The following is a 113297-nucleotide window of genomic DNA, read 5'->3' on the forward strand; positions in this document are numbered from 1 at the left end:
AACCCCGCGGGCCACTCGGCGAGCGACGGCGCGTGCGTATCGGTTGACGGATCGGCCGACGGATCGGCATGACGGAACCGGTCGGGCTCGACCGGGACGGGTGCGAGCGGCTGCGGTGCGATCGAGCACGCGGCCAGCAGGCTCGCGGCGAGCACGGCGAATGCGCGCTTCATCGCGATGTGCCGCCGTGCTGCAGCGTGACGACGACCGACAGCCCGGGCCGGATGCGCGGCTCCGACGCGGCCGGCCCGTCGAGCAGGATCTTCACGGGTACGCGCTGCGTGACCTTCGTGAAATTGCCGGTCGCGTTGTCGGGCGGCAGCAGCGCGAACTGCGCGCCCGTCGCGGGCGACAGGCTGTCGATGCGGCCGGTGAACGCGCGCCGCGGCAACGCATCGAAGCGCAGTTGGACGACGTCGCCGGCGCGCACGTGCCGCAGTTGCGTCTCGCGGAAATTGGCGACGATCCATGGATGCGGCTCGACCAGCGTGAGCAGTGCCTGGCCCGGCGCGACGTGTTCGCCGGTCTCGACGGTCTTCTTGCCGACGTAGCCGTCCGACGGCGCGACGACCGCCGTGTAGCCGAGTTGCAGCAGCGCGTCGCGCAATTCGGCATCGTTCTGGCTCGCTGCGGCATCGGCGGCCTGAGCGGCGGCGAGTGCGCTGCGCCGTTGCGCATCGGCCGCCGCGACGCGCGCGCGGGCGGATTTGCGTGCGGCATCGGCCGCGTCGAACTCCTGCTTCGACAAGCCGCGCGGCGTCTCGCGGGTCAGCTCGCGTGCGCGCGCGTAGTCGAGTTCGGCCTTGTCGGCATCGGCGTGCGCCGACACGAGCGCCGCGTCCGCCTGCTCGATCTGCGCGCGTGCGCGGCTCGCGTCGGCATGCGCCTGGGCGACGCGTGCGCGCTGCGCCGCGACGCGTACGTCGAAGTCGCGCCGGTCGATCTCGACGAGTGCGTCGCCCGCGTGCACGAACTGGTTGTCGTCGACGAGCACGCGCTCGACCGTGCCGGCGACGCGCGGCGAGATCACGTGCAGGTGGCCGGTCACGTATGCGTCGTCGGTGCCGCGATCGCGTGCGTCGAACTCGTACACGAGCAGTGCGACGAGCAGCAGCGCGATCATGGCGATCGCGACGATGGCCGGCCGTCGGGCGCGCGCGGACGCAGCGGGCGACGGCGTGGGGGAGGGTGGGGTCATGATCGGCAAACTCCATCGTACGGGCAGGATTCGACGCGCCGCGTTATGCTTGCGCCAGCTTGACAGGCGGGAGCCGCTCGACGATGAACACGACGTTCGCCACCGGCAGTGCCATGCCGGCGCCGGCCGCAGGCCCGGCCACCGACATCCCGACGTTTCGGTCGATCGCCGCGATCGCGGCCGTGCTGCTCGGCGCGATCATCGCGACGTTGACGTCGCGCATCACGTCGCTCGGGCTGGCCGACGTTCGCGGCGCGCTTGGCGTCGGCGTCGACGAAGGCGCGTGGATCAACACCGCGTTTACCGCGTCGCAGATGTTCGTCGGGCCGCTCGCGATCGCGGCGGCCTTCATGTTCGGCACGCGCCGCGTGTTGATGGCGGGCGCCGCGGTGTTTCTCTGTGCGGAAAGCGTGCTGCCGCTCTGCACGCAATTCGGCGCGTTCATCGTGTGCCAGGCGATCGCGGGGCTCGCATCCGGCGTGTTCGTGCCGTTGACGGTCGGCTTCGTCGTGCGCACGCTGCCGCCGCGGCTGATTCCGTTCGGCATCGCCGCGTATGCGATGAACCTGGAGATGTCGCTGAACCTGTCGGCCACGCTCGAAGGCTGGTACAGCGAACACCTGAGCTGGCGCTGGCTGTTCTGGCAGAACGCGGTGCTGACCGTGCCGTTCATCGCGTGCCTGATGGTGTCGCTCGCCGACGAGCCGATCAAGCGCTTCGCGTCCGGCATCGACGCGCGCGGAATGCTGCTCGGCGCGGGCGGCTTCGCGTGCCTGTGCATCGCGCTCGACCAGGGCGAGCGGCTGTTCTGGCTGCAGTCGCCGCTGATCGTCGCATTGCTGGCCGCCGGCATCCTGATGATCGCCGCGTTCCTGATTCACGAACTCGCGTCGCCGCGCGCGGGCCTCGATCTCGGCTACCTCGTGCGGCCCAACATCGCGCTGCTGATCGTGCTCGTCGGCCTCGTGCGCTTCACCGTGCTCAACACGAGCTTCATCCCGTCGCTGTTCCTCGCCAGCACGTACGGCCTTCGGCCGTTGCAGATCGGCGATACGCTGCGCTGGATCGCGATGCCGCAACTGCTGTTCGCGCCGTGCGTCGCGCTGTTGCTGCAGCGTGTCGATCCGCGGCGGCTCATCGTCGCCGGCTTCGCGATGGTGGCGATCGCGTTCGCGCTCGGGTCGCGGCTCACGCCGGTCTGGGCCGAGCCCGACTTCATTCCGTCGCAGTTGCTGCAGGCGCTCGGTCAGACGATGGCGCTCACGTCGGTCATCTTCTTCTTCGGCAAGCACGTGACGGCCGAACATGCGTTGACGTTCGGCGCGGTCGTGCAGACGACGCGCCTGCTGAGCGGGCAGCTCGGCACGACGTCGATCGCGGTGATTCAGCGCATCAGGGAGGCTACCCATTCGAATCTCGTCGGTCTGCATGTGTCGCTGTCGGATCCCGAGACGCTCGAGCGGCTGCGGGCCGGCGCGGCATCGCTGGTGGCGCATGGCGCCACGTTCGCGACGGGCAACCAGGCGGCCTATGCGCTCGTCGATCGCGCGGTGCGCGTGCAGGCCACCACGCTCGCGCTGGCCGACAACTTCCGCGTGGCGATGGCGTTCGCGCTCGCCGGTGCACTGCTCGGCATCCTGCTGCGTCCGGTGCGGGCGCCGTAAGCGCCGCATCGTGCGTCTGAAATAATCTGAAAATTCCTGAACGGCGCGTCTGCCGCGTCTGCCGCGGCGGCACGCGCGCCGCCGCGGCAGACGGCGCTTACGCTTGCAGGAACGCGAGCAGTTCGGCGTTGATGCGATCGGCGTTCACGACGCACATCCCGTGCGAGCCGCCCTCGATCACCTTCAGCACCGCGTGCTTCACGATCTTCGACGAGAGCCGGGCCGAATCGTCGATCGGCACGATCTGGTCGTCGTCGCCGTGCAGCACGAGCGTCGGCACGTCGATCTTCTTCAGGTCGTCGGTGTAGTCGACTTCGGAGAATTCCTTCACGCACAGGTACTGGCCGTGAATGCCGCCCATCATCCCCTGTGACCAGAAGGCGTCGATCGTGCCCTGCGACGGCTTCGCGTTCGGGCGGTTGAAGCCGAAGAACGGCACGGCGAGATCCTTGTAAAACTGCGAACGGTTCTCCGCGACGTTCTTGCGGATGCCGTCGAATACGTCCATCGGCAAGCCGCCCGGATTGGTCGGCGACTTCACCATCTGCGGCGGCACCGCGCCGATCAGCACGGCCTTCGACACGCGCTTCGTGCCATGGCGGCCGATGTAGCGCGCGACTTCGCCGCCACCGGTGGAGTGGCCGACGAGGGTGGCCTCGCGCACGTCGAGCGTGTCGAGCAGGGCGGCGAGATCGTCCGCGTACGTGTTCATGTCGTTGCCGAGCGACGGCTGGCTCGAACGGCCGTGGCCGCGGCGGTCGTGCGCGATCACGCGATAGCCGTGCTGCACGAGGAACAGCATCTGCGCATCCCAGGCGTCCGCGCACAGCGGCCAGCCGTGCGAGAACACGACCGGCCGGCCGCTGCCCCAGTCCTTGAAGTAGATCTGCGTGCCGTCCTTGGTGGTGATCGTGTTCATCGTGTGCGCTCCTGGGTGGGCTGAAGAGGTGCTGCGGGAAGGCGTGCCGGCTGCGGCCGCCATCGCGGGCAGGGCGGCTGCGGCGACGGCCGTCGCGCCGGCGAGCAGCATGTCGCGGCGGCGGGCCGACGCGACGGCATCGGTCTGTTCGGAATGCATCTGGACTCCTGAGGTATGCGGCTGCGATGCCGCACGGGATGGTGGATCGGTGGCGGTCTGCCGCGGCCATCCCGCCCGGCAGCCGTCCGGCCTGCGCCCGCCGCGCGACGACTGGTGCGCGCGGACGAACGAATGCCGTCAGGAGCGTATCCCGGCGCGGTGCGCGCCGTACTGAAATCCGGCTGAATTTTCTTGAACGCCGCGGCGTGGCGAGCGGATTTTGCCGCGCTGCAGAAAAATTAAGCGCGCGACCGGGACTCTTCAGCGAACGGCGGCTATCGTCAGCATCGGGTCACCGGCACACGTTGCGCACCATGCGAACGGCGCCGGCCGGCCCGCGCCGACCGTCACCTGCCTAGATATGCCGCCATGGACGCCTTCAATCGTTGGGAGCACATGATCACGTCGCTCAGGCCGTCGCCCGCCGCGAGCCTCCGGATGATGCCGATGCCGCGCGAGCGGACGGCCGACGGCTCGCGTCGCCCGCATCGGGACGACGCGCCGATGCCCTCGAGCGGCGACGTGCGCCGCCGCTGCGCGATCATCGCCGTCGAGCGGCAAACCGATTCGTCGATGCTGGTGTCGTGGAGCGACCCGACGCGCTGCCGCTACGACGAACAACGCTGGATCAGCGCGAAGGCGCGCGGGCCCGGGCTCGGCCGTTGCGCGCTCACCGGGCAGCCGATCCGGACCGGCGACGCGATCTACAAACCTCAGTGGCGCGGCGAGAAGCGCCCCGCGAATTGCCGCGAAATGATTCTCGCGACGGCGCTCGAGCAATTCGTCGCCCGGCAGTCCCGGGCATGACGTGCGGCGCCACACGCTTCGGCCGCGTCCGCGCACGCGCACGCGGCTTCCCTACTCGAAAGGAACCATCATGAGCACGTTCACCACCCGCGACGGCGTATCGATTCATTACAAGGACTGGGGCAGCGGCCGCCCGGTCGTGTTCATTCACGGCTGGCCGCTGAATGCCGACATGTGGGACGTGCAGATGCATCATCTCGCGTCGCACGGCCTGCGCTGCATCGCGTACGACCGGCGTGGCTTCGGGCGATCCGATCAACCCTGGAGCGGGTACGACTACGACACGCTGGCCGACGATCTCGCGACGCTGCTCGAGACGCTCGACCTGCATGACGTGACGCTCGTCGGTTTTTCGATGGGCGGCGGCGAGGTGGCGCGCTACATCGGCCGGCACGGTACGCGCCGCATCGCGAAGGCGGTGCTGATCGGCTCGGTGACGCCGCTCATGACGCGGCGCGACGATCATCCGGACGGCGTGGACGTCGCGGTATTCGACGGCATTCGCGCCGGCATCGTGGCCGATCGCGCGGCGTTTTTCGACAGCTTCTGGCCGCTGTTTACCGGATCGAACCGCGACGGTTCGACGGTTTCGCGCGCGGCGCTCGACTGGACGTCGTTCATGGCGCTGCAAGGCGGGATGAAGGGCACGCTCGATTGCGTTCGCGCGTTTTCCGAGACCGATTTCCGTGCCGACCTGCAACGGTTCGACGTGCCGACGCTCGTGATTCACGGCGACGACGACCAGACGGCGCCGCTCGCGCTGACGGGCGCCGCGACGGCGAAACGCATTCCGCATGCGACGCTGAGCGTCTACGAAGGCGGCCCGCACGCGCTCTACCTGACGCACGCGGCCAGGTTGAACGACGAGTTGCTGGCGTTCGCGCAGGCCTGAGCGAGCGAGGCATGCAGGCGGCGGGGCGGGCATGCGCGCCCGTTCCGCGCGGCGAATCGCGCCGCGAACGCAGTGAAACAAGCCGATGGACATTCGACCGCCGCAGTAATAGAAGGGCCTGAAAATAACCGGCCGGTCGAATCAAAACAAAAAAAGCACCGCATTGCTCCAATGGAAAACGATTCGTCTGATATATCGAAATCGTATTCATGGACGCATGCACGATTTGCACATGAAACGTGCGCGGCTCCGCCGCATTTCGGTGCAGGCGCGCAAAGCGGCGCCGCATCTCACTTCGCGGCGTTTTTTTGTCATTTCAAAAAATTCGAGCCGTTCATTCTGATAATTTGAATCATTCGACCATGCAAATACCGTAGCATTGATGCCGAACCGGCACCGGTTTCAATCGGAGCGCCGTTGAATGTCACCCACAAGAAATTCCCATGATCCGGATTGGAACACTTCACGTTTTTCTCGACAGACGTGAAATTCGTTCGAACGGCAAGCTGCTGCGTATCGGCAGCCGCGCATTCGAAATTCTCGAGCTGTTGATTCGGGCGAACGGTGCGCTGGTATCGAAAGACGACATCATGCAGCGCGTCTGGCCGCACACCGTGGTGGAGGAAAACAACCTGCAGGTGCACATCGCTTCGCTGCGCAAGGCGCTGGCCGGCGACCGCAACCTGATCGTGACGGTGCCCGGCCGCGGCTATCGGCTGGTCGTCGAGCAGGACGACGGCGATGCGCCCGTGCGTCCCGCGATGTGGCGGCCGTCCGCGGCGCCGAGCGCGTTGTTCGGCCGCGAACAGACGGTCGCCGACGTGCTGGCCGCACTGCGGAGCGCGCGCGTCGTGACGCTGGTCGGCGCGGGCGGCATCGGCAAGACACGGGTCGCGATCGAGGCGGCCGCGCGCGCCGACGCGCATTTTCCCGAAGGCACAGTATTCGTTTCGCTCGCCACCGTCGCGTGTCCGCGCTTCGTGCCGGACGCGCTCGCGGGCGCGTTCGGCATCGCGCAGCCGACCGGGTCGCTGACGCTCGAGGCGGTGCTTGCCAGCGTCGCGCGCCGCCGGATGCTGCTCGTGCTCGACAATTGCGAGCACCTGCTCGACGCCGCCGCGCGGATCGCGAGCGCGCTCACCGATGCGGACGACGGGCTGTGCGTGCTCGCGACGAGCCGGGAATCGCTGCGCATCCACGGCGAGCGCGTGTATCCGGTGCCGCCGCTCGACGTACTCGACGAAGGTGCCGGCGAGCGCGACGCGATGCGCGCGAGCGCGGTGCAATTGTTCGCGGCGCGTGCACGGGCGGCCGACCCGCGTTTTCCGCTCGATGCGCGCAGCCTGTCGTTGATGGCGTCGGTCTGCCGTCGCCTCGACGGCCTGCCGCTCGCGATCGAGCTGGCCGCGGCCCGTGCCGCCGTGCTGGGCATCGACGTGCTGGCCGCCCATCTCGACGATCACTTTCGGCTGCTGACCGGCGGTTTTCGCACCGCGTTGCCGCGCCATCAGACGCTGCAGGCGATGTACGACTGGAGCTACCGGTTGCTCGGGGAAGCCGAGCGCCTGCTGCTGCGATGGCTCGGCGTGTTCCGCGACGGCTTCTCGATCGAGGCCGTGCGCGAAGTCGTCGGTGCCAACGGGCCGGCCGGCGCCGACCTGCTCGATACGATCGCCGGCCTCGTGTCGAAGTCGCTGCTGATCCTCGAAACCGCGAACGGCGCGCCGCGCTATCGGCTGCTGACCACGACGCGGGCCTACGCGCTACAGCAGCTCGACAGTCACGGCGAGCGGGCGGCTGCCGCACGCGCGCATGCGACCTACTTCCTCGCGTTGTTCCGGCGCGCGACCTACGGCGGCGGCGAGCCGGGCAGCGAGGCGGGGAGCACGGCCCGGCTCGATGCGGTCCGACGCGAACTCGGCAATCTGCGTGCCGCGCTCGACTGGGCATTTTCGGCGCATGGCGACGCGGAACTCGGCATCGCGCTCGCGGCCGTCGCGGTGCCTTGCCTGTTCAATCTGTCGCTCGTCGACGAATGTCGCGAGCGGGCGCGCGCCGCGCTCGATGCGATGCGCGACGCGGACGCGGACGCGACCCCGGTGTCCGACGACGCGCGCGTGCGATTGCTGGCCGCGTATGCGGCTGCGCTCGCGCATACGGCAGGGTCGACCCAGGTCGCGCATGATGTGTGGTCGGAAGTGCACGCGCTCGGGCTCGGTGCGGCCGAGGCCGAGTTGCCGTCGCGCGAGTCGTGACACCGGCTTCGTGCGCATCGGTCACGTTTCAGAACGATTCAGCCCGGTTACAGGACAGCGGCAGGCGGCACGCGTAGATTGCGTGAACGGCGGGCGCCGGCACGCCGTCGGCACGCGTGCGCGCCGACCCCGAGCGCCCGTCGACATCGCGCGACCTCACTGAACGCCGGCGCGGCGAAATGCCCGGCGTGCGCGTCGTCGCGCATCCCGCTCAACCGACGAACCGCCGCATGAAACCTGACCCATCCGACCTTTCCCGTCACGCGACCGACCTCGGCCTGCTGTTCCTGCGTGTCGCCGCCAGCGTGCTGCTGATCGTGGTTCACGGCTTGCCGAAGATCGTTCATTACACAGCCGAAGCCGCCGCCATCGAGGATCCGTTCCATCTCGGCCGCACGCTGTCGATCCTGTTCGCGATCTTCGCGGAGGTCGTGTGCCCGATCTTCATGATCGTCGGTCTGTACCCGCGGCTGGCGGCGCTTCCGGTGATGATCGTCACGCTCGTCGCGCTGGTGTTCGTTCACCCTGACTGGCCGCTGCGCGATGCGCAGTTCGCGTGGATGCTGCTGATCCTGTTCGGCACGATCGCGATCGCGGGCGCCGGCCGCTATGTGTTGCGGCTGCCGTTGCCGGGTGTCATGCAGCGGCGCGACTAGCCGCTGCCAGCGCGTCGGCGGCCCGCACGCGATGTGCCTGCCGGTTCCGTGCCCGCAGCGACCTACGTGCTGCCGCTTTCACCCTTTCGCGCGCCGCGCTTGCGATCCGACATGTTGAATTTCTCCGATACGGCGCTCTACGGCGCGCCGATCGTGCTGGCCGACCTCGCCGCGTGGCGGCTGTTCGGGCGCGCGCGCTCCATGGCTCGTGCCGTCCGTCGATGCGCGGCGTTCGCCGCGCTGAGCGCCGTGCTGTTCGCGACCGGCATCAGCCCGCTCGCCGTTCCCGCCTCGCTAGGCGGGCTCGACCGAATCGTGGTCCAGGCCGTCTGCATCGCATGGTGGCTCCAGTGCGCGATCGTGTTCAGTCTGCTGATCAATCATCTGCTGCTGCCGCGTGCGTGGCGCAACCAGCGTCTCTTTCACGACATCGCCGAAGGCATCGTGTTCGGCGCGGCCGCGGTGGCCGCGCTGGGCTACGTGCTCGGCCTGCCGCTGAGCGGCCTGGTCGCGACATCCGGCGCCGTCGCGGTGATCCTCGGTCTCGCGCTCCAGAACACGCTGAACGACGTGTTCTCCGGGCTCGTACTGAATACCACGCAACCGTTCCGGCTCGACGATACGGTTTCGATCGGCGAACTCGAAGGGCGGATCGTCGAGAGCAACTGGCGGGCGACGAAGCTGATCGACAGTCTCGGCAACCTGGTCGTCGTGCCGAACAGCACCGCGGCGCGCGCGACGATCGTGAATCTCAGCGAACCCGCGGGCCTGCACGGCGTCACGCTCGTGCTCGACCTCGATCCCGCGGTACGGCCGGCCGTGGCCGTCGGCGCACTGGAGCGGGCCGCGGCGAGTTCGCTCGACGTGCTCGCGCGCCCCGCGCCGATCGCCGTCGTGAAGGCCTTCCGCGCGAACGCGATCCAGTACGAACTCGTCTGCTACGTCGACGCCCTGCTGAAGAAAACCGCCGTGCGCAACGCGCTCTACGATCTCGCGCATCGGCATCTGGCCGCGGCAGGCGTCGCGTGGCGGCCGCTCGCGGGCGCTGCGGCGGCGCCTGCATCGTCATCGATATCGCAAGGGCATCCGGTATCGCGTCGGCTGCTGCTGTTGCGTGCGGTCGAATTGTTCGCGTGCGTCGACGACGACGATCTGGCCGTGCTGGCGGATGCGCTGGTAGTGCGTTCGTTCGGCAGGGGCGACGTGATCTATGCGTCGAATTCGGAGTCGCGCGTGCTGACGGTCGTCGAATCGGGCGTCGCGGCGGTGTTCGTGCCGGGCGCGTCCGGCGATGTCGAAGTCAGGCGGATGGCGCCGGGCGATGCGATCGGGCAGTCGGTCGTGCTCGCCGGCACGCGGCTACACGCAACCGTCCACGCGGTGACCGCGATGACCGTGCATCAGTTGCGCAGCGAGGATCTGTCGGCGCTGATCGCCAGGAAGCCGGCGCTCGGCAGGCTGATGTGCGAGTCGCTCACCGACCATATCGCGACCGAGGAAAGGATGATGATTCCGCCGGTCGAGAAGGCGCACGCGGGATTCAGCCTGATCGGGTGGCTCGAGAAGGAAATGAAACGGCTGCACGATTCGCTCGGCTGACGCACGGCCGGATCGCGAGGGCCGCCCGCGGGCTGCGGCCCGTGAACGGGTGCGTCAGTCCGGCGTCGTGAACCGATCGACGAGATCGGGCTGGTCGAGTTGCTCGACCCACCAGTGCAGCGCGCGGCCCGCTTCGTCGCCGCGCCATGCGAGATAGCAGTGCGTGGTATCGCGCATGCCCGTCACCTGGCGCGCGACGAGCTTGCCGTCGGCGATCGCGCGCGCCGCGATGCATTCCGGCAGGGTGCCGACCGCGAGCCCTTCGCACTGCGCTTCGAGTTTCGCTGCCAGCGTCGGTACCGCGAGGTACGGCTGGCCTGCGTCGATCGCGACCGACTGCGGCTGCAATTCGCGCGACGTATCGCTGATCACCGCGCCGCGATACTGGACGACCGACGCCATCGACAGCGGTTCGGGCAGCGACGCGAGCGGATGGGACGGCGCGACCGCGAACAGATGTTTGAGCGAGCCGATCGGCCGCGCGATGATGCCCGGCAATTCCGGCGGTTCGCCCGCCGCGCCGACGACGAGATCCGCCCGCCGCGAAATCAGTGCATCCCACGCGCCGCCGAGCACTTCGGTCGACAATCGCAGCCGCGTGTCCATCCCGAGCGCATAGAACCGGTGTACATACGGCCACAGCGCGCCGAACGGCAGGATCTCGTCGATACAGACGCGGACTTCCGTTTCCCAGCCCTGTTGCGCACGCAGCGCCTTCATTTCGAGTTGCTCGGCCGCGCGCAGCAGACGCCGGCCTTCCTCGACGACGATGCGGCCCGCATGCGTGAGCTTCGCGCGCCGTCCGCTGCGGTCGAACAGCGCCACGCCGAGATCGCTTTCGAGTTTCTGCACCAGGTAGGTCAGCGCGGACGGGACGCGATGCAGCAGTTCCGCTGCTTCGGCGAAGGTTCCGGTGCGGTCGATCGCGTCCAGGGCTTCGAGCGCTTCGAATGACAGCTTCATCGCGAATTCCGGTAGGGTGGCTGGCGCATCATACCAGTGCCGGTACGGCGCGGGCGCCGGGCGAGCCGGTCCGTCGCGACGTGCTCGGCGTTCATGCGTAGAAGTCGATCAGCGTGTCGAGATTGCGTTGCGCGCGCCGCTCGAGCGGCGCGAATTCCGCCGATTGAAACAGCGGGGCCTGCTCGCGCAGATGCTCGAGCGCCTGCTTGCGGCCGGCGCGGAAGCTTGCCGACGGCGCATCGGGATCCTGCGCCCACTCGCGTGCAATTGCGCGGTCGTACTCGTGAAGCCGGTCGGGCGCGGCCGCGAGGATCGCGAGATCGGCGTCGAGAAAAATCCGCCCCGCGCGCTGCAATTGCGGATCGGCGGCGAACGTTTCGGGCAGCCGGTGCGACCGCGTCGCGAGGACGAAATCGGCTGCGACGGACACATGCGACGCGTGCGCGTGCAACCATGGAGCGGTACAGTGCGTGTTCGTGACCTGCGCGAGCCATTGCGCGCTGCGCGCTTCGTTGTCCGCGTAGTCGGGCAGCGTCGTCGCGTAGACGACATCGTGGGCCCATACCGCAAGCTCGATGGCCGGCCACAGCGGTTGCGACCGATACGGCGCGAGGTGCGCGAACAGTTCCGCCAGATGCGCGAGCGTGTGATAGAAGCGCTGCGGCTCGCCATAGGCGTGCGCGACGAGCGGCCACACGGCCGCCGTGCCGAAGCAGGCGTCGCAGGCGGCGCGCAGCGTGCGCTCGATATCGGGGGTGACGGCATTCATGGCGGCGATCGGCTCGGGCGGACGATGCGCGCAGCATAACAAACGCGGCGACGTGCAGGCATGCAACTTGCGCGCGAGCACGGCCCGCACCCCCTTCGGAGGTTTCCATGAAACGATGCTGGCCGCGACAATCGATGCTCGCGATAGGTGTGTCCGCGATATTCGGGCTGCATGCAGCCGCCGCATCGGCAGCGCCCGACGTCTCGATCAGCCGTGCGGATTACGGGACGACCGCGAGCGGGCAGGCGGTGAGCCAGTACACGCTCGCGAACCGGCACGGCGTGACGCTGAAAGTCATCACGTATGGCGGCATCGTGACTGCACTCGACGTGCCGGACCGCACCGGCCGCGTTTCCGACATCGTGCTCGGCTTCGATTCGCTGCGCGACTACGAAGCGCACAACGGCAACATCCATTTCGGCGCGCTGATCGGCCGGTATGCGAACCGCATTGCGGGCGGGCGTTTTACGCTCGACGGCAAAACGTGGAAGCTGCCGGTCAACGACGGGCCCAACACGCTGCACGGCGGCCCCGACAGTTTCGACGCGAAGGTGTGGACGGTCACCGGCACGCACAGCGACGCGAGCGGTTCGAGCGTCACGCTGCGCTACGTGAGCCCCGACGGCGAGAACGGTTTTCCCGGCACGTTGACGACGGACGTGACCTACACGCTGACCCGCGACGATCAGATCCGCATCGACTACCGCGCAACGACCGACAAGGACACGGTCGTGAACCTGACCAACCACAGCTACTTCAATCTGGCGGGGCAGGCCGGGGGCAGCGTCGAGCGGCAACTGATCGAGATCGCCGCATCGCGTTTTACGCCCACCGACGACACGTCGATTCCGACCGGGCAACTGGCGAGCGTCGCCGGCACGCCGATGGATCTGCGCCAGTTGACGCCGATCGGCGCGCATCTGCGCGATGCGTATCCGCAGCTCGCGATCGCCCATGGCTACGATCAGAACTGGGTGCTGGACCAGGGCGGTCAGCCGGCGCCGGCGTTTGCGGCGCGCGCTTACGACCCGGCGTCGGGGCGTTTCCTCGAGCTGTATACGACGCAGCCGGGGCTGCAGTTCTATACGGCCAACGGGTTGAACGGCAGTGTCGCGGGCAAGGGCGGCACGGTCTACCGGCAAACCGATGCGTTCGCGCTGGAAGCCGAGCATTTCCCCGATTCGCCGAATCATCCGGCCTTCCCGTCGACGGTGCTCAAGCCGGGCGAGACGCTGCACGAAGTGACGGTGTGGCGGGTGGGGGCGCGATGAGGGACGCTTTCAATGCGACGACACGAACACCGCATCGTCGAACGCCTCCGGAATCGCGAAGCTCGCGCGCATGCGCTGCGTTTCCTTCGCCGGCGTCAAGCCGAACAGGCGCTTGAATTCCCGGCTGAACTGCGACGGGCTCGTATAGCCGACCGCGTAGCCGGCCGCCTCCGCCGTCAGGTCCCGACGCACCATCAATAACCGCGCCTGATGCAGGCGCGTCGACTTCAGGTACTGCATCGGCGACACCTGCGTGATCGCCTTGAAATGACTGTGAAAGCTCGGCACGCTCATGCCGGCCGCGTCGGCCAGTTGCGACACGTCGAGCGGCCGCGCGTAATCGGTGTGGATCACGCGCAATGCGCGCCCGATCCGGCCGAATTGCCCGCGCATCGCCAGTGCGCTGCGCATCGCGTCACCCTGCGCGCCGGTCAGCACGCGGAAATACAGCTCGCGAAGCAGCGTCGGGCCGAGCACCGCGGCGTCGAGCGGCCGCTGCATCGCCTCGACGAAACGCAGCACCGACGCGTGCATCGCTTCGTCCATCGGCGTCGACATCATGCTCTTCGGCGCCTGCACGGTTTGCGCGAGGCCGGCGCGATCGATCTGCGCGGCGAGCTCGGCGGCCAGCGTGAAATCCAGGTGCAGGTACAGCGCGAGCAGCGGGCGCTCGGGCGTGGCGTCGGTTTCCATGCTGAACGGGACGGGCACGGAGACGGCCAGGTAATGACGCTCGTCGTACAGATAGCGCTCGCCGCCGAAGTAGCCGCGCTTCGATCCCTGGCACACGATCACGATGCCCGGGTCGTACAGCACCGGCGTGCGCGATAGCGCGCGGTTCGAGCGCAGGATGCGCACGCTCGGCAGCGCCGTCAGGTTGTAGCCTTCGTCGGGCGCCAGCGCGCGCAGCAGCGTCACCAGGCGCTTCCGGTCGCGCGGGGGCAGCGCAGGAGATCGGGCGGGGGCGGGCGAGCGGTTCATAGTTTTGTGCAAGAAAATCAGCGGAATCGGGCTTATTCGGCGCAGTTCGTCAGACTAGTATGCACGCTTCGATCGACATTCGGGAGAAGCTCACATGGCATCCGGCAACATCATGCTCATTACCGGCGTCAGCAGCGGTTTCGGCCGTGCGCTTGCCTGCGAGGCGCTGGCCGCCGGTCACACGGTGGTCGGTACGGTGCGCAGCGCGCAGGCGGCGCGCGACTTCGAGGCGCTGTCCGCGCACGCGGCCGTCGCGCGCGTGCTCGACGTGACCGACTTCGACCGCATCGACGGCGTCGTCGCGGACATCGAGGCGAACGTCGGGCCCGTCGACGTGCTGGTGAACAACGCGGGTTACGGGCACGAAGGGATCATGGAGGAGGCGCCGCTCGACGAGATGCGCCGGCAGTTCGACGTGAACGTGTTCGGCGCGGTCGCGATGATGAAGGCCGTCGTGCCGTTCATGCGCGAACGCCGGCGCGGCCGCATCCTGAACATCACGTCGATGGGCGGTCACATCACGATGCCGGGCATCGCGTATTACTGCGGCAGCAAGTTCGCGCTGGAAGGCATTTCCGAAACTCTCGGCAAGGAGCTCGAGCCGTTCGGCATTGCGGTGACGGCCGTGGCGCCGGGCTCGTTCCGCACGGACTGGGCCGGCCGCTCGATGGCGCGCACGCCGCGCTCGATTGCCGACTACGACGCGCTGTTCGACCCGATCCGACGTGCGCGCGAGGAGAAAAGCGGCAAGCAGTTGGGCGACCCCGCGAAGGCTGCGCGGGCGATGCTCGCCGTGATCGCAGCGGACCATCCGCCCGCGCATCTGCTGCTCGGCAGCGACGCGCTGCGGCTCGTGCGAAACAAACTGTCGGCGCTGGACGACGAAATCCGCGCGTGGGAAGCCGTGACGGTGTCGACGGACGGCTGACGCGCGCGGCATCGTTCATTTCCCGTCGGTGGATGATCGGCCCTCGCGGCCCGCGATGGCATTGGGGTTTCACAATAATGGCCGATAATGGCAGCCGGCCCGTTCGCCACGTTCATCCACCTCACAGGAGCATCGCGATGCCATACGTCACCACGAAGGACAACGTCGATATTTTCTACAAGGATTGGGGTCCGAAAGATGCACAGCCCGTCATGTTCCACCACGGCTGGCCGCTGTCCAGCGACGACTGGGATGCGCAACTGCTGTTCTTCGTTCAGAACGGCTATCGCGTGATCGCGCACGACCGGCGCGGCCATGGCCGCTCGGCGCAAGTCTCGGACGGTCACGACATGGATCACTACGCCGCGGACGCGTTCGCGGTCGTCGAGGCGCTCGACCTGCGCAATGCGGTGCATATCGGTCATTCGACGGGCGGCGGCGAAGTGGCGCGTTACGTCGCGAAGCACGGGGAGCCGGCCGGCCGCGTCGCGAAGGCCGTGCTGGTCAGCGCGGTGCCGCCGCTGATGCTCAAGACCGACTCGAACCCCGAGGGCTTGCCGCTCGACGTGTTCGATGGCTTCCGCAAAGCGCTCGCCGACAATCGTGCGCAGTTCTTCCTCGACGTGGCGAGCGGCCCGTTCTACGGGTTCAATCGCGAGGGTGCGACCGTGCACCAGGGCGTGATCCGCAACTGGTGGCGGCAGGGGATGGAAGGCAGCGCGAAGGCGCATTACGACGGCATCAAGGCGTTTTCGGAAACGGACCAGACCGACGACCTGAAGTCGATCTCCGTCCCGACGCTCGTGCTGCATGGCGAGGACGACCAGATCGTGCCGATCGCGGATGCCGCGCTGAAGTCGATCAAGCTGCTGAAGAACGGTACGCTGAAGACCTATCCGGGCTATTCGCACGGGATGCTGACGGTCAACGCGGACGTGCTCAACGCCGACCTGCTCGCGTTCGTGCGGGCATGACGGCGGCGGCGCCGGCCCGCTGCGGCGGGCGGCGTCGCGATCGAAGGCGGGCGATCCGGCCGCGCGTGGAAAAGGGCGGAGCGCCGGTGCCGACGGCCGGCTTGAACGGCAGCATGATCGCGAGCGCCGCGTAGCGCACCGGCGATCGGCATTACGCTTCGTTCGCGCCGCGTTTGCACGCGCTAGCCATTGCGCAGGAACACGACGTAGCCGCGGAACCACGGATTCGTTGCGAGATACGGCGGCGCGTCCCACTCGCCGCCCTGGATCACGCCGATGCGAAACGGCAGTTGCAGCCGTGCGACGCGCGGCAGATAGGCCGCGTAATCGGGGATCGTGCTGCGGCCCTGGTAGGTCTGCACGACCACCTCGTCGACGATCCCCTTGAGCTGGTTGACCTGGTCGGTATCGATGCGGCTGCTCCAGTCGAGCAGCCCCGTGATGCTCAGCCGGCAATCGGCGGGCAAGGTTTCGCGCAGCGTGCGCAGGAACGCGAGGTAATCCTGCAGGTGGCGCGTACCGGCGTCGAAATCGATCTGGATGCCGGCGATCGTGCGGCCCGACGCACGCCAGCGGGCGAGCTGCGCGAGCATGATCTGCGTGACGCGCGGCGTCCAGCGCAGCGTATGCGCACGATAGACGAGCCACACGCGCGCGTCGGGTGCGGGCGGCAACGCGACGCCCTGCGCGATCACGCGCACCTGCGACTCGTCGCGCGGCGACGCCTCGATCTGACCTTGCAGCACGTAGACGGCGCGCGCGCCGCGCACGACCGCCTGCGGCTTCACGCCCGCCCACAGCCAGAACGCGTCGTACCGTGCGGCGTCGACGGTGCCGGCCAGCGCGCCGCGCGCGGCCAGCAGCAGCGCGATGCACGCGATGCGCTTCATGCGGCGCTTACCAGTAGTAGCGAAGCTTCCGCGCCCACGGGCTGTCCGGATAGGCGGTCTTCAGCGTGTCGAACCAGCGCTTGCGCGTGCTCTTCGACACCTCCTTGCCGCCGCATTCGTTGGAGCCGCCCGGCGCGTAGCACTTGATCGCGCGATAGAACGCGTACGCGCGGTCGTTCGGGTTCGCCTGCGTATCGGCCATCACCGTCACGTAGCTCGACATCCGCTCGTACGGCTTGCCCGCGAACTGGGACGGCGCCGCGCCGAGCGTCGGCGGCACGCGCGTGGCAGTCGTGCTCGACGCGTTGCGAACCCACGGCGGCACCGGATCGATTTCGAGGCCGGGCGCCGGCGGATGAAGCCGCACGAAATCGGCGAGGCAGTTCAGCCCTTTCGGATCGGCGGGATTCTGCTGCAGCGTCGCGGCGATGTCGCGCGCCGAGAGGCACGTGTAACCGTCTTCGTTTTTCGCGCCGGCCGCGATGAACGGCTTCAACGGATCGGCGGGCGTGCCGGACACGAGCGCCGTATCGGCGAGGAAGTCCGCGTAGTGCGACCGCGTGAGCTCCTTGTACAGCAGCGTGTACAGCGCGGTGTCGCGCAGCGCGCCGCCGGTCGCCCGGTTTTGCGCCTGCGCGCGCAATAGGTCGGCATTGGCCGCGCGCTGCAGCAGCACCGCGCGGATCGCGGCGTTCTGCACGAGCGAATCGTCGGCGAACGCATCGTTGACGAGCCCGGCCTGCTCCAGGTTGATCGCGAGCGCGAGTTCCAGCATTTCGCGCTGGAAGCGGAATGTCGCGAGCGGGATCAGGTCGCGCCACAGCTGGCGCGCCTTGTCGTTCTGGCCGCTGTCCTCCAGCGCGAACCCGCGCAGCGCCTGCTGGCTCAGCCCGAAGTAGTCGAGCGGCGCGGCGGGCGTCTGCGGCAGCAGCTCGAGGGCGGCATCCGGCTTGTGCCCGATCTGCACGTACCAGGTCGCGAGCAGGTAGTCGTGGAGCGCGGGCGCGTTCGCGAAGCGCGGCTTCTGTGCCTGCAGTTCGTCGAGCGTCATCGGCTTGCGGTTCGCATCGCTGCTGTCCGACGCACGCATGCGCAGCAGATCGACGGTGGCGAGCACGGTCGGCGACTGGATCTGGCTTGCGTCGAATTCCGCGCCGAACAGCAGCTTGCTGTCGAGTTCGTTCGCCAGCTGCATCAGCGGCACGTTCGACGTCGCCGGCGACCAGCGCGCGAGCGCATGGCCGTACAGGTCGGCCTGTTGCGTGACGTTGCCGCCGAGCCATGCGACACGTCGCAGCAGCCCGGATGCGGACACCGCATAGCGGCCCTTCGGATACACCTTCAGGTAGGTCCGGAACACCGTGTTCGCCGCGTCGAGCGATACCTTCGTCACACGCGCGCGCGACGGTGTCGGGCTGTCGTTGTCGAATACGTTGGCCTGCGCGGCATTCAACTGCGCGCGCCCGGCCATGTAGAGGCCGGTTTCCTTCAGCCACGGGTCCGCGCTGTGCGATGCGTTCGCGAAGGCGCGGGTCGCGGTGAGGAAGTCGGCGCGATAGAACGCGTTCGTGCCGTCGAGGTACGCGGCGAACTGCTGGCCGAGCGGCGACTTGACCGGCGGCTTCGTCCACGCGGCGCTCGCGCCGCCCGCGGCACAGGTCTTCTGCGCGATGTCGGCGCGTGCCGCGCGCAGGCGCGCGGCTTCGTCGTCGGGCAGGCCGCCGGCGCCGCCCAATGCGTCGTTGAACGCTTCCGCGCCGGCGCTCATGCTGCGGCAGATGCTGCCTTCGCCGTCCGCGTACCGGTTCGACGACGCATCGGCATCCGCTGCGCCGTCGGTCTTGTCGGGCTCCTTCTGGCCGATATAGATCCATCCGGAGAAATCCATCGGGAACGGCACGACGATCCGGTCGATCCGCTCTTTCGCCGGGATGGTCTTCGGATCCGGAAACACCTGCGCGACCTTGCCGCTGTCGACCATCATCAGCATCGCGTTGATGCGCGTGTCGTTGGCGGGCGTCAGCATCGGCACGTTGCCGCACGAGTATGAAGTTTGCCGGAGCGTGTTCGGCACGTAGCAGCCGTCGTCTCCGCTGGCATGGGCGGCCGGCATCCAGAGCAGACCGGCCGCCAGCGCGGCGAACAGGTTTCGGTGCAGCATCGGGTTTCTTCGCATTTTTCTTGTGCTGGGTAGGGGGCCGCGACGGCCAGTTCTCTCAGGGGGCGCCTTGCCCCGGCGCGTATCGTACCTCACGGGCCGTCATGGTTGGCGTGGCCGGCGTGATCGGCGTGATCGGCGTGATCGGCGTGATCGGCGTGATCGGCGTGATCGGCGTGATCGGCAAGGTACCGTTCGGGGTGCTCACCAACTGAGCGGGCAGCACGCGGGCGTCGCGCGCCTGCCACGATCGCGCATCAGGCGCACACGCTGCTGGCGACGCCTCCGTCGTCCATCTCGTCGAGCGCGGCCCGCAAGTCGTCGATGGCCACCATCAGCTCGCGGACCTGCCGCAACGACGGGTACTGATGCAGCACGGCTTGCCATTGCGGCACGGTCAGCAGCGCGTGCCAGATGACACCGAGGCCGTCCGGATCGGCGTCCGGCTGCCGTGCGAGCGCGCTCGCGTATTCGAGGCTGGCCTGTGCCGACAGCAACTGCATCCGGCTCGCGGCGCCCAGCAGGCGCGGCGTCGCGTCCGCGGACGCGTCGCAGCAATACAGCACCTCGCGTTGCAGCGCCGCTTCGTTGGTCGTCAATGCGTGCAGCGATGCGCCATGCACGCGTACCGTGCCCTGGTGCGTCTCGAATGCATAGACCGTGTCGGGTGCCGCCTGCGCGAGCAGGTTCAGGCCGCGCAGCAGCCGCGGCAGGTCGGTCGTCGCGGCATCCGCGGATGCCTTCGCTTCGACGAGAAAGCGCACGTTCCACGCGAGCGCCGGATCGTTGCCGCGCGCGCGTTCGAGCAGAATCGCGTCCCATTCGGTTTTCGCGCGGTCGTGTTGGCCCGGGATCGACGAAGGCACGCGCATCGACGTGACCACGCGGTAGGTGCGCTGCTCGTCCACCGCGTCGAGCCGGCGCGCCAGCGCGTCGAGCGCCTGCGCCGCCAGCGCTTCGACGGCCGCGCCGCGCTGCTGGGACGCGGCGCCCTGCGCGACGGCGACCGTGCTGCCGACGAGCGGACCCTGACGGACCCACAGCGCGCGGTAGCGACGGACGTCGTTGTCCGCAGCCAGCGCATCGAGCCGCAGCATGCGTTCGAGCGCGGGGCTGTCCTTGAGCTTGACGATGTCCTGCTCGAACGCCGCGTCGCTCGCCATCTCGGGCAGCGCGAGCAGTTGCGCGAGCGCGGCACGCAGTTCGGCCCACGCCGCCGAGGTGGCGGCCGCATGCAGGCGCGCGAGGCCGTCGCGTTGCCAGGCCTGTGCGCTGCGTTCGAGCTTGGCCGGGTGCGCGATCGCATTGACGGCCGAGTGGAGTGCGCGCCGGTCCTGCTCGGCGTGCGCGGACAACGACGCGTATTCGCGCACGTTCGGCGCGTCGTGGCGCAGCACCGATGCCTGAAACGACGGATCGCCGGACGACGGATTCATCGCGTCGCGGATCATCCGTGCGAGCGCATCGATGAAGCGCTGCCGCAAGTCCGCGCCGGGCGCGTGGCCGTTCGCCAGCATCCCGCGCGCTTCCTCGATCACGACCGCCAGCGCGGTGGCCGGGTGCGTCGCACCGGTCAGCGACGACGCGCGGTCGAGCGGCGGCAGCCGATAACGGCGCGCGACGGTGCGCAGGGTGGCGTCGAGCAGGGCGGGAAGCGGTGTCAGCGACATGGCGGATCTGGGCGTGAATGCGGTTCGCGGGGGCGGCCGGCGGGCCGGAGCGCGCGACGATGTGCAACGTTATCACGGCGGGCTGAAGGTGCACGGTGCGGTGTTGTATCGGCGACGCGGGATGACGAGGGCGATGCTCGTGCCGTCGACGCCTGCACGCCACATTTCGCGCAATGCTGAAGCATCGCGCTTCCGGCCGTCGGCATAATCCGCACGTGCGGCCCGAAGCGAACGGGTCGACACCTCTCCGCCACGACCCCGAACGCGAGCGACCCGACATGCAGCCAGCCATGACCCGCAGCCCGCCCGCCGTCGCGGACCTGCTCCTGCTTTTGACGCTCTCGACGTTATGGGGCGCGTCCTACACGTTCATCCGGATCAGCGTCGAGACGATTCCGCCGCTGACGCTGATCGCGGCGCGGACCCTGATTGCGGGTTTGGTGCTGCTGCTATGGATGGGCGTCCGACGCATGCCGATGCCGCGCGATCGCGCGGTGTGGCGCCGCTTTTTCGTACAGGCGCTGCTGAACAGCGTCGTGCCGTTCACGTTGATCGCATGGGCCGAACGCTCGGTCGAGGCCGGCCTCGCGACGATCCTCAATTCCGCTTCGCCGGTGCTCGCGTTCGTCGGCACCTGGCTGTTCACGCGCCACGAACCCGTGACGCCGCGCAAACTGTTCGGCGTCGTCGCGGGGTTCGCGGGGATTGCGCTGGTGGTCGGCGTCGGTGCGCTCGACGGGCTGGGGCAGCAACTCGTGCCGCAACTGGCGATCGTCGCGGCCACCGTCTGCTACGCGGGCGCCGCAATCTACGGGCGCGGATTCAACGGGCTGTCGCCCGCGGCGCCCGCCGCGGGCTCGCTCGTCGTCGGCGCGCTCGTGCTGGTGCCCGCGAGCGTCGTGGTCGACCGGCCATGGACGCTGCATCCGTCGCCGCAATCGCTGCTGGCGCTCGCCGCGCTCGCGGTGTTCTCGACGGCGCTCGCGTTCGTCATCTACTTCCGTCTCGTGCAGACGCTCGGTTCGGTCGGCACGACTGCACAGGCCTATCTGCGCGTGCCGATCGGCGTCGGCATCGGCATGGCGCTGCTCGGCGAATCGCTGTCGATGTCGGCGTGGCTCGGGCTCGGCTGCGTGGTGGCGGGCGTGGCCGCGATGACGCTGCCGCCCCGCAGGGCCGCGCAGCCCCGCCCCTGACCCGTCACGCGGTCAACGTCACCGACAGGCTGCCGAGCTCGCCGAAGCGGACCGTCAGCACATCGCCGATCGGCACGTCGATCGCGCCCGCGTACGAGCCCGTCGTCACGATCTGGCCGGCACGCACCGCATCGCCGCGCGATGCGAGGAAATTGACGAGCCACACCAGCGGCTTGAGCGGATCGCCATCCGGATGGCGGCCGTCGATCGTGCGGTTCAGCGCGCCTTCGAACGACAGCGCCAGCGTCGCGAGCGGCACGTTCAGCCCGTCGGGCACGACCGGGCCGACGCACAGCCCCTGGTTGAATTGGCCGTCGGCCAGCAGCTCGAACTTCGACGCGCGCACCGGCTCCGCATAGCGGCAGCCAAGTATCTCGAGCACGACGCGCACTTCCCGGATCGCCGCCCGCACGTCGCCTTCGTCGTACGGCTGCTCGCGCGCGGGCAGGTCACGATCGAGCACGAATGCGATTTCCGGTTCGATCCGCACGATCGGCCCGCCGACGACGCGGTACGGCGCATCGGCTTCGCGGATCGTCGACGCGAAGATCGGCGCGAGGATCACGCGATCGGGCGGCGGCAGCGCGCATTTCCAGCCGCCGACGGGTTCGCCGAGCAGAACGGCGACGCGCTGCTGGATCGCGAGCGCGGTGTCGATGTCGTCGGGTCGCAGTGCATCGGGCAACAGCGGGCCGGGCGAGCCGGCATGGCGGGCGGCGACGAGATGCTGGGCGGCGCCGTCCACGCGTTCGGTAGTCGTTGTCATGTCGGTTGAGCGAGTTGAAAGTGGGGCCGGAAAAAAGGGCCGGACGAAAGTCGCACATTCGATGATAGCGCCTTCGGCGCGATGGCCGCTCGAAAGCGCGTCGGTGCACGCATGGCCGGCCCGCTTCGCGGCCTTGCCGACGACGCGAGCTTCCCCCCCTTCCCGTCGCGCCGTTTTGACGCATGCGTGCTCGCGGCCTCGTTTGACCGCCGTCAATATTCAAACTCGCCGTCGGCCGATGATGGAGACATGGCCGCGCGCGACAGGATGCGCGGCAACTCACCCCAGCGAGGTTTGCATGTACGAGAAGATCATGGTGGCCGTGGACGGCAGCGCTTCGTCGAAACAGGCGCTGGCCGAGGCCGTGAAGGTGGCGCTGGCGGGCGATGCGCACGTCAGCGTCGTGTACGTGGTCGACAAGTCGGTGCTGTTCACGTATGCCGGCCGCCTCGATCCGCACGCGCTCGTCGAGGAAATTCGCGACGACGGGCGCAAGGTGCTGCGCGAAGCCGAACAGATCGTCGCGCTGGCCGGTGCGAAGGGCGAAGCCGAACTGGTCGAGACCGAGAGCATCGGCGAGGACATCGCGGAACGCCTGCAACGTTACGTGAAGGAGCGCGGGATCGATCTCGCGGTGGTCGGTACGCACGGGCGGCGCGGCATCCGGCGCGTGCTGCTCGGCAGCGTTGCCGAGCGTTTCGTGCGCGGGTCGAAGTGCCCGGTGCTGTTGATTCGTGGCGACGACGCCGACGCGCCGGCCGCCGCGGCCGCGGCATGACGCGGCGCGCGCGATGATACGCCGCCAGTACCGGATCGTCGTCGCGGCGATCGCCGTGTTCGTGTCGCTCGCCGGGATGATGGCCGTCGTGACGGGCCTGCTGTTCGATGCGGCGACGGCGCTGCGCGGCGGCGCCCTCGCGTTGATCGTCGGCGTGGCCGGCTTCGTCGTGATGCTGAATCCGGGGCCGAAAGGCGAGGAGTGACCCGCATGGGCGAGGGGGCGGCGCACGTCCGGCCCCGGTGTCGCGACGACCGGCGATAGCCGTTGCCCCGCCCCGATTTCGCCTAGTCGCTCGTCGTCGCCTTCGTGCCGTCCTGCCCGACCTGAATCATCAGCCGCTTCAACGTTTCCGCCAGCGCGGCGTTCTTCGGCTGAATCTTCCCTGCCTGCGCGAACGCATCGCGCGCTTCGTCCTGGCGCCCCAGCTTCCACAGCACCTCGCCCTTGTGGGCCAACCCGGTCGCACGGGCTTCGCGCGCGTCGCCGTCGTCATCCTTCGCGAAGATCGCGATCGAGCGGTCGAACCACGCGAGCGCTTCGTCGTTGCGGCCGAGGCGATACAGCGCCCAGCCCTTGCTGTCGAGCGCGTACGCATCGTTCGGCGATTGCGCGAGATGCGCGTCGATCATCGCGAGCCCGCGCTCGACCTCGACGCCGGCATCGGCGAGCCGATAGCCGATATCGTTCAGGCGATCGTCGGGAATCCTGTCTAGATCGAGCACGGCGGCCACGCGGCTCGCGTCGCGTTCGGCGATCGCGAGCGACAGCAGCTTCGCGACGATCTGCCCTCGCAGCTCGCTGCTGATCCGCTCGCCGTTGGCGACCAGGGTGCCGAGGTACTGCGTATACAGGTCCGGTGCGCCGGGGGCGTTCGCGCTGTTCGCGATGGCCAGGCCCGGGCCCGCGCACCAGTCGATATCGGCCGAGCCGGCCAGCGTGCCGACGTAAAGATCGACGTTCCTCGGCGTGCGCGACTGCGCGTAGTAGGTGTAGCCGTTCGCATCCGAATAGCCGCACGCCAGATACTCGTTGTTCACGTCCAGCATGTACGGGACATGGCCGAGCTTCGCCGTGCCGCCCGGGTCGACGAGCCGGAACGATTCGCCCAGGTCGCCGTCGCCGACGATCGCGTTGAACACCCACTGCTTCAGAGGATGAAATTTCGGCAGGCGGATCTTGGCCGTGCGGCCGGCTGCGTCCGTCGTGCCGAAAATCACGCTGTCGTGCTGATCCGGCTTGACGGGCAGCCCTGCGATCACCTGGCCCGGCAGGAACAGTCGATAGCGCGCGTTCGGCAGCGGCTGCTGCGTGGCCGGGTCGCGCAGCACGAACTGGTGAACGTAAGCGCCTTTGCCGAGCGACACCGTCGGCGGGACATAGGTGCGGGCGTAGGCGGACGGCGCGGCGGCGCAATTCAAGGCCGCGACGATGAGCGCGGCGAGAAGTCGGGATGTCATGACAGTAGTTCTTATAGGTAGAGGTTTTATCGTTCGACGGCCGGAAATGCACTGAACGACCCACGCAGTCCTTGAAAAACGACGGGCGGCGGTGGGCGAATTCCGATGAGGTGAATCGAATCGTCCCGTGCAAATGAATGCGAATCCCGTATGCGTCGGCATGATGCAGCGAAGAGCCGGGCGGGCGATGCAGGAATGCAGTGCGCAGCATAGCAGGCTGCACGATTCGATCGATCCCGTCATCTGGTTTCGTTGTTGCAGGCGGATGAATGATTCCGTGATTTGTATCAAGTCGTGATATGCCGATCCGTCTGACAATGGGTTCGACCACGGTGAGCAGGGCGGAATGATCCAAATCCGATCGTCCTTTACAACCGGTATTTCACCTCCTTAAATAATCAGGGTCTGCCAAAAGACCGGAAAAACGAGATCCCCATGAGCCATTTCCTGGATAGATTGCGTTATTTCTCCACCGCGAGGCCACGTTTTTCCGACGGGCACGGCGCCGTCACCGACGAAGACCGCAAGTGGGAAGACGGTTACCGGATGCGCTGGCAGCACGACAAGATCGTCCGCTCGACCCACGGCGTGAACTGCACGGGTTCGTGCTCGTGGAAGGTCTACGTGAAAGGCGGGATCGTCACCTGGGAAACCCAGCAGACCGACTATCCGCGCACGCGTCCCGACATGCCGAACCACGAGCCGCGCGGCTGCTCGCGCGGTGCGTCGTACTCCTGGTATCTGTACAGCGCGAACCGTCTCAAGCACCCGATGGTGCGCAGCGCGCTCGTGAAGCTGTGGCGCGAGCGCCGCCGCACGCTCGGCCCCGTCGAAGCATGGCGTTCGATCGTCGACGACGATGCAGCGCGGCGCTCGTACCAGAGCCGGCGCGGCCTGGGCGGCTTCGTGCGTTCGAGCTGGGACGAGGTCAACGAGATCGTCGCGGCGGCCAACGTGCATACGGTCGAGCGGCACGGCCCCGATCGCGTGGTCGGCTTCTCGCCGATCCCGGCGATGTCGATGGTGTCGTACGCGGCCGGCTCGCGCTACCTGTCGCTGATCGGCGGGGTGTGCCTGAGCTTCTACGACTGGTATTGCGACCTGCCGCCCGCATCGCCGCAGACCTGGGGCGAGCAGACCGACGTACCGGAATCGGCCGACTGGTACAACTCAACGTTCATCATGATGTGGGGCTCCAATGTCCCGCAGACGCGCACGCCCGACGCGCACTTCCTCGTCGAGGCGCGCTATCGCGGCACCAAGGTTGTGTCGGTGTTTCCCGATTACGCGGAAGGCGCGAAGTTCGGCGACCTGTGGCTGCACCCGAAGCAGGGCACCGATGCGGCGCTCGCGCTCGCGATGGGTCACGTGATCCTGAAAGAGTTTCATCTGGCCGGGAAGAGCGATTACTTCGCCGACTACTGCAAGCGCTACACCGACATGCCGTGCCTCGTGCGCCTCGTGCCGCACGGCGACGGCTACGTGCCGGAGCGCCTCGTGCGCGCGTCCGACTTCGACGACGCGCTCGACGAAGCCGCGCATCCGGAGTGGAAGACCGTGATGATCGACGACGCGAACGGCGAATTCGTCGTGCCGGTCGGCTCGGTCGGCTTCCGCTGGGGGCAGCAGGACGACGCCGATAAAGGCAAGTGGAACCTGCGCGGCGAGACGTCGAAGGGCGCGGCGCTGTCGCCGCGGCTGTCGTGCACGGCCGCGCACGACGACGTGGTCGACGTGCTGTTCCCGTACTTCGGCAACCAGCCGCACGCGCACTTCAACTCGACGCAGCACGCGTCCGAGCTGTCGCGGCGGATCGGCGTGCGGCGCATCGCGACGCGCAACGGCGACATGCTGGTCGCGACCGTCTACGACCTGTTCGTCGCGAACTACGGGCTCGACCAGGGGCTCGGCGGCCGCGACGTGGCCGCAAGTTACGACGACGATCTCCCGTATGCGCCGGCCTGGCAGGAAACGATCACCGGCGTGAAGCGCGCGGACGTGATCTCGGTCGCGCGGCAGTTCGCGGAGAACGCGCACAAGACGCAGGGCAAGTCGATGGTGATCATCGGCGCGGGGATCAACCACTGGTTCCACATGGACATGTCGTACCGCGCGATCATCAACATGCTGATCATGTGCGGCTGTATCGGCAAGCCGGGCGGCGGCTGGTCGCACTACGTGGGCCAGGAGAAGCTGCGGCCGCAGACGGGCTGGACGGCGCTGTCGGGCGCGCTCGACTGGAGCCGCCCGCCGCGCCAGATGAATGCGACGTCGTTCTTCTACGCCCACACCGACCAGTGGCGTTACGACCCGATGGACCCGGCCACGCTGCTGTCGCCGCTCGCGGACAAGTCGCGGTTCCACGGTGCGCCGATCGACTACAACGTGCGCGCGGAACGGATGGGCTGGCTGCCGTCCGCGCCGCAGCTCTCGACGAACCCGTTGAAGATCGGCGCGGCGCTCGCCGATCCCGTGCACGCCGGCGCCGACATCGCGCAGCAATTGAAGGCCGGCACGCTGAAGCTGGCGAGCGAGGATCCCGACGCGCCCGGCAACTTCCCGCGCAACCTGTTCGTGTGGCGCTCGAACCTGCTCGGCTCGTCGGGCAAGGGCCACGAGTATTTCCTGAAGCACCTGCTCGGCACCACCAACGGCGTGCAGGGCGAGGATCTCGGCGCGACCGGCGGCCGGCGCCCCGAGGAAGTGACGTGGCATGACGAAGCGCCACGCGGCAAGCTCGACCTGCTCGTGACGCTCGACTTCCGGATGTCGACGACCTGCATGTATTCGGACGTCGTGCTGCCGACCGCGACGTGGTACGAGAAGGACGACATGAACACGTCCGACATGCACCCGTTCATCCATCCGCTGTCGGCGGCGGTCGATCCCGCATGGGAATCGAAGAGCGACTGGGAGATCTTCAAGGGGATCGCGAAGCGCTTCTCCGAGCTGTGCGACGGGCATCTGGGCGTCGAGCGCGACGTCGTGCTCGCGCCGATCGCGCACGACACGCCGGGCGAGCTCGCGCAGCCGTTCGACGTGCAGGACTGGAAGCGCGGCGAATGCGAACCGGTGCCGGGCCGCACGATGCCGAACGTGATCGTCGTCGAGCGCGACTATCCGAACACCCATGCGCGTTTCACGTCGCTGGGGCCGCTGATGGACAAGCTCGGCAACGGCGGCAAGGGCATCGGCTGGGACACGAAGGACGAAGTCAAGCTGCTCGGCGAACTGAACTACAAGGTGGCCGACGGTGCGGCGCAAGGGCGCCCGAGAATCGACACGGCGCTCGACGCCGCCGAGGTGATCCTCGCGCTCGCGCCCGAGACCAACGGCGAAGTGGCGGTGAAGGCGTGGCGCGCGCTGTCCGGCATCACCGGCATCGACCACACGCACCTGGCCGCCGCGCGCGCGGACGAGAAGATCCGCTTCCGCGACATCCAGGCGCAGCCGCGCAAGATCATCTCGTCGCCGACATGGAGCGGGATCGAGTCGGAGCACGTGTCGTACAACGCCGGCTACGTGAACGTGCACGAACTCGTGCCGTGGCGCACGATGACCGGCCGGCAGCAGCTCTATCAGGATCACGCATGGATGCGCGCGTTCGGCGAATCGCTGTGCGCCTACAAGCCGCCGGTCGATACGGGCAGCTACGAACACATGCTCGGCAAACGCTCGAACGGCAACCCCGAACGCGTGCTGAACTTCCTGACGCCGCACCAGAAGTGGGGCATTCACAGCACGTACACGGACAACCTGCTGATGCTGACGCTGTCGCGCGGCGGGCCGATCGTGTGGATGTCGGAGGACGACGCGAAGGCGATCGGCGCGGTCGATAACGACTGGATTGAGTGCTACAACTCGAACGGCGCGTTGTGCGCGCGGGCCGTCGTCAGTCAGCGGATTCCGTCCGGGATGGTGATGATGTACCACGCGCAGGAAAAGATCGTGAACACGCCGGGCTCCGAGATCACCGGCACGCGCGGCGGTATCCACAACTCGGTCACGCGCATCGCGCTGAAGCCGACGCACATGATCGGCGGCTATGCGCAGCTCGCGTACGGCTTCAATTACTACGGCACGGTCGGCTCGAATCGCGACGAGTTCCTGATCGTGCGCAAGATGAGCAGGATCGACTGGCTCGATGGCGAGGAAACCGCACCCGTCACCGCTCGCGCGGGAGAAACATCATGAAAATACGCGCACAGATCGCGATGGTGCTGAACCTCGACAAGTGCATCGGGTGCCATACCTGCTCGGTGACCTGCAAGAACGTGTGGACGAGCCGCGAAGGGATGGAATACGCGTGGTTCAACAACGTCGAGACGAAACCGGGCATCGGCTATCCGAAGGACTGGGAGAACCAGGACCGCTGGCGCGGCGGCTGGCAGCGGCGCGCGGACGGCAGGATCGAGCCGCGCCTCGGCGGCAAGTGGCGACTGCTCGCGCAGATTTTCGCGAACCCGCATCTGCCCGAGATCGACGACTACTACGAGCCGTTCACGTTCGATTACGCGCACCTGCAGGAGGCCGGCAACACGCGCGCGATGCCGGTCGCGCGGCCGCGCTCGGTGATCAGCGGCCAGCGGCTCGAGAAGATCGAGTGGGGGCCGAACTGGGAAGAAATCCTCGGCGGCGAATTCGAGAAGCGATCGAAGGACGCCAACTTCGAGAACGTGCAGAAGGACATCTACGGGCAGTTCGAGAACACCTTCATGATGTACCTGCCGCGCCTGTGCGAGCACTGCCTGAACCCGGCGTGCGTCGCGTCGTGCCCGTCTGGCTCGATCTACAAGCGCGAGGAAGACGGCATCGTGCTGATCGACCAGGACAAGTGCCGCGGCTGGCGCATGTGCGTGTCGGGGTGCCCGTACAAGAAGATCTACTACAACTGGCAGAGCGGCAAGGCCGAGAAGTGCATCTTCTGCTATCCGCGGATCGAGGCCGGCCAGCCGACCGTGTGCTCGGAAACCTGCGTGGGCCGCATCCGCTATCTCGGCGTGCTGCTGTACGACGCCGACCGGATCAGCGAGGCGGCCAGCGCCGAGAACGAGAAGGATCTCTACGAAGCGCAACTGTCGCTGTTCCTCGACCCGGACGATCCGGCCGTGATCGCGCAGGCCGAGCGCGACGGCGTGCCGGCCGCGTGGATCGAGGCTGCGCGGCGTTCGCCGACCTACAAGATGGCGATCGACTGGAAGATCGCGTTCCCGCTGCATCCGGAATATCGGACGCTGCCGATGGTGTGGTACGTGCCGCCGCTGTCGCCGATCAACGCGGCCGCCAACAGCGGCGATCTCGGCATGAACGGCTATCTGCCGGACGTCGAATCGCTGCGCATTCCGCTGCGCTATCTCGCGAACCTGCTGACGGCCGGCGATGAGGCGCCCGTGAAGCTCGCGCTCGAACGGCTGCTCGCGATGCGCGCGTTCATGCGGGCGCGCCACGTGGACGGTATCGACGCACGAGGCGTGCTCGACCAGGTGGGGCTGTCGCTCGCGCAGGTCGAGGAGATGTACCGCTATCTCGCGATCGCGAACTACGAGGATCGCTTCGTGATCCCGACCACGCACCGCGAATACGCGGAGAACGCGTACGACCTGCGCGCATCGTGCGGCTTCTCGTTCGGCAACGGCTGCTCGGACGGCCGTTCCGAGGCGAGCCTGTTCAGCCCGAGGAAGGGCAGCAAGACGATTCCGATTCACGAGGCTTCCCGATGACGAGCATCGCACCCGATCCGACCTATGCGGCGCTCGCTGCGCTGCTCGATTATCCCGACGAATCGCTGGTCGCCGCGCTCGATTCGATCGACACGCACCTGCGCGAGCGCACGCGCATGCCGAAAGCGGTGCGCGCGGGCCTCGACCGGTTCCTTGCGTACGTGCGCGAGCGCGATCTGCTGACGCTGCAGGAGAACTACGTCGGGCTGTTCGATCGCGGCCGTGCGACGTCGCTGTACCTGTTCGAGCACGTGCACGGCGAATCGCGCGACCGCGGACAGGCGATGGTCGACCTGCTGCAGATGTACGAGCGTCACGGGCTGTTCCTGAATCAGGGCGAGCTGCCCGACTACCTGCCCGTGTTTCTCGAATACCTGTCGCGGCTGCCGGCCCCCGATGCCCGCAAGCTGCTCGCCGAAACCGGCGAGATCCTGCGCGCGCTGGCCGGGCAACTCGCGCAGCGCGGCAGCCATTACAGCTTCGTGATGGGGGCGCTACTGCCGATGGCCGGCCTCACGCTCGCCGACGCGCCGGAGGCGGCCGACGACGACGTGGCCGCCGAGCGGCCGAGCGCCGCGGACTACCGCGCGCTCGATGCGTCGTATGCGGACGAGGCCGTGCGCTTCGTCGGCGCAGCAACACCGGCCGCGGAGCAGACGGTGCGATTCCATGACAAGCGGCCGGCCCGCGGCGCGTAAGCGCGGGCGCAACTGGGGAAAGACATGAACGCTTACCTGCATCAGTTCCTGTTCGGGATCTACCCGTACATCTGCCTCGCCGTACTGCTGGTCGGCAGCCTGATCCGCTTCGACCGCGAGCAGTACACGTGGAAAAGCGATTCGTCGCAGCTGCTGCGCCACGGCATGCTGCGGCTCGGCAGCAACCTGTTCCACTGGGGCGTGCTGGTCGTCGTGCTCGGGCACTTCGGCGGCTTCCTCGCGCCGCATTGGCTCGTGTCGCCGTTCCTGTCGGCGTCGGGGCACCAGCTCGTCGCGATGGTGGCGGGCGGCGCTGCCGGCGTCGCGGCGATCATCGGGCTGACGATCCTGATCTGGCGGCGCCTCGGCGACCCGCGCATTCGCCGCAACAGCCGCCGGTCGGACATCCTGATCGTGCTGATGCTGTGGGTGCAGCTCGCGCTCGGGCTCGGCACCGTCGTGCTGTCGACGCGCCACATGGACGGCGCGATGTTCGAACAGCTGACCGACTACGTGAAGGGCGTCGTCACGTTCCGTCCGGACATCGCGAGCCTGCTCGTCGGCGTGCCGCTCACGTACCGGCTGCACATCCTGCTCGGCTTCACGATCTTCCTCGTGTCGCCGTTCACGCGGATGGTGCACATCTGGAGCGGGATCGCGTCGGTCGCGTACCTGATCCGTCCGTACCAGCTCGTGCGCAAGCGCTGAGGAGGCCGCATGAACGACGTTCTCTCCGATGCACCGGTCGCGTTGCGCGTCAACGGCGTCGCGATCGGCGACGACGCGATCGCGGCCGAAGCCGCGCATCACGGCGATGCGTCCGATCCGCTCGATGCGGCGCGGCATGCGCTCGCGGTACGCGAACTGCTGCGGCAGCGCGCTGTGTCGCTCGCGCTGCTCGACGAAGGCGCGCCGCTCGACGACGCGGCCGTCGACGCGCTGCTCGAGCGCGAGTTGACGCATGTGCCCGAACCCGATCGCGCGGCTTGCGAGCGCTACTACGCGCAGCACCCGGCGCGCTTTCGGCGCAACGACATCGTCTATGCGAGCCACGTGCTGTTCGCGATGACGGACCGCGTGCCGCTCGCGCCGCTGCGGCAGCGCGCGGAACAGGCGCTCGCCGGCGTGGTGGCCGCGCCCGATACGTTCGAAGCGGTCGCGCGCGCGTCGTCGAACTGCCCGTCGGCGGAAGTGGGCGGCAGCCTCGGGCAACTGCTGCGCGGCGACACGGTGCCGGAATTCGAGGCCGCGCTGTTCGATACCGACGGCATCGGCGTGCTGCCGAAGCTGGTCAACACGCGCTTCGGCTTCCATATCGTGCGCATCGAGCGCCGCGTGCCGGGCGACGCGGTGCCGTTCGACGAAGCAGCCGACCAGATCGCCGCATACCTGGCCGCGCGCGTGCGACAGCAGGCGATGCGGCAGTACGTGGCGATTCTCGCGGGCGGCGCACGCGTCGAAGGCGTTGAATTCGACGGCGCCAACGGGCCGCTGGTCCAATGAAACGGGGTTTTGCGTATGGCAACTCAACAAGGTAATGCCGTGCCGGTCGCGAACGCGCCGGCCATCCCGCTGCGTGCGTGGTCGGTGCTGGCCGCGAGCACGCTCGCGTTCATGGTGTGTTTCGTCGTATGGATGATGTTCGGCGTGCTCGGCGTGCAGTTGCGCACCGACCTCGGGCTGAACAGCACGGAGTTCGGGCTGCTCACGTCGACGCCGGTGCTGACCGGCGCGCTGATGCGTTTGCCGCTCGGCACGTGGACCGACCGCTTCGGCGGCCGCATCGTGATGACGGTGCTGCTCGTCGTGTGCGCGGTGCCCGTCTACATCGTCAGCTACGCGACGCAGCTGTGGCAGTTCCTGCTGATCGGGCTGTTTCTCGGTTGCGTCGGCGCGTCGTTCGCGGTCGGCACGCCGTATGTCGCGCGCTTTTTCCCGCCGCAGCGGCGCGGGCTCGCGATGGGCGTGTTCGGCGCGGGCACGTGCGGCGCGGCCGTCAACCTGTTCGTCACGCCGCTGCTGCTCGACGCGTACGGCTGGCGCTTCGTGCCGCGCGTCTATGCGCTCGCGCTGCTCGTCACGGCGCTGATCTTCTGGTTCGCGTCGGCGCCCGATCCGGGTGCGGGCAAGCGCGGCGGGTCGATGCTCGATTCGTTCAAGGTGCTGCGCGACCCGCGCGTATGGCGGCTCTGCCAGTACTACTCGATCACGTTCGGCGGCTTCACCGCGCTGTCGCTATGGATTCCGCAGTACCTGAAGAGCGAATACGGGATGTCGCTCGTGATGGCGTCCGCGTTCGCGGCCGGCTTCTCGCTGCCGGGCTCCGTGCTGCGCGCGCTCGGCGGCGCGCTGTCCGACCGCTTCGGCGCGCATGCGGTCACGTGGTGGGGGCTGTGGGTCGCATGGATCGCGCTGTTCCTGCTGTCGTATCCGGCGACGGACTTCGTGATCCACACGATCGACGGCACCGCGACGCTGAACGTCTCGATGCCGGTGGCCGGCTTCGTCGCGCTGACCTTCGTGCTCGGCGCGGTGTTCGCGCTGGGGATGGCGTCGACTTTCAAATACGTCGCCGACGATTTCGCGGACAACATGGGCGTCGTCACGGGCATCGTCGGGCTCGCGGGCGGGCTCGGCGGCTTCCTGCTGCCGATCCTGTTCGGCGTGCTGCTCGACCTGCTGCGCGTGCGCACGACCTGCTTCATGTTCCTGTACGGAATCGTGTGGGTGTCGCTGATCCTGATCTACCGGTCGGAAGTGCGGCGCACGCCCGTCGTCACGGGCTGACGTCTTTTCGATCGATCCGATCCGATGCGCTTGCGCGATGCCCGCAGGGTACGGGGCCGCGCACGCGCATCGTCCCGTTCGGGAGGGCGCGCGCGACGTATCCGGCCGCGCGCGCTTCTGTCAAACTGGCGCCCATGAAACCGCGCCTCGCTTCACCGCTTTCTCCCGATTCCGCGCCTGCGCCCGCAGGTTTTCCCGACGCCGACGAACTGGCCGCCCTGCGCGCGTGCGTGAAGCGGGCGCGGCAGATGTCGAGTGCGTTCGGGGCGGACAAGTAGGCGAGTCGGACGTTGCCGGCTGGCACGTGCACGCTACGACAACGGTCGATGGTCGATGGTCGGGCGCGTTTCCCGTCCGCGAATGAATGACGCACCGCAGCGTATCGGCCGACGAGACGGAACGGTCCGGCCCAAACGACGGTCATAAACTTTTTCACCGGGAGCAGCGGATGGCATCGAGCCAGGGCACGGTCGATTTCATCGTCGAGCAGATCGCGGCGGCCGGCACGGTATCGGCCCGCAAGATGTTCGGCGAATACGGCATCTATTGCGACGGCAAGATGGTCGCGCTCGTCTGCGACGACCGGCTGTTCGTCAAGCCGACACCCGAAGGCCGCGCGTATCTCGGCGCGTGCGACGAAGCCCCGCCGTATCCGAGCGCGAAGCCGCACCTCGTCATCGCCGGCGATCGCTGGGACGACCGCGAATGGCTGTCGGCGCTGATCCGGATCACCGCCGCGCAGTTGCCGCTGCCGGTGAAGCGAAGCCGGTAGCGGCCGTGAGCCATGTGCCGTGTCGCGTAACGTGACATGGCGCACAGGCGTATTCTGTGACACATGCGCGCGACCCGCGCGCGCCCGGAGGGAGCACAAGAATGGAGACATCCGGACATCCGCGCGGCATGCGGCGTGCGGGCCACGCCTGGCACGCGTTCGTCGCGGCCGTTTGCGTCGGCTGGAGCGCGCTGGCGTTCGGCGCGGAAGGCGCAGGCGGCGCGGCCGCGCTGCTCGACCGTTACCACAGCCTCGGCGCGCAACTGAAGGACAACGCTTTCCGCCGGCCCGTGGTCCTCGAATCGTCGGAAGCATCGTCGTCGCTGAAGGGCGACATCTATGCGGTGGTCGACTATCCATTCCCGGTCGTGAACGGCCAGCTCAACGATCCCGCGCAGGGCCCCGCGAACTGGTGCGCGGTGCTGATCCTGCACCTGAACACCAAGTACTGTCACGCATCGAGCGGCGCCAACGGCCCGGTGCTCGACGTGAACCTTGGCCGCAAGATCCAGCAAAAGCTGTCGGACACCTATCGCGTGCAGTTCCGCTATCGTGTGGCGGCCGCGACGCCCGACTATTTCCAGGTCGACCTGACCGCCGACAGCGGCCCGATGGGCACGAAGGATTACCGGATCGCGCTCGAAGCCGTGCCGGTCGGCGCGTCGCGCACGTTCCTGCACCTCACGTATTCGTATGGCTTCGGCACGGTCGGCCGGATGGCGATGAAGACCTATCTCGCGACGGTCGGCAGCGACAAGGTCGGGTTTACGGCCGCCAGCGGCGCATCGGCCGCGCAGCCGCAGTACATCGGCGGCGTGCGCGGGCTGCTGGAGCGCAACACGATGCGCTATTACCTTGCGATCGACACCTATCTCGCGACGCTCGACAAGCCGGTCGACCAGCGCCTCGCGCGCTGGTTCGACGCGACCGAGCAGTATCCGCAGCAACTGCACGAAGTGGAAAAGGGCGCATATCTGCAGATGAAAGCGCAGGAGATACAGCGGCAGCAGGCGGCGCGGTAGGCGGCGCCCGCCGTCCTGCCGCTCAGTTCGATGCGCCGCCGACCGTGCGGATGCTGCGCCACTGCCCCTGTTCGACGCGGAACAGCGTGTAGGGCGGCTTGATCAGGTCGCCGCGCTCGTCGAACGAGATCTTCCCGGTCACGCCGGTGACCGACACGCCCGGCAGGCTCGCGACGATCCTGGCGCGATCGACCGAGTCGGCCTTGCGGATCGCCGCGATCATCGCGAGCGCCGCATCGTACGCGAACGGCGCATACAGCTCGACGTCCTGGTTGAAGCGCGCCTTGTAGCGCTGCGCGAATGCGACGGCGGATGGCAGCTTGTCGAGCGCGGGGCCCGGTTCGAGGTCCTGCGTGCCTTCGCCCGAATTGCCGGCGATCTTCAGGAATGCGTTGCTTTTCAGCGCGCCGGCGCCGAACAGTTGCGCGCGGATGCCGAGCGAGCGCATCTGCTTGATCAGCATCGCACCCTGTTCGTCGAGCCCGCCGAAGAAGATCAGGTCGACGTTGTTGCTCTTCATCGTCGTCAGGATGCCGCGGAAATCGACCGCCTTGTCGTTCGTGTATTCGCGGCCGACGATATTGCCGTGCGCGTCCTTCACGCCTTTCTCGAACGCGTCGGCGAGGCCTTGCCCGAACGCGGTGCGATCGTCGATGATGCCGATCCGCTTCGCCTTCAGCTGCTTGACCGCGAAGCGGCCGGCCACCACGCCGCCGATGCCGTCGTGCCCCATCGTGCGGAACACGTTCTTGAAACCCTGCATCGTCAGTTGCGGATTGGTCGAGCCGGGCGTGATCATCGCGACGTTCGCCTGCCGGTAGACGGCCGACGCGGGGATGCTGCAGCCCGAATTGTAGTGGCCGACCACGCCGGCCACGCCGTCGTCGACGAGCTTCTGCGCGACCTGGATCGCGATGCGCGGATCGGCCTGGTCGTCCTGCACGTCGAGCACGAAGCGCACCGGCTTGCCGCCGACGGTCGGATGCTTCGCGTTCTCCTCGTCGAGCGCGAGTTGCGCGCCGTATTGCAGGTCCTTGCCGACGCGCGCGACGGGCCCCGTCAACGGGCCGGCGAAGCCGATCTTGATGGTTTCCGGATCCGCGGCCTGCGCGGATGCGGCGACCGCGCCGAGCGAGCAGACGGCCAGCCAGACCAGCCAGTGACGACGATTCATGATGATCTCCTTGCGTTGGTTGAAATCGCGGCGCGCGTCAGAATCGCGCGGCCCGGTATGGCGCGAGGTCCAGCGGCGGTGCGCGCTGGACGACGAGGTCGGCGACGATCCGCCCGGTGATGCCGGCGAGCGTCACGCCGAGATGCTGATGACCGAATGCATGGATCACGCGCGCGCTGCGCCGCGCGCGGCCGATCACGGGCACGCCGTCCGGCAGGGTCGGCCGGAAGCCGAGCCAGCTGCGCGTCGGCGCGCCGAGCGACGGCAGCGCCTCACATGCCGAGCGCGTGAGCAGTGCGACGAGCGAGCGGTTCATCGGGGCGTCGAAGCCGCCGAGCTCGACGGTGCCGGCCGCGCGCAGCCCTTCGTCGAGCGGCGTCATGTAGAAACCGCGTTCGGCCCAGCCGACCGGCCGCGTGACGATCGACTCGTGTGCGGCGAACTGCACGTGATAACCGCGCTCGGTATCGAGCGGCACCGCGTCGCCGCACATCACCGCGAATTCACGCGAGCGTGCGCCTGCAGCGATGACGACGTGATCGAAGGTGCGCACCGAGCCGCCCGCGTTCACGTTCACGCCGTCGCCGACGGGCTCGATCCGCTCGACGCGCTCGCGTTCGAGCGTCGCGCCGCCGGTTGCGAGATGCGCGAACAGCTCGCCGAGAAACCCGTGCGGATCGGAGAAAAACCAGCTTCCGGCGAACAGCACGCCGCGCGCGAAGATCGGCGCGAGCGCGGGCTCGAGCCGGCGGATCCCGGTCGCGTCGAGTACCTCGAACGGCACGCCGAGCCTGCGCCGCAGCGCGAGCGACGGCTGCGCGGCATCGAACGACGCCTGCCGCGCATACAGGTACAGGCATTCACGCGGCCGCACGAACGCCGCGAGCCGCGCGGTGGCGAGCAGCGGCGCATAGCCGTCGGCGGCGCGCGACAGCAGCGCGGCCAGCGCGCTGGCGCTGCGTGCGTGGCGCGCGGGCGTCGATGCGAGCAGAAATCGCGCGAGCCATGGCGCGCCGCGCAGCAGGTACGGCCAGCGGATGCGCAGCGGGCTGTCGGCGGAGAACAGGAAATGCGGGATGTTGCCGAACACGGACGGGCCGTTCACCGGCACGCAGCCGTACGGCGCGAACGTCGCGGCGTTGCCGAACGACGCGCCGTGGCCGACGCCGGCCGGATCGAACAGCGTCACGCGATGCCCGTCGCGCTGCAGCCACGCCGCCGCGCCGAGCCCGATGAAGCCTGCACCCACGATGGCGACGTTCGCCATGACGCATTCCCTCCGGCACACATGGTTCACACAAAGTTGAGATAAAGAATCACACAGTAATTTTTTGTGTGCAATCAAAATGAGATTGTGTGGCGCTAGCGTTTACCCGATTTCAACTGGCTGATTCAACAGACTTTTCTGCCGACGTTTGACGGGGAGGGGATGTCATATACAATCGCTGGGCAGATCAAAATGACAGACAAACGCTTTTTGTGTGGTCACAGGCGACAAATGGCATCAGACAAACTTTCCGGCGAGCGCGACGGCGCAGCGCCGGTGCAGGCGAAGCGGCCGACTTATGTCGAGGTATCGAGCTCGATCGAGGAGGAAATCCGCAACGGCACGTATCCGCCGGGCAGCCGCCTGCCGCCGCAGCGCCAGCTCGCGACCGAGCTCGGCATCAACGTGTCGACCGTGTCCCGCGCGTACAAGGAGCTGCAACTGCGCGGCCTCGTGATCGGCAGCAAGCGCCGCGGTTCGCTCGTCACCGGCGGCGCGATGCCGAGCATCGCGCCGGCCCGCGCATCGCTCGCGGCGGGCAACGGCGTGATCGACCTGACCGTGAACCGCCCGGCGACCGGCGAGTTTCTGGCGAGCCTCGCGCAGACGTTCGGCACGCTGCCGAGCGACCCGCGTTTCGCCGCGCTGCAGGAATATCAGCCGCCGCAGGGTCCCGACTGGGCGCGCGCGGCCGGCGCGCAGTGGCTTGCCGCGCCCGGCTTCGAGCCGTCGCGCGACCAGGTGGTCGTCACGAGCGGCGCGCAGCACGGGCTGTATGCGGTGCTGAACAGCCTGATCGGCACCGACGGCGTGATCGTGGCCGATCGCCTCACGTATTACGGGCTCAAGGCGCTTGCGCCGGTGTTCCAGTTCGAGATCGTCAGCGCGCCGGCCGACGACGACGGCCTGCTGCCCGACGAGATCGAACGGATCTGCCAGCGCATGCCGGTCAAGGCGATCTTCGTCGTGCCGAATCTGCAGAACCCGACCGTGACGACGATGAGCCTCGCGCGCCGGATGGCGCTCGTCGACATCGCGCGGCGCCATCACGTGACGATCATCGAGGACGACGTGTACGGCCCGCTCGTGCGCGACCGGCTGCCGGCGATCGCGGGGCTGTGCCCCGAGCTGACGTTCCATATCGGCGCGACGTCGAAGATCCTCGCGCCGGGGCTGCGCCTCGGCTACCTGAGCTGCCCGCGCGACAGCGTCGCGCTGTGCGCGGAAGCGGTGCGCACGACCGCGTGGATGCCCGCGCCCACGTCGATGCTGATCGCGACGGTATGGATCGAGGACGGCACCGCCGAGCGGATCATGGCCTCGCAACTCGCGGAGATCCGCGCGCGCGTCGATCTCGCGCGGGAACTGCTGCCGGCCGGGCAGTTGAAGTCCGACCCCGCGTGCATGTTCGTCTGGCTGCGGCTGCCGCCGCCGTGGCGCGCCGACGACTTCGCCGCGAACGCGAAGGCGCGCGGCGTGATCGTGATGCCGTCGTCGACGTTCGCGGTCGATCGCGCGGAAATCGAGCACGGCGTGCGCATCAACCTCGCGTGCCCGGCCACGCGCGACGAGCTCGTTAACGGGCTGCGGATTCTGTCCGGCACGCTGAAGGACCGGCCGCGCGCGCTGTTCGGTTCGATCTGACGGCGAGCGTTCAGTCGATCAGGCCCGCGACGACGTCGACGATCCGCTGCAGCAGCGCTTCGTCGTAAGGCAGCCACGGTACCGCGCGCAGCGGCGAGGGCGGCGGCTCGATCGTCGCATCGACGGGCTCGCCGTCGCGCGTCACGCGCCCGGTCGCGCAATGCACCGACCACGCGCCGACGTGCACATGACGTTCGTCGATTGCCATCCTTCCTTGCGCGATCGCGTCGGCGAACACGAGCGACAGCACGTGCTTGCGATGCCGCGCCATCACACCCAGCGGCAAATCCGACAGCCGGTTCAGGCGCTGCCGGCGTTCCGTTTCCATCTCGCGCTGGCGAACCGGGTCGACCGTGAACGCGGCGGCGGCCGCGCGCGTCGCGTCGTCGTCGAGGGCGAACGCGGACACGCTGACGAGCAGGTCGACCGCGCGCGCCACTTCCGAGAACACGACGCGATCGATCTCGCCGATCGGCAGCGGCACCCAGCGCCGTTTGTCGCGGCGTTCGAAGTGCAGCCGGCGCGACGTGCCGTGAGTTTCCGAGCCGGGATAGAGCCGCGCATCGACGAGGAAGGTTGCACGCACGCCGCCGAACTCGCGGACGAGCCCGTCGTCGTACGCGCGGATCGACCAGCCCTCGCGGCGCGCGACGCCGAGCAGCGACCGGCTCGACAGCACGTGACCTTCGAACATCGCGGAATCGCCGGCTGCGGCGTCGCCGTCGGCCGGCACGTAGTACTCGCGGAATGCCTGCCTGACCGGCTGCCGCAGCGCGCCGCCGACGATCGCGCGCTGCCACGCGAGCCGCTCGTCCGCATCGGCCAGCAACGGGTGCCATAAGCGGATGTCGCTGCCGTCGGCGATGTCGCACGCGCGCCCGGCCGCATCGCGCGGCACGACCTTGCCTTTCGTGATTTCAGGCATGAACGACTGCGTCGTCCCATCGCGGCCGCACGCTTGCCAGATCATCCGCGCCGAGAACGCGGCGCCGGCCGGCGCATCGACGAGCCGCTCGCGCCATTCGGCGTGGCCGAGCGTCATCGGCTGCCAGAAGCCGGCCTCCATGCACGTGGCGAGTATCGCGAGCTGCTTCTTGTCGGGCTTCGCGTCGAGCGTCATGCGCAGCGCGGTATGCGGCCGCTCGCCGAGCACGCGTTCGGCCGGCTTCAGGTTGCGCGCGAGCTTCTTCTGCACGCCGGCGTGACGCACGACGGCCAGCGCGTCGCGCAGCGCGCGCACGCTCTCGGGTGTCGGGATCGTCTCGACCGCGTGGCCGAGCGCGATCGCGAGCGACTGCGACGGCGCCGTCTTCGCGGCCGTCGGCGCGACGCACACGCCCGTCAGCAGCGGCCCGATCAGCGGGCGCAGCCACGCTTCGTCGCGATATGCGGCCACGCGCGCCGCGCGGGCGACGACCTGCGCGTCGTCGGTCGTGAACGCGCGATCCGCAGCGTACGGAACGGCGCCGGCGTGAAGCGCCGCGACCTGCCGTGCGGCCTCGGTCAATGCGTCGCGCGCGAATTCGACATACGCGGCGTCTTCCGCGAGCGTGACGGCCGGATCGCTGAAATCGATCCACAGCCGCTTCGGCGCGAAGTAACCGTCGTGCGTCGCGGCCAGCGCGAGCAGCGCGGCCGGCCCGAGTTCGGGCAGCACGTCGAGTTCGCGTACGCGAAACGGCGAATCGGCCAGCGCTTGCGCATACGCGTCGCGTCGCGCCGAGAAATCGCGACGGCCGGCGAACCAGTCGAGTGCATAGGCGCCATACGCGGATGCCGCGCGCAGGCTGTCTTCCTCCGGTTCGCTCGCGATGCGCGCAAGTTCGGCCTGCAGCGCGGGCGACGGCAGTGCGTCGAGGCAGAGCAGTTCCTCCAGTGCACGCTTCCATGCGCCGGACGGGGTGTCGCGGAACAGCTCGAGCGCGGCATCGGCGTCGACCAGCGGCACGAGACCGAGCGCATCGATCTGCCCGCGCAGCCAGCGCACGAATTCGGCGCGCGGATCGTCGTATGCGTACGCGTGCTGGATGATCTCGCGCTCGGCACGACGCAGCGCCGGCCAGACCGCGCCGAGCGTGTGCGCGTCGAGCGCGGACAGGTCGATCGGCGTACCGGTGAAGCGCGGATAGTCGGCGGTGCCGGTCAGCCGCGCGACGAGCAGGGCGGCGAGTGCGCGTTCAGTCATGCGAGGTCTCCTTGCCAGCGGCGCGCGATGCGCGAATGCTGGCGCGGCGGCGCGCGCGCGCCGATTCGCGTTCGAGCCGTTCGTCGCCCGCATCGGGGAGGTCGACGACGATTCGGACGTCGGGCCCCAGCAGGATATGGAAAGCCTTGCCTCATTGCACGGTGTTCGCGCCGCGTTCGGCCTCGACCATGAGCGATTCGCTGACGCCGAGGCGGCCGGCCGCGGCGTTCTGGCGCGATTTCTGCTGTACTGGTCGCGCGACGCGTATCGCGCCGCCGACGCCGGCTACCTGTTCGATCGTGTGCTGCATGGTCTGGCTCTCACCTTGGAAACCCGGGGGGCGCACAGTATTGCACCCCAATTGGTCCGGTCGCCCGCAGGCCCGTGCGGCGGGGCTCCCGGGGCGGTCGGCCGTACCGCGTCGGCCCACCGGCCGTCCGGCCATTTCATAAGACGTACAGTTTTCCCGCGATGCGCGATTCGGGCCGAACTGTACTCTTGTTCGCGCGTGCGATGTGTGTACTCGCGGCCAACTGTTCTTCTCTTAAGATTCAACCATCAAGTGCACAGTGCCGCAGATCCGGTTGTCCGGACCTCTGCCGGCGCATCTTCAAGAGAGCCAGTGCGATGGAAAAGGCAAAACCGGAGGGAAAGATCAGGAATCACGACGGCCCGGTCGTCGGGCGAAACACGTGCGTGTCGGACGCACACGGCAGGGCGGCGCGGCTGCGCATGCCGGCGGGAGACGCACGATGAAACTCTATGAAAAACTCGCGGACGACATCGAGCGCCTGATCCGCCAGGGCGTGTACCGGCACGGCGACCGGATTCCGTCGGTGCGGCAGGCGAGCCAGCAGCACCGGATCAGCATCACGACCGTGCTGCATGCCTACTTGCTGCTGGAAAGCCGCGGGCTGCTCGAAAGCCGGCCGCAGTCGGGCTATTTCGTGAATCTGCGGCGCGACGACAGTCACGCGCCGGTGCGCGAGCTGCGGCCGTCGAAGCCGATCGCGATCTCGTCGTCGGTCGACGTGAGCCGGCTCGTGCTGTCGACGCTGCGCTCGATCGGCACCGACGACGCGGTGCCGCTCGGTTCGCCGTATCCGGACCCGAGCCTGTTCCCCTTCGAGAAGCTGAACCGCTACGCGTATGCGGCCGGTCGCGACAAGTCGCTGTGGGGTGTGACCGACGGATTGCCGCCGGGCCATCCGCGGCTGATCCGGCAAATTGCACGCCGCTACCTGGAAAACGGGATGTCGGTGGACCCGAACGAGATCATCGTGACGGTCGGTGCGACGGAGGCGATCAACCTGTGTTTGCAGGCGGTGGCGAAGCCGGGCGATACGATCGCGGTGGAATCGCCGACGTTCTACGCGATGCTGCATGCGATCGAGCGGATGGGGATGAAGGCGATCGAAGTGGCCACGCATCCGGAATACGGAATCGACATAGCGGCGCTGGCCGCGATCGCGAAATCGCAGCCGATCGCCGCATGCATGGTGATGCCGAACTTCCAGAACCCGCTCGGCTTCCAGATGCCGGATGAGCGCAAGCGCGAACTGGTTGAGTTTGCAACAAGGGCCGGGATGCCGATAATCGAGAACGGCGTGTACAACGAACTGTATTTCGGCGACACGCATCCGAGTTCGCTGAAGTCCTACGACCGGACCGGGATCGTGCTGCATTGTTCGTCGTTCTCGAAGAGCCTGACGGCCGCATACCGGATCGGGTGGGCGTTGCCGGGCCGCTACCGCGATCAGGTCGAGAAACTGAAATTCCTGAATACGCTCGCGACGCCGTCGTTGCCGCAACTCGCGATCGCGGAGTTTCTCGAACGCGACGGCTACGAGCACCACCTGCGGCGCTTGCGCAAGGCGTATGCGCAGCAGGCGAACCTGATGCGCGCGATGGTGTCGCGGTTCTTCCCGGAGGGCACGCGCATTTCGAGCCCGGCGGGCGGCTACGTGCTGTGGGTCGAGTTGCCCGCGCAGGTCGATGCGATGCGGTTGTACCAGCTCGCGCTGGAGCAGGGGATCACGATCGGGCCCGGCTACATGTTCTCGATCACCGACAACTACCGGAACTTCATCCGGCTGAACTACAGCAGCCCATGGTCGCCGGAGATCGAGCAGGCGGTGATCACGGTCGGGAAGCTGGCCGCGGCGTGCATGCGGTGAGCGGGTGCGCTCGGTACGGTGTGCTTCGACGACGAAGCCGGCCTCGTGCCGGCTTCGTTTTTTGACGCTACGAATACGGCTGAATCCTCGATCTTCATTTTTCAACTTCAGGGGGCGGTTCAGCATCGACGCCGACCTTCATTTCCGCAAGGCTGCGACGCAACACGTCCACGTTTTCCGTTCCGTTCAGGACGCTGAACTGGTGCTGCGCCTCATGCCAGAGCGGTGCCGCCTGTTCGAAAAGCTTCGTGCCGTCCGGCGTGAGTTCGACCAGGCGGATACGACCGTCCTCGGCGGACGGCCGTACCCTGACGAAGCCATCGCGCTCCAGGAAGCCGATCATCTTTCCCATGGCCGTGCGCTCGATGTCGAGACGCTCGGCCAGTACATTGACCGACGCGCTTTGCCGCTCGTTCAACGTGGCGAGGATCAGAAACTGCGTGATGCGAAGGCCGGATGGCTGGAGATACGCGTCGTAAAGACGCGAGATCTGACGGGCGGCCTTCCTCACCGTAAAGCAGTTGCATTGATCCACGCCGATGGGTTGGTTTTTCGCCCGCATTTCTCTTCTCCTTGACGTTGGCAAATTGCCGGGTTCGTGCGCATTTCACTCGAAAGCGCCGCGGTACTTCTCGATGAACGCGCGCACCGACAGCGCGGGCGTACCCGTGATCTGCTCGACGACATCGTTGGTACCCTGGAAGACGCCCTCTTGATAATGCTGGGCGACCTCGACGAGATGCTGGACCAGGAACGGAGGGAACTTGTACAGCTGTTCCATCTGTTGCTTGAACACATCGATCGAAGTCGGAGCATATTCGATCTTGACGCCGAGCACCTCGCTGATAATCGCGGCGATCTCCGTATGATTCAATTCCACGGGGCCGTGAAGAGTGTAGGTCTTGCCCCCGTGCCCAGCCGGGTTCGCCAGCAGGTGAGCGATGACCCTGCCCTGGTCGTCCGTGCTGATCGGTGCGTGGCGCCCGTTTCCGAACGGGAACGCGATCTTCTTCGTGGCCCGGATTTCCTTCGCGAAATGCGGATAGACGAGCCAATCCGCGAAGAAGGTCGGGCGCAAGTGAGTCGTTGGTACACCTGACCAGTCGAAAATGCGCTCGGACACCCAGTGGTCCTGCGCCGCATGGCTGGTCGATTCGCGCCGCGCCGAAATCTGCGACATGTTGACGATCGCACCCACGCCGGCTTCCTTTGCCGCCTGCGCGAAATAGGCCGCGGCCCCAAGGATGCCCGGTGCGATCGGGTGCAGGAAGTAGGCGGCACTCGCGCCCTCCATCGCGGCGCGGATCGCATCGATGTCGGTGAAATCCCCGACGGCGATTTCGACACCGCGCGCACGCAGCGCCGCTGCGCGTTCGTCGTCCGAGCGCACATACGCACGGACGCGCTTGCCCATCTGCAGCAGTTCGTCGATGGCTGCACCACCGGTGCGGCCGGTTGCGCCGCTGACGAGAATGGATGTTTCGTTCATGGCAGTAATTCTCCGTGAAATAAAGAGCATATGCTCCTATCAGTCAATATAGGAGCATATGCTCTCATGTGCAAGTTTTTTATGCGGGCGGCTCGGGTATCGCACCAGGTGAAACGTGCTTGCGGCCGCCGAACCAGGGTGAGGGCGCCGCTTAAACGCTGCCATGCGCGAACGACGGCCGGTCGCGCATCGATTTTTGCGTACCAGGCGTGAAGCAGGGGGAGCGCGGACCAATCGAGCGCCTGCCTCACGGCAAAGGCGCTCGTATGGGCGGCGAAGTATGCGGTGTCCGTCAAGAAGCGTTCGGCGCGAACGCGCGCGTCGATGGCGCGACCGGCAAGCAATCGGGCGCCGGGTCGTCGCCTTTCACTTCACGCCGCGCGCCTCGGCGGTAACGGGGCCGCCGATCGGCGCGATGAATCGCGCGGCCTACAGGCAACGGACCATTGCGAGGGCGGACCTTCATGCCTCTCCGCGAAGTGACATCCCCGGTTGTTCGATGAATTGTCGAATGGCCGTTGCGATCGCAACCGGATCTTCGAGGGGAGACAGATGGCCTGTACCGGGGAGCACCATCATTCGGGCTGCCGGGATTCGCGGCAGCAATTCGTTCTGCAGCGTCTCCGGCCGATCGACCTGATCGAGTTCCCCGGCGATGACGAGCACGGGTACGTCGATGGACGCGACGTCGGCGGTAATGTCTTCGACCATGCCGCCGAGCGGCCATGCGCGCTTCGCCTGCGGTGCGCCGCGCAGGCTGTCGGCGATAACCTGTTCGCGAAGTTCCGGTGTCAGTTTTTTCGCGGTGAGGACGTTGTCGAGCGCCCAGCCGATCGACTCCCGGGTGTCATAGACTCGGGCCATCTCGGCCCGCTGCTCGCTGGAAAAGTGCATCGGTGACGGCGGCGACGGCGCGACGAGGACGAGGCCCTCGAGTCCCGGCGGCCGGCGCGACGCGAGCAGCTGCGCGACCTTTCCGCTCATCGAGTGTCCGACGATCACGTAGCGTTCGAGCTTCAGGGCTTCAACGACGTCCTGTACGTCGTTCGCGAGATCGCCGATCGCATAACCCTGCTCGGGCGCGTCCGAGTTGCCCCAGCCGCGGTGGTCCATGCCGACCGTTCGATACCGCCCGCCCAGGCCGTGGATCACGCCGTTCCAGGTTCGGCTCGACCCGCCGTAGTAATGCAGAAACAAAAGCGTCGGTTCACCGCTTCCGCGCGCCTCTGTGTAAATTCGTGTTCCTCGTGTCGTGACATGCATTTCGGTTCTCCAGGTATGCAGATCGCTTTCGATGGCTGACGGTTGCCATACGCATCGCCGGTGCGGGAAACCAGTGGACGGTGGTCGCCGCGAGGGCGGGGTGGCGATATGCCGCGTCAGCTTTCGAACGGCGCATCATGAATCAGATCGCACACGTCCGGAATGTCGAAACCGTGTACGTGACGCCGGCCGATATCAGCAATTCCGGTGCCGACGGTCGTATGCGGCTTTTTTCTGGCGACTTCAGCCAGCGCTTCGGTAAACGCTGCTTTAAATCCGACTCGGGGATAAAGCGCGAGCGTGTCGTCGATCAGCGATGGCGTGACTTCGTCGAGAAACAGTCCGAAGACGTCGAGGTGGGCGCCCATATAAACGAGCGCGATTTCCGGCTGCTTGCGATCGGCGAGGCCGCCGGCGGAGTGAAGCGCGATCGCATCCCACACGAGTTCCGTTTTCGCTTTCGGGTAGTCGTGAGCAAGCAGGATGCGGCTGGCCGCATCGGCACCGCCCACTTCGAAGCGCTGGTCGGCGGCAAATTCGTCCGTGAGACCAAGGTCGTGAAGCAGCGACGCGAGATACACCACTTCCCGGTCGTACTTCAAGCCCCGCTTCCTGCCCAGGAATTCGGCGAACCACCAGGTCCGGTGCACGTGATGCATCATGGCCGGGGAGTGGACCTGTTCGACGAGGGAAGCGGCCTGGCCGGCCATCTTCGAATCCGGCGCACTGACTCCGCCGATAACCACGGGTTCAAGCACGGTATATCTCCAGGAAATGCAACGTAGCAGAGCTGCCCAGTCTAGGCGGCGCGCCGATGGCACAGATGACAGATCCAGGACGATTTCTGCCACAATTGCTGGCCCGAACGCCCCGACACGTGGACCGCTCATGAGAAAACCGACGAAACCGGTCGCCCCGCCTGCAGACGCGGAACAGAAGCGGGTTGTCATATTGGGTTTGCCGCCGGTGGACGCGCTCGACGTGATCGGCCCGGCGGAAGTATTCGCGTGGGCGAATCAGCTTCACGGTGGTGGCACTGCACCGTACGTGCTCGAACTGATCTGCTCGGCTGCCGATCACTACCTGGACAGCGAAACGGGCATCGGGCTCAGAGGACATGGCACGCTCGAGCAAGAGCGTCGCGATAACAAACCCATCGACACCTTGCTCGTGACGACGGGCTCCAGGACGTTCGAACAGGTTGATCGGGCAGCGGTAGCGTGGCTTCGAACGCGCGCGCCGACAGTGCGTCGCGTGTGTTCCATCTGTGTCGGCGCGTTTGCACTCGCGGCCGCCGGCCTGCTGGACGGACGCCGCGCGACGACGCATTGGGGCGTCGCCCGGCGCCTGGCGGAGCGCTATCCGAAGGTGCAGGTGGATCCGGCGCCCATCTGGATAAAAGACGGCAACGTCTATACGTCGGCCGGCATCTCGTCGGGAATCGACCTCGCGCTCTCGCTGGTCGGCGAAGATCTGGGAAACGACTTTGCGCTGGAAATCGCGAAGAATCTGGTGCTGTTCCTGCGCCGCCCCGGCGGGCAGGCACAGTTCAGCTTCGCGCTTCAGTCGCAGCGCGCGCACGATTCGAGTCTGAACGCGTTATGCCTTTGGATCGGCGAGCATCTGCACATGGACCTCACGGTCGAGATAATGGCCGCCCGGGCTTCGACCAGCGTCAGAACGTTGATGCGGATGTTTCAGCGGGAATTGCAGACGACGCCCGCGAAATATGTCGAAAACGTTCGGCTGGAGGCGGTTTGCCGTTCCCTTGCGCTGGGCGGGAAATCGATGCACGACATCTGTCGCCTGAACGGGTACCGTAGCGTCGACGTGTTGAGGAAGGCGTTTACACGCCGCTTCGCGATGAGCCCGACGGAATACGCGCGCCGCTTCGGCGAGCGCGCGACACCGAAGCAGCGCGTTTGACGCGCGTCTTACCCGCCCGTCACCGGCGGAAAGAACGCAACCTCGCTATCCTCCCGCACGACGAATTCCCCGGTCACCATCTCGAGGTTCACGGCCGCCCGCACGGGGCGATCCATCCGCAGCGCGTCCGCGCTGCGGGCGTCGCGTGCGGCCAGCGTGCCGCGCAGCGCGTCGACGGTGAGCTCGCGCGCATCGATTTCGACGGTTTCCTCATCGAGCGCCAGTTGTTCGCGAATGCTCGCGAAATATTTGATCGTCAGTTTCATTGCGATGTCTTGAATGGAATCGGCAGAATCGGAAAACGCGAAGCGAACGGGCTCAGCCCCAGCGCCGCATCGCCTGATCGTCGTGCGCCTTCGCCTCGACCCAGCCGGATTCGCCGTCGTGCCTGATCTCCTTCTTCCAGAACGGCGCATGGGTCTTCAGGAAATCCATCAGGAATTCGCACGCATCGAACGCGGACGCGCGATGTGCGGCGGCCACCACGACCAGCACGACGGGCTGGCCGAGCGGAATGCGGCCGACACGGTGCACGATCCTGACGGCTTCGAGCCGCCAGCGCGCAGTCGCCTCCTCGACGATGCTCCACAGCGCCTGTTCGGTCATCGTCGGGTAGTGCTCGACTTCCAGTGCGACGACGTCGTCGACGTCGCCTTCCTTGCGCACGACGCCGAGAAAATTCACGACCGCACAGACATTCGGATTCCTAACGATAGGCGCAAGCTCCGCGCCCGCATCGATCGGCGCATGCTGCACGCGCACTTCGAAGCCGGCGGCAATCGCGGGCGCCGATTCGGGGTGCGGGTCGGTCGCGTCGACGGGCGGCGGGGGACTGCCGGCACGCAGCGGATCGTCGGGCAGCCCGGCGCGGGATTCGGTGAAGGTCGTCATGACAGGTTCTCCAGTGGGCGGCGCATTCTGTGTCGCGCGGCGGCCCGTCAGCCGCCGACGAGCGACATGCGCACGGTCGGATAGGTCTTGCCCGATGCGCGGGCCGGCCGCGCGGCCCGGCGCTCGGAATAGCGGTCGTCGCGCTGCATCCAGCGTTCGCGCACGGCGGCGGCGAGGTCGCCGGTCGAGGCCGCGTCGTCGAGCCACGGCCGCAGGTCGGTGCCTTGGGTCGCGAACAGGCACGTATAAAGCTGGCCGTCGGCCGACACGCGGGCGCGCGAGCAGGTGCCGCAAAACGGATGCGACACGCTCGCGATGAAGCCGACTTCGCCCGCGCCGTCGATGTGTGCGCAACGGATCGCGGTCGCGTCGTGCCCCGGTTCGCCGACGAGCACGAGCGGGTAGTGTGCGTCGATCAGCTCGCGCATCCGCGCGGCCGGCACGACCTTGTCGCCGGACCAGAAGCTGGCGCCGCCGACGTCCATGTATTCGATGAAACGCACGGCCACGCCCGTATGCCGGAAGTGCCGCACGAGCGGCAGGATCTGGTCGTCGTTCACGCCGCGCTCGATCACTGCGTTGACCTTGACCGGCGCGAGCCCGGCCGCATGCGCGGCCTCGATGCCGGCGAGCACGCGCGACACCGGCACGTCGGCGTCGCTCATCCGGAGGAACACCGCGTCGTCGAGCGCGTCGAGGCTCACGGTCACGCGCGACAGCCCCGCATCGCGCAACGAGCGTGCCTTCGCGGCGAGCAGCGAACCGTTGGTCGTCAGCGCGATTTCGACGGGCTTGCCGTCGACGGTCGTCAGTGCGGCAAGGCGTTCGATCAGCGCTTCGAGATGGCGGCGCAGCAGCGGCTCGCCGCCCGTGATGCGGATTTTCTCGACGCCGAGGGACGTAAAGGCACGCGCGATCCTTTCCAGTTGCGCGAACGACAATCGTTCGGACGACGGCATGAACGCGTAGTCCGCGCCGAAACTTTCGCGCGGCATGCAGTAGCCGCAGCGGAAATTGCACTGGTCGATGACGGACAGGCGCAGGTCGCGCAGCGGACGGCCGAGCGTGTCGGACGGGCGGGAGAAAGCGCCGGGCGATGCGCCGCCGGATGAAGCGGCGACGGCCGGCGCGGCGGAAACGATGGCATTCACGATCGGGTCGTCGGCCTGCATGAAGTAAGCGGAGGGGCGTCGCCGCTCGGCCATGCGGGTGCCGACGTGTCGGCGCACAGGTCGTGACGAGCCTCATCGTGAGCATAGTCCCGCAGGTTTTGCCGGCAGAGACACAATCGCGCCCGAATTGCAGGAATACAGTTCGCCGCGCGGAATGCGCGACGAATGCGGGGAATGCGCCGCATCGGGCGGCTATTCGGCGTCATGCTCATGCGAGCCAGCGCGCGAATTCGTAGTACGGTACCGCGTCGCCGCGCGCGATGCGCCGCCCGGCCGGCAGCCGCGCGAGCCCGCTTGCCTGCACCAGCGACTGCAGCGTGCCGGCGCCTTGCTGACGCAGCGTATCGAGCACCGGCGCGCCGCCTGCGCCCACAGTACAGCACACGCGTACGAAGCGCTCGCGCTGCGCATCCGGCTCGAAGTCGGTGTCGATCGGCAGCGACGGCACGATCGGCAGGCACGCATCGCGCCCCTGCAGGCGGCGGATCAGCGGCGCGACGAACAGCGCGAACGTCGTCATCGCGGCGCCCGGATTGCCGGGCAGCAGCACCACCGGCCGCGCATCGAGCCGCGCGAGCGCGACCGGCTTGCCGGGCTTCATGCGCACGCCGGAGACGACGAACGACGCGTCGAGCGCGGCCAGCGCAGGGCGCAGCAGATCCTTGTCGCCGACCGACGCGCCGCCGACGCAGATCACGAGGTCGCACTGCGCGTGCAGATCGCGCAGTGCCCGATCGACGGCGGCCGTCGTATCGGCCGCGTGCATGCGCATCGCGACGTCGGCACCGGTTCCCGCGACCAGCGCGGCGAGCATCGGCGCATTGCTGTTGTAGATCTGCTGCGGCGCACGCGGCTCGCCGCACGCGACCAGCTCGTCGCCGGTCGTCAGGATGCCGACGCGCAGCGCCGCGCGCACGTCGATCCGCGCGAATCCTTGCGCGGCGGCCACGCCGACGTGCATCGCGCCCATCCGCACGCCGGCCGGCACGAGCCGATCGCCGGCGCGCACTTCCTCGCCGCGGCGGCGGATGTGCGACCCGCTGCGTTGCGACGCGTCGAACGTGACGCCGCCGTCCCGTTCGTGCGCATGCTCCTGCATCACGATGGTGTCGGCGCCGGGCGGAATCAGGCTGCCGGTGAAGATGCGTGCGGCCGTGCGCGGCGCCAGCGGCGCCGGCATGTCGCCGGCATAGCAGCGCTGCGCGACGCGCAGCGGCTCGCCGTGCGCGAGGTCGGCATGCCGCACGGCGTAGCCGTCCATCGCGCTCTGGTCGGCCGGCGGCTGGTCGAGCACCGCGGTCAGCGGCGCGGCGAGCACGCGGCCGGCTGCGTCGGCGACCGGTACGGATGCGGCGGCCTCGAGCGGCGCGAACGCGCCGGCGAATTGTTGCTGCGCGGTATCGAAATCGAACAGGTGTTTCATGACGAGTGGGCCGGGTGCGCCGGTGCGGGCAGTGGGTCGAGGTGAGCGGCGGCGGGCGACACGTATTCGACGAAGCCGTCGTTGCGGCAGAAACCGAGCAGCCGCACGCCGGCTTCGCGGGCGACGTCGATCGCGAGCGACGTCGGCGCCGAGATCGTCGCGATGATCGGGATGCCGACCCGCGCGGCCTTGCGCACCAGCTCGTAGCTCGCGCGGCTCGACAGGAACACGAAACCCGCGCGCGGATCGGCCCGGCGGCGCGCGAGCTGCCCGATCAGCTTGTCGAGCGCGTTGTGGCGGCCGACGTCCTCGAACACGTCGAGCACGGCGCCGTCGCGGTCGCACCACGCGGCTGCATGGATGCCGCCCGTCTCGCGCATCAGCGCCTGTCGGGCCGGCAACGCACGCGCGGCGCGCGCGATCGCGTCGGCGCCGATGCCCGCGGCCGTGCCGGCGGCCGCGATCCGCGGCGGGTGCAGGTCGAGCTGCGCAATGCTTTCGATGCCGCATACGCCGCAGCCCGTGCGGCCGGCCAGCGCGCGGCGGTGCGCCTTCAGCGCCATGAACGCCTGCTGCGACACGGTGAGCCGCACTTCGGCGCTGCCGGGCCGGCATTCGCTTTCGATGTCGAAGACGTCCGACGCGCGCTCGACGATGCCTTCGCTCAGCGCGAAGCCGAGGCCGAACGCGTCGAGGTCGAGCGGCGTCGCCATCATGACCGTGTGCGAGATGCCGTTGAACACGAGTGCAACCGGGGTTTCGTCGACGACGCGATCGACGGTGTCGCATACGTCGCCGGCACGATGGCGGGTCACCTGACACGCGGTGCTGCCGGTCGGATCGTCGGGGCGGGTGCAAAACTCCATACAGGTTTCTCCAGGCGGGCCGGCCGGGCACGGCGCATGCGCCGAACGACGGAAATCGATGCCGCCGGGCGGGTGCCCGACGGGCGCACGACCGCCTCGGGCAGGCGTTGCATGACATGTTAAGTGGAGTGAACAGTGCGCCGGAGGCACAGCGCCGCCACGCGGAAAGCAGTACAGCTGACCGCCCCGCAGGCACGGAATATGTTTTCCGTGCACACATCTTTGGCGGCGCAAGCAGCACAGTTTCAGCGCACGTTCGAGTGATTGCGAGTATCGTTGCAAACGCGATATCGTCATTCACGCTTCGATGCCATGCGAGTGACCGGTTGTGTTCGCATGTGTTGTCGCCAAGCCGTCGCGCGATTTCCTGCTTCGGGCGTACGTCCTCACAATCACGAGCAAATTACGGTCATGGAAATCTTCGATGCGTTCCATCTCGCCCGCTTGCAATTCGCATTCACGGTGTCGTTCCACATCGTGTTCCCCGCGATCAGCATCGGCATGGCGAGCTTCCTGGCGGTGCTGGAATGGCGCTATCTCGTCACCGGCGACGCCGCCTACAAATCCATGTTCCAGTTCTGGTCGAAGATCTTCGCGATCGGCTTCGGGATGGGCGTCGTCTCCGGCGTCGTGATGGCGTACGAGTTCGGCACCAACTGGGCCGGCTTCTCGCGCGTCGCGGGCAACATCACGGGGCCGCTGCTCACGTATGAAGTGCTGACCGCGTTCTTCCTCGAAGCCGGCTTCCTCGGCGTGATGCTGTTCGGCTGGCAGCGCGTGAGCCCCCGCGCGCACTTCTTCGCGACGCTGATGGTCGCGGTCGGCACGCTGATCTCGACGTTCTGGATTCTCGCGTCGAACAGCTTCATGCAGACGCCGCAAGGCTACAAGATCGAGAACGGCCTCGTCGTGCCGGTCGACTGGTTCAAGATCATCTTCAACCCGTCGTTCCCGTATCGTCTCGTGCACATGACGATCGCGGCGTTCATCGTCGCGGGCTTCATCGTCGCCGCGTGCGGCGCGTGGCACCTGCTCAAGGGCCGCCGCGACGAGCCGGTGAAGCGCAGCTTCTCGATGGCGCTGTGGATGTTGCTGGTGCTCGCGCCGATCCAGATCGCAGTCGGCGACGCGCACGGGCTGAACACGCGCGAATACCAGCCGGCGAAGATCGCGGCGATCGAGGGGCTGTGGGAAACCGAGAAGGGCGGCACCGCGCTGAACCTCGTCGGGCTGCCCGACATGCAGGCCGAAACCACGCGCTATGCGATCCAGGTGCCGCACCTCGGCAGCCTGATCCTCACGCACAGCTGGGACGGCGAGATTCGCGGGCTGAAGGAATTCGCGCCGCAGGACCGCCCGTATTCGCCGATCATCTTCTGGACGTTCCGGATCATGGCCGGCCTCGGGATGCTGATGCTGCTCACCGCACTGCTCGGGCTGCTGCTGAGAAAGGGCGGGCGCCTGTACGAGACGCGCTGGTTCCAGTGGTTCGTGGTGGCGATGGGGCCGTCGGGCATCGTCGCGCTGCTGGCCGGCTGGATCACGACCGAGGTCGGCCGCCAGCCGTGGACCGTGTACGGCGTGCTGCGCACCATCGATTCGGTTGCGCCGCTCAGTGCGCAACAGGTCGGCGTATCGCTGCTGATCTTCGTGGTCGTGTACTTCCTGGTATTCGGAACGGGCATCTACTACATGATGAAACTGATGAAGCGCGGGCCGGCTGCCCAGGCCGGCTACATCGAGCTGCACCGGCATCCGGGGCTGCGCAAGAGCGCGCTGTCCACGCCGCTGAACGTCACCGAGGCGGAGTAACCATGCACATCGATCTTCCCGTCGTCTGGGCCGCGATCATCGGCCTCGGCGTATTCCTCTACGTGATGCTGGACGGCTTCGATCTCGGTATCGGGCTGCTGTTTCCGTTCTTCGACGCGAAGGCCGAGCGCCAGGTGATGCTCGACACCGTCGCGCCGGTGTGGGACGGCAACGAGACGTTCCTCGTGCTCGGCGGCGCGGGCCTCTACGGTGCGTTCCCGGTCGTGTATTCGACGCTGCTGCCGGCGAACTACCTGCCGCTGGTGCTGATGCTGGTCGGACTGATCTTCCGCGGCGCCGCGTTCGAGCTGCGCGCGAAAGCCACCCGCACGCAGCACATGTGGGATCTCGCATTCATCGGCGGCTCGGCGCTTGCGGCGTTCTGCCAGGGGATCGTGCTCGGTTCGCTGCTGCAAGGCATCAAGATCGTGAACAACCAGTTCGCGGGCGGGCCGTTCGACTGGCTGTCGCCGTTCAGCATGCTGTGCGGGATCGGCGTGCTCGTCACCTATGCGACGCTCGGCTGCGGCTGGCTGATCCTGAAGGTCGACGGCGAACTGCAGCGCAAGATGCGGTTGCTGATGAAGCCGCTCACGGGCGTGCTGCTCGCGGTGATGGGCGTGGTCAGCCTGTGGACCGTGATCGGGCTGCCGGCCGTCGCGCACCGCTGGTTCGGCAGCGGCAACCTCGGCTGGTTCCTGCCGGTGCCGATCCTCGTCGTCGCATGCGTGTGGGGCATCTTCCACTCGGTGAAGCGGGCGCACGAGGCCACGCCGTTCCTGCTGACGCTCGCGCTCGTGTTTCTCGGCTACACGGGGCTCGTGATCAGCATCTGGCCGAATATCGTGCCGCCGTCGCTGACGATCTGGGACGCGTCGTCGAGCCATTCGAGCCAGTTGTTCGCGCTCGTCGGCACCGTGATCGTGCTGCCGATCATTCTCGTGTACAACGCGATGCAGTACCGCGTGTTCCGCGGCAAGGTGCGCGAGGGCGATATCGGCTATCACTGAGCGGCAAGCAACGTGACGGGGCGCGGCGCGCGCGTATCATCACGCGCAGCGCGCTGCGTCCGGCCCGGCACCCGACCGAAAAGCGGCCCGCCACGCGCGGGCCGTTGCATATCGGGTGCGGGCGCAACGGGTTGCGTAATCCTTGGGCAGTCGAGAAAACATCATGATCGTCAGACCACGACAGAACTGGCTCCGGATGCTGTTCGTATGGAACGGCTCCGTGCTGCAATCGATCATTCCGCAGCTCGTGTTCATGGCGATCGTCAGCACGCTGGCGGTCTTCACGAACGGGCGCATCTTCGGCGAGAAGATTCCGCTCAACACCGCGCCGTTCACGCTGTTCGGGCTCGCGCTCGCGATCTTCCTCGGGTTTCGCAACAACGCGAGCTTCGAGCGCTTCAAGGAAGCGCGGCATCTGTGGGGCAACCTGCTGATCGCCGCGCGCGCCGTGACGTCGCAACTGCATCGCTACCTGCCCGACAGCGTGAGCGACGCCGAGCGCAACCGGCTCGCCGATCTGCTGATCGCGCTCGCGTATGCGTTGAAACATCAACTGCGTCATACCGATCCGACCGAAGACCTGCTGCGCATTCTCGGGGCGGAGCGCACGACCGCGCTCGGCGGCAAATGCTACAAGCCCGTTGCGATCCTCGACGAACTGCGTGGCGGCATCGTCCGTGCGCTGGGGCGCGCGCCCGGCGGCGACGCGACCTGCTGGATGTTCGAGACGCAGCTCGACGAGCTCGGCAAGTCGGTCGGTGGTTGCGAGCGCATCCTGTCGACGCCGATCCCGTTTTCGTACAGCGTGCTGCTCCATCGCACCGTGTACGCGTATTGCGTGCTGCTGCCGTTCGGGCTCGTCGATTCGACGGAGTTCTTCACGCCGCTGATCTGCGTGTTCATTTCCTACACGCTGATCGCGCTCGAAGCGATCGCGAACGAAGTGGCCGAGCCGTTCGGCCTCGCGCCGAATGCGCTCGCACTCGATGCGATGACGCGCACGATCGAGCGATCGATACTCGAACTCGGCGATCGGCCGATGCCCGAGGAATTCGTGCCGGCATCGACGTATCAGATCACGTAGCGGCATGGCCGGTAGTGTGGTCGTCGGTAAGGTTGCTCGGCCGGAGCGATGACGGGTGTGTAGACTCGTGCTCGTTCAATGGAGCCCACACCATGCACCTTCTCGATCACGTGTCGATCGGTGTTCCGGATATCGATCTGGCGCGCCGCTTCTACGATGCCGTCATGGCTGCGCTGGGCGCGACCAAGGTCTATGACCGGCCCGATGCGCTCGGCTATGGTGAGCGTTGCAGCGCGAATGATCCGGAGTCGACTTTTCTGGCGGTGTATCTGGATTCCGCCGAAGTCGGGACGAGCAAGCGGCACTGGTGTTTCAAGGCCGCATCCCGCGAGCAGGTACATGCGTTTTTCGAGGCCGGCCTGTCCGCGGGCGGCCAGCCCGACGGCGACCCTGGATTGCGGCCGCACTACCACGCCGACTACTACGCGGCTTTTGTGGTCGATCCGGCCGGCAACCGGATCGAGGCCGTGTGTCATGCGGCGGCGCCGGGGCGCGAGCGGCCGTGATGGCGTCGCTCAATCGAAATACGTCAATCCCATCGCCCCCTTCACCTCCGCGAGCGTTGCGCCCGCCACTTCCCGTGCATGCAGCGTGCCGCGCTTCAGGATCATCATCACTTCGGCCTTGTCGGCCTCGAACTCGCGGCGGCGCGCGCGAATCGGCTCGATCAGCGCCTGTAGCCGCTCGTTCAGCACGCGCTTGACGACGCTGTCGCCGAGGCCGCCGCGGCGATAGTGGGCCTTCAACTCGTCGACCTTCGCCACGTCCGGCTCGAACGCATCGAGGAACGTGAACACGACGTTGCCCTCGACCTGGCCCGGGTCGCTCACGCGCAGGTGGTTCGGATCCGTGTACATGTCCTTCACGGCTTGCGCGATCTCGTCCGGCGTCGAACCGAGCGTGATCGCGTTGCCGAGCGACTTGCTCATCTTCGCCTTGCCGTCGATGCCCGGCAGCCGCGTGACCGACGACAGCACGGCCTCGCACTCGACCAGCACCGGCTGATCGACGGTTGCATTGAAGCGACGTACGAGTTCGTTGGTCTGCTCGATCATCGGCAACTGATCGTCGCCGACCGGCACATGGGTCGCCTTGAATGCGGTGATGTCGGCCGCCTGGCTCACCGGGTAGGTCAGGAAGCCGGCCGGGATGTCGCGTTCGAACCCGCGCAGGCGGATCTCTTCCTTGATGGTCGGATTGCGTTCAAGGCGCGCGACCGTGACGAGGTTGAGCAGGTATTGCGACAGCTCGGCGAGTTCAGGCACCTGCGACTGCACGACGATCGTCGAGATCGCCGGATCGATGCCGACCGCGAGGTAGTCGAGCGCGACCTCGATCACGTTTTCGGTGACGCGCTGGCGGCGGCCCATGTTGTCGGTCAGCGCCTGCGTATCGGCGAGCAGCAGGAACTGCCGCGCTTCGTGCTGCATCTGCACGCGTGCGCGCAGCGAGCCGATGTAGTGGCCGAGATGCAGCGGGCCGGTCGTGCGGTCGCCGGTGAGGATGGTCGGGCGGGTGGGTTGCGTCATGGTCGTCGTGGGCTCCGGGTTGTCGAAGCCGCCAGCCAGGACGTCAGCGCAGAAACGCAAATGCCGCCATCGCTGGCGGCATCACGTTTGGGACATGCAAAAGGAAACGGGCCGCCTGGGTCAGGCGCGCCACCAGCAATGCACGATCGGCGAGGCGGGTTGGGTTTCCATCGAGCGAGTATAACGCAGGGCGTGATTGGCGGTGCGCGTCAGCGGATCACCGATTCCATCGCGAGGTAGGCGGTTTCGGCGGACGGCCACAGCAGGTACAGCAGGCCGGCCATCAGCAGCCACGCGCCGGCGCGGACGAGCGGCGTGCGGTCTTTGTCGCGTGGGGAATGGGTGAGCTGCTTCGATTTCTTCATGCTTGCAGGCGCGGGGTGCGCCACTCCAACGGTTACTGCAACGGGTCGCGCGGGGCGAGCCGGGGTGTTGCGGGGTTCTACGGGGATAAACACGTGGTGCGCCGTTTGATCGTGCAGTCGGCACGTGCGTCGGTTCGGCGCGCGACGATCCGGGGTGGATCGGTCATGGTGTGCGACCCGCATGCTATCAGGTTGGCTACCCGCCAACCGTAAAGGATTGTCGGGCGATGGCCGAGGCGGTATGCGTCGAGACGGGGCGACGTTTGCCGTCGATTGTCCGAAATAATTTAAAAAACCAATAAAATCAATGAGTTGATCGGGTGGGTGATTGACCAGTGGGGGCATCGCGCATTCATCGCGGCTTCTGGCACAGGAGAATCTACATCCACAGTAAACTGTTGATGACCGACGACAGTTTCTTCACGTTGGGCAGCGCCAATCTGAATTTGCGGGGCGTGGCAGTGGATGCCGGGACCAACGTGGGAACCAACGACCGTACGAAAAGCAGAAGATCTGCGCAAACGGGCGTCGAAGTTTCACACTGGAAACGCAGCGGATTGCAATCCGTCTTCGCTAACTCCGTGGGCCATGTCGAAGGCGTTCCGCAACTGGGTGAATTTGCTGCGGGCCAACGAGATCGTCCGAAAGAAGGGAGACGCGCCAGTTGGTTTCCCGCATCCGTTCCACGATGAGCGTGTGACAGACATTCGCTTATCCTGAGTAGGCCTCCTGAATCGTGCTAAATCAATTACGTTCGACTCCTGCCAACCGCATCGGCTTCGCCCGGTTAGTTTCTGCTTTCCTATTCCTTGCATGTGCTGCCTGCTCGACGAACGATTCTCTTCCTCGCAACATGTCGTTGACCGCCTTCAATCCGCATCGCACGGCGTTCGAGTGCAAACACGAGGCTGACGTGGCTCCCCCGCTCGATCCGGAGGCCGATCGCTGGAATCAGCAGGCAATGGCGCTGACTAGTTCGCTGTTGTGGCCGAACCAGCGCGATTACAAGGGCGCTGTCGATTTGTGGACGAGGGCGGCCGAGCGCAAGCACTGGAAAGCCATGTTGAATCTGGCGAATGCCTACGCCCAGGGGGAGGGCGTGGAACGTAGTTCAGAACAGGCCGTTCAGATCACCGAACAGGCGATGAAACTGGGTATTCCTGCAGCCTACGATCTGATGGGCACGTACCACATGAACGGGATGGGCGTTAAGCAGGATGCTAGCCGCGCTTATGCATTCTGGCAACTGGCCGCCGATATGGGCAGCCCAAGTGCGATGGCGTATCTGGGTGGCAAGATGGACGCGCTCTATGACGACCCGAAGGCGGGCTTCTGGGGTAACCGCAAGATTGCACTCCAGATGCTCGAATGTGCGGTCGCGCAGGGCAACGGACTTGCTGCATATGAGTTGGGAACGACGATTGTGGGTGATCGAGCCGAGTTGAGCGAGAACAACGAACGCGCACTCAGAACGCTGCATGCGGGTGTGAAATTCGGCAGTGCAGAGAGTGCGGGGTGGTTAAGTGCGTCGTTTGGCAAGGGGGACGCCCTAGTCGGCCATGTCAAGGATGAAGCCCGTGCCGAGCGCTACAGCGTCCTTGCCGATCGCCTCGAGCGCGACCCCGACCTGCGTCTGCCGAATCTGGACAAGGTCGTGCCGCTCCCACCCGCCAAGCTGCCCAGGTGGGACGGCAACAAGGAGACGTTGATCGACGCGGCGAAAGCGGTGGCGTCCGTGCCGGTGTCGCCGGTCAAACCCGCCGCGCCCCCCGTGTCGCTACGTACGGGCAGCGCGCATGTGCCCGATGACTATATGCTGGAGAAGCCGCAGGTCGGCGATCCGCCGGATCAGCATGCGCGCAGCTCGGTAACATGTTCGGCGGCGGCAGCGGTGTGCGCCTGGGCTTGAGAAACAAGCATTGAACCGAGAGAAGATCGAATACGGCGGCACTTGCTGCGAAAGTACCGTGTGACGACGCGGAACATCGCGAGGTCGCCACCCCCGCTGTGCCCGGATCCGAATCACATCCGATACGGGCGCAAATGTCTCCGCCGAATCGTGTGATGCGCGGCGGGCCATCCCCGACCGCCCCGGTTTCTGCCCGCCGATACCGGCAAAAAAGATCGTTTCGCGCACGTGTGCTGCCCGTCCGCTCGAACAGCGTGTAGTCCTGCCGATGCCCGCCGTCACGCGAGACCCGGACGTCGGCGACATCGGACTCCAGACACACGCCGCCCGCACGCGGTGCCGACCGACTTCACAGACCCGCCGCACGGTTCGTCCTTGCAGCGGGTCCTGCCGAAATTTCCGGCGGGCCGTCGCGCATCCTTTTCCCGGAGAACACCATGCGATATCCATTGCAGCCCGCCGACCGAGCCATCGTGACACGGCGTCCACCCGATCCCGCGTCGCACGTACCCGTGCCGCGAGCGAATCTCGAGGAGGTGTGAGCCATGAGCAACGAAGCACTCGACCCGCTGCTGCGGCAGTTCGCGGAGAAGCGCCTGGGCCGGCCTCTCGAGCCCGGCGAAGAAAAGGTGCTGCTGGAGGGGTTGCCGAGCCGGCACGCGAACCAGCCGGCGCCCGCCGCCGGCCCGGCCACACCGGCGAGCGCCGCTAATCGGCCATTGCCGCAGTTGAAAACCCGGCAAGAGGCACGCCAACAGGTCAAGCATTTCCTGCAGCTCAACCAGCAAAAGGCGTACGAGAAGATGCGCGGCATCCTGCAGACGATCGACACGCAGAACGAGACGACGCTCGGCATGCTGGCGTCGGAACAGCAGAAAGTATCGGGTGTACTCGACGCGCACGCGCAGGGCGACGACGCGCAGGCATCCGCCACAGCCGAGATCCAGGACAGCACCCGCGAGGCACTGACGATGATCGGGGAACAGCTGACGGGCATGATCCGGCAGGAAATCGAAACATGCTTCCGGCAATACGGCGATGCGCTCGCGGAACGGCTCGCCGAAGGGCTTGCCGAAAGGCTCGCCGAAGGGCTTGCCGAAAGGCTTGCCGAACGGCTCGCCGCCAGGCTCGACGCGATGGAGGACCGGTTGCGAAGCACCGGCGCCGGTCCGGCCGAGCCGTCCAAACCCACCACCGCCGTTCACGATACGCCCGGCCGAGCGTCCATGGAGTAGCACGCGGGTCATGCGGCCGAACGCGAAACCGGCCGGCCCCGATGTGCGACCTCTCAACTACGTGAACCAAGGAGCAACAAATGGCTGATACGTGTCAAGTGTGCCAGGTCAATCCCGCGATTACCGATGCGGTCACACAGGTCAACGTCAAGGTGGTCGCGGAAGCGCCGGCAATGGCGATGGGCTCGCTGTACCAGGCCCAGAGCCATTCGCTCAGCATCCTGTTCGAGAACGCGGTGCAGCAGCAGTCGCAGGCCGCGATCCAGTCGCAAACGTCGACGAACGTGGGGACGATGCAGCTCTACACGATCGGGCCGGAAAGCGCGGGCGCGGCCGCCACGGAAATCGGCGCGAACGGGATCATTTCGATTCTGGCCGACGTGATCGCGATCGGGAAGGCAGTGACCACGCCGTAAGGCGTCATCGCAGCGCCGTGGTTGAGGCGGCGGCTCGAGCGGCACACGCTGCCGATACCGCCGCCGAGCCGCGGATACGTAGCATGACCGCCAGCGCCCGACCAAGGCGCCGCGCGGTGTTCCGGAGCAAACGACGGAACGGGTAGAGCCGATTCGACGCGGTGCCCGTTCGCGAACCAGGAGAAATACGATGCCGAATGACGCAAACGACTCGAAAGACCCGAAGGACCCCTGCAAGACCTGTGCGGTCAACGCCGCGATCACCGACGCGGTCACGCAGACCAACGTCAAGGTGGTCGGCGAAGCGCCCGCGATGGCCACGGGCTCGCTGTACCAGGCCCAGAGCCATTCGCTCAGCGTGCTGTTCGAGAACGCCGTGCAGCAGCAGTCGCAGTCCGCGGTGCAACTGCCGACCTCGACGAACGTGGGCACGATGCAGTTGTACACGCTCGGGCCGGCGAGCGCCGGCGCCGCCGCGACGGAGATCGGCTCGAACGGCGTGCTGTCCGTACTGGCCGACGTGCTCGCGCTCGGCAAGGCGCTGACCTGACGCGTAACCCTGCGTCGACGCCGGGCGGCGGCCCCCGATCGCGGTGGCTGCCGCCCGGCCCCCGACGTCGTGTCGACGCCCGGGGCGGCGGCCACCGTGCCGCGCATCGACGGCGCCGACCGACCCACTCGTGCTTTCGTCATCATGACTGCGCCGCAGCGGCGCGCAACCCAGGAGCAACGACATGCCGGAACAGGTTTCCCCTGCGATGACCGATGCAGTCACGCAAGCCAACGTCAAGGTGGTGGGCGAAGCGCCCGCCGTGGCCTTGGGCACGCTCATGCAGTCGAACAGCCATGCGTCCGCGATCCTGCTTCACAACGCGGTGCAGATGCAGGCGAATCAGGCGGCGTCCAACCTCGCCGCCACGACCGTCGGCATCATGCAGCTCTATGCCGGCTCGCCGGTGGCGCAGGCCAGCGCGGCGCGCTCGTCGAACGACAACTTCGTATCGCAACTGGCCGCCGTCGCGCAGTTGATGAATGCCCTCGGCCACGGGCGCGGCTGACCTTCAGGCGCGCCGCGCAACCCGGCGCGCAACCTGCCCGCACGGCGCCGCCGCGTGACGCACGCGCTTGCCGGGGCGGGCGTCAATTGGCGTCGGCGATGGTCCGGAGCCGTTCCGGTTTCTCGATCGTCACGCCGTGTTCGTGCAGCCGGATCAGACCGTCGCGCTGCATCTTCCGCAGGCTGCTGTTCAGCCGCGGCCGGCTGACGTTGAGCATCGCGGCGAGGATGCTCTGGCTCTCCGGCAGCGGCACCTCGAGATCATTCCCTTGCATGCGGTTCAGCAGATGGCGCGCGAGCCGTGCTTCGAGCCGGTACAGGCACGCCGACTCGACGAAGTCGCTCAACTGGTGAATGTGCCGGCACAGCTGCTCGTGGATGCGCGCCATGAATTCCGCGTTGGCCTGCAGCGGCGCGAAGTGCTGGCGATGCAGCAGCGAAATGCGGCAGTCGGCGCTCAACTGGGCGGTGAAGCTGCGCCGGTGCGCGCGGATCAGCGTGTTTTCGCCGATGAGGTCGCCCGGTATCGAATGGCCGAGAATGATCTCGCGCCCGCCGGGTTCGTGCAGGGTCTTGTAGACGCGGCCCTGGCGCACGAACGCGACGAAATCCCCCGGATCGCCCTTGAAGAACAACAGGCGATTGCCGTGTTCGGGCCAGGGCGTGACGTGCCGCTCGACATGGGCGAGCAGGCTTTCCGGTAGATCGGTGAGTATCGGTATATTGCGCAGCGTTTGAGCGTCAGCAAGGGCAGGCATGTTTTCCGCGCGAGGTTGTTTGACGATACGGCCACCTAGCGAAAAACGCTGCCTTCGGCATTACGTGAAAAATGAATAATGAAAGTATTGAAATAATCGGCAGGCAGTCCGGACAGGGCGGCACTTCGGCGGCAGGCGCGCTTGATCGACCGACATGGAAAGCAGCATGCCGACGCACGGGCGCATCGCGGCGGTAGTCGTTCTTTTTCATCGCAATGCCGTTATTCGGTCAAGCCCGGCGGCGCATCTGAAACGACGGATCGGGCTATGCCGGTTAATTAAAATTTCTGTTCATAATAATCAAGAAAATTTACCGAAGCCGATTATCGTTTTATCGGTGTTACACGGGTAACAGCGCCATTCCCGGCATCGAATCGATTCTGTGTTTTCCATATAAAAGGAAGACACGGGATGACAACCTCGAACCAGCACGCTGCCACGACGCCCGAGTCTTCGGCGCAGCAGCTCGACCGTACGTGGCGGGAAATGCAGGGGAAGCTGCGGCGCCGCGCGCGCATGTTGTGCAAGGGTGATATTCACCGTGCCGACGAACTGCTTTCCGATACCGCACTCAAGGTCCACATCTACCTGCAGCGCTCGCCCGAGCGCGTTCGGAACCTCGCAGGCTTTCTCTTTCTGGCGCTGAATCACGCGTTCCTCGATGGCGCGCGCCGCCGTCTGCGCGAAAGCGGCATGCTCGAATTCGACCCGGCCTGGGACGACGATCACGCCGTCGAGCTGGCCGGCCACGCGCCGTCGGTGGAGCAGCAACTGCTGCTTCGGCAACAGTTGCTCCGCCTCGAGCAGGCGCTGTCCATGCTGCCCCCGCAGCAGCAAATGCTGTTCACGCTGAAGTTCGAGGAGGACCGGCCCTATCTGCACATCGCCGCGACGCTCGGGATCAACGAGCCGCTTGCCAGAAAACGCGTCGAGCTGCTGCGCAAGAAATTGCGCGAGGAACTCGCGTGAGCGCGTTCACGAATGCCGGCAGCAAGCGTTCCTAACGGCATGCGCGGCGTCGATGGCCTGCCGGCCCGCCCGTTCCTTCAATCGCATGCCGGAGCCGAGATCCGAGGAGGCCTCGTGGCAGACAAAGTCAATGAGCAGATTACCGACGCGCTGACGCAGACCAACGTCAACGTCGTCGCGGGATCGCCGGCCCAGGCGCTGGGCATGCTTTACCAGATGTTCAGCCAGGCCGTCGGCATCTCGGCGCAGAACATGACACAGCAGCAGGCGGCGCTGAACCAGATTTCGAACGCCGTCGTGTCGAAGGCGGTGTCCATGATCCTGTCCGTCGAAGCGTCTCCGAAGCCGGCATCGGGCGGCGCGACGCCGCCCTTGGCGAGCGGGCCGCAGACGGGTTCCACGCATTAGGGCACGACGACTATCGGGATACCTGAATAATGAACATGAAAGATTCTTTGGGTGGACGCGGAGACGGCGCGACGCAAGCGCCGGATGACGCCGCGGACGCCGCAGCCGAAGCCATGACGCGGGCCGATGCCGCGCCGCACGCCGCAGTTGCGACAGCCGGCACGCGCGCATGGCCGGTCAGCCGGCTGCGCAGGTTCACCGAGACGCTGAAGGCGCCGGACCAGATCGCGGGTGCGACCGGGGCCGCCACCTCGGCGCTGCAGACCGTGCAGGCGATCAACGCGGAGGCCGCGTCCTACGCGACGACGCAGATCGCCGTCGGCCCGAACATGCTGATCACGCAGGCCGGCGGCATGGTCGCGCAGGCGGCGGCCAACTACTTCGAGGCGTCGACGTCGCTGGCGATCGCGGGCAAGAGCGTGCTGATGAAGGACCTCGCGCAGAAGACCATCGACGAGGACGTGAAAGGCATGGCGATGGATGCGGTGGGCCTGCTGTTGACGGACCTGTTCGTCGCGACCGCGGCGGTCGTCGCGGGCGCCGCGGAGGCGATCGAAGGGGAGGCCGCGAGCATCGCGCTCGACAGGATCGACGAGAGCCTGCAGAAGTATCAGGCGCTGCTGGACAAGAAGGGCACGTAGGGCGCGGCGTCGATGACGAACGTCGCCCGCAGTCATGCGCCGTGAACCGCGGGCGATCGACTGCCGCGCGTGCAGCGACACGGTATCGATCGACACGACCCGCCGGGCCGTCGGGCCCGATGCGGGATGTGAGCGGCGGGAGCGACGCACGTTTTTTGGCTGAACACGTCGCGGTCCGCTATTGGCAGTCCTGTCCAGTCATGTGAGGAACCCATGTCCTACATCATTCAGAACGTACACGGTCCCGCGCCGCTGGGGGTTGGCGAGCGCAAATGGGGCGATGCGACGGAAATCGATTTCGGCGCGATGACGAGCTGCATCGCGCTCGTCGAGCAGACACCGGGTCAGCCGACGCTGGTGCGCGGGGTCCATTTGTCGATCGTCAGCCCCGACGGCACGAAGGTCTGCGATTCGGCGGCGGATGTCGCCGGACAGGTCGAGACGATCATGCAGCAGAGCGGCGACATGCGTGCGTGCCTTGGGCGCATCGACCTCTGGCAGGCCAACGAATCGCAAGAGGTGCAGGATTTCTTCGTCGGATTGATGATGAGCCTCGACATGATCAACTGGGTGAGGGTGCCGGACGGCAACCTGCGGGTGCGGATCCACGGCGGCGTGATGGAGTATCAGAAGGGCACCGACGCCTGGGCCCGCGTGTAGCCGGCACGATCCGCGCAAACCGGCGCCCGCGATGCGCGCGGGCGCCGGCGACATACGGTTCGATGGCGCCGACCATCGACTCGATTGGGTCGAGGCATCCGTTTTTTCGGCACCGGTACGCAGGTGTCGGACTGTTCCCGACCGAGATGCCGCTTCGGATCGCGTGCATGTACTTCGCTAGCCAGCGGCCCCCGCCCCAGCTTTTTGCTCGTCAACACCAACAAAAAACCTCATTTCGCGCCACGCAGCCTGTCCGCAGAATGTCTCCATTCCCACTTACGCGACAACACGAGCGTCGCATGAGCCGCACTTCAGAAGGAGACAGCCGTGGCAGTCGAAACAACCTCAATCGATACGCTCGTCGTCGGCGCCGGGCAGGCCGGCGTGGCCATGAGCGAGCATCTGGGCAAGCTGGGCGTGCCCCATCTCGTGCTGGAGCGCGACCGTATCGCCGAACGCTGGCGCACGGGGCGCTGGGATTCGCTGGTCGCGAACGGCCCTGCGTGGCACGACCGTTTCCCGGGCCTCGAATTCGACGGTCTCGACCCCGACGCATTCGCATCGAAAGACCAGGTCGCGGACTACTTCGAAGCGTATGCGCGCAAATTCGACGCGCCGATCCGCACCGGGGTCGACGTGCGGAACGTGGTGCGCAACACGGGCAAGCCGGGCTTCGTCGTCGAGACGTCCGACGGCACGATCGAGGCGAACCGCGTGGTGGTCGCGACGGGGCCGTTCCAGCGCCCGGTGATTCCGCCGATCGCGCCGGACGACACGCGCCTCGTGCAGATTCACTCCGCCGACTATCGCAACCCGGCCCAGCTTCCGGCAGGCGCGGTGCTGGTGGTCGGCGCGGGTTCGTCGGGCGTGCAGATCGCCGACGAACTGCAGCGTGCGGGGCGGCAGGTCTACCTGTCGGTCGGGCCGCACGATCGGCCGCCGCGTGCGTATCGCGGCCGCGACTTCTGCTGGTGGCTCGGCGTGCTCGGCGAATGGGACAAGGAAGTCGCGACGCCCGGCCGCGAACACGTGACGATCGCGGTGAGCGGCGCGCGCGGCGGCCATACGGTCGATTTCCGCGCGCTCGCGAACCAGGGCGTGACGCTGGTCGGGCTGACGAAGTCGTTCGACGGCGGCGTGGCGGTGTTCGAACGCGATCTCGCGGCCAATCTCGCGCGCGGCGACGAGAACTACCTGTCGCTGCTCGACGCGGCCGACGCGTATGCGGCCCGCAACGGCCTCGACTTGCCGGAAGAGCCCGACGCACGGCGCATCCTGCCGAACCCCGACTGCGTCGCGCATCCGATTCTCTCGCTCGATCTCGCCGCTGCAGGCATCACGTCGATCGTCTGGGCCACGGGCTATGCGGTCGACTACGGCTGGCTGAACGTCGACGCGTTCGGGCCGAACGGCAAGCCGCAGCACCAGCGCGGCGTGTCGAAGGAGCCGGGCATCTATTTCCTCGGCTTGCCGTGGCTGTCGCGACGAGGCTCCAGCTTCATCTGGGGCGTGTGGCACGACGCGAAGCACATCGCCGATCACATCGTCACGCAGCGCAAGTACCTCGCATACCACGACGCGTCGCGGCACCGCGCGGCCGCCGCGCAAGCGGCACGGTCCGACGCACGCCCGCTCGCCGAAGCGACGAACTGACCACCTGACCGCCTGACCCATCCCGCCGCGCCGCGACTGCTTCCGGCGCGGCGGGCGACCCCACCGACACTCGAAGGATCTCGATGAGCCAGCCTACCCATACGCGTATCCGGATGTTCAACACGAAGGATACCTACCCGAACCAGACGCTCGACAACGACCTGTGCCAGGCCGTGCGGGCCGGCAACACCGTCTACGTGCGCGGTCAGGTCGGCACCGATTTCGACGGCAATCTGATCGGCCTCGGCGATCCGCGCGCGCAGGCCGAGCAGGCGATGAAGAACGTCAAGCAGTTGCTCGAGGAAGCCGGCAGCGACATCACGCATATCGTGAAGACGACGACCTACCTGATCGATCCGCGTTATCGCGAACCCGTGTACCGGGAAGTCGGCAAGTGGCTGAAGGGCGTCTATCCGATCTCGACGGGGCTCGTCGTCTCCGCGCTCGGCCAGCCGCAGTGGCTGATGGAGATCGACGTGATCGCGGTGATCCCCGACAACTGGCAGCCGAACCGCGCATAGGAGGCGACATGACTTTCTCCATCGTCGGGCGCTGCCCGGAGACGGGCCAGCTCGGGATCGCGATCAGCTCGTCGAGCATCGCGGTGGGCGCGCGCTGCCCGTGGATGCGCGCGGGCGTCGGCGCTGTCGCGACGCAGAACATCACGCTGCCGGCGCTTGGGCCTCAAACCCTCGACCTGATCGAACACGAGCAGCTTTCGCCTGCCGCGGCGCTCGACCGCGCGTTGAGCGCGAACGGCTGGAGCCAGTACAGGCAGGTCACGGCGATCGACGCGCAGGGGCAGACGGCATGCTTCACCGGCAAGGAGGCGCTCGGCACGCATCACGCGGTGCAGGGCGAACAATGCGTGGCGGCCGGCAATCTGCTGGCCGCGCAAGCCGTGATCGACGCGATGGTGCGGGCCTTCGAACAGGCGTCCGGCCTGCTCGCCGATCGGCTGATGGCCGCGATGCACGCGGCGATGGCGGCCGGCGGCGAGGCCGGCCCAGTGCATTCGGCCGCGTTGAAGGTGGCCGGTGACGTGACCTGGCCGATCGTCGACCTGCGCGTCGACTGGGCCGATGCCGATCCGATCGGGCAGCTCGATGCGTTGTGGCGCGCATATCGGCCGCAGATGCAGGACTACCAGACGCGCGCGCTGAACCCGACCGCCGCGCCGAGCTACGGAGTGCCGGGCGATGAGTGATCCGTCGAGCCGGGCGCTGCTCGAACGGCTGATCGGCTTCGCGACGGTCAGCCGCGATTCGAACCTCGAGATGATCGCCTTCATCCGCGACACGCTCGCGTGTTTCGGTGTGGAAAGCGAACTGTTCTACAACGCGGAACGCACGAAGGCGAGCCTGTATGCGACGATCGGCCCGCGCGATCGCGGCGGCGTCGCGCTGTCGGGGCATACCGACGTGGTGCCGGTCGACGGGCAGGCGTGGACGGTCGAGCCGTTCCGGCTGACCGAGCGCGACGGCCGGCTGTACGGCCGCGGCACCGCCGACATGAAGGGCTTCATCGCGTCGGTGCTCGCGGCCGTTCCGGCGTTCGTCGCGCGGCCGCTGAGCCTGCCCGTGCATCTCGCGTTCTCGTACGACGAGGAAGTCGGTTGTCTCGGTGTGCGGCCGATGCTCGAACATCTGGCCGCGCGCGAACATCGTCCGCGGCTGTGCCTGATCGGCGAGCCGACCGAACTGAAGCCGGTGCTCGGTCACAAGGGCAAGCTCGCGATGCGCTGCCACGTGAAGGGCGCCGCATGCCACTCGGCTTACGCGCCGTCGGGCGTCAACGCGATCGACTATGCGGCGAAGCTGATCGGCCGGCTCGGCGAGATCGGCGCGGCGCTCGCGCGGCCGGAACGGCACGACGGCCGCTTCGATCCGCCGTTCTCGACCGTGCAGACGGGGCTGATCAAGGGCGGCCGCGCGCTGAACATCGTGCCGGCTGAATGCGAGTTCGATTTCGAGGTGCGTGCGCTGCCGGATTTCGATGCGCACGACGTGCCGAGGACGCTGCGGGACTATGCGGAATCCGAACTGTTGCCGAGAATGCGCGCGGTGCAGCCCGATACCGATATTCAGTTGCAGCCGCTCGGCGCGTATCCGGGGCTGGCGACCGCGCCGGACAGCGAGGCCGCGCGCCTGCTCGCGCTGCTGAGCGGCTCCGACGCGTTCGGCACGGTGGCGTTCGGCACCGAGGGCGGGCTGTTCGGGCAGGCCGGCATTCCGACCGTGGTGTGCGGGCCCGGCAGCATGGACCAGGGGCACAAGCCCGATGAGTTCGTCACGCTCGAACAACTGCATGGATGCGACGCGATGCTGGGCCGTCTGGTCGCGTATCTCTCGCTCGCCGCCTGAACGGGCGGCCGGCACGCACGCGCTGCACCCGGCGGCGCGTGCGTTGTCCCGTTCCCGGTCGTCGACCTTGCCGCCGTTATCGAACCGATTGTGCCGATTGTGCCGATTGCGCCGATTGCGCCGATTGCGCCGATTGAGCGACGATCTGCGCGAGCCGCTCGCGGCAGAAATCGACGAACGACTGCGCCTGTTTCGTGAGCTGACCGCGCTTGAGCCGTGCGCTCACGAGCCCGGACGGGCTGACCGTTTCGCTGAGGCCGATCGTCACGACGCGCTGGCCGTCGTACGTATATTCGGAATGCGGGCGCGTGACGAGCAGCGAGAAGCCGAAGCCCCGGCCGACCATTCCACGCACCATCTCGATCGACGGCGAGCCGAACACGATGTTCGGCGTGAGCCCGAGCTCGTGAAACAGGCTGACGAAATACGTGCGGCTCGGCTGCACGTCGAGCAGGATCATCGGCTCGACGCACAGGTCGCGCAGCGACACGTGCGTCTGACCCGCGAACCGGTGGTTCTCCGGCAGCAGCACGTACGGCTGCTGTGGCGGCATCAGCGGCTCGGTTTCGATCGTGCCGTCGAGATCGTGGTCGTACATCAGCGCGAGATCGAACGTACCGGACGTCAGCCCCTGCACCAATTCCTGCTGGTCGCCGTCGCGCAGCCGGATGTTCACGCCCGGGTAGCGCTCGCGAAAACCCGCGATCAGTTGCGGCAGATAGAGCGGCGCGACCGTCTCGAAGCAGCCGATGTCGATCTGTCCGGTAATCACGTCGTTGTCGGCGAGCGCGTTCTGTTCGAACTCGTGCGCGATGCGCAGCAGTTCCTGCGCTTTCCGGTAAAAGCGCGTGCCGCTTGGCGTCAGCGACACGCCCTGCGCGTGGTGGCGAATGAACAGCTTGACGCCGAAGCTCTCTTCCAGCCCCTTGATCGCGCTCGAAATCGACGGCTGCGCGATGAAGAGCTGACGCGATGCCTCGGCGACGCTGCCGGATTCGACCGTCGTGATGAAGTATTTCAGTTGCCGCAAAGTGTAGTGAGCCACAAGCACCTCTGATGCCCGGCCCCGGCGTGCCGCCGCGGGCGCATGCTGTTGGTTTCGCGTAGCACCTTACCTGAAGTCGTTCGGCGCCGAAATTTCCGCTGCAGAGCTTTTTCGTATGTCGCGAAAATATTTTTAGTATTTTCCGGTCCCGATGGGCGTGGCGCACCATCGTCTCCAACCTGGATCGCGACGCGGCCGCGTGTAGCGCCGGCGGGACATGTCATCCGTCCCCGCTTGGCCGTGCACGCGGCGCCCGCGTATCCGGACCGATTGCCGGCGCGCACCCCGACGCGCGCCGGCGCACACGGCACGCGCGCATCGCCGCGCAGGACTGGAGACATCACCATGACGAACGCGCAACCCAATGCGTCCCCGATGATAGAGAAGCACACGATCGGCTATGTGCCGCCCGCGGAACGCCACGGCAAGGTGCGCGACCTGTTCACGCTCTGGTTCGGCGGCAACATCGCGCCGCTGCCGATCGTGACCGGCGCGCTCGGCGTGCAGATGTTCCATCTGAACCTGATGTGGGGCATCGTCGCGATCGTCGTCGGCCAGGCGGTCGGCGGCGTGCTGATGGCGCTGCATTCTGCGCAGGGGCCGCAGATGGGCATCCCGCAGATGATCCAGAGCCGCGCGCAGTTCGGCTCGTGGGGCGCACTGCTCGTCACGGTGATCGCGGCCGTGATGTACGTCGGCTTTTTCGCATCGAACATCGTGCTCGCGGGCAAGTCGGTGCACGGCATCGCGCAGTCGGTGCCGGTCCCCGTCGGCATCGTGATCGGCGCGGTGGGCTCCGGGCTGATCGGGATCGTCGGCTATCGGTTCATCCACATCCTGAACCGTATCGGCACGTGGGTGCTCGGCATCGGCATCGCCGTCGGCTTCTGGATGATCCTGTCGCACGTGAGCACCGCCGATTTCCTGACGCGCGGCGGCTTCGACTTCGCGGGCTGGCTCGCGACGGTGTCGCTGTCGGCGCTGTGGCAGATCGCGTTCGCGCCGTACGTGTCGGACTATTCGCGCTATCTGCCGGAAAACGTCGGCGTCGCGTCGACGTTCTGGGCAACCTATCTCGGCTGCACGATCGGCTCGACGCTCGCGTTCATCTTCGGCGCGGTCGCGGTGCTCGCGGTGCCGGCCGGCGCGGACACGATGGATGCGGTCAAGCAGGCGACCGGCCCGCTCGGTCCGCTGATGCTCGTGCTGTTCCTGCTGAGCGTGATCAGCCACAACGCGCTGAACCTGTACGGCGCGGTGCTCGCGGTGATCACGTCGGTGCAGACGTTCGCATACAAATGGATTCCGACCGCGAAGGCGCGCGCGGTGGTGTCGGTCGCGATCTTCGTCGCCTGCTGCTACGCGGCGATCGGCGCGTCGACGAACTTCGTCGGCAACCTCGTCGATCTGGTGCTCGCGCTGCTGGTCGTGCTGGTGCCGTGGACGGCGATCAACCTGATCGACTTCTACGTGATCCACAAGGGCAAGTACGACATCCAGTCGATCTTCATGGCGGACGGCGGGATCTACGGCCGCTTCAATCCGCAGGCGCTGCTCGCGTATGCGATCGGCATCGCCGTGCAGATTCCGTTCATGAACACGCCGATGTACGCGGGCCCGATTCCCGCCCATCTGGGCGGCGCGGACCTGTCGTGGCTCGTGGGCCTGCTGCTGACGTCGCCGTTGTACTACTGGCTCGCGACGCGCGACAGCGCGTATCGGCGCCGGCAGACGGGCGCGACGATGCCGCCGACGGCGGCGCGATAAAGGAGGGGCCGCCGCGCCGGTCGCGACGCGGCGGCAAGCGAAAGGAAGCGGGCAGGCGCGCGCCGGACTAAATGGCGTGCGCCTGCCGCGGCATCAGACGAGCGCCGAGCGCGCGACGCGCACCGGCACCGACTTGTACGACGGCGTGCCGCTTTCCTTGTCGATGTAGTCGAGCGGCACGAGCACGTTCGCTTCCGGGTAGTACGCGCCGACCGAGCCCGGCGCGATGTCGTACTCGATCGCGGTGATCTTCTCGAGGCGCAGCGTACGGCCCGATGCGGTGACCGTCTCGATGTCGACGAGGTCGCCGTGTTCGAGCCCGTACTTCACGAGATCGGACGCGTTCATGAACAGCACGTCGCGCCGGCCGAACACGCCGCGATAGCGATCGTCGAGCCCGTAGATCGTCGTGTTGTACTGGTCGTGGCTGCGCAGCGTGATCAGGCGCAGCACCTGTTCGGCGCCGAGCACGTCCGCGTCCTCCTTCACGCCCTTGTAGACCGAGAACATCGCCTTGCCGGTCGGCGTCGGCCACACGCGCTCGGTGGGCGGCAGCGGCAGGCGGAAGCCGCCCGGCGTGCGGATCCGCTCGTTGAACGCCTCGAAGCCGGCTACCGTCTTGTCGATCAGGTCGCGGATGCGGTCGTAGTCGGCGATCAGGTCGAGCCACGCGACCTTGCTGTTCGGCAGCGTCGCATGCGCGATGCCTGCCACGATCGCGGGCTCCGAGCGCAACTGGTCCGACGCGGGCTTGAGCTTGCCGGCCGACGCATGGACCATCGACATCGAATCCTCGACGGTGATCGACTGCCGGCCGGTGGCCTGCATGTCGAGCTCGGTGCGGCCAAGCACCGGCAGGATGAAGGTTTCCTTGCCGACCAGCAGGTGCGAACGGTTGAGCTTCGTGCCGAGATGCACGCTCAGGTCGAGCTTCGCCATTGCCGGGAACGACAGTTCGGGATCGGGCAGCGCGACCGCGAAGTTGCCGCCGAGGCACAGCAGCGCCTTCGCGGTGCCGTCGATCATCGCCTGCATGGCCTGCACCGCGTCGTGCCCGTGCCGCGCGGGCGGCGTGAAGCCGCACACGTCCTCGATCTTCTTCAGGAATTCGGCCGACGGCTTCTCGGTGATGCCGACCGTGCGGTTGCCTTGCACGTTCGAATGGCCGCGCAATGGGCACACGCCGGCGCCGGGCTTGCCGATGTTGCCGCGCATCAGCAACAGGTCGGCGATCAGGCGCACGGTGGCCGTGCCCTTGTTGTGCTGCGTGACGCCCATCCCGTACGTGACGATCGTCGCGTTCGACTTCGCATACGCGAGCGCGACCTGTTCGAGCTGCGCCTGGCTCAGGCCGCTCGCGCGTTCGATGTCGTCCCACGACGTGGCGTCGAGATCGGCCGAGAATGCATCGAAGCCGTTGGTGTGCTGCGCGATGAAGTCGCGGTCGAGCACGTCCCCGCGCTCGGCCTCGAGCTGCAGCAGCGCCTTCATGATGCCCTTCAGCGCGGCCGCGTCGCCGCCCGCGTCGACTTGATAGTACGTCGACGCGATTCGCGTCGAGCCGAACGACGCCATCTCGATCATGTCCTGCGGATCGGCGAAGCGTTCGAGCGCGCGTTCGCGCAGCGGGTTGAACACGATGATCGGCACGTTGCGGCGCGCGCACTCGTGCAGCGTGCCCATCATCCGCGGATGGTTCGTGCCGGGGTTGTGGCCGATCGAGATGATCAGCTCGCAATGGTCGAAATCCTCCAGCGACACGGTGCCCTTGCCGATGCCGATCGATTGCGGCAGGCCGACGCTGGTCGGTTCGTGGCACATGTTCGAGCAGTCGGGGAAGTTGTTGGTGCCGAGCTCGCGCGCGAACAGCTGGTACAGGTACGCGGCTTCGTTCGACGCACGGCCCGACGTGTAGAACTCGACCTGCTCGGGCGGCAGCGCGCGCAGCACTTTGCCGATGCGCGCGAATGCGTCGTCCCATTCGATCGCGCGGAACGTGTCGGTCGCGCGGTCGTAGACGAGCGGATGGGTGAGCCGGCCCATGTTCTCCAGTTCGTAGTCCGACATGCGCAGCAGCGACGACACGGTGTTCGCCGCGAAGAACCCGGGCGTCACGCGCTTGGTCGTCGCTTCCCACGTGACGGCCTTCGCGCCGTTCTCGCAGAACTGGAACGTCGACTTGTGTTCCTTGTCGGGCCAGGCACAGCCGGGACAGTCGAAGCCGTCGGGCTGGTTGGTCCGCATCAGCACGATCGGCGCCTCGATGGTTTCCATCTGCGTACGTACCGCATCGGCTGTCGCGCGAAGCGCGCCCCAACCGCCGGCGGGCCCGTCGTATTTCCTGATGCCTGGCACTTCGCGTCGATTTGTCATGTGAATCTCCAATGGCCGGGCCCGGTGCGGGTGGCTCGATTGCGCCGTGTCGCGGCGTGGGGCGGCTCCGTCCGGCGGACGGAGCCGGTCATGCGTGTCCCGCGTTGCGGGGCAGGCGTTTTTCTAGTGGGCGTCCTTCTTCGCGCCCGACGACTTCTTGCCGGGCTTCGCCGCGGGCGGCGGGGCGTCGGCGGGCGTGTCGTCCGGCTTCGCGTCGCCGGCCGCCCTGGCGGCCTTGCCGTTCGCCTTGAGCTTGCCGTCGGCGTCCGGCTTCGCGTCCTTCGTGCCTTTTGCCTCGTTGGTTTCCTTGGCTTCCTTCGCTCCAGGCGCGGCGAGCCGGTTGAACTTCACTTCGTCGCTGTCCTTGTCGTAGTCGATCTCGCACCGGTCGCCCGACTTCAGCCGGTCGGCGAGGATCTCCTTGGCGAGCCGCGTCTCGATGGTCTGCCGGATCTGGCGCTTCAGCTCGCGCGCGCCGAATTCCGGCTGGTAGCCGGCTTCGGTCAGGTGCGCGACGAGCGAGTCGCCCATCACGAGCGTGATGTCCTGCGCGGCGGCCGTGCGCACCACGCGGTCGAGCTGGATCCGCACGATCGCGCGGATGTCGTCCTTCGACAGCGCGTGGAAGACGATCACCTCGTCGATCCGGTTCAGGAACTCGGGCCGGAAATGCCCTTTCAGCACCTGCATCAGTTCGTCGCGGATCGCCTTGTCGGTCTTGCGCGCGGCTTCCGGCTGCGTGAGGTTGTCCATGATGATCGCCGCGCCGAGGTTGCTGGTCGCGATGATGATCGTGTTGCTGAAATCGACCACGCGGCCCTTGCCGTCGGTCAGGCGGCCGTCGTCGAACACCTGCAGCAGCACGTTGTAGACGTCCGGATGCGCCTTCTCGATCTCGTCGAGCAGGATCACGCTGTACGGGCGGCGCCGCACGCGTTCGGTGAGCTGCCCGCCTTCGTCGTAGCCGACGTAGCCGGGCGGCGCGCCGATCAGCCGCGCGACCGCGTGGCGCTCCATGTATTCCGACATGTCGATGCGGATGATCGCCTGCTCGTCGCCGAACACGGTCTCGGCCAGCGCTTTCGCGAGCTCGGTCTTGCCGACGCCCGTCGGCCCGAGGAACAGGAACGTCGCGATCGGCCGGTGCGTCTGGCCGAGACCCGCGCGCGACAGCCGCACGGCATCGCTGACGGCAACCACCGCATCGCTCTGGCCGACCACGCGCTCGCGCAACTGCTCTTCCATCTTCAGCAGCTTCTGGCGTTCTTCCTGCGTGAGTTCGGACACGGGGATGCCGGTCAGCCGCGACACGACCTCGGCCACCGATTCGACGGTCACTTCGAGCGTCTCCGAACCGGTCTTGCGCTGCCACGCCTCCATCATCTCGTCGACGGCCTTCTGCTTCGCGTTGATCTGCTCTTCGAACTGCTTCGCTTCGTCGAAGCGCTTGCGCGAGGTCGCATAGTCCTGCTCGCGCTTCAGTTGCACGATCTGCGCTTCGCTTTCCTGAATGTCGATCGGGCGCGACGTCGCGCCGATCCGCACGCGCGCGGCGGCCTGGTCGATCAGGTCGATCGCCTTGTCGGGCAGGAAGCGCGACGTGATGTAGCGGTCGGCGAACTCGGCGGCCGCGACGAACGCGTCGTCGGCGAACGTCACCTGGTGGTGCGCCTCGAGGCTGTCGCGCAGTCCGCGCAGGATCACGATCGTCTGCTCGACGCTCGGCTCCGGCACGAACACGGGCTGGAAGCGGCGCTCGAGCGCGGCGTCCTTCTCGATGTACTTCTGGTATTCGTTGAGCGTCGTCGCGCCGATCAGGCTCAGTTCGCCGCGCGCGAGCGCGGGCTTCAGCACGTTCGCGATGTCGAGCCCGCCTTCGCCGCCGCCCTGGCCCGCGCCGACGATCGTGTGCAGCTCGTCGATGAACAGGATCAGTTCGTCCTGCTTCGCCGTCACTTCGTCGATCAGCTGCTTCGCGCGTTCCTCGAATTCGCCGCGATACTTCGCGCCGGCCACCATCGAGTTGATGTTGACTTCGACGAGCCGCTTGCCGCGCAGCACCTCGGGCACGTCGCCGTTGACGATCCGCTGCGCCAGCCCTTCGACGATTGCCGTCTTGCCGACGCCCGGTTCGCCGATCAGCACCGGGTTGTTCTTCTTGCGGCGCGCGAGCACCTCGATCGTGCTTTCGATTTCCTGCGCGCGGCCGAGCACTGGATCGAGCTTGCCCTGGCGCGCGATCGCGGTGAGGTCGCGGCCGAACTTGTCGAGGTTCGGCGTGCCGGTCGGCGCATCGACGCGGCCGTCCTCGGCGCCCTTGCCGACCACCTTCACGACCTTCTGGCGCAGCGCCTCGGGCGTCACGCCGTATTTCTTCAGCAGCGTGCCGGCGACGCTGTCCGGCACCGATGCGAGACCGATCAGCAGGTGCTCGGGGCCGATGTACGAGTGGCCGAGATCGCGCGACGCCTGGAACGCGTACTGGACGGCCTTCTTCACGCGCGGCGAGATCGACAGCTTGTCGAGCGGCGCATCGGGGGCGGCCGTGCCGGTGTGCGCGTGCTCGTCGATGTACGACCGGATGTCCTGCGGCGACAGCTTCAATTCCTTCAGCAGCGCGGCGCAGACGTCGGTGTCGGCGAGCGCGTACAGCAGGTGCTCGGAATCGAGCTCGCCGCGGCGCAGCTCGTGCGCCTTCTCGGCCGCGCGCTGCAGCAGTTCGAGCGTCTGTTCGCTGAACGCGTCGGTCGGGTCGACCGATTCGCGCGGAATCTCGGCGGCGAGCGGCGATTCGTCGCCGAGCCCGCCGAACAGCGACGACGGTCCGCCACCGCCCAGCAGCGAATCGAACGGATTCAGCATGCTCTGATGCCGCATCAACTGTCGGAAGTGGTAATCGCAGATCGAGATCGTCTTGCGCTCGCCGTCCTGCATCACGGTTGCGCGCGCGACGGCCGGCCGGGCGTGACAGATATCGCAAAGTGCGGGCATGGTGGTCTGGCTCCTGTCGGTGAAGGTGGGTCGAAGGGTGAAGCCCGATGCGGTGCGGCGCTCGCGCGTTCCGACCGCGCATGCGCGGCACGCACGACACGCACGACACGCACGACACGCACCGCGGCGGCGCGCGTGCCGCACCCGTGCGATCGTGCAGCGCGCGCGCCGGCGTGGCGCACGGTCGCGATCGGGGCGAAAAGCGCGAGTGCTGCGAGGAGCCCGCGGCATCGTTTCGACTGCGTTCAAAATAGCGAATCGGCGCGAGCCATCCAAGACACAGTTCCATGCCGGACCGGCCGTGAATTGCACCCTCACATGGGCGCGCGATTCGGCGGCGAGGAGTACAGACGGGCGCGCACGGCGGCGCGGGCGTGCGCGGCGTGTGCGGCTTGCGGTGGAAGGGGGCGGGAAAGGGGCGGTAAAGGACGACGGGCGAACGGCGCGGTGCGACATCGGCGCGCAGGGCGCGGGCAGCCGGCAATCGGGGAGCGAAGCGGAACGAAAAACGGGACGCCACGCGCAGCGCGGGCGCGAACCGGTTACGTTCGGCCCCGCACGCCCCGCACGCCCCGCACGCCCCGCGGCCGATGCGCGCGGTGGGGCCGGCGAAGGCGAGCGCGGTGTGTACGGTACGCGCCGGACATCGCGCGACCGCGGTGAACCGCGATCAGTCCGTCAGCGTCATCGCGAGCCGTTGCCGTGCGATCTGCTTCACGTCGGCCGAGAGCGCAGCATTCGGCAGACCATTGGCCCAGACGGAGAACGAATCCTCGATCAGGTTGCGCGTGTCGGGCGGCAACTCGGCCAGCATCAGCGACACGACGGTAAACAGCACGGCGGTGTCGCCGGCCTGGCTGCCCGCGTTTGCGTCGACCGTCTGCTTCAGGGAAGCGACGGACGCCTGCAGCGCCTGTAATGCGTCATTCGATTCGCTCATGACATCCTCCGTGCGAGATGGGCTGGATCGGCGACGAACCCGCGGCCGGCCGGCGGTGCGGCCGCCTCGCGCGACGCCCGGGCGGGCATCGCGCGCCGGCAACCGCGCTCAGGCGGCCGCGTTGCCCTGCGGCGCCACGGCCACCGATGCCTCGCTCGTCAGCATCAGGAACGTGAACGTTTCACGCAGGTACAGGCGGACGTCCTTGTCGGTGTGGCTCGTGTAGCCGATCGACACGTCTTCCCCGAGGTGCAGCTCGTAATCGCCGCCGCGCGTGGACAGCACGCAGCCGCCGCTGATCGCCGGCGCCCAGATGATCTCGCCGCTGACGATGCGTTTGATATGGCCGAGGACCGGATAGCCCTGGTCGCGCGCTTCGCTGAGCGCGGTGTACGCGTCCGACCCGAGCACGACCGAGTACGGGCCGTCGACGCCGGCGAGGCGCAGCGCTTCCAGCGCATCGCTGATCGCGTCCGGGTACGCGCCGACGTCCGCCGGCAGCGTGAGCCGGCGGTTCGACGTGCCTTCGCGGATGCCGACGATGCCGGCCGCGCGGTAGCCGTCGAAGATCGCGTCGTCTTCGGCGAACGCGAGCCGCTGCGCGGCTTCCTTCGCCGGCTGCCAGTCGGCGTCGCGCGCGCCGCGCTCGACGCTGTCGATCGCGGCGCGGCTCAGCTCGAACGGCACCGTCAGCTCGACGATCGTGCGCACTTCGCGCAGCCGCGCGTTCACGTGCTCGCGCGGCGCGTCGACGTCGAGCAGATGCCCGGTGCCGACGGCCGACAGCTCGGCGCCTTCGGGGCCGTCAACATCGACGACGCGGCGCCCGGCCACCGATCGTTTGAACGTGCGCGCCACTTCCTCCTCGATCTGTTCCCAGGCGGACGACGAGATCGGGGCGAGTTCACGGTGCAGGTTATTCATAGGTCGGGATTCCTTTCAGCGAGCCGATGTTCAGTGAGCCGTCGCGCTGCGGTGCGGACGGCGCGGCTTCCGGTTGGGCGGCGCCGGCGGCCGGCGCCGCGCGATCGGCGAGCGCTTCGAGCAGGTCGGCCGACGGCACGAAGAACAGCGAGCCGGTGACCGCGCGGCTGTAGTCGAGCAGGCGGTCGTAGTTGCCGGGCGGGCGGCCGACGAACATGTTCTCGAGCATCTGCTCGATCGGCGCCGGCGAGCGCGCGTAGCCGATGAAATAGGTGCCGAATTCGCCGGCGCCCGGGCGCCCGAACGGCATGTTGTCGCGCAGGATCTTCACTTCCTGGCCGCCCTCGTCGAGCGTGGTCAGCGAGCTGTGCGAGCACGACGGCTTCACGTCCGGCGCGAGCTCGATGTCGGCCAGCTTGGTGCGGCCGATGATGCGCTCCTGCGTCTCGACCGCGAGCGCGTTCCAGCCGGCCATGTCGTGCAGGTACTTCTGCACGAGCACGTAACTGCCGCCCGCGAATTCGGCATCCTCGTCGCCGATCACCGTGAAGTCGACCGCTGCGCGGCCTTCCGGATTCTCGGTGCCGTCGACGAAGCCGATCATCGCGCGCTGGTCGAAATTGCGGAAGCCATGCACCTCGTCGACGACCGTGACCGCGCTGCCGAGCGCGCCGAGCAGTTGGGTCGCGAGTTCGAAGCACAGATCCATCGCTTCGGCGCGGATGTGCAGCAGGATGTCGCCGGGCGTCGCGGCCGCGACGCGCTGGCCGGCGCCGAATTCGCGGAACGGATGCAGCGACGCCGGGCGCGGCTCGCCGAACAGCGCATCCCATGCGTCGGAGCCGAAGCCGCATACGCACGTGAGGTTGCCGCCCGGTACGCGCTTGCCGACCGAGCGCACGAGCGCGGCGATGTCGCCGCACCACGAACGGATCGTGTCGGCGTGATCGGCACCGGGATTGATCGTCGCCACGAGAAAGATCGCGGTGCGCGTGATCGTGCTGTGAACGGCCTGGGAGATCGGGGAAGGGGTGGTCTGCATCGCGGCCTGCCGGTCAGTCGTGTCGGGACGGACGGGCCGCGGCAGCCGCGGCGCGCGAAGGCGAACGGTTGAACTGTGTCATGCGACTGTTCTCTGTGTGACATGCGGATGAAGGACGTTGCGCGGGCATCGCGCAACGGGCCGCAGCGGCGGTGGCAGCCCCCCGGGCGCGAAGAGGAGGCAGACAGTGGCGCCGCGCGTTCGCCCGGCGCGTGAGCCGCCGCACCGCGTAACGTCGTCGAGCATGCAATCTAGCAGCTTCGACGGGTCTTTGGAACACGTATCGACGATCTGTCATTCGAATGGGTCAAACAGGGCGGTTTTTTGTGCGGCGACGGCGCAGCTGTACTCCTGACGCCCGCGGCGCTGTGCTCTTGAGCGTGCGTGTCGCGTGCAGTAGATTAGGTTCCGCTGCACCCGGCTGAGGCCGTCATGATGAACCTTCTGAAAGCGATGCGTATCGTCGGTGCAATCGTCGAGCATGGCGGGCCGTCCGGCGCGATCGAAGCCGATGCGGGCGCAACGGTTTGCCGTTCGCCGGTCGCAGGCTGTCCTTTGCCCGAGGCCACTCGTCGCGGCGACGCGGCATCGATCGCGGCCCCTACGACACTGCACCGGTTAACGCGTTGAATAGCCTTGAATACGTCCACTGCATCCGCCGATACGACCGCCGAGCGCATTCGCCGCCGCTTCGGCCATTTCCTTCACGCGGCCGAGCTGGCCGGGCTGGTCGTGATCGGGCTGGCGACCGCGTTTGCGATGACGCAGGAGGCGTGGAAGGTCGTGCTCGCGGGCGAAGTGTCGCTGACCGACCTGCTGCTGATGTTCCTGTATCTGGAAGTGCTCGCGATGGACCTGCGCTACCTGCGGCTCGGCCGGCTGCCGGTGCGGTTTCCGCTGTTCATCGCGATGACGTCGCTCGCGCGCGACCTGATCCTGCGCGGCGCGACCGACGGCCCCGAGCGGATGTTGATGACGACCTTCGGGATCGTGCTGCTCGCGCTCGGCGTGCTGATCCTGAGTTTCGGCCAGCACCGCTTTCCGGCGGACGTCGACGATGTCGAGGACGACGTGCATGCCCGCCGGTAACGCGCGGGCGGCAGTCGAAGCGAACCCCGGCGCGCCGTGCGAGGTGCGGCGGCCCCACCCTCATCCCAACACACGAGGTGTCGCATGACCAGGCAATTGATCGTCGCCGTGTTCGGCAGCGTCGACACGGCTCGCCAGGCCGCGAACGATTTCGACGCGCTGTCGGAGAAGAACGAAGGATTCCACATCGAGAACGGCGTCGTCGTCGAGAAGGACGCGAACGGCAAGCTCGCGGTGCTCGACGCCGAATCGCGGCCGTTCAAGGGCGGCGTGATCGGCGCGATCGCGGGCGGGTTGCTCGGCCTGCTGGCCGGGCCGATCGGCGTGGTGACCGGCATGGCGGCCGGCGCGGGCGCCGGCATTCTCGCGCATGCGGCCGGCAATGCGCTGCTCGACGGTACGTTCGTCGAGACGGTCGCGGCGCGGCTCGTGCCCGGCAGCGTCGCGGTCATTCTCGAAGCGAAGGAGGACACGCCGTTCTCGGTCGACAACGTCGTGACGGGATTCGGCGGCAAGGTCTTTCGCCAGGCGCTCGACTGAGCGCCCCTTTCGAACCGATTCGGGAGCTTTGCATGCGCATCGATCAATCGTACCGGCGCTTCGACATCGCGGCGACGCTGTCGCCGTTGCTCGGCAACCGCGCGCTCGCGGTCGTCGACGTGACGACCGACGATCCGGACCGCATCGCCGATCTCGGCACCGGCCAGTTCCTGCAGATCCGCAAGTGGATCGAGTCGAACGACATCGCGCTGCTGACGGTGGTGTTCGACGAGTGCAAGGTTGCGATCGACCACTACGCGGACAACGTCGACGACGCTTGAATGTGCTGTAGCCGATCGCTTCCAGAACCCGCTCGGCTTCCGGATGCCGGACGAATGCAAGCGCGAACTGGTTGAGTGCGCAACAAATGCCGGGATGCCGATCACCGAGAACGGCGCGTACGACGAACCGTATGTCGGCGACACGCATCCGAGTTCGCCGAAATCCTGCGACCGGACCGGGATCGTGCTGCATCGACGGAGGAGGTGGCACGCGGCTTGCGCGGGTCGCAGGCCCCCCTCGCACAGCGGCCGGCGTGTTGCGCCGCAACGTCGATCACGTTCTACGCCGGTCACGGACCGCGTACAAGCGACAGCCGGTGTGTGCATGCGCTGCGGGGCGTCCGCACCTGTTCTTTTCAGGACGGATGTCGATAATGGGATCGTTACCTGACTTTCCGGGAGCCACGTCATGACTGAAAGGGATGCTGCGTCCTCACCCGATCTCACGCAAGGGATCGCCCTCGACGATCTCGCCGACGGCGCGATGATCGAGGGCCATGTCGGCGAAGCGGCGGTGCTGCTCGTGCGCCGCGCCGACGAACTGTTCGCGGTGGGCGCGCAATGCCCGCACTACGGCGGCCCGCTGGCCCAAGGCCTGCTGGTCGGCGACACGATTCGCTGCCCATGGCATCACGCGGCGTTCTGCCTGCGCACCGGCGAGAGGGAGCGCGCGCCGGCGCTCGACGGGCTGTCGTGCTGGCGCGTCGAGCGGCGCGATGGCCGCGCCGTCGTACTCGATGCGCGGCCTGCCGCCGTAGCGCCTAAGCCGAACACAGCCGGGCTGCCCGCGTCGGTCGTGATCGTCGGCGGCGGCGCCGCCGCGATCGCGGCCGCCGTGATGCTGCGGCAGGAAGGCTATCCGCATTCGATCACGCTGCTGAGCGCCGATGCCGATCCGCCGTACGACCGGCCGAATCTGTCGAAGGATTACCTCGCGGGCACGGCTCAGGCCGACTGGCTGCCGCTGCGCGCGCCGTCGTTCTATGCCGAGCAGCGGATCGACGTACGCTGCAATACGCGGGTCGCGCGCATCGATCCCGCGCAGCGGGCGGTCGAGCTGGCCGACGGCAGCCGTGTCGAATACGGCGCGCTGCTGCTCGCCACCGGCGCCGAGCCGAACCGGCTGGACGTGCCCGGTGCCGATCTGCCGCACGTCTGTGTGCTGCGCTCGCGCGCCGATTGCGATGCGCTGATCGGCAAGCTGAAAACGGCGCGCCGTTGCGTGGTGGTCGGCGCGAGCTTCATCGGGCTCGAAGCGGCCGCCGCGTTGCGCACGCGCGGGCTCGACGTGCATGTCGTCGCGCCCGATACGCATCCGATGGGCCGCGTGCTCGGCGATGCGCTGGGCGACACGATCAAGGCGCTGCACGAAGCGCACGGCGTCGTGTTCCATCTCGGCGCGATGCCCGCGCGGATCGGGCCGGACAGCGTGACGCTGTCGAACGGCGACGTGCTGCCGGCGGACGTCGTGCTGGTCGGCATCGGCGTGCATCCGAATGTCGAGCTCGCGCAGGACGCGGGGCTCGCCGTCGAACGCGGCGTGACGGTCGACCGCTTCCTTCAGACGAGCGCGCCCGGCATCTACGCGGCCGGCGACATCGCGCGCTGGCCCGATCCGCTGACGGGCGAGCGGATTCGCGTCGAGCACTGGGTCGTCGCCGAGCGGCAGGGCAGCGTCGCGGCGCGCAACATGCTCGGCCAGCAGCAACCGTTCGACGCGGTGCCGTTTTTCTGGAGTCAGCATTACGACCTGACGATCCGCTATGTCGGCCATGCCGAGCAATGGGATCGCGTCGAGATCGACGGCGACCTCGGCGCGCACGATTGCTCGATCGGGTACTGGCGCGGCGACACGCGGCTCGCGGTCGTGACGATCGGCCGCGATCTCGACAGCCTGAAGGCGGAAGCGGCCCTCGAGCGGCAGATGGCCGCCGTGTGACGGCGGCGTGACGATGCGCATCGTTGATGGAGGCGAGATGAACCCCGACGTCCGTGCACGTGTTGAAGCCGGGTTCGCGCCGCGCATCGCGACGCGGCGGCGTGGCCTGTATCGGCGTGGCGATGCTGATCGGCGACCTCGATTCGATGCATGACCCGCACCGTGCCATGCCGGCCGACGATGCGCGGATGATGCACGCGTCGTTACCGGTCGCGCGTCCTGATCATCACGCGCCCCTCGTCGATGCCGCCGCGCAGCGCTTCGTCGCACGTGAGCCATTCGGGCGTGACGAGTTCGGGCGCTGGCAGATCGACCGGTGCGCCGTCGCGGAAGATCCGCACCTGCGCGACCCACGCGCCGTTCGCGTTGCGCGTGGCGTCGACGCGAATTTCGTGATCCATGAAAGTGTCGGTGGCTTGCATCGGTCGGGGCCCTCCGTCGTGCATGAACGCGGTGCGTCGATCGTATCAGCATGGCGGATGCCGCGCATCGAAAACGAACCGGCGTTTGCCTTTCACTTGCCGCGCGAGACGGGAGCGACCTCGTGGCCTTCGACCTGACTTTTTCCATCAAGGTATTCGCGGCGCTGTTCGCGATCATGAACCCGATCGCGAACATCCCGGTGTTCCTGTCGCTGACCGAAGGCGCGGCGGACGCCGTGCGCCGCAAGGTCGCGCTGACGGCCGCGATCGGCGTGACGGTCGGCTGCATCGTGTCGGCCGTCGCGGGCGGTGCGATCCTGCGCGTGTTCGGTTTGACGATCGACGATTTCCGCCTCGCGGGCGGGCTGCTGGTGCTGCTGATCGCGCTGTCGATGCTGCATGGTGCGCCGAGCCGCCAGCATGCGCCGGGCCGCGACGAAGGCGCGGATCCCACCGCGGCCGAAAGCGTCGCGATCTACCCATTGACGATCCCGTTGCTGGTGGGCCCCGGCACGATCGCGACGATGATCGTGCTCGGGCACGGCGCGGTCACGACCGGGCAGGAGTTCGCGTTTGCGCTCGGGCTTGGCGCGTTTCTCGTGCTGCTGGCGGTGTCGCTGCTGTCGGCGCCGCTGATCGGCCATTACCTGTCGCCGCGCGTGACGGCCGTCACGCAGCGCCTGATGGGGATGATTCTCGCGGCGATCGCGATGCAGATGATCGTCGCGAGCCTGAAAGCCGCGTTCGGGTTGCCGCACTGAGCGCGCCCGTTCGCGCATCGCGGCGCGCCGCGCGCGCTGCGCAGGCGCATGCCTTGCTCGATCGGCTCGACGGTCACATTGACCGTTTCCGCTTTCGACAAGGAGGGCCAGACATGAAAGCAGTCGTATTTCACGGCATCGGCGACATACGCATCGACACGGTGCCCGATCCGGAAGTCTCCGAGGCGACCGACGCGGTCGTGCGCCTGACCGCCAGCGCGATCTGCGGCACCGATCTGCACATGGTGCGCGGCACGCTCGGCGGCATGAAGCCGGGCACGATCCTCGGCCACGAAGGCGTCGGCATCGTCGAGGCGGTCGGGCGCGACGTGCGCAACCTGCGGCGCGGCGACCGCGTGCTGATTCCGTCGACGATCGCGTGCGGCAGTTGCGCCTACTGCCGCGCGGGCTACACCGCGCAATGCGACGTCGCGAACCCGGGCGGGCCGCGCGCGGGCACCGCGTTCTTCGGCGGGCCCGCCGAGACGGGCCCGTTCGACGGGCTGCAGGCCGAATACGCGCGCACGCCGCTTGCGCACGCGAGCCTGATCCGGCTACCCGACGCGATCGACGACGATCGCGCGATCCTGATGTCGGACATTTTCCCGACCGGCTATTTCGGCGCGCAGCTCGCGGAAGTGAAGCCGGGCGATACGGTCGCCGTGTTCGGCGCGGGGCCGGTCGGCCAGTTCGCGATCGCGAGCGCGAAGCTGATGGGCGCCGGACGCGTGATCGCGATCGACCGCATCGCGTCGCGGCTCGAGATGGCCTGCGCACAGGGCGCCGAGATCGTCGATTTTTCCGAGGACGATCCGGTCGATACGGTGCTGCGACTGACGGGCGGGATCGGCGTCGACCGCGTGATCGACGCGGTGGGCGTCGACGCGATGCGCGCGACGCATGGGCCGGCGGCGGCCGATCGCGAGGCCGCGCGCGCGTTCGATGCGGAAGTCGACGCGATCGCGCCGCACCGCAAGCCGGACGGTCGCAACTGGGTGCCGGGCGACGGCCCGTCGCAGGTGCTGCAATGGGCGGTGCGCGCGGTCGCGAAGGCCGGTACGGTCGCGGTGATCGGCGTGTATCCGCCGGCGGCCCGCGTGTTTCCGATCGGCGAGGCGATGAACCGCAACCTGACGATCAAGATGGGCAACTGCAATCACCGGACGGTGACGCCGCCGCTCGTCGAGCTGGTGCGCAGCGGCGCGTTCGATCCGCTGTCGGTGCTCACGCGCTGCGAGCCGCTGACGAACGCGATCGACGCGTATCGCTCGTTCGACGTGCGCGAGCCGGGCTGGATGAAGGTGAAGCTGACGCCGTGACGACATGAACCGCAACCGGGAGCACTGCAATGACCGATCGATACGACAACTGCATGGCCGCGTGCGACGCCTGCGCGCACGCGTGTGATACCTGTGCGGCCGCCTGCCTTGCGGAGCGCGACGTGCACGCGCTGGCCGGCTGCATCGCGCTCGACATCGAATGCGCGCAGCTGTGCCGCTTCGCGTCGGGCGCGATGGCGCGCCGCAGCGCGTTTGCCCCGCGCATTTGCGCGCTGTGCGCGCACGCGTGCGACCTGTGTGCGGCCGAGTGTTCGCGGCACGCGCACGAACATTGCCGCCGCTGCGCGCTCGCGTGCGAGGCCTGCGCGGCGATGTGCCGCGCGATGGTCTGAGCACGCGCGCTTACGGCGTATCCTGAATTTCGCGGGCGACGCGCTCGAGCAACGCATCGAGCACGGCCATCTCGACGGGCTTCACGAGATGATCGTCGAAGCCCGCGCGTTCGGAGCGCGCGAGATCCGACGCGCGTGCATGGCCGGACAGCGCGACACAGGCCGTATCGCGCAGTGCGTCGATCGCGCGCAGCTCCTGCAGCAGCGTGAAGCCGTCGACGTCCGGCATCGTCAGGTCGAGCAGCATCAGCTGGGGCGCATAGTCGCGCGCGAGGGTCAGCGCGTCGGCCGCGTTGTACGCGACGCGCGGCGCATGGCCTTTCAGTTGCAGCAGCACCGCGAGCGTGTCGGCCGAGTCGCGGTTGTCGTCGACGATGACGATGCGAAGCGGCACGGCGGCCGGCTGCGCGGGCGCGGCCGGCGCATGCGGTGCGGCGCGCTCGTTGCGCGTCGTTTGCACGATCGGCAGCCAGACCGTGAACGTCGAGCCGTGGCCGGGCCCGTCGCTTTCCGCGACGATCCGCCCGCCGTGCAGTTCGACGAAGGACCGGCAGATCGCGAGGCCGAGCCCGAACCCGCCGGACGGAGAGCGGCTCGACGCACCTTCCTGATGGAACAGGTCGAAGATCGTTTCGAGCGCGCCGGGCGCGATGCCCACGCCGTGATCGACGACGTCGATCGCCACCGACGATCCTTCGATACGCGCGCCGACGTCGATCCGGCCGCCGTGCGGCGAGAATTTCGATGCGTTGTCGAGCAGGTTGTGCAGCACCTGGACGAGCCGTGCGTCGTCGCCGTGCAGCACCACGGAATCGGCGGGCAGGTCGACACGGATCCACTGCCCGCGCGCGGCCAGTTTCGGCTGGATGCTCTCCACGCCGCGGCACACGACGTCGCGCACGGTGACGGGGCGATCGTCGAGTTCGACCTTGCCGGCCGTGATGCGCCCGACGTCGAGCAGATCGTCGACGAGCCGTGTCAGTTGCCCGACCTGGCGGTGCACGGCGTCGCGGCACTGCGCGAGCGCGGGCGCCGGATCGGGGAGGCTCTGCAGCACGCCGACCGAATGGCGCAGCGGTGCGAGGTGATTGCGCAGCTCGTGCGCGAGCATCGCGATGAACACGCTGAGCCGGTGCGTCGACGCTTCGAGCTCCTCGAGCCGCTTGCGCTCGGTCATGTCGCGCGTGATCTTGATGAAACCGCATAGCTGGTGCGTCGCGTCGTGCACCGGCGTGATCGTCACGCTCGCCCAGAACTGCGTGCCGTCCTTGCGCACGCGCCACCCTTCGTCCGCGAAGTGGCCGCGCGCGGCGGCCAGCGCGAGCCCGTGCTCCGGCCGGCCGGCCGCGATCGCGTCGGACGGATAGAACAGCGAGAAGTGGCGGCCGACGATCTCGGGAGCGCGGTAGCCCTTGATGCGCTGCGCGCCGGCGTTCCAGGTCGCGACGTTGCCGTGCGGGTCGAGCATGAACACCGCGTAGTCGGTGATCGACTCCACCACGGTCTGGAACCGGAATTCGGCGAACCGGTGCAGCAGATCCCGCGGGCCGGGCGGGCCGGGTGGCGGGGAAGGCGAGTGAAGGTCGGCGTCGTCGTTCGTCATCGGAGCGGCAGGTCGAAAATGCGGGCGGCCGAATACCGCCCGGCCGCCGCCGGACACGCCGGGGGCGGCTACACGAACCGGATTGGCACGTCCGAAAGAATAAAGGAACTCGATTCAGCTGATCAATGGGTGCGCATCGGCCGTGCCGTCCGTCATGTCCGCGAGCCGGATCCGTGCCGGCGCACCCGGCGGCGGGCGCGGCATGCCGATTGCACGACCGTGCGGTGCGCCTGCCGTGCCACGGCCGTTCGGCCGATCGTGCGGCCGCAAGCCACGCAAGGAGATCCATATGAACAGCACGTTGAATCCCGACAACGAACCGGCCGGCCCGGACGACGACAACGCCAGCCGCGGCCGCGACGGTCGCGCGCTCGGCCCGAGCGACTCGTCCGACAGCGGCAGCGACACGGCGGGCGCACGGCGCCATCCGTTCGATATCGATTCGCCGCTGGACGATCACGCGCTCGAACGCGGCGACGCATCGCTCGACAGCGATACCGACCGTGCGGGCACCGGCGAGCGCGCGTCGGCGGACGGCGACTCGACGCTCGAGGAAGGCGCCGACATCGAGCCGGACCGCACCGAGCGGCTGAGCGAACCCGGTCGCACGGATGAACCGGATGGCGGCGACGACCCGGACGACCTCGGCGCCGCGCCGTGACGTCCGGCACGCAAAAACTGCAATCGCGTTGCAGATTGGGGCGCCTGGCGGCTTCCCGGCGCTGCGGCGCACAACCGCGGCGGCACGGCAACGACGCCGGCACGCGATTTGCATTGACCCGACCGACGCGCGCCGCGACGCGGCATGGAGCCGTGCGCAGCGCAGGCGCGATCAAGGAGAGACACGATGCAACGACGATATCCCGGACGGCACGGCGAGCGCGGCGGCCCGCCCGACTGGCAGGAGCGCAACGAACGCGCGTACCGGGGCGCCGGCGAGCACGGCATCCCGGACGACCCGGCCCGATGGCCGGAAGAAGACGATGAATCGGCTTACCGCCGCTTCGCGAGCGAAGACGTGGGCCCGGAAGACTGGGGCAGCGAGTGGACCGAGCGCGCCGCGCGCCCGGCCGACCAGCGGCGCGGCGGCGCCGACCCGGACTGGCCGGGCGGCGCGCGCCAGCCGGCGCGGGATCCGGAGCGCGGCTATGGCGGGCCAGGCCGCCGTGCGCAGGGCCACGAAGGCCGATACGGCGGCGAGCGCCCGGAATTCCGCGGCCAGCACCGGATGGGCTGGTACGGCGGCGAGCGCGATATCGGTAGTCTGCGCGGCGATCCCCGTGGCGACCCGCGCTACGGCGGCCATGCCCCCGACCTCTCACGGTTCGGCAGCGAAGCCGAACGCGACGCGCTGCGCCACCGCCGCGGGCCGAAAGGCTATACGCGCTCGGACGAGCGGATTCGCGAGGACGTGTGCGAGCGGCTCGCGCATGCGCTCGAGATCGACGTGAGCGATGTCGCCGTGCAGGTGAAGGAAGGGCGCGTCGAGCTGGACGGCACGGTGCCGGCACGCTGGATGAGGCACGACATCGAGGATCTCGCCGACGGCTGCATGGGCGTGCTCGATGTCGAGAATCGCGTGCGCGTGCGCCGCGACGGCGAACACGATACGGGCATGGTGCTGCATCCGGATCAGCGGACCGTCACGCCGACCCAGCCTGCCGTGCGCGACCCCGAGCCCGGCACCGTCGTGCCCGGCCGCGAGCGTGAATCGCGCCACTGACGACCGTGCGTGAAACGGCCCGACCCCCGACCGCAACGCGTGCATGACGACCGGAATCGACGACACGCCAATCAGGCACCGTGAGGCACCCGCAGCCCGCGACCGCCGCGATCGCCGCGACGGGCGCGGCCTGCGGCTGCGGATCGCGGGCGAACTCTGGCGCGCGATCTGGCATTACCGCGCGCGCGTGCTCGCGGCGATCGTGCTGCTGGTACTCGCGAAAGCGGCGGCCGTCTCGGTGCCGCTGCTGCTCAAGGACATCGTCGACGGCTTCGGCCGCGCGGCCGGCCAGCCGATGGCGTGGCCGGTGCTGCTGCTGTTCGCGTACGCGGTCGTGCGCTTCGCGTCGAATGCGCTGAACGAAGTGCGCGACATGACCTTCGTGCAGGTCACGCAGCATACGGTCGCGTCGTTTACCGTGCGCACGTTCGGTCACCTGCACCGGCTCGGCGCACGCTTTCATGCACAGCGCGAGACGGGCGCCGTCGTGCGCGACCTCGAGAAAGGCACGGCCGGCATCGGCTATCTGCTCGGCGTCGCCGTGTTCACGGTCGTGCCGACGGCCATCGAGATCGGCTCGGTGCTCGTGATCGTGATCAGCAAGTACGGCGGCGGCTTTACCGCGATCATTCTCGTCACGTTCGCCGTCTACGCGGCGTATACGGTGGTGTTCACGCGCCGCCGCATGCGTTACCAGCGGCGTGTGAACGCGCTCGAGGCCGAGTCGAATTCGCGGGTGGTCGACAGCCTGCTGAACGTCGATACGGTCAAGTACTTCGCACGCGAGGACGTCGAGCGCGATCGGCTCGAGCGCGTGCTCGACGCGTGGCGCGAAGCCGGCGTCGACAACCAGTATGCGCTGTCGATGCTGCACATCGGGCAGAGCGCGTGCATCGGCGCGGGGATCGCGGCCGTGATGCTGCTCGCCGGGCAGCAGGTCGCGCGCGGCGCGATGACGATCGGCGATCTCGTGCTGATCAACGCATACATCATCCAGATCAGCCTGCCGCTGAACGCGCTCGGCTTCGTGTTTCGCGAGGCGAACGACGCGATGACGAACATCGAGCGGCTGTTCGGGCTGCTCGATGCGCGCGGCAAGCCCGGCGAGGACGGCGATGCGCCCGGTGCGCAGCCGCTCGTCGTGCGCGGCGGCGCGATCGAGTTCGAGCATGTCGACTTCGGCTACGAGCCGAGCCGGCAGATCTTGTCCGACGTGTCGTTCCGCATCGAGGCCGGGCAGACGATCGCCGTGGTCGGCGGCAGCGGCTCGGGCAAGTCGACGCTCGCGCGACTGCTGTTCCGGCTGTATCAACCCGACGCGGGCACGATCCGGATCGACGGCCAGGACTTGCGGCTCGTCACCGAGCGCAGCCTGCGCGACGCACTCGGCATCGTCCCGCAGGACACCATCCTGTTCAACGACACGCTCGCGTACAACATCGCATACGGCAAGCGCGATGCGACGCGCGGCGACGTGATCGCCGCCGCGCGCGGTGCACAGCTCGACGCGTTCATCGAGCGGCTGCCCGACGCCTACGACACGCGCGTCGGCGAGCGCGGCGTGCGGCTGTCGGGCGGCGAGCGGCAACGTGTCGCGATCGCGCGCGCGTTGCTGAAGGCGCCGCCGATCGTCGTGTTCGACGAGGCGACGTCGGCGCTCGACACGCGCTCGGAGCGCGCGATCCAGCAGGAGTTGATGCGCGTCGCGCAGCATCGCACGAGCCTCATCATCGCGCACCGGTTGTCGACCATCGTCGATGCCGATCGCATTCTCGTGATGGAGCACGGCCGGCTCGTCGAGCACGGTACCCACGACGAGCTGCTCGAAAGCGGCGGCGTGTATGCGCAGATGTGGTCGCTGCAGGCGAAGCAGCGCGAACTGGAACGCACGGAGGCGAAGTTCGCGCGGCAGCCGGTGCGGATCAATCCGCTCGTGTCGCAGGTACTCGATTCGCTGGCGGAGGCGGCCGCGCAGCGCGGCGTGCCGGTGTTCCGCCACGTGTCCGACGAGGATCTCGTCGTCAAGGCCGATCCGGCCGCGCTGCGGCGCTTCGTCTGGGAACTGTGCCGCGGCGCCATCGACGCGAGCAGCGGCGGGCAGCTCGAGGTGCGCACGGCGCGCCACGATCCGGAAGCGCGGATCACGATCGCGTGCGCGGGCGTCGACGCCACCGAGCTGTCGCTGATCGATCTCGAACGACTGCAGGACACGATCGAGGAGGCCGGCGGCTACGTCGTGCGCGAACGCGACGATATCGGCGTGACGCTGCACCTGTCGCTGCCGATGTGCGCGGTGGCGCCGGCATCGCTGCAGCCCGACGGCGCCGGGCCGAACGCGGAGGCCGGCGCGGCGGAGACGGCAACGCCGCTCGACGGCCTGCGCATCGCGTGCGTGGACGATCACGACGAGGCGCGCGAGGCGCTCACCGCGCTGCTGAAGGTGGCCGGCGCCGACGTGCACGCGTATGCGTCGGGTCAGGCGTTGCTGGACGACCTGTGGCGCGCGCGCCGGGCCGACTGGCCGGCGCTGCTCGTCTGCGACATCGACCTCGGCGAAGACGAGGAGGACGGCTATACGGTGATGTCGCGCGTGCGCCAGCTCGACGCCGCGCGCGAGCGCGACGGCCGCGCGCCGCTCGAGGCGCTGGCATTGTCCGGCCATGCGCGCGATCGCGATCGCACGCGTGCGGTCGAAGCCGGTTTCCATGCGTACCTGACCAAGCCCGCGGTAGCGGCCGACCTGATCGCGGCGTTGCGTGCGCTCGCGTTTTCCTCCGGAGAAATCCATGCCGAACCTTCTGAATCCGACGACACCCGAAGCCCTGAACGCGCGTCGCGGCGGTAGTGCGTTCGCCGACCGCCAGGCCGCGGTGGCGGCCGTCGAGCTGCTGTTGCCGAGCCTGGCCGCCGCGCTGCAGAGCGACTTCGTCGGCGACAGCGGCTGCCTGCACATCGTGATCATGGACCCGGCGCTCGGGCCGCACGACGCGGCGTTCGAGGACGCGATCTTGTATGAGTTTTCGCTGCCCGACCCGAAGGACTGGGACGCCGACTATCGCGCGTATGCGCGGGCCAAGGCGCGGCTGTCGTGGGAAACGGGCCGCGACGGCCACGTCGTGCAGGCGCTCGAGCCGTACCGGCTGCGCGCGGGCGACACGAACCTGTGGGGCGGCGTCGCGCTCGGCGGCATCGTGGTCGGCGTGTCGGGCGCGCAGCCGTGGTTCGACGAGGCGTTCGCGGGCTGCATCGCGCACTGCCTGCGCGCGCTCGCGAAGCACCGTGCGCAGGCGACGCCAGACGGGCTCGCGATCTGAGGGGGCCGCCTGGGCGCGGCCGCCCGGACCCGTTTTTACAGCCGGTTATAAAAAAGCCAGCGAGCGCGCGGCCCGGCCCGATGCGGCGTGGGCGCGCGCAGGCCGGCACGGTTTTCGCTGTACCTCCTGCACGGACGGTTGTCGCGACAAGCGTCGCCGTCAGCCGGATTGCTTTCCGACATCGACAGGAGGTGCAGGTGAACGCGATTCCCGATTCAGCCAGACCGCCGCTCGCCGGCCGGACCGCACTCGTGACCGGGGGCGGCCGCGGTCTCGGCGAAGCCATTTGCGAAGAGCTTGCGCGCCATGGCGCGCACGTGGTCGTCGCCGACCTCGACGGCGATCGCGCGGCGGCCGTCGCGCAGCGGCTCGAACGGCACGGCGGGCAGGCGGTGGGCCGGCCGCTCGACGTGCGCGACGAGGCATCGGTGCTGCAGGTCGTGCACGATGCGCGCGAGTCGCTCGGCGACCTCGACGTGATCGTCAACAACGCGGCGATCGACGTGACCGCGCCGATCGACGACGTGAGCGTCGACGCGTGGCAGCAGGTGCTGATGACGAACCTGTTCGGCCCGTACCTGATGTGTCACGCGGCCGTGCCGATGATGAAGGCGCGCGGCGACGGGCATATCGTCAACATCGCGTCGACCGCGTCGAAGCGGGCGTGGCCGAACGCGTCCGCGTATCACGCGACGAAGTGGGGGCTGCTCGGCCTGTCGCACGCGCTGCATGCCGAACTGCGGCCGAGCGGCGTGCGCGTATCGGCGATCGTCGCGGGCGGGATGCGTACACCGTTCCTGCTCGACCGTTTTCCGGACATCGACGAGGACACGCTGCAGCCGCCGGAGCACGTCGCGGCCGCCGTGCGCTTCGTGCTGACCCAGCCGCCGGGCACGGTCGTGCCGGAACTGATGGTGCTGCCGATGAAGGAGACGTCATGGCCCTGAAGCGCGAAGGGCGGCTGCCCGGCGCGGTGCTGCTCGACAAGGACGGCACGCTGCTCGACGACGTGCCGTACAACGTCGATCCGGCACGGATGCGCCTCGCGCCGGGCGCGGCGCGCGCGCTGCGCACGCTCGGCGCGACCGGCATGCCGCTGGCGGTCGTGTCGAACCAGTCGGGCGTCGCGCTCGGCCGCTTTACCGAAAACGAGCTTGGCGCGGTCCGCCAGCGTCTCGCCGAATTGTTCGAAGCGAACGGCGCGACGCTGGCGGATTTTTTTTACTGCCCGCATCACCCGCAGGGCAGCGTGCCGCGCTACACCTGTGACTGCATCTGCCGCAAGCCGCGCCCCGGCATGCTGCGTCGCGCGCTGGCGGCGCTCGGCGCCGTCCCCGAATGGAGCTGGATGATCGGCGACATTCTCGACGACGTCGAGGCCGGCCGCACCGCGCGCTGCGGCACGATCCTGGTCGACTGCGGTCACGAGACCGAATGGCGCGTCAACGCCGCCCGCACGCCGCACCACGTCGTCGACCGCGTCGACCTGGCCGCCGACATCGTCGTGCGCGAAGCCGTGCGGCGGCACGGCTCGTGGGTGCGGCGATGAGCACGGCCTGGAGCCGCGCCCGCCGCATCCTGTGCGTGCGGCTCGACAGCCTCGGCGACGTGCTGATGACGACGCCCGCGCTGCGCGCGCTGAAGGAAAGCGGCCCGGACCGCCGGCTGACGCTGCTGACGTCGCGCACGGGCGCCGCGCTCGCCGGGCATCTGCCGATGGTCGACGACGTGTGGAGCTACGACGCGCCGTGGGTCAAGCATCCCGACGTGCGCGGCGATCCGGTGGCCGATCTCGACATGATCGACCGGCTGCTGGCGGGCCGCTTCGACGCGGCCGTGATCTTCACCGTCTACAGCCAGAATCCGTTGCCCGCCGCGATGATGTGCTGGCTCGCCGGCATTCCGCTGCGGCTCGCGCATTGCCGCGAGAACCCGTATCAACTGTTGACCGACCGCGTGCCGGAAACCGAGCCGGAATCGCACGTGCGCCACGAGGTCGCGCGCCAGCTCGCGCTGGTGCGCACCGTCGGCGCGACGACGTCGGACTGGCGGATGGCGTTCGATCCGGGCGACGCGGCGCGGCGCGCGGTGCACGCGCGCTTGCAGGCCGCGTTGCAACGCCCGGGCGGCGCGCGCGGGGCGGATGCGCGGCGCGCGCGCTGGCTGGTCGTCCATCCGGGCGCGAGCGCGGCGTCGCGGCGCTGGCCCGCCGAACGTTTCGGCGAAGCGGCCGCCGCGCTCGCGCCGCTGTTCGACGGCATCGCGGTGACGGGCAGCGCGGGCGAACGCGCGCTGGTCGACGCGGTGTGCGAACGCGCCGGGCCGCGCGCGGTGCCGCTCGCCGGCGTGTTGCCGCTCGGCGAACTCGGCGCGCTGATCGAGACGGCCGACCTGCTGCTGTCGAACAACAGCGGCCCCGTGCATCTCGCGGCCGCGCTCGGCACGCCGGTGGTCGACCTGTACGCGCTGACCAATCCGCAGCACACGCCGTGGCGTGTGCCGCACCGTGTGCTGAACGTCGACGTGCCGTGCCGCAACTGCTACCGCAGCGTGTGCGATCAGCCCGGCCACCCGTGCCTGCTCGGCGTGAGCGTCGACGACGTGGTCGCCGCCGTGCACGCGTTGCTGCGCGGCCGTGCGCGCCATGCGCAACGCGCGGCCGCGCGGGCTGCCGGGCACGGCAGCGAGCCGGTTGCGGTGAACGCATCGAACGTGCTTCCGTTCGCGCACGTCATCACGAGGAACTGACGTATGCCTGACCCGATCCATACGCTCGGCATCAATGCCGCTTTCCACGACAGCGCCGCGTGCATCGTGCGCGACGGCGTCGTGATCGCGGCGGCCGAGGACGAACGCTTCACGCACGTGAAGCACGCGAAGCGCCCGGTGCCGTTCTCGACCTGGGAGCTGCCCTTTCACGCGATCGACTATTGCCTCGCGGAAGCCGGCATCACGCTCGCGGACGTGGACCACGTCGCATATTCGTACGACCCGTGGTTCGAACTCGACCGCGAAGGCACGGCGCCGTCGCTGACCTTGCCGCTGTCGCCGTCCGCGCATGCGCCGCGCGAAGACGGCGCATCGCCGTGGCATCCGCTGTTCCTGTCGTCGATCGTCAACGCGCCGCGCCAGCTCGCGGGCGGCGTGCCGCATCATCTGCAGCGGCGCTTTCGCGGCGTCACGCACGACGGGCCGTTCCGCTGGCATTTCATCGAGCACCATCTCGCGCACGAGGCGAGCGCGTTTCTCGCGGCACCGTTCGAGCGCTGCGCGGTGATGACGATGGACGGGCGCGGCGAGCGCGCGACGACGAGCTACGGCGTGTTCGACGGCCGCTCGTACCGGCGGCTCGGGCAGGTCAACCTGCCGCATTCGCTCGGGCTGCTGTACGAGCGCGTGACCCGCTATCTCGGCTTCCTGCACTCGTCCGACGAATACAAGGTGATGGCGCTCGCGTCGTACGGCAAGCCGGTGTTCGCCGACGAGATGCGCAAGCTCGTGCAGTATCGCGGCGAAGGGCGTTACGACGTGATCGACGCGGATCTGGCCGCGCAATTCGGGCCGCCGCGCGAACGCGGCGGTCCGATCGAGCCGCATCATTGCGACATCGCGCATGCGTTGCAGCTGGTGCTCGAGGAGACGACGCTGCAGGCGGTCGACTGGCTGGCCGCGGAAACCGGCGAGCGGCAGCTCGCGATGGCGGGCGGCGTCGCGCTGAACTGCGTGATGAACGCGAAGATCCGCGATCGCGGCCCGTTCGACGACGTGTGGGTGCAGCCGGCCGCAGGCGACGCGGGCACGGCGCTCGGCGCCGCGCTGTGGACCGACTTCCGGATGCGCGGCGAGCGCGGCGCCTGGCGGATGGACCATGCGTATCTCGGGCCGGCTTACGACGACGATACGATCGAGGCGTTCCTGAAGGAAGCGCAGTTGCCGTACCGGCGGCTCGCCGACGTGGCCGCGCAGACGGCCGCGCTGCTCGCGGCGAACCGCGTGATCGGCTGGTTCCAGGGGCGCATGGAATTCGGCCCGCGCGCGCTCGGCGCACGGTCGATCCTCGCGTCGCCGATCGACCCGGACATGCAGCGCAAGCTGAACCGGATCAAGGATCGCGAGGATTTCCGGCCGGTCGCGCCGGTCGTGCTCGAAGACCGTGCGCATCACTGGTTCAGCGGCGGCCGAGTCACGCCGCTGCGCGCGCCGTTCATGCTGTTCGTCTACGACGTCGTGCCCGAGCGCGCCGCGAAGATTCCGGCGGTGCGCCACATCGACGGCACCGCGCGCGTGCAGACCGTAGACGACACGCAGCATCCGCTGCTGCATGCGCTGCTGACCGAGTTCGACGCGCTCACCGGCGTGCCGGTGCTCGTCAACACGTCGTTCAACACGCGCGGCGAGCCGATCGTATGTTCGCCGCGAGACGCGATCGAATGCTTCTGGACGTCGCCGCTCGACGCGCTCGTGATCGGCCCGTTCCTGCTGGAGAAACCCAGATGAACGCGCGCGACACGCATCTGCCGCCGGTCGTGTCGGTCGTCGTGCCCACCTACCGGCGGCCCGACCTGCTCGCACGCTGCCTCGACGCGCTGTGCGTGCAGGTGTTCGATCCGACCACCTACGAGATCGTCGTCGTGGACGACGATCCGGCCGGCAGTGCGCGCGCCGTCGTCGATGCGTGCCGCACGCGCGTGACCGACGTGCCGGCGATCCGCTACATGACCGCGCCCGACACGCAGGGCCCGGCCGGCGCGCGCAACGTCGGCTGGCGCAGCGCGTGCGGCGCGCTGATCGCGTTCACCGACGACGACACGATTCCCGACCCGACCTGGCTGCGCCACGGCGCCGACGCGCTGCTGGCCGAGCCGTCGGCGGCGGCCGCGGCCGGCCGGATCGACGTGCCGCTGCGGCCGTGCCCGACCGACTACGAACGCGATGCGGCCGGGCTCGCACATGCGGAATTCGCGACCGCGAACTGCTTCGTGCGGCGCGCGGCGCTCGAACGCGTCGGCGGCTTCGACGAACGCTTCACGCGCGCGTGGCGCGAGGATGCCGACCTGATGTTCGCGCTGCGCGAGCATGCGGGGCCGATCGTCGAGGCCGACGCCGCACGCATCGTGCATCCGGTGCGTCCCGCACGCTGGGGATCGAGCATCGGCGCGCAGTCGAAGGTGTATTTCGACGCGCTGCTGTACAAGAAGCATCGCGCGACTTACCGGCGTCATATCCGGCCGGTGCCGCCGTGGCATTACTACGCGGCCGTGCTGGCCGCGCTCGGCGCGCTTGGCTGCCTCGCGGCCGGCTTGCCGGCGCCGGCCATCGCCTGCGCGGCGGTGTGGGCCGCGATTACCGCGGGGTTCTGCGCGAAACGATTGCGCGGCACGCAGCTCACGGCGTCGCACGTGGCCGAGATGATCGTCACGTCCATCGCGATTCCGCCCGTGTCGCTGTATTGGCGCATGCGCGGCGCGCTTCACTTCCGAGTACTGTTCCTATGAAGCTCGACCCCAACGTCGATTCCGACGGCCGGCGCGGCCCGAAGCGGATCGCCGTGTTCCGCGCGCTGCAGCTCGGCGACATGCTGTGCGCGGTGCCCGCGCTGCGCGCGCTGCGGCGCGGCGAACCGGATGCGCGCATCACGTTGATCGGCCTGCCGTGGGCCCGCGAGTTCGCATCGCGCTTTTCGGACTACATCGACGGTTTCATCGCATTCCCCGGCGCGCCGGGGCTCGCCGAACAGCCCGAACCCGACGCGGCCGCGCGCGAGGCGTTCGTCGCCGAATGCCGTTCGCGCGATTTCGATCTCGCGATCCAGCTGCACGGCAGCGGCGCGCACACGAATGCGATCGTCGCGTCGCTCGGCGCGACGCGCACGGCCGGTTTCGTGCCGGCCGACGGCGGCACGGCCGCGCTCGACTGCGCGCTCGTGTGGCGCGACGACGAACCGGAAGTGACGCGCTATCTGGCGCTCACGCGCAAGCTCGGCTACGCGGACTGGGGCGACTACCTCGAATTCCCGCTCGGCGGCCTCGACTATGCGCTGTGGCACGTGCTCTGCGACGAACACGCGCTCGATCCCGGTCGCTACGTGATCGTCCATCCCGGCGCGCGGATGGCGTCGCGGCGCTGGCCGGTCGAACGCTTCGCGCTCGCCGCGCGGCAGCTCGCCGACGACGGCTGGCAGATCGTGCTGACCGGCACGCGCGCGGAACTGGCGCTGGCGAGCGCGTTCGCCGAGCACCTCGGGCGGCCGTGCGTGAACCTGTGTGGCCGCACGCCGCTCGGCGCGCTCGCCGCGCTGATCGCCCGCGCGCGGCTGCTGTTGTGCAACGACACGGGCGTGTCGCATGTCGCGGCGGCGCTCGGCACGCCGAGTATCGTCGTCGCGTGCGGCAGCGATACGGCCCGCTGGGCGCCGCTCGACGCCGAACGCCATCGCGTGCTCGCGAACTACCCGGCGTGCCGGCCGTGCATGTTCGATACGTGTCCGTACGGGCACGAGTGCGCGACGGCGATCGGCGTCGGCGAAGTGATCGACCGGGCGGGCGAACTGCTCGCGGAGGAGAGACGTCATGTCACGTAAGCGGTTGCGCGTGCTGACCTGGCACGTGCATGGCAACTATCTGTATTACCTGTCGCAGGCGCCGCACGACTTCTACATCGTGACGAAGCCGCAGCATCCGCCCGGCTATGCGGGCCGCGTCGGGCACCTGCCGTGGGGCGACAACGTGCACGAGGTGCCGGCCGAGTGCGTGCGCGACACCGAGTTCGACTGCGTGCTGTACCAGCACGTGAATCATTACCGGCACGACCGCCTGCGGCTGCTGAGCGAGGCGCAGCGCGCGCTGCCGACGCTGTTCGTCGAGCACGATCCGCCGCGCGAGCATCCGACCGACACGCTGCATCCGGTGCAGGATCCGAACGTGTTGCTGGTGCACGTGACGCCGTTCAACGCGCTGATGTGGGACAACGGTGTGACGCCGACGCGCGTGATCGAGCACGGCGTGCTGATGCCGGAAGGCATCGAGTATCACGGCACGCTGCCCAAGGGCGTGGCCGTGGTGAACAATCTCGCGCGCCGCGGCCGGCGCCTCGGCGCGGACCTGTTCGAGGTCGTGCGGCACAGCGTGCCGATCGACCTGGTCGGGATGGGCTCGACCGAACTCGGCGGGATCGGCGAAGTGCCGAACCCGGCGCTGCCGCAGTTCCTGTCGCACTACCGGTTCTTCTTCAATCCGATTCGCTACACGAGTCTCGGGCTCGCGGTGATCGAGGCGATGATGATCGGGCTGCCGATCGTCGCGCTCGCGACGACCGAGATGGCGCAACTCGTGAAGACCGGCAGCAACGGCGTGGCCGATACGCGGCCGGCCGTGCTGATCGACGCGATGCGGATGCTGATTCGCGATCAGGAACTGGCGCGCGAGTGGGGCGCGGCGGCCAGGCGCGACGCCTGCGAGCGATTCGGCATCGAACGCTTCGCGCGCGACTGGGACGCCGCATTGCGCGACGTGGCGGCGTGACGGCGGCGGCGTGACGACGTGACGAAGGCGGCGTGAGCCGCCGCATTCACGGCGCCGTCGCGGGCGGAGAAGCGGACGGTGAGGGCGGCGAAGCGCTCGCGCTGCCGCCGCTCGCGGCGTTCGGCGCCGCCGGCGCGATGCCGCGGGCCGCATTGCGCTCGTTTTCGGGCAGCAGCGCGAGGCGGTTGTACAGCGTTTTCAGGCTGATGCCGAGCGCCTTCGCGGTGCGCGGCTTGTCGCCGTTGAAATGGCGCAGCGACGCGACGATGAAGCGCTGCTGCGTATGCGCGAGCGTCGTGCCGATATGCAGCGTCATCGCGTTGTGGCGCACTTCCTCGCGCGGCGGCTGGCGGCGCGGCAACTGCAGTTCGATCTGCTCGTCGGCGAGGATGAATGCGCGCTCCAGCGCGTTGCGCAGTTCGCGCACGTTGCCGGGCCACGTGTACGCGCGCAGCGCCTTCATCGCCTGCGTCGACAGGCGCTTCCTCGTGCGGTGCCGCGCGTTCAGCCGTTCGACGATCTGCAGCGCGATGTCGCCGACGTCGTCCTCGCGCTGCCTGAGCGCGGGCACGTGCAGCGCGACCGGTGCGATCCGGTAGAACAGGTCTTCGCGCAGCCTGCCGCTGCGCAATGCCTCGACCGGATCGTGGTGGGTGGCCGCGACGATTCGCACGTCGAGCGGAATCGCCTCGTGGCCGCCGACGCGCACGATCGTGTTGGTTTCGAGCGTGCGCAGCAGCTTGACCTGCAGCTCGGCGGGCATCTCGGCGATTTCATCGAGAAACAGCGTGCCGCCGCGCGCGGCTTCGAACATGCCGACATGTTGCGCCACGGCGCCCGTGAAGCTGCCTTTTTCGTGACCGAACAACTGCGACTCCGCGAGGTCCTTCGGAATCGCGCCGCAGTTGACGGGCACGAACGGCCCGCGCCGGCGCGGGCTCATGTCGTGAATGAGCCGGGCGACGATATCCTTGCCCGCACCGCTTTCGCCGACCACCAGCACACTCAGGCGGGTGGCGGCGACGCGCGACACTTTCAGCAGCAAATCCTGAATTGTTCGCGAACGACCGAACAGTCGCGTGCCGTCATCGTCGGATTTCGACATGGGGTATGACCGGGTTGGGAAGTTTTGACCGAACGTGTCGTGATCAGGTAAAAAACGACGTGGCATACGTCGTCTTTCACGTAAGCAGGATACCTTTTATACCGATTCGTCGACATTGAATCTGGCAATGCAGCTTGCGCCGGCAGATAGATTTATTCGATGAGCGGCGAATGCACGACATCGTTCTTCTATACTGCTAAGCACTCGTTTTCAGTGCAGGACAGCTTGTCTGCCCGTTCGTGTGCAGCGTTGAAAGTGCCGTCGTGGGCTCGCTGACGCGCATGACGCTGCACGTGGTCGCGGTGCCGGCCCACGTATGCGCCGGGCCGCATTACAAGGAGCCTCGATGCCTTACGTCCTGATCGTCGAAGACGACGCCGATACGCGAACGATGCTGGCCACGCTCGCGCGCACGCAGCAGCTTACGTGCGATACGGCCGCGACGCTTGAAGAAGCGCGCACGCTCGTCTCGACGCATACCCCCGATCTCGTGCTGTGCGATCTCGTGCTGCCCGACGGCAACGGGATGGATCTGTTCGACGCATTACCCAAGCGCGGGCATTGCGAAATCGTGTTGACCACCGGCCACGCGAGCCTCGAAACCGCGATCGATGCGTTGCGGCGCGGCGCGACCGACTATCTGGTGAAGCCGCTCAACATGCAGCGGCTCAACAGCATCTTCGCGCGCGTGCCTCGCACGACCGCGCTGCACGAGGAAATCGCGGAGCTGCGCTCGGAACTGCAGCGCCTCGGCCGGTTCGGCCGCATGCTCGGCAGCTCGCCGGCGATGCAGGCCGTCTACGACGCGATCGGCCGCGTCGCGCGCACCGAGGCGTCGGTGCTGCTCACCGGCGAATCGGGCACCGGCAAGGAGCTCGCCGCGCAGACCGTGCACGACCTCAGCCTGCGCCGGCGCGGCCCGTTCCTCGCGGTGAACTGCGGCGCGATCGCCGCGAATCTCGTCGAGAGCGAGATGTTCGGCCACGACCGCGGCAGCTTCACCGGCGCGGAACGCCAGCACAAGGGCTTCTTCGAACGCGCGGACGGCGGCACGCTGTTTCTCGACGAAATCACCGAGATGCCGGTCGAATCGCAGGTCAAGCTGCTGCGCGTGCTGGAGACCGGGCGCGTCACGCGGCTCGGCTCGACGCGCGAGATCGACGTCGACGTGCGTATCGTCGCCGCGACGAACCGCGACCCGGAAGCGGCGATGGCGGACGGCAAGCTGCGGCCCGACCTGTTCCACCGGATCAACGTGTTCCCGATTCCGCTGCCGTCGCTGCGCGAACGCGGCGACGACATCCCGATGCTCGCCGACGCGTTCCTGCAGCGCTACAACGAGGAAAGCGGCCGCAACCTGCGCTTCGCGCCCGCCGCACGCGAGGCGCTGAAGAGCTACGAATGGCCCGGCAACGTGCGCGAGCTGCGCAACTTCGTGCAGCGCGCGAGCATCTTCACCGATGCCGACGTGATCGAGACGCTGCCTCCACCAATCATGGACGAGCTGTCCAGCATGGTCGATTCGCATGAAGATCGCGTCACGGTGCCGTTCGGCACGCCGCTCGAGGAGGTCGACCGCAAGCTGATCCTTGGCACGATCGCGCAATGCGGCGGCGTGAAGGCGCAGGCGGCCGAGGTGCTCGACGTCAGTCTGAAGACGATCTACAACCGGCTCGCGCAACTGGAAGACGAAACGGAAAAGCCGGATTCCTGATGTGGCCTCGATCGCGCTCATGTACCCGCTCACGTACCCGTTTCGGCCTCGCGGTGCGTGTCGCGCTCGAGCCGGCGACGCATGCGTTCGACGTGCGGCGGGATAGCACGTCGTTCGCGCAGGATCCACGGCAGGCCGGCGAACGTGCGCAGGAGCGCGCGTTCGCGGCGCAGCACCGGCAGCATGCGCACCGTATGCTGCCACGCCGCCGTGGCCGGCCATCTGAGCCACGCCGTCCATACCGCGTTGCGGGCGGCGGTGCGCGCGCGCGTAGGCCGGTCGCGCAGCGCCGACGGGTGGTGATGGACCGTCAGGTGGGGCGCATACACGAGCCAGTGGCCGGCGCGAGTCAGGTCGAGCGCGAGCAACGCTTCCTCGCCGCCGAGAAAGTAGCGCGGATGGTAGCCGCCCGCGCGCACGAACGCGTCGCGCCGGAACGCGGTCGCGCCGGCCAGCAGCCCGAGGATCGGCCGGCCCGGCAGCGCGACGGGCGCGTCCAGCGGGCTGTCGGCCATCAACCGGCAGGTCGGGTCCTCGCGCCGGTCGGGGCCGACGAGCACGCGCGCGGTGACGGCCGCGACGTGCGGATACGCGTCGAGCAGGTTCGCGGCTTCGGCGATCGAACCGGGCGCCCACCACGTGTCGTCGTCGCAGAACGCGACATGGCGCGTGCGGGCCACGGCCACGCCGAGATTGCGGCCGGCCGCGCCGAGGTTGCCCGGCGCGTGCACGAGCGCGACATGCGCAAAGCGCTCGCGGATCAGCGTGGCCGTCTCGGCGTCGGCTGCGTTGTCGACGACGACGATCGCCGGCCGGTCGGGCAGCGCGGAAAGGTGTTCGAGCGTGCGCGCGAGTTCGGCGGCGCGCCGGCAGGTCAGCACGACGGCGGTCACGCGCGGCTCGGCCGGCGGCAGCGCGACGCGCGCGGGCGTTACGCGGACGTGACGTCGCATTCGAGCCGCCAGATCGTTTCGGGTTCGCGGAGAGCAGCGCGCATATGAGGTTCGAACAGCGTTACCTGGCTTGCATAGGCTTCGACGGCGGCGGCTTTCGCGGTGGCGCCTTCCGTATCGCCGCCGGCCGGCGGCGCGACCGGATGCGCGATCCAGCCGCGCTCGCGCCAGCCGATCACGCGCCTGGCCATCAGCCCGTCGATGCGGCGGTAGGGCATGTCCTCGTAGAAGCGCCAGATGCGCGACGGCTCGTCTTCACGCAACAGCGACAGCATGGCTTCCTGCACCTGCAGGTGATCGCGGTGGAACAGGCCGGCCGGCGCGAGCACGCCGAAGCCCGGGTGCGCGTCGATCGTCGCGGCCACGCGTGCGGCGATCGCGGTCGACGTGGCCGGCAGGCCGTACTGATCGTCGAGGAAGTCGAGCCACACGGGGTGCGCGTCGAGCAGCGCGAGCGCGCGGCGGTCTTCGTCGCGGCGCGCTCGCACCGCCTCGTCGGCTTGCTGGAACCCCGCGCGGCGATCCCATGGCGGCGCGGGCGTGCCGCGCGGCGGAATCCCCGCGAATACGGTGACGACGATCGAACCGGGCGCCTGCGCGAGCAGTTGCCCGCAACTGAAGACGGCATCGTCGAGATGCGGCGAGACGACGAGCCAGCGTGTCGGATCGGGCATGGCGTGAAGATCTCCATCGTGAGCGGCCGGGCCGCCGGTGCCGATCGGCCAGCATGCGCCGTGCCCGCCGGCGGCGCCCGCGCGGGCCGCTGTCGACTGTTTCCGCAGGAGCGTGTTCAATGATCGAAATTGCACGGCCGCAGGCCGGAAATTACGCAACGGCCGTGATGCTGGTCGCGATCGCGACCGTGTTGCAGACGCTCGCGATCCGGTTCGGCGGCGTGAATCTGCCGTTCGTGCTGTATTACCCGCTGCTCGCCGGCGCCGCGTGGGCGACGTCGTTCCTGTTCGGGATCGTGTCGACCGTGGTCAGCGGGCTGCTCGTCTGGACGCTGTTCCTGTCCGATCCGGCCGCTTATACGGCGCCGCTGCCCGAGCGGCTCGTGCAGCTCGGCACGTTCATGCTGGTCGGTGCGCTGGTGTGCGCGATCGCGTCGATGCTGCATCACACGCGCGTCACGAACGATCGCGCGAGCCGACGCGAGGCGGCCGCGCGCCGGCAGCTCGAAGCCGTGCTGGGCGCGCTGCCGCACGGTGTGATCGCGACCGATACGAAAGGCCGGCTCACCTATCTCAACGCGGCGGCGGCCCAACTCGTCGGCTGCCAGGCGGACGATGCGGTCGGGCGGCCGGTGCGCGACGTCCTGCGGATCGTCGACCACGAAGGCCGTCGCGTGCCGACCACACCGCTCGATCGCGCGCTCGGCGGCGCCGAGGCGACGTCGGACCGGCACTGGCTGCAGGCCGGCGACGGCGAGCCGGTGCCGATCGTCGCGGTCGCGTCGCCGCTCGGCGATGCGGACGGCAACCTCGACGGCGCGGTGCTGTTGCTGCGCGATGCCGGCGCGGACCGTGCGCGCGTCGACGCGTCGCGGGTGCAGCATGCGGTCGTCGACGCCTCGCCGGACGCGATCGTCGGGATCGACGCCGGCGGCCGTATCGCGAGCTGGAACCCCACTGCGCAGCGGATCTTCGGATACGACGAGGCCGATGCGCGCGGCCGCCGGTTCGACACGCTGATCGCGCCGCGCTGGCTGAGGCTCAATCCGCTCGCCAAATCGTTCGACGCGATGCGCGAGCCGGTCGGCCCGCTCGAGCTGCTGTGCGTGCGGCGCGACGGCCGGCGTTTTCGGGCGACGGTATCGGCGTGCCCGGTGCAGGGCGATGCGCGGGCCTGCGTCGCGCTGTCGCTGACGCTGCGCGAAACCGGCGCGCAGCGCCGCCGCGAACTGCGGGCCCAGCGCTCGCTGCAGGGCGCGCGCCATGCGCGCGAGCAGGCCGACACGTCGAACCGGCTGAAGGACGAATTGCTGGCCACGGTGTCGCACGAATTGCGCACGCCGCTGAACGTGATCTACGGGTGGATCGAGGTGCTGCGCAATACCGGCGACCATGCGTTGCAGCATCAGGCGATCGACGCGATCGACCGCAGCGCGCGTTCGCTCACGCGGATGGTCGGCGACATCCTCGATGCGTCGTCGCTCGCGACCGGCAAGCTGCGGCTCGACGCGACGCCGGTCGACGTCGTGCGGCTGTTCTCCGACCAGGTCGGCACGTTCCAGACCGCCGCATCGTCGGCGGGCATCATGCTCGAATTCGACTGCGACGTGTCCGCGTGCATCGTGTCGGGCGACGCCGAGCGGTTGCGGCAGATGCTGTCGAACCTCATCTCGAATGCGCTGAAATTCACACCGGCCGGCGGCAGCGTGACGGTCCGGCTCGCGCGCGAAGACACGCATGCGGTGCTGACCGTCGTCGATACGGGGCAGGGTATCGCGACGGAATTCGTCCCGTACGTGTTCGACATGTTCCGCCGGGCGGACGATTCGCCCGCGTCGCCGCGGCGCGGGCTCGGTCTCGGCCTGTCGATCGTGCGACACATCGCGCAGCTGCACGGGGGCCGTGTGACCGTCGCGAGCGCCGGCCGCGATCGCGGCACGACGTTCACGGTGACGCTGCCGGCCGGATGGCAGCCGGGCGGCGCGTTGGCGTGGGGGATCGTGCACGCGGGCAGCCGTCGCGATGCGCTCGTGCTCGATACGCAGCGCATCCTGATCGTCGACGACGATGCAACCACGCGTGCCAGCCTCACGGCCGCGCTCACCACGTTCGGCGCGGCCGTCGCGATCGCATCGTCCGGCCGCGAGGCGCTCGCGATGGCGGCCGACATGCGGCCGACGGTCGTGCTGTCCGATCTCGCGATGCCCGACGGCGACGGCTTCTGGCTGCTGGACGCGTTGCGGCGCGGCACGACGAACGGCGACAACGGTCCGCTCGACGTGCGCGTGCTGGCCGTCACCGCGCATGCGGGCCTCGCCGACGAACGCCGCGCGCTGGAAGCCGGCTTCGACGGCTACCTGTGCAAGCCGGTCGACGTGCGCGAACTGGCGCTGAAGATCGCGCACGTGACGAAGCGCGACGGCTGACGCGCGTCGCGCTTCGGCCGCGTCAGGTGGTCGGCGCCGGCCGGTTCTGCGTATGGACCTGGGCGAGCAGATGCGACGCGATTCGCGTGCTGCGCACGAGATCGCCGGGCGTGTGATGCGTGACCTGACGCTGAATGAAGTATCGCGCGGTGTGCGCGAGTCCGTTCGCGAGCGTCGTCGTCGCGCGCCAGCCGAGTCGCTTCTGCGCGGCGGCCAGATTCGGCCGCCGCTGGCGCGGATCGTCCGACGGCAGCGGCCGGAACTCGATCGGTACGCTCGCGCCCACGATCCGTACGACTTCCCGCGCGACGTCGATCATCGCGATCTCGACGTCGCTGCCGAGATTGACCGGCTCGCTCGCGTCGCCCGGTTCGTCCATCAGCCGGATCAATGCGTCGATCATGTCGTCGACGTAGCAGAACGAGCGCGTCTGCTTGCCGTCGCCGTAGACGGTCAGCGGCTGTTCCGCGAGCGCCTGGGTGACGAAGTTCGACACCACGCGCCCGTCGGCCGGGTGCATGCGCGGGCCGTACGTATTGAAGATCCGCGCGATCCGCACGTCGACCCCGTACTGGCGGTGATAGTCCGCGAACAGCGTTTCCGCGCAGCGCTTGCCTTCGTCGTAGCACGCCCGGATGCCGGTCGGATTGACGCGCCCGCAGTAGTGCTCGTCCTGCGGATGGACGTCGGGGTCGCCGTACACCTCGCTCGTCGATGCCTGCAGGATGCGTGCCTTCACGCGTTTCGCGAGGCCGAGCAGGTTGATCGCGCCGTGTACGCTGGTCTTCGTCGTCTGCACGGGGTCGCGCTGGTAGTGAACGGGCGACGCCGGACACGCGAGGTTGTAGATCTCGTCGACTTCGACATAGAGCGGAAACGTCACGTCGTGGCGCATCAGCTCGAAGTTCGGCGCATCGAGCAGGTGCGCGATGTTGTCCTTCGTGCCCGTGTAGAAATTGTCGACGCACAGCACGTCGTGCCCGGCCGTCACGAGCCGTTCGCACAGATGCGAACCCAGGAAGCCGGCGCCGCCGGTGACGAGGACGCGTTTTCGATCGTAGCCCTTCATTACGTATTCTCCTTGCGGTGTGCGAGCATGCCCGTCGTGGGGCCGACCGGCGTGCGCCGGCCGGTGCCGGCCGACGTGCCGGCGCGCTGTGCGTGGGCGACGTCGCGATAGATGGCGACGAGCCGGTCGGCTACGCCTTGCCAGGTGTAGAAGCGATGCGCGCGCAGGTAACCGGCGCGGCCGAGCGCCGCGCACAGGTCGGGTTGCGCCCGTAGTTGCACCAGGCGCGCGGCCAGCGCGGCCGGGTCGCGCGGCGGCACGAGATAGCCGGTGGTGCCGTCGTCGACCGTCGTGCGGATGCCGCCGACGTCGCTGCCGATCACCGCCGCCGCGCACGCCATCGCCTCGACCGGCGTGATGCCGAACGGCTCGTACCACGGCGTCGTCACGAACACGTCGGCCGCGCTGTAGTACAGGTGCAGCGCGTCGCGGTCGCGCCGGCCGACGAAGGTCACGCGGTTCGCGATCCCGAGTTCGTGCGCGAATGCGGCGAGCCGCGCGAGTTCCGGGTCGCGCGCGGGGTCGGGCTCCGCCTGGCTGCCGCCGACGACGTACAGGTGCGTCGGCCGCTGCGGATCGCGCGGCATGCGCGCGAGCGCGTCGATCACGGTATCGATGCCCTTGCGCGGCACGAGGCGGCCCAGTTGCAGCACGACGAACGCGTCCTGCGGCCAGCCCAGCCGCGCGCGCGCATCGACGCGCGGCACCGGCCGGAATTCCCGCGCGTCGAAGCCGCACGGCACGATCTCGATCCGCGCGGTGTCGGCGCGATAGTGCGTCGTCAGGTCGAGCGCATCCTGCGGACACTCGGCGATCAGGCGGTCCGAGCGGCGCGCGAGCGTGTCCTCGATCGCGAAGCGCGCGTCGGGGAAGCCATCGGCCGTGCCCTGGTGCAGCCGCCGCACGCGGCCGAGCGCATGGAACGTCGTGACGAGCGGGATGCCGAGCGCTTTTTTCACGCGCAGCGCCGCGTCGCCGGACATGAAGAAGTTCGCGTGCATCACGTCGACGGGGTCGGGCTCGCGCCGCATGCGCGCGATCATGTATTGCGCGAATGCGCCCATGTACGGCAGCAGCCGCTCCTTGGGCACGTCGGTCGGCGGTCCGGCCGGCACGTGGATCACGCGCATGTGCGGGCCGATCGGCACGACTTCCGGCAAATGCGGATTGTCGCAGCGCGTATAGACGTCCACGTCGAGGTCGCGCTCCGCGAGTTGCTTGGCGACGTTCGCGACATAGATGTTCTGACCGCCGGCGTCGACGCCGCCGATCACGCCGAGCGGCGATGCATGTTCACTGATCAACGCGATTCTTTGCATGGTATTGCTCCCGATATCGGGGCCGCGCACACGGGCCGCCGTCATCGGTCGCTCGGCAATCGGCATGCCCGGGGGATTGCGGGGAAAACCGCTTCCCTGTGTGCCGAAAAAATTACAACGCGTTGGATGAAAGGGCGTCTGATCGCGGTTTCCCGCAGGCATGCGGCGCACGCGGCGCGGCACGCGATTTGCGCGACCTCTGCTCACCCGCCGGCCCGGCCGGCCCGATGAAAAAGGAGGTCACGATGAAGGTATTCCAGCTGCAAGCCCGCTCCCCGCGCATCCGCCGCCAGCGCGCGATGCGCACCGGCATGGCGGTCGCGATCGCCGCGGCCACCGCGTGCATGGTCGTCGCGCCGAACGCGGTCGCCGCCGGCGACGACGGCGCCGCATCGTCGTCGACGTCGTCGCATTCGAGCACCGGCACGAAGATCCGCGACGCGACGATCACGACCAAGGCGAAGGCCGAACTCGTCGGCACGAGCGGCCTGTCGGCCGGCGACATCCACGTGAAGACGCGGCACGGCACCGTGACGCTCACCGGCAGCGTGCCCGACGAGCAGCAGCGCACGCAGGCCGTCGGCGTCGTGAAGCAGGTGGACGGCGTGCAGTCCGTGCGCGACCAGTTGACCATCCGGCCCAAATAACCGCGCGGCCGTAACAGGAGTCCAGCGATGAACTGCATGCTCAAACCGGTCGGCGAACAGACGATCGTAATCACCGGCGCGACCAGCGGCATCGGTCTCGTCACCGCGCGCAAGGCGGCACGACGCGGCGCGAAGCTCGTGCTGTT

106 protein-coding genes and 1 pseudogene (2 of these 107 running past the window's edge) are annotated in these 113297 nt (G+C 68.0%); 67 read left to right on the forward strand and 40 right to left on the reverse strand.

Going from position 1 to position 113297, the window contains the following annotated elements:
* Positions 1-173, reverse strand: partial view of an efflux transporter outer membrane subunit gene (locus HWX09_RS22195; protein ID WP_027786118.1) — the start only. It extends 1258 nt beyond the left edge of the window; 173 of the gene's 1431 nt are visible here — the first part of the coding sequence; the start codon lies at positions 171-173; its stop codon lies beyond the left edge, outside the window.
* Positions 170-1198, reverse strand: a complete 1029-nt coding sequence (locus HWX09_RS22200; protein ID WP_027786117.1) for an HlyD family secretion protein — start codon at positions 1196-1198, stop codon at positions 170-172. Before HWX09_RS22200 ends, HWX09_RS22195 begins: the two co-directional genes overlap by 4 nt.
* Before the next feature lie 83 nt (positions 1199-1281).
* On the opposite strand from HWX09_RS22200, the gene HWX09_RS22205 reads away from it, so the two are divergent.
* On the forward strand, positions 1282-2862 hold the full coding sequence (locus HWX09_RS22205; RefSeq protein WP_027786116.1) for an MFS transporter: 1581 nt from the start codon (positions 1282-1284) through the stop codon (positions 2860-2862).
* Between the two features lie 97 nt (positions 2863-2959).
* On the opposite strand, the gene HWX09_RS22210 is transcribed toward HWX09_RS22205, so the two are convergent.
* A complete protein-coding gene (locus HWX09_RS22210; RefSeq protein WP_027786115.1) occupies positions 2960-3940 on the reverse strand; it encodes an alpha/beta hydrolase in 981 nt (326 codons plus the stop codon).
* 369 nt (positions 3941-4309) lie between these two features.
* Between HWX09_RS22210 and HWX09_RS22215 the strand changes: the two genes are divergently transcribed.
* The 6 genes from HWX09_RS22215 to HWX09_RS22240 all read left to right on the forward strand — a co-directional run bounded on the left by HWX09_RS22215 (position 4310) and on the right by HWX09_RS22240 (position 10149).
* Positions 4310-4747: a DUF3331 domain-containing protein gene (locus HWX09_RS22215; protein WP_027786114.1), complete on the forward strand. Its 438-nt coding sequence runs from the start codon at positions 4310-4312 to the stop codon at positions 4745-4747.
* 70 nt (positions 4748-4817) lie between these two features.
* Positions 4818-5639: an alpha/beta hydrolase gene (locus HWX09_RS22220; RefSeq protein ID WP_027786113.1), complete on the forward strand. Its 822-nt coding sequence runs from the start codon at positions 4818-4820 to the stop codon at positions 5637-5639.
* A gap of 72 nt (positions 5640-5711) precedes the next feature.
* Positions 5712-5990 carry a hypothetical protein gene (locus tag HWX09_RS22225; protein WP_152777545.1) on the forward strand — a complete coding sequence of 93 codons (279 nt, stop codon included), beginning with the start codon at positions 5712-5714 and terminating at the stop codon, positions 5988-5990.
* A 92-nt stretch (positions 5991-6082) separates the two neighbouring features.
* On the forward strand, positions 6083-7894 hold the full coding sequence (locus HWX09_RS22230; RefSeq protein ID WP_027786112.1) for a winged helix-turn-helix domain-containing protein: 1812 nt from the start codon (positions 6083-6085) through the stop codon (positions 7892-7894).
* A 230-nt stretch (positions 7895-8124) separates the two neighbouring features.
* Entirely contained in the window at positions 8125-8550 is a 426-nt protein-coding gene (locus HWX09_RS22235) for a DoxX family protein (RefSeq protein WP_027786111.1), read from the forward strand.
* A 111-nt stretch (positions 8551-8661) separates the two neighbouring features.
* Entirely contained in the window at positions 8662-10149 is a 1488-nt protein-coding gene (locus HWX09_RS22240; RefSeq protein WP_027786110.1) for a mechanosensitive ion channel family protein, read from the forward strand.
* Between the two features lie 54 nt (positions 10150-10203).
* Here HWX09_RS22240 and HWX09_RS22245 read toward each other — a convergent pair whose 3' ends face one another.
* The gene (locus HWX09_RS22245) at positions 10204-11112 is read right to left on the reverse strand and encodes a LysR family transcriptional regulator (RefSeq protein ID WP_027786109.1); all 909 of its coding nucleotides are present in this window, start codon (positions 11110-11112) and stop codon (positions 10204-10206) included.
* Positions 11113-11203: 91 nt separating this feature from the next.
* On the reverse strand, positions 11204-11881 hold the full coding sequence (locus HWX09_RS22250) for a hypothetical protein (protein ID WP_143751681.1): 678 nt from the start codon (positions 11879-11881) through the stop codon (positions 11204-11206).
* Between the two features lie 107 nt (positions 11882-11988).
* On the opposite strand from HWX09_RS22250, the gene HWX09_RS22255 reads away from it, so the two are divergent.
* Positions 11989-13152: an aldose epimerase family protein gene (locus tag HWX09_RS22255; RefSeq protein WP_027786108.1), complete on the forward strand. Its 1164-nt coding sequence runs from the start codon at positions 11989-11991 to the stop codon at positions 13150-13152.
* 9 nt (positions 13153-13161) lie between these two features.
* Here HWX09_RS22255 and HWX09_RS22260 read toward each other — a convergent pair whose 3' ends face one another.
* A complete protein-coding gene (locus HWX09_RS22260) occupies positions 13162-14133 on the reverse strand; it encodes an AraC family transcriptional regulator (protein ID WP_027786107.1) in 972 nt (323 codons plus the stop codon).
* Positions 14134-14227: 94 nt separating this feature from the next.
* On the opposite strand from HWX09_RS22260, the gene HWX09_RS22265 reads away from it, so the two are divergent.
* Complete coding sequence (locus tag HWX09_RS22265; RefSeq protein ID WP_027786106.1) at positions 14228-15061, forward strand: oxidoreductase; 834 nt, start codon at positions 14228-14230, stop codon at positions 15059-15061.
* Positions 15062-15198: 137 nt separating this feature from the next.
* A complete protein-coding gene (locus HWX09_RS22270; RefSeq protein WP_027786105.1) occupies positions 15199-16035 on the forward strand; it encodes an alpha/beta hydrolase in 837 nt (278 codons plus the stop codon).
* 182 nt (positions 16036-16217) lie between these two features.
* Here HWX09_RS22270 and HWX09_RS22275 read toward each other — a convergent pair whose 3' ends face one another.
* From HWX09_RS22275 to HWX09_RS22285, 3 genes are all read right to left on the reverse strand, one after another.
* A complete protein-coding gene (locus HWX09_RS22275; protein WP_027786104.1) occupies positions 16218-16925 on the reverse strand; it encodes a DUF3142 domain-containing protein in 708 nt (235 codons plus the stop codon).
* 7 nt (positions 16926-16932) lie between these two features.
* Positions 16933-19101: a hypothetical protein gene (locus HWX09_RS22280; RefSeq protein ID WP_027786103.1), complete on the reverse strand. Its 2169-nt coding sequence runs from the start codon at positions 19099-19101 to the stop codon at positions 16933-16935.
* 239 nt (positions 19102-19340) lie between these two features.
* The gene (locus tag HWX09_RS22285; RefSeq protein ID WP_027786102.1) at positions 19341-20753 is read right to left on the reverse strand and encodes a hypothetical protein; all 1413 of its coding nucleotides are present in this window, start codon (positions 20751-20753) and stop codon (positions 19341-19343) included.
* A gap of 290 nt (positions 20754-21043) precedes the next feature.
* Here HWX09_RS22285 and HWX09_RS22295 point away from each other — a divergent pair, with 290 nt between their 5' ends.
* Positions 21044-21949, forward strand: a complete 906-nt coding sequence (locus HWX09_RS22295; RefSeq protein ID WP_027786100.1) for an EamA family transporter — start codon at positions 21044-21046, stop codon at positions 21947-21949.
* 4 nt (positions 21950-21953) lie between these two features.
* Here the strand turns inward: HWX09_RS22295 and HWX09_RS22300 are convergent, their stop codons facing one another.
* Complete coding sequence (locus tag HWX09_RS22300) at positions 21954-22715, reverse strand: fumarylacetoacetate hydrolase family protein (RefSeq protein ID WP_027786099.1); 762 nt, start codon at positions 22713-22715, stop codon at positions 21954-21956.
* Positions 22716-23013: 298 nt separating this feature from the next.
* On the opposite strand from HWX09_RS22300, the gene HWX09_RS22305 reads away from it, so the two are divergent.
* Complete coding sequence (locus HWX09_RS22305; RefSeq protein ID WP_027786098.1) at positions 23014-23493, forward strand: universal stress protein; 480 nt, start codon at positions 23014-23016, stop codon at positions 23491-23493.
* Between the two features lie 13 nt (positions 23494-23506).
* Positions 23507-23698, forward strand: a complete 192-nt coding sequence (locus tag HWX09_RS22310; RefSeq protein ID WP_027786097.1) for a DUF2964 family protein — start codon at positions 23507-23509, stop codon at positions 23696-23698.
* A gap of 82 nt (positions 23699-23780) precedes the next feature.
* Here HWX09_RS22310 and HWX09_RS22315 read toward each other — a convergent pair whose 3' ends face one another.
* Positions 23781-24953 carry a tetratricopeptide repeat protein gene (locus HWX09_RS22315; protein WP_051421430.1) on the reverse strand — a complete coding sequence of 391 codons (1173 nt, stop codon included), beginning with the start codon at positions 24951-24953 and terminating at the stop codon, positions 23781-23783.
* A 435-nt stretch (positions 24954-25388) separates the two neighbouring features.
* Here HWX09_RS22315 and HWX09_RS22320 point away from each other — a divergent pair, with 435 nt between their 5' ends.
* From HWX09_RS22320 to HWX09_RS22355, 8 genes are all read left to right on the forward strand, one after another.
* Positions 25389-29147: a nitrate reductase subunit alpha gene (locus tag HWX09_RS22320; RefSeq protein WP_027786096.1), complete on the forward strand. Its 3759-nt coding sequence runs from the start codon at positions 25389-25391 to the stop codon at positions 29145-29147.
* On the forward strand, positions 29144-30673 hold the full coding sequence (gene narH / locus HWX09_RS22325; RefSeq protein ID WP_027786095.1) for a nitrate reductase subunit beta: 1530 nt from the start codon (positions 29144-29146) through the stop codon (positions 30671-30673). Before HWX09_RS22320 ends, narH begins: the two co-directional genes overlap by 4 nt.
* Positions 30670-31371 carry a nitrate reductase molybdenum cofactor assembly chaperone gene (gene narJ, locus HWX09_RS22330; protein ID WP_027786094.1) on the forward strand — a complete coding sequence of 234 codons (702 nt, stop codon included), beginning with the start codon at positions 30670-30672 and terminating at the stop codon, positions 31369-31371. The genes narH and narJ overlap by 4 nt, the downstream gene beginning before the upstream one ends.
* 24 nt (positions 31372-31395) lie before the next feature.
* Entirely contained in the window at positions 31396-32079 is a 684-nt protein-coding gene (gene narI, locus HWX09_RS22335; protein WP_027786093.1) for a respiratory nitrate reductase subunit gamma, read from the forward strand.
* A gap of 9 nt (positions 32080-32088) precedes the next feature.
* Positions 32089-32874, forward strand: a complete 786-nt coding sequence (locus tag HWX09_RS22340) for a peptidylprolyl isomerase (RefSeq protein ID WP_027786092.1) — start codon at positions 32089-32091, stop codon at positions 32872-32874.
* Positions 32875-32889: 15 nt separating this feature from the next.
* Positions 32890-34158: a nitrate/nitrite transporter gene (locus tag HWX09_RS22345; protein ID WP_027786091.1), complete on the forward strand. Its 1269-nt coding sequence runs from the start codon at positions 32890-32892 to the stop codon at positions 34156-34158.
* A 448-nt stretch (positions 34159-34606) separates the two neighbouring features.
* On the forward strand, positions 34607-34930 hold the full coding sequence (locus HWX09_RS22350; RefSeq protein ID WP_027786090.1) for a TfoX/Sxy family protein: 324 nt from the start codon (positions 34607-34609) through the stop codon (positions 34928-34930).
* Positions 34931-35031: 101 nt separating this feature from the next.
* A complete protein-coding gene (locus tag HWX09_RS22355; protein ID WP_027786089.1) occupies positions 35032-35952 on the forward strand; it encodes a hypothetical protein in 921 nt (306 codons plus the stop codon).
* Between the two features lie 22 nt (positions 35953-35974).
* Here the strand turns inward: HWX09_RS22355 and HWX09_RS22360 are convergent, their stop codons facing one another.
* Together HWX09_RS22360 and HWX09_RS22365 are read right to left on the reverse strand one after the other, a co-directional pair.
* On the reverse strand, positions 35975-37126 hold the full coding sequence (locus HWX09_RS22360) for a branched-chain amino acid ABC transporter substrate-binding protein (protein WP_027786088.1): 1152 nt from the start codon (positions 37124-37126) through the stop codon (positions 35975-35977).
* Between the two features lie 37 nt (positions 37127-37163).
* Complete coding sequence (locus HWX09_RS22365) at positions 37164-38393, reverse strand: FAD-dependent oxidoreductase (protein ID WP_027786087.1); 1230 nt, start codon at positions 38391-38393, stop codon at positions 37164-37166.
* A gap of 231 nt (positions 38394-38624) precedes the next feature.
* On the opposite strand from HWX09_RS22365, the gene HWX09_RS22370 reads away from it, so the two are divergent.
* Entirely contained in the window at positions 38625-40037 is a 1413-nt protein-coding gene (locus HWX09_RS22370; RefSeq protein ID WP_027786086.1) for a PLP-dependent aminotransferase family protein, read from the forward strand.
* Positions 40038-40047: 10 nt separating this feature from the next.
* Here HWX09_RS22370 and HWX09_RS22375 read toward each other — a convergent pair whose 3' ends face one another.
* Positions 40048-42222, reverse strand: a complete 2175-nt coding sequence (locus HWX09_RS22375; RefSeq protein ID WP_027786085.1) for a DUF4132 domain-containing protein — start codon at positions 42220-42222, stop codon at positions 40048-40050.
* A gap of 151 nt (positions 42223-42373) precedes the next feature.
* On the reverse strand, positions 42374-42532 hold the full coding sequence (locus tag HWX09_RS33690) for a hypothetical protein (protein ID WP_227789569.1): 159 nt from the start codon (positions 42530-42532) through the stop codon (positions 42374-42376).
* Between the two features lie 442 nt (positions 42533-42974).
* Here HWX09_RS33690 and HWX09_RS22385 point away from each other — a divergent pair, with 442 nt between their 5' ends.
* Complete coding sequence (locus HWX09_RS22385) at positions 42975-44399, forward strand: PLP-dependent aminotransferase family protein (protein ID WP_027786084.1); 1425 nt, start codon at positions 42975-42977, stop codon at positions 44397-44399.
* A gap of 94 nt (positions 44400-44493) precedes the next feature.
* Here the strand turns inward: HWX09_RS22385 and HWX09_RS22390 are convergent, their stop codons facing one another.
* The 4 genes from HWX09_RS22390 to HWX09_RS22405 form a co-directional block, all read right to left on the reverse strand.
* A complete protein-coding gene (locus tag HWX09_RS22390) occupies positions 44494-44961 on the reverse strand; it encodes a MarR family transcriptional regulator (protein ID WP_034185505.1) in 468 nt (155 codons plus the stop codon).
* Between the two features lie 45 nt (positions 44962-45006).
* Positions 45007-45888: an NmrA family NAD(P)-binding protein gene (locus tag HWX09_RS22395; protein WP_027786083.1), complete on the reverse strand. Its 882-nt coding sequence runs from the start codon at positions 45886-45888 to the stop codon at positions 45007-45009.
* Positions 45889-46350: 462 nt separating this feature from the next.
* Entirely contained in the window at positions 46351-47151 is an 801-nt protein-coding gene (locus HWX09_RS22400; protein WP_027786082.1) for an alpha/beta hydrolase, read from the reverse strand.
* A 116-nt stretch (positions 47152-47267) separates the two neighbouring features.
* Positions 47268-47909 (reverse strand): HD domain-containing protein, encoded by a 642-nt coding sequence (locus HWX09_RS22405; RefSeq protein ID WP_027786081.1) that lies wholly within the window; start codon positions 47907-47909, stop codon positions 47268-47270.
* A 130-nt stretch (positions 47910-48039) separates the two neighbouring features.
* On the opposite strand from HWX09_RS22405, the gene HWX09_RS22410 reads away from it, so the two are divergent.
* Positions 48040-49077, forward strand: a complete 1038-nt coding sequence (locus HWX09_RS22410; RefSeq protein WP_027786080.1) for a helix-turn-helix domain-containing protein — start codon at positions 48040-48042, stop codon at positions 49075-49077.
* 8 nt (positions 49078-49085) lie between these two features.
* On the opposite strand, the gene moaD is transcribed toward HWX09_RS22410, so the two are convergent.
* The 5 genes from moaD to fdhD form a co-directional block, all read right to left on the reverse strand.
* Positions 49086-49343 carry a molybdopterin converting factor subunit 1 gene (moaD, locus tag HWX09_RS22415; protein ID WP_006498429.1) on the reverse strand — a complete coding sequence of 86 codons (258 nt, stop codon included), beginning with the start codon at positions 49341-49343 and terminating at the stop codon, positions 49086-49088.
* Positions 49344-49395: 52 nt separating this feature from the next.
* Entirely contained in the window at positions 49396-49968 is a 573-nt protein-coding gene (locus HWX09_RS22420; RefSeq protein ID WP_027786079.1) for a molybdenum cofactor biosynthesis protein MoaE, read from the reverse strand.
* A 47-nt stretch (positions 49969-50015) separates the two neighbouring features.
* Entirely contained in the window at positions 50016-51140 is a 1125-nt protein-coding gene (gene moaA, locus HWX09_RS22425; RefSeq protein WP_027786078.1) for a GTP 3',8-cyclase MoaA, read from the reverse strand.
* 208 nt (positions 51141-51348) lie between these two features.
* Entirely contained in the window at positions 51349-52563 is a 1215-nt protein-coding gene (glp, locus tag HWX09_RS22430) for a gephyrin-like molybdotransferase Glp (RefSeq protein ID WP_027786077.1), read from the reverse strand.
* On the reverse strand, positions 52560-53429 hold the full coding sequence (gene fdhD, locus HWX09_RS22435) for a formate dehydrogenase accessory sulfurtransferase FdhD (protein WP_027786076.1): 870 nt from the start codon (positions 53427-53429) through the stop codon (positions 52560-52562). Before fdhD ends, glp begins: the two co-directional genes overlap by 4 nt.
* A 411-nt stretch (positions 53430-53840) precedes the next feature.
* Here fdhD and HWX09_RS22440 point away from each other — a divergent pair, with 411 nt between their 5' ends.
* The 4 genes from HWX09_RS22440 (at position 53841) to HWX09_RS22455 (ending at position 57841) form a co-directional block, all read left to right on the forward strand.
* Positions 53841-55241: a cytochrome ubiquinol oxidase subunit I gene (locus HWX09_RS22440; protein ID WP_027786075.1), complete on the forward strand. Its 1401-nt coding sequence runs from the start codon at positions 53841-53843 to the stop codon at positions 55239-55241.
* A 2-nt stretch (positions 55242-55243) separates the two neighbouring features.
* Positions 55244-56251, forward strand: coding sequence for a cytochrome d ubiquinol oxidase subunit II (cydB, locus tag HWX09_RS22445; RefSeq protein WP_027786074.1), 1008 nt, complete (start codon positions 55244-55246; stop codon positions 56249-56251).
* 163 nt (positions 56252-56414) lie between these two features.
* On the forward strand, positions 56415-57335 hold the full coding sequence (locus HWX09_RS22450; RefSeq protein ID WP_027786073.1) for a bestrophin family ion channel: 921 nt from the start codon (positions 56415-56417) through the stop codon (positions 57333-57335).
* A gap of 92 nt (positions 57336-57427) precedes the next feature.
* Positions 57428-57841, forward strand: coding sequence for a VOC family protein (locus HWX09_RS22455; RefSeq protein WP_027786072.1), 414 nt, complete (start codon positions 57428-57430; stop codon positions 57839-57841).
* 9 nt (positions 57842-57850) lie between these two features.
* Here the strand turns inward: HWX09_RS22455 and trpS are convergent, their stop codons facing one another.
* Together trpS and HWX09_RS22465 are read right to left on the reverse strand one after the other, a co-directional pair.
* Complete coding sequence (gene trpS, locus HWX09_RS22460) at positions 57851-58864, reverse strand: tryptophan--tRNA ligase (protein ID WP_027786071.1); 1014 nt, start codon at positions 58862-58864, stop codon at positions 57851-57853.
* A gap of 209 nt (positions 58865-59073) precedes the next feature.
* Positions 59074-59229, reverse strand: a complete 156-nt coding sequence (locus tag HWX09_RS22465) for a hypothetical protein (protein WP_175888595.1) — start codon at positions 59227-59229, stop codon at positions 59074-59076.
* Between the two features lie 401 nt (positions 59230-59630).
* Between HWX09_RS22465 and HWX09_RS33465 the strand changes: the two genes are divergently transcribed.
* From HWX09_RS33465 to HWX09_RS22490, 6 genes are all read left to right on the forward strand, one after another.
* Positions 59631-59921 (forward strand): hypothetical protein, encoded by a 291-nt coding sequence (locus tag HWX09_RS33465; RefSeq protein WP_227789570.1) that lies wholly within the window; start codon positions 59631-59633, stop codon positions 59919-59921.
* Positions 59922-60082: 161 nt separating this feature from the next.
* Positions 60083-61138, forward strand: coding sequence for a DUF6396 domain-containing protein (locus HWX09_RS22470; protein WP_227789571.1), 1056 nt, complete (start codon positions 60083-60085; stop codon positions 61136-61138).
* A gap of 545 nt (positions 61139-61683) precedes the next feature.
* Positions 61684-62373 carry a hypothetical protein gene (locus HWX09_RS22475; protein WP_027786070.1) on the forward strand — a complete coding sequence of 230 codons (690 nt, stop codon included), beginning with the start codon at positions 61684-61686 and terminating at the stop codon, positions 62371-62373.
* Between the two features lie 80 nt (positions 62374-62453).
* Complete coding sequence (locus tag HWX09_RS22480; protein ID WP_027786069.1) at positions 62454-62789, forward strand: RebB family R body protein; 336 nt, start codon at positions 62454-62456, stop codon at positions 62787-62789.
* Positions 62790-62979: 190 nt separating this feature from the next.
* Positions 62980-63339 (forward strand): RebB family R body protein, encoded by a 360-nt coding sequence (locus HWX09_RS22485; protein WP_034185504.1) that lies wholly within the window; start codon positions 62980-62982, stop codon positions 63337-63339.
* Between the two features lie 184 nt (positions 63340-63523).
* On the forward strand, positions 63524-63847 hold the full coding sequence (locus tag HWX09_RS22490) for a RebB family R body protein (RefSeq protein ID WP_027786067.1): 324 nt from the start codon (positions 63524-63526) through the stop codon (positions 63845-63847).
* 82 nt (positions 63848-63929) lie between these two features.
* On the opposite strand, the gene HWX09_RS22495 is transcribed toward HWX09_RS22490, so the two are convergent.
* Entirely contained in the window at positions 63930-64604 is a 675-nt protein-coding gene (locus tag HWX09_RS22495) for a Crp/Fnr family transcriptional regulator (protein WP_027786066.1), read from the reverse strand.
* Between the two features lie 411 nt (positions 64605-65015).
* On the opposite strand from HWX09_RS22495, the gene HWX09_RS22500 reads away from it, so the two are divergent.
* The 8 genes from HWX09_RS22500 (at position 65016) to argE (ending at position 71298) form a co-directional block, all read left to right on the forward strand.
* Positions 65016-65573, forward strand: coding sequence for a sigma-70 family RNA polymerase sigma factor (locus tag HWX09_RS22500; RefSeq protein ID WP_027786065.1), 558 nt, complete (start codon positions 65016-65018; stop codon positions 65571-65573).
* Positions 65574-65585: 12 nt separating this feature from the next.
* Positions 65586-65981 (forward strand): RebB family R body protein, encoded by a 396-nt coding sequence (locus HWX09_RS22505; RefSeq protein ID WP_227789572.1) that lies wholly within the window; start codon positions 65586-65588, stop codon positions 65979-65981.
* A 113-nt stretch (positions 65982-66094) separates the two neighbouring features.
* Positions 66095-66622 (forward strand): hypothetical protein, encoded by a 528-nt coding sequence (locus tag HWX09_RS22510; RefSeq protein ID WP_227789573.1) that lies wholly within the window; start codon positions 66095-66097, stop codon positions 66620-66622.
* Positions 66623-66835: 213 nt separating this feature from the next.
* Positions 66836-67282 carry a hypothetical protein gene (locus tag HWX09_RS22515; RefSeq protein ID WP_027786062.1) on the forward strand — a complete coding sequence of 149 codons (447 nt, stop codon included), beginning with the start codon at positions 66836-66838 and terminating at the stop codon, positions 67280-67282.
* A 327-nt stretch (positions 67283-67609) separates the two neighbouring features.
* A complete protein-coding gene (locus HWX09_RS22520; protein ID WP_027786061.1) occupies positions 67610-68935 on the forward strand; it encodes an NAD(P)/FAD-dependent oxidoreductase in 1326 nt (441 codons plus the stop codon).
* Between the two features lie 83 nt (positions 68936-69018).
* A complete protein-coding gene (locus HWX09_RS22525; protein WP_027786060.1) occupies positions 69019-69456 on the forward strand; it encodes a RidA family protein in 438 nt (145 codons plus the stop codon).
* A gap of 8 nt (positions 69457-69464) precedes the next feature.
* The gene (locus HWX09_RS22530) at positions 69465-70142 is read left to right on the forward strand and encodes a DUF1028 domain-containing protein (protein ID WP_027786059.1); all 678 of its coding nucleotides are present in this window, start codon (positions 69465-69467) and stop codon (positions 70140-70142) included.
* Complete coding sequence (gene argE / locus HWX09_RS22535) at positions 70135-71298, forward strand: acetylornithine deacetylase (protein ID WP_027786058.1); 1164 nt, start codon at positions 70135-70137, stop codon at positions 71296-71298. The genes HWX09_RS22530 and argE overlap by 8 nt, the downstream gene beginning before the upstream one ends.
* Before the next feature lie 76 nt (positions 71299-71374).
* On the opposite strand, the gene HWX09_RS22540 is transcribed toward argE, so the two are convergent.
* Positions 71375-72343, reverse strand: coding sequence for a LysR substrate-binding domain-containing protein (locus HWX09_RS22540; protein WP_051421428.1), 969 nt, complete (start codon positions 72341-72343; stop codon positions 71375-71377).
* 345 nt (positions 72344-72688) lie between these two features.
* On the opposite strand from HWX09_RS22540, the gene HWX09_RS22545 reads away from it, so the two are divergent.
* On the forward strand, positions 72689-74110 hold the full coding sequence (locus HWX09_RS22545; protein WP_027786057.1) for a cytosine permease: 1422 nt from the start codon (positions 72689-72691) through the stop codon (positions 74108-74110).
* A 93-nt stretch (positions 74111-74203) separates the two neighbouring features.
* On the opposite strand, the gene HWX09_RS22550 is transcribed toward HWX09_RS22545, so the two are convergent.
* The 5 genes from HWX09_RS22550 to HWX09_RS22570 all read right to left on the reverse strand — a co-directional run bounded on the left by HWX09_RS22550 (position 74204) and on the right by HWX09_RS22570 (position 82380).
* Positions 74204-76483: an FdhF/YdeP family oxidoreductase gene (locus HWX09_RS22550; protein WP_027786056.1), complete on the reverse strand. Its 2280-nt coding sequence runs from the start codon at positions 76481-76483 to the stop codon at positions 74204-74206.
* Positions 76484-76606: 123 nt separating this feature from the next.
* Positions 76607-79474: an AAA family ATPase gene (locus tag HWX09_RS22555; protein WP_027786055.1), complete on the reverse strand. Its 2868-nt coding sequence runs from the start codon at positions 79472-79474 to the stop codon at positions 76607-76609.
* Positions 79475-80144: 670 nt separating this feature from the next.
* Positions 80145-80414 carry a hypothetical protein gene (locus HWX09_RS22560; protein ID WP_027786054.1) on the reverse strand — a complete coding sequence of 90 codons (270 nt, stop codon included), beginning with the start codon at positions 80412-80414 and terminating at the stop codon, positions 80145-80147.
* Positions 80415-80522: 108 nt separating this feature from the next.
* Positions 80523-81338 carry a family 1 encapsulin nanocompartment shell protein gene (locus HWX09_RS22565; protein ID WP_027786053.1) on the reverse strand — a complete coding sequence of 272 codons (816 nt, stop codon included), beginning with the start codon at positions 81336-81338 and terminating at the stop codon, positions 80523-80525.
* A complete protein-coding gene (locus tag HWX09_RS22570) occupies positions 81331-82380 on the reverse strand; it encodes a Dyp-type peroxidase (protein ID WP_027786052.1) in 1050 nt (349 codons plus the stop codon). Before HWX09_RS22570 ends, HWX09_RS22565 begins: the two co-directional genes overlap by 8 nt.
* A gap of 432 nt (positions 82381-82812) precedes the next feature.
* Here HWX09_RS22570 and HWX09_RS22575 point away from each other — a divergent pair, with 432 nt between their 5' ends.
* The 6 genes and pseudogenes from HWX09_RS22575 to HWX09_RS22595 all read left to right on the forward strand — a co-directional run bounded on the left by HWX09_RS22575 (position 82813) and on the right by HWX09_RS22595 (position 86229).
* Positions 82813-83010 carry a hypothetical protein gene (locus tag HWX09_RS22575; protein WP_080681403.1) on the forward strand — a complete coding sequence of 66 codons (198 nt, stop codon included), beginning with the start codon at positions 82813-82815 and terminating at the stop codon, positions 83008-83010.
* A gap of 6 nt (positions 83011-83016) precedes the next feature.
* Complete coding sequence (locus HWX09_RS22580) at positions 83017-83469, forward strand: phosphate-starvation-inducible PsiE family protein (protein ID WP_027786051.1); 453 nt, start codon at positions 83017-83019, stop codon at positions 83467-83469.
* 84 nt (positions 83470-83553) lie between these two features.
* Positions 83554-84009, forward strand: coding sequence for a DUF1269 domain-containing protein (locus HWX09_RS22585; protein ID WP_027786050.1), 456 nt, complete (start codon positions 83554-83556; stop codon positions 84007-84009).
* A gap of 32 nt (positions 84010-84041) precedes the next feature.
* Positions 84042-84290, forward strand: coding sequence for a hypothetical protein (locus HWX09_RS22590; protein WP_027786049.1), 249 nt, complete (start codon positions 84042-84044; stop codon positions 84288-84290).
* Between the two features lie 19 nt (positions 84291-84309).
* Positions 84310-84483: pseudogene (locus HWX09_RS33695) on the forward strand (2-aminoadipate aminotransferase); the annotation flags it as partial.
* 216 nt (positions 84484-84699) lie between these two features.
* Positions 84700-86229, forward strand: a complete 1530-nt coding sequence (locus tag HWX09_RS22595; protein WP_027786048.1) for an FAD-dependent oxidoreductase — start codon at positions 84700-84702, stop codon at positions 86227-86229.
* Positions 86230-86432: 203 nt separating this feature from the next.
* On the opposite strand, the gene HWX09_RS22600 is transcribed toward HWX09_RS22595, so the two are convergent.
* Positions 86433-86651: a DUF6566 family protein gene (locus HWX09_RS22600; protein WP_027786047.1), complete on the reverse strand. Its 219-nt coding sequence runs from the start codon at positions 86649-86651 to the stop codon at positions 86433-86435.
* Positions 86652-86773: 122 nt separating this feature from the next.
* Here HWX09_RS22600 and HWX09_RS22605 point away from each other — a divergent pair, with 122 nt between their 5' ends.
* The 3 genes from HWX09_RS22605 to HWX09_RS22615 all read left to right on the forward strand — a co-directional run bounded on the left by HWX09_RS22605 (position 86774) and on the right by HWX09_RS22615 (position 89084).
* Positions 86774-87412 carry an NAAT family transporter gene (locus tag HWX09_RS22605; protein WP_027786046.1) on the forward strand — a complete coding sequence of 213 codons (639 nt, stop codon included), beginning with the start codon at positions 86774-86776 and terminating at the stop codon, positions 87410-87412.
* A gap of 113 nt (positions 87413-87525) precedes the next feature.
* Positions 87526-88731 (forward strand): zinc-dependent alcohol dehydrogenase, encoded by a 1206-nt coding sequence (locus tag HWX09_RS22610; protein WP_027786045.1) that lies wholly within the window; start codon positions 87526-87528, stop codon positions 88729-88731.
* Positions 88732-88760: 29 nt separating this feature from the next.
* Complete coding sequence (locus tag HWX09_RS22615; RefSeq protein ID WP_027786044.1) at positions 88761-89084, forward strand: four-helix bundle copper-binding protein; 324 nt, start codon at positions 88761-88763, stop codon at positions 89082-89084.
* 10 nt (positions 89085-89094) lie between these two features.
* Here the strand turns inward: HWX09_RS22615 and HWX09_RS22620 are convergent, their stop codons facing one another.
* On the reverse strand, positions 89095-90687 hold the full coding sequence (locus tag HWX09_RS22620) for an ATP-binding protein (protein WP_027786043.1): 1593 nt from the start codon (positions 90685-90687) through the stop codon (positions 89095-89097).
* Between the two features lie 289 nt (positions 90688-90976).
* On the opposite strand from HWX09_RS22620, the gene HWX09_RS22625 reads away from it, so the two are divergent.
* The 11 genes from HWX09_RS22625 (at position 90977) to HWX09_RS22675 (ending at position 103244) form a co-directional block, all read left to right on the forward strand.
* Positions 90977-91348: a hypothetical protein gene (locus HWX09_RS22625; protein WP_027786042.1), complete on the forward strand. Its 372-nt coding sequence runs from the start codon at positions 90977-90979 to the stop codon at positions 91346-91348.
* 186 nt (positions 91349-91534) lie between these two features.
* Complete coding sequence (locus HWX09_RS22630; RefSeq protein WP_027786041.1) at positions 91535-92410, forward strand: BON domain-containing protein; 876 nt, start codon at positions 91535-91537, stop codon at positions 92408-92410.
* A 43-nt stretch (positions 92411-92453) separates the two neighbouring features.
* Entirely contained in the window at positions 92454-95255 is a 2802-nt protein-coding gene (locus tag HWX09_RS22635) for an ABC transporter transmembrane domain-containing protein (protein WP_027786040.1), read from the forward strand.
* Positions 95197-95724, forward strand: a complete 528-nt coding sequence (locus HWX09_RS22640) for a hypothetical protein (protein WP_034185503.1) — start codon at positions 95197-95199, stop codon at positions 95722-95724. The genes HWX09_RS22635 and HWX09_RS22640 overlap by 59 nt, the downstream gene beginning before the upstream one ends.
* Before the next feature lie 197 nt (positions 95725-95921).
* Complete coding sequence (locus HWX09_RS22645) at positions 95922-96671, forward strand: SDR family oxidoreductase (RefSeq protein ID WP_027786038.1); 750 nt, start codon at positions 95922-95924, stop codon at positions 96669-96671.
* A complete protein-coding gene (locus tag HWX09_RS22650; protein WP_027786037.1) occupies positions 96662-97273 on the forward strand; it encodes an HAD-IIIA family hydrolase in 612 nt (203 codons plus the stop codon). The genes HWX09_RS22645 and HWX09_RS22650 overlap by 10 nt, the downstream gene beginning before the upstream one ends.
* Positions 97270-98472 (forward strand): glycosyltransferase family 9 protein, encoded by a 1203-nt coding sequence (locus HWX09_RS22655; RefSeq protein ID WP_027786036.1) that lies wholly within the window; start codon positions 97270-97272, stop codon positions 98470-98472. Before HWX09_RS22650 ends, HWX09_RS22655 begins: the two co-directional genes overlap by 4 nt.
* Positions 98473-98475: 3 nt before the next feature.
* Positions 98476-100221, forward strand: coding sequence for a carbamoyltransferase C-terminal domain-containing protein (locus HWX09_RS22660; protein WP_027786035.1), 1746 nt, complete (start codon positions 98476-98478; stop codon positions 100219-100221).
* Positions 100218-101219, forward strand: coding sequence for a glycosyltransferase (locus HWX09_RS22665; RefSeq protein ID WP_027786034.1), 1002 nt, complete (start codon positions 100218-100220; stop codon positions 101217-101219). The genes HWX09_RS22660 and HWX09_RS22665 overlap by 4 nt, the downstream gene beginning before the upstream one ends.
* Positions 101216-102304, forward strand: a complete 1089-nt coding sequence (locus tag HWX09_RS22670; RefSeq protein WP_027786033.1) for a glycosyltransferase family 9 protein — start codon at positions 101216-101218, stop codon at positions 102302-102304. The genes HWX09_RS22665 and HWX09_RS22670 overlap by 4 nt, the downstream gene beginning before the upstream one ends.
* Entirely contained in the window at positions 102294-103244 is a 951-nt protein-coding gene (locus tag HWX09_RS22675) for a glycosyltransferase family 4 protein (protein ID WP_027786032.1), read from the forward strand. The genes HWX09_RS22670 and HWX09_RS22675 overlap by 11 nt, the downstream gene beginning before the upstream one ends.
* Positions 103245-103290: 46 nt before the next feature.
* On the opposite strand, the gene HWX09_RS22680 is transcribed toward HWX09_RS22675, so the two are convergent.
* Entirely contained in the window at positions 103291-104349 is a 1059-nt protein-coding gene (locus HWX09_RS22680) for a sigma-54 dependent transcriptional regulator (RefSeq protein WP_027786031.1), read from the reverse strand.
* 346 nt (positions 104350-104695) lie between these two features.
* Between HWX09_RS22680 and HWX09_RS22685 the strand changes: the two genes are divergently transcribed.
* The gene (locus tag HWX09_RS22685) at positions 104696-106063 is read left to right on the forward strand and encodes a sigma-54 dependent transcriptional regulator (RefSeq protein ID WP_027786030.1); all 1368 of its coding nucleotides are present in this window, start codon (positions 104696-104698) and stop codon (positions 106061-106063) included.
* 29 nt (positions 106064-106092) lie between these two features.
* Here HWX09_RS22685 and HWX09_RS22690 read toward each other — a convergent pair whose 3' ends face one another.
* Both HWX09_RS22690 and HWX09_RS22695 read right to left on the reverse strand, forming a co-directional pair.
* Positions 106093-107016: a glycosyltransferase gene (locus tag HWX09_RS22690; RefSeq protein WP_027786029.1), complete on the reverse strand. Its 924-nt coding sequence runs from the start codon at positions 107014-107016 to the stop codon at positions 106093-106095.
* Positions 106995-107690 (reverse strand): PIG-L family deacetylase, encoded by a 696-nt coding sequence (locus HWX09_RS22695; RefSeq protein ID WP_027786028.1) that lies wholly within the window; start codon positions 107688-107690, stop codon positions 106995-106997. Before HWX09_RS22695 ends, HWX09_RS22690 begins: the two co-directional genes overlap by 22 nt.
* Before the next feature lie 119 nt (positions 107691-107809).
* Between HWX09_RS22695 and HWX09_RS22700 the strand changes: the two genes are divergently transcribed.
* On the forward strand, positions 107810-110116 hold the full coding sequence (locus HWX09_RS22700) for an ATP-binding protein (RefSeq protein WP_027786027.1): 2307 nt from the start codon (positions 107810-107812) through the stop codon (positions 110114-110116).
* 22 nt (positions 110117-110138) lie between these two features.
* Here the strand turns inward: HWX09_RS22700 and HWX09_RS22705 are convergent, their stop codons facing one another.
* Positions 110139-111185 (reverse strand): UDP-glucuronic acid decarboxylase family protein, encoded by a 1047-nt coding sequence (locus HWX09_RS22705; RefSeq protein ID WP_027786026.1) that lies wholly within the window; start codon positions 111183-111185, stop codon positions 110139-110141.
* Positions 111185-112504 carry a glycosyltransferase family 1 protein gene (locus tag HWX09_RS22710; RefSeq protein WP_027786025.1) on the reverse strand — a complete coding sequence of 440 codons (1320 nt, stop codon included), beginning with the start codon at positions 112502-112504 and terminating at the stop codon, positions 111185-111187. The genes HWX09_RS22705 and HWX09_RS22710 overlap by 1 nt, the downstream gene beginning before the upstream one ends.
* A 245-nt stretch (positions 112505-112749) precedes the next feature.
* Between HWX09_RS22710 and HWX09_RS22715 the strand changes: the two genes are divergently transcribed.
* Positions 112750-113151 carry a BON domain-containing protein gene (locus tag HWX09_RS22715; RefSeq protein ID WP_027786024.1) on the forward strand — a complete coding sequence of 134 codons (402 nt, stop codon included), beginning with the start codon at positions 112750-112752 and terminating at the stop codon, positions 113149-113151.
* 27 nt (positions 113152-113178) lie between these two features.
* Positions 113179-113297, forward strand: the start of a protein-coding gene (locus tag HWX09_RS22720; RefSeq protein ID WP_027786023.1) for an SDR family oxidoreductase. 910 nt of this gene lie beyond the right edge of the window; the window shows 119 of its 1029 coding nt (coding positions 1-119); the start codon lies at positions 113179-113181; its stop codon lies beyond the right edge, outside the window.

This window comes from Burkholderia sp. BCC1208, assembly GCF_902833095.1.
In the GTDB taxonomy this organism is placed as follows: Bacteria; Pseudomonadota; Gammaproteobacteria; order Burkholderiales; family Burkholderiaceae; genus Burkholderia.

Coding starts and splice junctions, on each gene's coding strand:
- HWX09_RS22340 (WP_027786092.1), top strand. CDS start 32,089: ATGAACGACGTTCTCTCCGATGCACCGGTCGCGTTGCGCGTCAACGGC.
- HWX09_RS22555 (WP_027786055.1), bottom strand. CDS start 79,474: ATGCCCGCACTTTGCGATATCTGTCACGCCCGGCCGGCCGTCGCGCGC.
- HWX09_RS22265 (WP_027786106.1), top strand. CDS start 14,228: ATGGCATCCGGCAACATCATGCTCATTACCGGCGTCAGCAGCGGTTTC.
- HWX09_RS22500 (WP_027786065.1), top strand. CDS start 65,016: ATGACAACCTCGAACCAGCACGCTGCCACGACGCCCGAGTCTTCGGCG.
- HWX09_RS22455 (WP_027786072.1), top strand. CDS start 57,428: ATGCACCTTCTCGATCACGTGTCGATCGGTGTTCCGGATATCGATCTG.
- HWX09_RS22600 (WP_027786047.1), bottom strand. CDS start 86,651: ATGCAAGCCACCGACACTTTCATGGATCACGAAATTCGCGTCGACGCC.
- HWX09_RS22275 (WP_027786104.1), bottom strand. CDS start 16,925: ATGAAGCGCATCGCGTGCATCGCGCTGCTGCTGGCCGCGCGCGGCGCG.
- HWX09_RS22695 (WP_027786028.1), bottom strand. CDS start 107,690: ATGCCCGATCCGACACGCTGGCTCGTCGTCTCGCCGCATCTCGACGAT.
- HWX09_RS22710 (WP_027786025.1), bottom strand. CDS start 112,504: ATGCAAAGAATCGCGTTGATCAGTGAACATGCATCGCCGCTCGGCGTG.
- HWX09_RS22420 (WP_027786079.1), bottom strand. CDS start 49,968: ATGACGACCTTCACCGAATCCCGCGCCGGGCTGCCCGACGATCCGCTG.
- HWX09_RS22640 (WP_034185503.1), top strand. CDS start 95,197: ATGCCGAACCTTCTGAATCCGACGACACCCGAAGCCCTGAACGCGCGT.
- HWX09_RS22705 (WP_027786026.1), bottom strand. CDS start 111,185: ATGAAGGGCTACGATCGAAAACGCGTCCTCGTCACCGGCGGCGCCGGC.
- HWX09_RS22560 (WP_027786054.1), bottom strand. CDS start 80,414: ATGAGCGAATCGAATGACGCATTACAGGCGCTGCAGGCGTCCGTCGCT.
- HWX09_RS22590 (WP_027786049.1), top strand. CDS start 84,042: ATGCGCATCGATCAATCGTACCGGCGCTTCGACATCGCGGCGACGCTG.
- HWX09_RS33690 (WP_227789569.1), bottom strand. CDS start 42,532: ATGCAGCACACGATCGAACAGGTAGCCGGCGTCGGCGGCGCGATACGC.
- HWX09_RS22390 (WP_034185505.1), bottom strand. CDS start 44,961: ATGCGGGCGAAAAACCAACCCATCGGCGTGGATCAATGCAACTGCTTT.
- HWX09_RS22475 (WP_027786070.1), top strand. CDS start 61,684: ATGAGCAACGAAGCACTCGACCCGCTGCTGCGGCAGTTCGCGGAGAAG.
- HWX09_RS22625 (WP_027786042.1), top strand. CDS start 90,977: ATGAACAGCACGTTGAATCCCGACAACGAACCGGCCGGCCCGGACGAC.
- HWX09_RS22315 (WP_051421430.1), bottom strand. CDS start 24,953: ATGACATCCCGACTTCTCGCCGCGCTCATCGTCGCGGCCTTGAATTGC.
- HWX09_RS22485 (WP_034185504.1), top strand. CDS start 62,980: ATGCCGAATGACGCAAACGACTCGAAAGACCCGAAGGACCCCTGCAAG.
- HWX09_RS22470 (WP_227789571.1), top strand. CDS start 60,083: ATGTCGTTGACCGCCTTCAATCCGCATCGCACGGCGTTCGAGTGCAAA.
- HWX09_RS22345 (WP_027786091.1), top strand. CDS start 32,890: ATGGCAACTCAACAAGGTAATGCCGTGCCGGTCGCGAACGCGCCGGCC.
- HWX09_RS22675 (WP_027786032.1), top strand. CDS start 102,294: ATGTCACGTAAGCGGTTGCGCGTGCTGACCTGGCACGTGCATGGCAAC.
- HWX09_RS22495 (WP_027786066.1), bottom strand. CDS start 64,604: ATGCCTGCCCTTGCTGACGCTCAAACGCTGCGCAATATACCGATACTC.
- HWX09_RS22240 (WP_027786110.1), top strand. CDS start 8,662: ATGTTGAATTTCTCCGATACGGCGCTCTACGGCGCGCCGATCGTGCTG.
- HWX09_RS22505 (WP_227789572.1), top strand. CDS start 65,586: ATGCCGGCAGCAAGCGTTCCTAACGGCATGCGCGGCGTCGATGGCCTG.
- HWX09_RS22690 (WP_027786029.1), bottom strand. CDS start 107,016: ATGCGACGTCACGTCCGCGTAACGCCCGCGCGCGTCGCGCTGCCGCCG.
- HWX09_RS22570 (WP_027786052.1), bottom strand. CDS start 82,380: ATGCAGACCACCCCTTCCCCGATCTCCCAGGCCGTTCACAGCACGATC.
- HWX09_RS22260 (WP_027786107.1), bottom strand. CDS start 14,133: ATGAACCGCTCGCCCGCCCCCGCCCGATCTCCTGCGCTGCCCCCGCGC.
- glp (WP_027786077.1), bottom strand. CDS start 52,563: ATGAAACACCTGTTCGATTTCGATACCGCGCAGCAACAATTCGCCGGC.
- HWX09_RS22410 (WP_027786080.1), top strand. CDS start 48,040: ATGAGAAAACCGACGAAACCGGTCGCCCCGCCTGCAGACGCGGAACAG.
- HWX09_RS22630 (WP_027786041.1), top strand. CDS start 91,535: ATGCAACGACGATATCCCGGACGGCACGGCGAGCGCGGCGGCCCGCCC.
- HWX09_RS22680 (WP_027786031.1), bottom strand. CDS start 104,349: ATGTCGAAATCCGACGATGACGGCACGCGACTGTTCGGTCGTTCGCGA.
- HWX09_RS22665 (WP_027786034.1), top strand. CDS start 100,218: ATGAACGCGCGCGACACGCATCTGCCGCCGGTCGTGTCGGTCGTCGTG.
- HWX09_RS22510 (WP_227789573.1), top strand. CDS start 66,095: ATGACGCGGGCCGATGCCGCGCCGCACGCCGCAGTTGCGACAGCCGGC.
- HWX09_RS22490 (WP_027786067.1), top strand. CDS start 63,524: ATGCCGGAACAGGTTTCCCCTGCGATGACCGATGCAGTCACGCAAGCC.
- fdhD (WP_027786076.1), bottom strand. CDS start 53,429: ATGGAGTTTTGCACCCGCCCCGACGATCCGACCGGCAGCACCGCGTGT.
- HWX09_RS22270 (WP_027786105.1), top strand. CDS start 15,199: ATGCCATACGTCACCACGAAGGACAACGTCGATATTTTCTACAAGGAT.
- HWX09_RS22545 (WP_027786057.1), top strand. CDS start 72,689: ATGACGAACGCGCAACCCAATGCGTCCCCGATGATAGAGAAGCACACG.
- moaD (WP_006498429.1), bottom strand. CDS start 49,343: ATGAAACTGACGATCAAATATTTCGCGAGCATTCGCGAACAACTGGCG.
- HWX09_RS22400 (WP_027786082.1), bottom strand. CDS start 47,151: ATGCATGTCACGACACGAGGAACACGAATTTACACAGAGGCGCGCGGA.
- HWX09_RS22565 (WP_027786053.1), bottom strand. CDS start 81,338: ATGAATAACCTGCACCGTGAACTCGCCCCGATCTCGTCGTCCGCCTGG.
- HWX09_RS22285 (WP_027786102.1), bottom strand. CDS start 20,753: ATGTCGCTGACACCGCTTCCCGCCCTGCTCGACGCCACCCTGCGCACC.
- HWX09_RS22305 (WP_027786098.1), top strand. CDS start 23,014: ATGTACGAGAAGATCATGGTGGCCGTGGACGGCAGCGCTTCGTCGAAA.
- HWX09_RS22465 (WP_175888595.1), bottom strand. CDS start 59,229: ATGAAGAAATCGAAGCAGCTCACCCATTCCCCACGCGACAAAGACCGC.
- HWX09_RS22650 (WP_027786037.1), top strand. CDS start 96,662: ATGGCCCTGAAGCGCGAAGGGCGGCTGCCCGGCGCGGTGCTGCTCGAC.
- HWX09_RS22635 (WP_027786040.1), top strand. CDS start 92,454: ATGACGACCGGAATCGACGACACGCCAATCAGGCACCGTGAGGCACCC.
- HWX09_RS22395 (WP_027786083.1), bottom strand. CDS start 45,888: ATGAACGAAACATCCATTCTCGTCAGCGGCGCAACCGGCCGCACCGGT.
- HWX09_RS22575 (WP_080681403.1), top strand. CDS start 82,813: ATGATGAACCTTCTGAAAGCGATGCGTATCGTCGGTGCAATCGTCGAG.
- HWX09_RS22595 (WP_027786048.1), top strand. CDS start 84,700: ATGACTGAAAGGGATGCTGCGTCCTCACCCGATCTCACGCAAGGGATC.
- HWX09_RS22440 (WP_027786075.1), top strand. CDS start 53,841: ATGGAAATCTTCGATGCGTTCCATCTCGCCCGCTTGCAATTCGCATTC.
- HWX09_RS22585 (WP_027786050.1), top strand. CDS start 83,554: ATGACCAGGCAATTGATCGTCGCCGTGTTCGGCAGCGTCGACACGGCT.
- trpS (WP_027786071.1), bottom strand. CDS start 58,864: ATGACGCAACCCACCCGCCCGACCATCCTCACCGGCGACCGCACGACC.
- HWX09_RS22295 (WP_027786100.1), top strand. CDS start 21,044: ATGACCCGCAGCCCGCCCGCCGTCGCGGACCTGCTCCTGCTTTTGACG.
- HWX09_RS22375 (WP_027786085.1), bottom strand. CDS start 42,222: ATGACTGAACGCGCACTCGCCGCCCTGCTCGTCGCGCGGCTGACCGGC.
- HWX09_RS22670 (WP_027786033.1), top strand. CDS start 101,216: ATGAAGCTCGACCCCAACGTCGATTCCGACGGCCGGCGCGGCCCGAAG.
- HWX09_RS22310 (WP_027786097.1), top strand. CDS start 23,507: ATGATACGCCGCCAGTACCGGATCGTCGTCGCGGCGATCGCCGTGTTC.
- HWX09_RS22360 (WP_027786088.1), bottom strand. CDS start 37,126: ATGAATCGTCGTCACTGGCTGGTCTGGCTGGCCGTCTGCTCGCTCGGC.
- HWX09_RS22385 (WP_027786084.1), top strand. CDS start 42,975: ATGAAACTCTATGAAAAACTCGCGGACGACATCGAGCGCCTGATCCGC.
- HWX09_RS22220 (WP_027786113.1), top strand. CDS start 4,818: ATGAGCACGTTCACCACCCGCGACGGCGTATCGATTCATTACAAGGAC.
- HWX09_RS22525 (WP_027786060.1), top strand. CDS start 69,019: ATGAGCCAGCCTACCCATACGCGTATCCGGATGTTCAACACGAAGGAT.
- narJ (WP_027786094.1), top strand. CDS start 30,670: ATGACGAGCATCGCACCCGATCCGACCTATGCGGCGCTCGCTGCGCTG.
- HWX09_RS33465 (WP_227789570.1), top strand. CDS start 59,631: ATGACCGACGACAGTTTCTTCACGTTGGGCAGCGCCAATCTGAATTTG.
- HWX09_RS22480 (WP_027786069.1), top strand. CDS start 62,454: ATGGCTGATACGTGTCAAGTGTGCCAGGTCAATCCCGCGATTACCGAT.
- HWX09_RS22715 (WP_027786024.1), top strand. CDS start 112,750: ATGAAGGTATTCCAGCTGCAAGCCCGCTCCCCGCGCATCCGCCGCCAG.
- HWX09_RS22255 (WP_027786108.1), top strand. CDS start 11,989: ATGAAACGATGCTGGCCGCGACAATCGATGCTCGCGATAGGTGTGTCC.
- HWX09_RS22250 (WP_143751681.1), bottom strand. CDS start 11,881: ATGAATGCCGTCACCCCCGATATCGAGCGCACGCTGCGCGCCGCCTGC.
- HWX09_RS22685 (WP_027786030.1), top strand. CDS start 104,696: ATGCCTTACGTCCTGATCGTCGAAGACGACGCCGATACGCGAACGATG.
- HWX09_RS22550 (WP_027786056.1), bottom strand. CDS start 76,483: ATGACAAATCGACGCGAAGTGCCAGGCATCAGGAAATACGACGGGCCC.
- HWX09_RS22355 (WP_027786089.1), top strand. CDS start 35,032: ATGGAGACATCCGGACATCCGCGCGGCATGCGGCGTGCGGGCCACGCC.
- HWX09_RS22450 (WP_027786073.1), top strand. CDS start 56,415: ATGATCGTCAGACCACGACAGAACTGGCTCCGGATGCTGTTCGTATGG.
- HWX09_RS22245 (WP_027786109.1), bottom strand. CDS start 11,112: ATGAAGCTGTCATTCGAAGCGCTCGAAGCCCTGGACGCGATCGACCGC.
- HWX09_RS22280 (WP_027786103.1), bottom strand. CDS start 19,101: ATGCGAAGAAACCCGATGCTGCACCGAAACCTGTTCGCCGCGCTGGCG.
- cydB (WP_027786074.1), top strand. CDS start 55,244: ATGCACATCGATCTTCCCGTCGTCTGGGCCGCGATCATCGGCCTCGGC.
- HWX09_RS22365 (WP_027786087.1), bottom strand. CDS start 38,393: ATGGCGAACGTCGCCATCGTGGGTGCAGGCTTCATCGGGCTCGGCGCG.
- HWX09_RS22655 (WP_027786036.1), top strand. CDS start 97,270: ATGAGCACGGCCTGGAGCCGCGCCCGCCGCATCCTGTGCGTGCGGCTC.
- HWX09_RS22615 (WP_027786044.1), top strand. CDS start 88,761: ATGACCGATCGATACGACAACTGCATGGCCGCGTGCGACGCCTGCGCG.
- HWX09_RS22235 (WP_027786111.1), top strand. CDS start 8,125: ATGAAACCTGACCCATCCGACCTTTCCCGTCACGCGACCGACCTCGGC.
- argE (WP_027786058.1), top strand. CDS start 70,135: ATGAGTGATCCGTCGAGCCGGGCGCTGCTCGAACGGCTGATCGGCTTC.
- narI (WP_027786093.1), top strand. CDS start 31,396: ATGAACGCTTACCTGCATCAGTTCCTGTTCGGGATCTACCCGTACATC.
- HWX09_RS22350 (WP_027786090.1), top strand. CDS start 34,607: ATGGCATCGAGCCAGGGCACGGTCGATTTCATCGTCGAGCAGATCGCG.
- narH (WP_027786095.1), top strand. CDS start 29,144: ATGAAAATACGCGCACAGATCGCGATGGTGCTGAACCTCGACAAGTGC.
- HWX09_RS22200 (WP_027786117.1), bottom strand. CDS start 1,198: ATGACCCCACCCTCCCCCACGCCGTCGCCCGCTGCGTCCGCGCGCGCC.
- HWX09_RS22620 (WP_027786043.1), bottom strand. CDS start 90,687: ATGACGAACGACGACGCCGACCTTCACTCGCCTTCCCCGCCACCCGGC.
- HWX09_RS22370 (WP_027786086.1), top strand. CDS start 38,625: ATGGCATCAGACAAACTTTCCGGCGAGCGCGACGGCGCAGCGCCGGTG.
- HWX09_RS22610 (WP_027786045.1), top strand. CDS start 87,526: ATGAAAGCAGTCGTATTTCACGGCATCGGCGACATACGCATCGACACG.
- HWX09_RS22700 (WP_027786027.1), top strand. CDS start 107,810: ATGATCGAAATTGCACGGCCGCAGGCCGGAAATTACGCAACGGCCGTG.
- moaA (WP_027786078.1), bottom strand. CDS start 51,140: ATGCAGGCCGACGACCCGATCGTGAATGCCATCGTTTCCGCCGCGCCG.
- HWX09_RS22660 (WP_027786035.1), top strand. CDS start 98,476: ATGCCTGACCCGATCCATACGCTCGGCATCAATGCCGCTTTCCACGAC.
- HWX09_RS22300 (WP_027786099.1), bottom strand. CDS start 22,715: ATGACAACGACTACCGAACGCGTGGACGGCGCCGCCCAGCATCTCGTC.
- HWX09_RS22205 (WP_027786116.1), top strand. CDS start 1,282: ATGAACACGACGTTCGCCACCGGCAGTGCCATGCCGGCGCCGGCCGCA.
- HWX09_RS22515 (WP_027786062.1), top strand. CDS start 66,836: ATGTCCTACATCATTCAGAACGTACACGGTCCCGCGCCGCTGGGGGTT.
- HWX09_RS22320 (WP_027786096.1), top strand. CDS start 25,389: ATGAGCCATTTCCTGGATAGATTGCGTTATTTCTCCACCGCGAGGCCA.
- HWX09_RS22210 (WP_027786115.1), bottom strand. CDS start 3,940: ATGCATTCCGAACAGACCGATGCCGTCGCGTCGGCCCGCCGCCGCGAC.
- HWX09_RS22530 (WP_027786059.1), top strand. CDS start 69,465: ATGACTTTCTCCATCGTCGGGCGCTGCCCGGAGACGGGCCAGCTCGGG.
- HWX09_RS22230 (WP_027786112.1), top strand. CDS start 6,083: ATGATCCGGATTGGAACACTTCACGTTTTTCTCGACAGACGTGAAATT.
- HWX09_RS22215 (WP_027786114.1), top strand. CDS start 4,310: ATGGACGCCTTCAATCGTTGGGAGCACATGATCACGTCGCTCAGGCCG.